At 60.4% G+C, this 83,612-nt stretch carries 83 protein-coding genes, 2 tRNA genes, 1 other RNA gene and 1 pseudogene; 39 read left to right on the top strand and 48 right to left on the bottom strand.

The annotated features are described in order from the left end of the window. Positions 1 to 67 precede the first annotated feature (67 nt). Both QD357_RS27245 and QD357_RS27240 read left to right on the top strand, forming a co-directional pair. Positions 68 to 144, top strand: a tRNA-Met gene (locus QD357_RS27245). A 366-nt stretch (positions 145 to 510) separates the two neighbouring features. Then, on the top strand, positions 511 to 1,044 hold the full coding sequence (locus QD357_RS27240; RefSeq protein WP_107106427.1) for a methylated-DNA--[protein]-cysteine S-methyltransferase: 534 nt from the start codon (positions 511 to 513) through the stop codon (positions 1,042 to 1,044). 144 nt (positions 1,045 to 1,188) lie between these two features. On the opposite strand, the gene QD357_RS27235 is transcribed toward QD357_RS27240, so the two are convergent. The 5 genes from QD357_RS27235 to QD357_RS27215 form a co-directional block, all read right to left on the bottom strand. Then, entirely contained in the window at positions 1,189 to 3,192 is a 2,004-nt protein-coding gene (locus tag QD357_RS27235) for an aldo/keto reductase (RefSeq protein WP_107106428.1), read from the bottom strand. Between the two features lie 86 nt (positions 3,193 to 3,278). Continuing rightward, a complete protein-coding gene (locus tag QD357_RS27230) occupies positions 3,279 to 4,367 on the bottom strand; it encodes an ABC transporter ATP-binding protein (protein ID WP_107106429.1) in 1,089 nt (362 codons plus the stop codon). Between the two features lie 15 nt (positions 4,368 to 4,382). Further along, on the bottom strand, positions 4,383 to 5,219 hold the full coding sequence (locus QD357_RS27225) for a carbohydrate ABC transporter permease (protein WP_107106430.1): 837 nt from the start codon (positions 5,217 to 5,219) through the stop codon (positions 4,383 to 4,385). Then, positions 5,216 to 6,076 (bottom strand): carbohydrate ABC transporter permease, encoded by an 861-nt coding sequence (locus QD357_RS27220; RefSeq protein WP_107106431.1) that lies wholly within the window; start codon positions 6,074 to 6,076, stop codon positions 5,216 to 5,218. The genes QD357_RS27225 and QD357_RS27220 overlap by 4 nt, the downstream gene beginning before the upstream one ends. 112 nt (positions 6,077 to 6,188) lie before the next feature. After that, on the bottom strand, positions 6,189 to 7,463 hold the full coding sequence (locus QD357_RS27215) for an ABC transporter substrate-binding protein (RefSeq protein WP_414125458.1): 1,275 nt from the start codon (positions 7,461 to 7,463) through the stop codon (positions 6,189 to 6,191). Positions 7,464 to 7,549: 86 nt separating this feature from the next. On the opposite strand from QD357_RS27215, the gene QD357_RS27210 reads away from it, so the two are divergent. Continuing rightward, positions 7,550 to 8,494 (top strand): helix-turn-helix domain-containing protein, encoded by a 945-nt coding sequence (locus tag QD357_RS27210; protein ID WP_107106433.1) that lies wholly within the window; start codon positions 7,550 to 7,552, stop codon positions 8,492 to 8,494. A 70-nt stretch (positions 8,495 to 8,564) separates the two neighbouring features. Beyond that, on the top strand, positions 8,565 to 9,335 hold the full coding sequence (locus tag QD357_RS27205) for a TIM barrel protein (RefSeq protein ID WP_107106434.1): 771 nt from the start codon (positions 8,565 to 8,567) through the stop codon (positions 9,333 to 9,335). A 3-nt stretch (positions 9,336 to 9,338) separates the two neighbouring features. Here QD357_RS27205 and copD read toward each other — a convergent pair whose 3' ends face one another. Together copD and copC are read right to left on the bottom strand one after the other, a co-directional pair. Then, entirely contained in the window at positions 9,339 to 10,226 is an 888-nt protein-coding gene (gene copD / locus QD357_RS27200; RefSeq protein WP_107106435.1) for a copper homeostasis membrane protein CopD, read from the bottom strand. Continuing rightward, complete coding sequence (gene copC / locus QD357_RS27195; protein ID WP_107106436.1) at positions 10,223 to 10,591, bottom strand: copper homeostasis periplasmic binding protein CopC; 369 nt, start codon at positions 10,589 to 10,591, stop codon at positions 10,223 to 10,225. Before copC ends, copD begins: the two co-directional genes overlap by 4 nt. Positions 10,592 to 10,943: 352 nt before the next feature. Here copC and QD357_RS27190 point away from each other — a divergent pair, with 352 nt between their 5' ends. The 3 genes from QD357_RS27190 to QD357_RS27180 all read left to right on the top strand — a co-directional run bounded on the left by QD357_RS27190 (position 10,944) and on the right by QD357_RS27180 (position 14,393). After that, positions 10,944 to 11,717 (top strand): metallophosphoesterase, encoded by a 774-nt coding sequence (locus QD357_RS27190; RefSeq protein ID WP_107106437.1) that lies wholly within the window; start codon positions 10,944 to 10,946, stop codon positions 11,715 to 11,717. A gap of 109 nt (positions 11,718 to 11,826) precedes the next feature. After that, the gene (locus QD357_RS27185) at positions 11,827 to 12,453 is read left to right on the top strand and encodes a ribonuclease D (protein ID WP_107106438.1); all 627 of its coding nucleotides are present in this window, start codon (positions 11,827 to 11,829) and stop codon (positions 12,451 to 12,453) included. 239 nt (positions 12,454 to 12,692) lie between these two features. Beyond that, the gene (locus QD357_RS27180) at positions 12,693 to 14,393 is read left to right on the top strand and encodes a hypothetical protein (protein ID WP_414125457.1); all 1,701 of its coding nucleotides are present in this window, start codon (positions 12,693 to 12,695) and stop codon (positions 14,391 to 14,393) included. Positions 14,394 to 14,529: 136 nt separating this feature from the next. Here QD357_RS27180 and rpsA read toward each other — a convergent pair whose 3' ends face one another. From rpsA to aroA, 4 genes are all read right to left on the bottom strand, one after another. After that, positions 14,530 to 16,233 carry a 30S ribosomal protein S1 gene (gene rpsA, locus QD357_RS27175; protein ID WP_028754676.1) on the bottom strand — a complete coding sequence of 568 codons (1,704 nt, stop codon included), beginning with the start codon at positions 16,231 to 16,233 and terminating at the stop codon, positions 14,530 to 14,532. A 176-nt stretch (positions 16,234 to 16,409) separates the two neighbouring features. Next, on the bottom strand, positions 16,410 to 17,042 hold the full coding sequence (cmk, locus tag QD357_RS27170; protein ID WP_107106440.1) for a (d)CMP kinase: 633 nt from the start codon (positions 17,040 to 17,042) through the stop codon (positions 16,410 to 16,412). 19 nt (positions 17,043 to 17,061) lie between these two features. Beyond that, entirely contained in the window at positions 17,062 to 17,709 is a 648-nt protein-coding gene (locus QD357_RS27165; protein WP_107106612.1) for an FMN-binding negative transcriptional regulator, read from the bottom strand. Between the two features lie 128 nt (positions 17,710 to 17,837). Beyond that, complete coding sequence (gene aroA / locus QD357_RS27160) at positions 17,838 to 19,193, bottom strand: 3-phosphoshikimate 1-carboxyvinyltransferase (protein WP_414125456.1); 1,356 nt, start codon at positions 19,191 to 19,193, stop codon at positions 17,838 to 17,840. 273 nt (positions 19,194 to 19,466) lie between these two features. Between aroA and QD357_RS27155 the strand changes: the two genes are divergently transcribed. The 4 genes from QD357_RS27155 (at position 19,467) to QD357_RS27140 (ending at position 22,434) form a co-directional block, all read left to right on the top strand. Then, positions 19,467 to 19,847, top strand: a complete 381-nt coding sequence (locus tag QD357_RS27155; protein ID WP_107106613.1) for a TIGR02300 family protein — start codon at positions 19,467 to 19,469, stop codon at positions 19,845 to 19,847. 151 nt (positions 19,848 to 19,998) lie between these two features. Then, positions 19,999 to 20,074 (top strand) — tRNA-Ala (locus QD357_RS27150). 185 nt (positions 20,075 to 20,259) lie between these two features. Further along, positions 20,260 to 20,502, top strand: a complete 243-nt coding sequence (locus QD357_RS27145) for a GIY-YIG nuclease family protein (RefSeq protein WP_107106442.1) — start codon at positions 20,260 to 20,262, stop codon at positions 20,500 to 20,502. Positions 20,503 to 21,642: 1,140 nt separating this feature from the next. After that, complete coding sequence (locus QD357_RS27140) at positions 21,643 to 22,434, top strand: YdcF family protein (RefSeq protein ID WP_107106443.1); 792 nt, start codon at positions 21,643 to 21,645, stop codon at positions 22,432 to 22,434. 50 nt (positions 22,435 to 22,484) lie between these two features. On the opposite strand, the gene QD357_RS27135 is transcribed toward QD357_RS27140, so the two are convergent. Further along, on the bottom strand, positions 22,485 to 22,961 hold the full coding sequence (locus tag QD357_RS27135; protein WP_107106444.1) for a hypothetical protein: 477 nt from the start codon (positions 22,959 to 22,961) through the stop codon (positions 22,485 to 22,487). 142 nt (positions 22,962 to 23,103) lie between these two features. Here QD357_RS27135 and QD357_RS27130 point away from each other — a divergent pair, with 142 nt between their 5' ends. Beyond that, positions 23,104 to 23,739, top strand: coding sequence for a trimeric intracellular cation channel family protein (locus QD357_RS27130; RefSeq protein WP_107106445.1), 636 nt, complete (start codon positions 23,104 to 23,106; stop codon positions 23,737 to 23,739). A 73-nt stretch (positions 23,740 to 23,812) separates the two neighbouring features. Here the strand turns inward: QD357_RS27130 and irrA are convergent, their stop codons facing one another. After that, entirely contained in the window at positions 23,813 to 24,229 is a 417-nt protein-coding gene (gene irrA, locus QD357_RS27125) for an iron response transcriptional regulator IrrA (protein WP_107106446.1), read from the bottom strand. 298 nt (positions 24,230 to 24,527) lie between these two features. Here irrA and fabA point away from each other — a divergent pair, with 298 nt between their 5' ends. The 6 genes and pseudogenes from fabA (at position 24,528) to QD357_RS27095 (ending at position 29,210) form a co-directional block, all read left to right on the top strand. Beyond that, the gene (gene fabA / locus QD357_RS27120) at positions 24,528 to 25,043 is read left to right on the top strand and encodes a 3-hydroxyacyl-[acyl-carrier-protein] dehydratase FabA (RefSeq protein ID WP_414125455.1); all 516 of its coding nucleotides are present in this window, start codon (positions 24,528 to 24,530) and stop codon (positions 25,041 to 25,043) included. A 52-nt stretch (positions 25,044 to 25,095) separates the two neighbouring features. After that, on the top strand, positions 25,096 to 26,319 hold the full coding sequence (gene fabB / locus QD357_RS27115) for a beta-ketoacyl-ACP synthase I (RefSeq protein WP_107106448.1): 1,224 nt from the start codon (positions 25,096 to 25,098) through the stop codon (positions 26,317 to 26,319). A 4-nt stretch (positions 26,320 to 26,323) separates the two neighbouring features. Further along, a complete protein-coding gene (fabI, locus tag QD357_RS27110) occupies positions 26,324 to 27,130 on the top strand; it encodes an enoyl-ACP reductase FabI (protein WP_107106449.1) in 807 nt (268 codons plus the stop codon). Between the two features lie 97 nt (positions 27,131 to 27,227). Beyond that, the gene (locus QD357_RS27105; protein ID WP_107106450.1) at positions 27,228 to 27,581 is read left to right on the top strand and encodes an HIT family protein; all 354 of its coding nucleotides are present in this window, start codon (positions 27,228 to 27,230) and stop codon (positions 27,579 to 27,581) included. A 53-nt stretch (positions 27,582 to 27,634) separates the two neighbouring features. Continuing rightward, positions 27,635 to 27,832 (top strand): annotated as a pseudogene (locus QD357_RS27100) (GNAT family N-acetyltransferase); the annotation flags it as partial. A gap of 157 nt (positions 27,833 to 27,989) precedes the next feature. Then, a complete protein-coding gene (locus tag QD357_RS27095) occupies positions 27,990 to 29,210 on the top strand; it encodes an acyltransferase family protein (RefSeq protein ID WP_107106451.1) in 1,221 nt (406 codons plus the stop codon). Between the two features lie 43 nt (positions 29,211 to 29,253). On the opposite strand, the gene QD357_RS27090 is transcribed toward QD357_RS27095, so the two are convergent. The 10 genes from QD357_RS27090 to rimP all read right to left on the bottom strand — a co-directional run bounded on the left by QD357_RS27090 (position 29,254) and on the right by rimP (position 41,560). Next, a complete protein-coding gene (locus QD357_RS27090) occupies positions 29,254 to 30,270 on the bottom strand; it encodes a class I SAM-dependent methyltransferase (RefSeq protein ID WP_414125454.1) in 1,017 nt (338 codons plus the stop codon). A gap of 219 nt (positions 30,271 to 30,489) precedes the next feature. Then, a complete protein-coding gene (gene pnp, locus QD357_RS27085; RefSeq protein WP_107106614.1) occupies positions 30,490 to 32,628 on the bottom strand; it encodes a polyribonucleotide nucleotidyltransferase in 2,139 nt (712 codons plus the stop codon). A gap of 322 nt (positions 32,629 to 32,950) precedes the next feature. After that, the gene (gene rpsO, locus QD357_RS27080; protein WP_028754662.1) at positions 32,951 to 33,220 is read right to left on the bottom strand and encodes a 30S ribosomal protein S15; all 270 of its coding nucleotides are present in this window, start codon (positions 33,218 to 33,220) and stop codon (positions 32,951 to 32,953) included. Between the two features lie 152 nt (positions 33,221 to 33,372). Next, complete coding sequence (locus QD357_RS27075; protein ID WP_107106453.1) at positions 33,373 to 34,224, bottom strand: alpha/beta fold hydrolase; 852 nt, start codon at positions 34,222 to 34,224, stop codon at positions 33,373 to 33,375. 89 nt (positions 34,225 to 34,313) lie between these two features. Beyond that, positions 34,314 to 35,246: a tRNA pseudouridine(55) synthase TruB gene (truB, locus tag QD357_RS27070; RefSeq protein ID WP_107106454.1), complete on the bottom strand. Its 933-nt coding sequence runs from the start codon at positions 35,244 to 35,246 to the stop codon at positions 34,314 to 34,316. Between the two features lie 12 nt (positions 35,247 to 35,258). After that, complete coding sequence (gene rbfA, locus QD357_RS27065) at positions 35,259 to 35,678, bottom strand: 30S ribosome-binding factor RbfA (protein WP_107106455.1); 420 nt, start codon at positions 35,676 to 35,678, stop codon at positions 35,259 to 35,261. A 76-nt stretch (positions 35,679 to 35,754) separates the two neighbouring features. Beyond that, positions 35,755 to 38,496: a translation initiation factor IF-2 gene (infB, locus tag QD357_RS27060; protein ID WP_107106456.1), complete on the bottom strand. Its 2,742-nt coding sequence runs from the start codon at positions 38,494 to 38,496 to the stop codon at positions 35,755 to 35,757. A gap of 101 nt (positions 38,497 to 38,597) precedes the next feature. Then, positions 38,598 to 39,290: an RNA-binding protein gene (locus QD357_RS27055; protein ID WP_107106457.1), complete on the bottom strand. Its 693-nt coding sequence runs from the start codon at positions 39,288 to 39,290 to the stop codon at positions 38,598 to 38,600. Next, positions 39,287 to 40,891, bottom strand: a complete 1,605-nt coding sequence (gene nusA, locus QD357_RS27050) for a transcription termination factor NusA (protein ID WP_107106458.1) — start codon at positions 40,889 to 40,891, stop codon at positions 39,287 to 39,289. The genes QD357_RS27055 and nusA overlap by 4 nt, the downstream gene beginning before the upstream one ends. Positions 40,892 to 40,954: 63 nt before the next feature. Continuing rightward, entirely contained in the window at positions 40,955 to 41,560 is a 606-nt protein-coding gene (gene rimP / locus QD357_RS27045; RefSeq protein ID WP_107106459.1) for a ribosome maturation factor RimP, read from the bottom strand. Positions 41,561 to 41,901: 341 nt separating this feature from the next. On the opposite strand from rimP, the gene QD357_RS27040 reads away from it, so the two are divergent. The 3 genes from QD357_RS27040 to QD357_RS27030 are packed head-to-tail and all read left to right on the top strand — an operon-like array spanning position 41,902 to position 43,561. Beyond that, positions 41,902 to 42,354, top strand: a complete 453-nt coding sequence (locus QD357_RS27040) for a MarR family winged helix-turn-helix transcriptional regulator (RefSeq protein ID WP_245407393.1) — start codon at positions 41,902 to 41,904, stop codon at positions 42,352 to 42,354. Further along, complete coding sequence (locus tag QD357_RS27035) at positions 42,351 to 43,118, top strand: class I SAM-dependent methyltransferase (protein WP_107106461.1); 768 nt, start codon at positions 42,351 to 42,353, stop codon at positions 43,116 to 43,118. Before QD357_RS27040 ends, QD357_RS27035 begins: the two co-directional genes overlap by 4 nt. Beyond that, a complete protein-coding gene (locus QD357_RS27030; protein ID WP_107106462.1) occupies positions 43,115 to 43,561 on the top strand; it encodes a thioesterase family protein in 447 nt (148 codons plus the stop codon). Before QD357_RS27035 ends, QD357_RS27030 begins: the two co-directional genes overlap by 4 nt. 55 nt (positions 43,562 to 43,616) lie before the next feature. Here the strand turns inward: QD357_RS27030 and QD357_RS27025 are convergent, their stop codons facing one another. Together QD357_RS27025 and recR are read right to left on the bottom strand one after the other, a co-directional pair. Beyond that, complete coding sequence (locus tag QD357_RS27025) at positions 43,617 to 44,888, bottom strand: lytic murein transglycosylase (protein ID WP_107106463.1); 1,272 nt, start codon at positions 44,886 to 44,888, stop codon at positions 43,617 to 43,619. A gap of 236 nt (positions 44,889 to 45,124) precedes the next feature. Next, entirely contained in the window at positions 45,125 to 45,730 is a 606-nt protein-coding gene (gene recR / locus QD357_RS27020) for a recombination mediator RecR (RefSeq protein ID WP_107106464.1), read from the bottom strand. 57 nt (positions 45,731 to 45,787) lie between these two features. On the opposite strand from recR, the gene QD357_RS27015 reads away from it, so the two are divergent. Continuing rightward, complete coding sequence (locus tag QD357_RS27015) at positions 45,788 to 46,405, top strand: MOSC domain-containing protein (RefSeq protein WP_245407394.1); 618 nt, start codon at positions 45,788 to 45,790, stop codon at positions 46,403 to 46,405. Here the strand turns inward: QD357_RS27015 and QD357_RS27010 are convergent. Further along, the gene (locus QD357_RS27010) at positions 46,402 to 46,938 is read right to left on the bottom strand and encodes an RBBP9/YdeN family alpha/beta hydrolase (protein ID WP_107106466.1); all 537 of its coding nucleotides are present in this window, start codon (positions 46,936 to 46,938) and stop codon (positions 46,402 to 46,404) included. The two genes, QD357_RS27015 and QD357_RS27010, sit on opposite strands and share 4 nt — an antisense overlap. 111 nt (positions 46,939 to 47,049) lie before the next feature. Here QD357_RS27010 and QD357_RS27005 point away from each other — a divergent pair, with 111 nt between their 5' ends. Next, the gene (locus tag QD357_RS27005; protein ID WP_107106467.1) at positions 47,050 to 47,526 is read left to right on the top strand and encodes an Lrp/AsnC family transcriptional regulator; all 477 of its coding nucleotides are present in this window, start codon (positions 47,050 to 47,052) and stop codon (positions 47,524 to 47,526) included. A 12-nt stretch (positions 47,527 to 47,538) separates the two neighbouring features. On the opposite strand, the gene QD357_RS27000 is transcribed toward QD357_RS27005, so the two are convergent. The 3 genes from QD357_RS27000 to ffs all read right to left on the bottom strand — a co-directional run bounded on the left by QD357_RS27000 (position 47,539) and on the right by ffs (position 50,001). Next, a complete protein-coding gene (locus QD357_RS27000; protein ID WP_028754649.1) occupies positions 47,539 to 47,862 on the bottom strand; it encodes a YbaB/EbfC family nucleoid-associated protein in 324 nt (107 codons plus the stop codon). Positions 47,863 to 47,970: 108 nt separating this feature from the next. Further along, the gene (locus tag QD357_RS26995) at positions 47,971 to 49,857 is read right to left on the bottom strand and encodes a DNA polymerase III subunit gamma/tau (RefSeq protein ID WP_107106468.1); all 1,887 of its coding nucleotides are present in this window, start codon (positions 49,855 to 49,857) and stop codon (positions 47,971 to 47,973) included. Positions 49,858 to 49,904: 47 nt separating this feature from the next. Further along, positions 49,905 to 50,001: signal recognition particle sRNA small type (gene ffs, locus QD357_RS26990), an RNA gene on the bottom strand. A 91-nt stretch (positions 50,002 to 50,092) separates the two neighbouring features. On the opposite strand from ffs, the gene QD357_RS26985 reads away from it, so the two are divergent. From QD357_RS26985 to QD357_RS26960, 6 genes are all read left to right on the top strand, one after another. Next, entirely contained in the window at positions 50,093 to 50,503 is a 411-nt protein-coding gene (locus QD357_RS26985; protein WP_107106469.1) for an HIT family protein, read from the top strand. After that, positions 50,500 to 51,459, top strand: coding sequence for an NAD(+) diphosphatase (gene nudC, locus QD357_RS26980; protein WP_107106470.1), 960 nt, complete (start codon positions 50,500 to 50,502; stop codon positions 51,457 to 51,459). Before QD357_RS26985 ends, nudC begins: the two co-directional genes overlap by 4 nt. A gap of 9 nt (positions 51,460 to 51,468) precedes the next feature. Further along, positions 51,469 to 52,155 carry a helix-turn-helix transcriptional regulator gene (locus QD357_RS26975; RefSeq protein WP_107106471.1) on the top strand — a complete coding sequence of 229 codons (687 nt, stop codon included), beginning with the start codon at positions 51,469 to 51,471 and terminating at the stop codon, positions 52,153 to 52,155. Between the two features lie 84 nt (positions 52,156 to 52,239). Continuing rightward, the gene (locus QD357_RS26970; RefSeq protein WP_107106472.1) at positions 52,240 to 52,476 is read left to right on the top strand and encodes a hypothetical protein; all 237 of its coding nucleotides are present in this window, start codon (positions 52,240 to 52,242) and stop codon (positions 52,474 to 52,476) included. Between the two features lie 115 nt (positions 52,477 to 52,591). Then, positions 52,592 to 52,960, top strand: coding sequence for a VOC family protein (locus tag QD357_RS26965; RefSeq protein ID WP_107106473.1), 369 nt, complete (start codon positions 52,592 to 52,594; stop codon positions 52,958 to 52,960). A gap of 329 nt (positions 52,961 to 53,289) precedes the next feature. Continuing rightward, on the top strand, positions 53,290 to 53,688 hold the full coding sequence (locus QD357_RS26960) for a VOC family protein (RefSeq protein ID WP_107106474.1): 399 nt from the start codon (positions 53,290 to 53,292) through the stop codon (positions 53,686 to 53,688). Positions 53,689 to 53,881: 193 nt separating this feature from the next. Here QD357_RS26960 and QD357_RS26955 read toward each other — a convergent pair whose 3' ends face one another. Next, positions 53,882 to 54,736, bottom strand: coding sequence for a prephenate dehydratase (locus tag QD357_RS26955; protein ID WP_107106475.1), 855 nt, complete (start codon positions 54,734 to 54,736; stop codon positions 53,882 to 53,884). A gap of 24 nt (positions 54,737 to 54,760) precedes the next feature. Continuing rightward, positions 54,761 to 55,516, bottom strand: coding sequence for a 3-deoxy-manno-octulosonate cytidylyltransferase (locus QD357_RS26950; protein ID WP_107106476.1), 756 nt, complete (start codon positions 55,514 to 55,516; stop codon positions 54,761 to 54,763). A 151-nt stretch (positions 55,517 to 55,667) separates the two neighbouring features. Between QD357_RS26950 and QD357_RS26945 the strand changes: the two genes are divergently transcribed. Continuing rightward, positions 55,668 to 56,249 carry a c-type cytochrome gene (locus QD357_RS26945; RefSeq protein ID WP_107106477.1) on the top strand — a complete coding sequence of 194 codons (582 nt, stop codon included), beginning with the start codon at positions 55,668 to 55,670 and terminating at the stop codon, positions 56,247 to 56,249. A gap of 136 nt (positions 56,250 to 56,385) precedes the next feature. Here the strand turns inward: QD357_RS26945 and QD357_RS26940 are convergent, their stop codons facing one another. Further along, positions 56,386 to 57,330: an AEC family transporter gene (locus QD357_RS26940; protein ID WP_107106478.1), complete on the bottom strand. Its 945-nt coding sequence runs from the start codon at positions 57,328 to 57,330 to the stop codon at positions 56,386 to 56,388. Between the two features lie 408 nt (positions 57,331 to 57,738). Between QD357_RS26940 and QD357_RS26935 the strand changes: the two genes are divergently transcribed. Further along, positions 57,739 to 58,731, top strand: coding sequence for an adenosine kinase (locus tag QD357_RS26935; RefSeq protein WP_107106479.1), 993 nt, complete (start codon positions 57,739 to 57,741; stop codon positions 58,729 to 58,731). A gap of 78 nt (positions 58,732 to 58,809) precedes the next feature. Here the strand turns inward: QD357_RS26935 and QD357_RS26930 are convergent, their stop codons facing one another. Then, complete coding sequence (locus QD357_RS26930; RefSeq protein ID WP_245407395.1) at positions 58,810 to 59,424, bottom strand: cadmium resistance transporter; 615 nt, start codon at positions 59,422 to 59,424, stop codon at positions 58,810 to 58,812. Positions 59,425 to 59,515: 91 nt separating this feature from the next. After that, complete coding sequence (locus QD357_RS26925; RefSeq protein WP_107106481.1) at positions 59,516 to 60,055, bottom strand: SH3 domain-containing protein; 540 nt, start codon at positions 60,053 to 60,055, stop codon at positions 59,516 to 59,518. Between QD357_RS26925 and QD357_RS26920 the strand changes: the two genes are divergently transcribed. Both QD357_RS26920 and QD357_RS26915 read left to right on the top strand, forming a co-directional pair. Next, positions 60,055 to 60,225, top strand: a complete 171-nt coding sequence (locus QD357_RS26920) for a hypothetical protein (protein WP_210203673.1) — start codon at positions 60,055 to 60,057, stop codon at positions 60,223 to 60,225. The two genes, QD357_RS26925 and QD357_RS26920, sit on opposite strands and share 1 nt — an antisense overlap. Positions 60,226 to 60,245: 20 nt before the next feature. Next, positions 60,246 to 61,247 carry a 2-hydroxyacid dehydrogenase gene (locus QD357_RS26915; RefSeq protein ID WP_107106482.1) on the top strand — a complete coding sequence of 334 codons (1,002 nt, stop codon included), beginning with the start codon at positions 60,246 to 60,248 and terminating at the stop codon, positions 61,245 to 61,247. 1 nt (position 61,248) lies between these two features. Here QD357_RS26915 and QD357_RS26910 read toward each other — a convergent pair whose 3' ends face one another. The 4 genes from QD357_RS26910 to QD357_RS26895 form a co-directional block, all read right to left on the bottom strand. Continuing rightward, the gene (locus tag QD357_RS26910) at positions 61,249 to 61,719 is read right to left on the bottom strand and encodes a GNAT family N-acetyltransferase (RefSeq protein ID WP_181315983.1); all 471 of its coding nucleotides are present in this window, start codon (positions 61,717 to 61,719) and stop codon (positions 61,249 to 61,251) included. A gap of 8 nt (positions 61,720 to 61,727) precedes the next feature. After that, on the bottom strand, positions 61,728 to 62,498 hold the full coding sequence (locus QD357_RS26905) for a molybdopterin-synthase adenylyltransferase MoeB (RefSeq protein WP_414125453.1): 771 nt from the start codon (positions 62,496 to 62,498) through the stop codon (positions 61,728 to 61,730). Positions 62,499 to 62,534: 36 nt separating this feature from the next. Further along, on the bottom strand, positions 62,535 to 63,662 hold the full coding sequence (gene recF / locus QD357_RS26900) for a DNA replication/repair protein RecF (protein WP_414125452.1): 1,128 nt from the start codon (positions 63,660 to 63,662) through the stop codon (positions 62,535 to 62,537). Positions 63,663 to 63,791: 129 nt separating this feature from the next. Then, entirely contained in the window at positions 63,792 to 64,268 is a 477-nt protein-coding gene (locus QD357_RS26895) for a MarR family winged helix-turn-helix transcriptional regulator (protein ID WP_107106486.1), read from the bottom strand. A gap of 210 nt (positions 64,269 to 64,478) precedes the next feature. Here QD357_RS26895 and QD357_RS26890 point away from each other — a divergent pair, with 210 nt between their 5' ends. Beyond that, complete coding sequence (locus QD357_RS26890) at positions 64,479 to 65,162, top strand: glutathione S-transferase family protein (RefSeq protein ID WP_107106487.1); 684 nt, start codon at positions 64,479 to 64,481, stop codon at positions 65,160 to 65,162. A gap of 112 nt (positions 65,163 to 65,274) precedes the next feature. On the opposite strand, the gene dnaJ is transcribed toward QD357_RS26890, so the two are convergent. The 3 genes from dnaJ to QD357_RS26875 form a co-directional block, all read right to left on the bottom strand. Further along, complete coding sequence (dnaJ, locus tag QD357_RS26885; protein ID WP_107106488.1) at positions 65,275 to 66,423, bottom strand: molecular chaperone DnaJ; 1,149 nt, start codon at positions 66,421 to 66,423, stop codon at positions 65,275 to 65,277. 84 nt (positions 66,424 to 66,507) lie between these two features. Continuing rightward, a complete protein-coding gene (dnaK, locus tag QD357_RS26880; RefSeq protein WP_107106489.1) occupies positions 66,508 to 68,424 on the bottom strand; it encodes a molecular chaperone DnaK in 1,917 nt (638 codons plus the stop codon). A 292-nt stretch (positions 68,425 to 68,716) separates the two neighbouring features. Next, a complete protein-coding gene (locus QD357_RS26875) occupies positions 68,717 to 71,068 on the bottom strand; it encodes a transglycosylase domain-containing protein (protein WP_414125451.1) in 2,352 nt (783 codons plus the stop codon). Positions 71,069 to 71,323: 255 nt separating this feature from the next. Here QD357_RS26875 and QD357_RS26870 point away from each other — a divergent pair, with 255 nt between their 5' ends. The 3 genes from QD357_RS26870 to QD357_RS26860 all read left to right on the top strand — a co-directional run bounded on the left by QD357_RS26870 (position 71,324) and on the right by QD357_RS26860 (position 72,334). After that, positions 71,324 to 71,512 (top strand): hypothetical protein, encoded by a 189-nt coding sequence (locus QD357_RS26870; protein WP_107106491.1) that lies wholly within the window; start codon positions 71,324 to 71,326, stop codon positions 71,510 to 71,512. 91 nt (positions 71,513 to 71,603) lie between these two features. Continuing rightward, on the top strand, positions 71,604 to 71,726 hold the full coding sequence (locus QD357_RS26865; protein WP_260303263.1) for a hypothetical protein: 123 nt from the start codon (positions 71,604 to 71,606) through the stop codon (positions 71,724 to 71,726). A 365-nt stretch (positions 71,727 to 72,091) separates the two neighbouring features. Then, positions 72,092 to 72,334: a DUF982 domain-containing protein gene (locus QD357_RS26860; protein ID WP_107106492.1), complete on the top strand. Its 243-nt coding sequence runs from the start codon at positions 72,092 to 72,094 to the stop codon at positions 72,332 to 72,334. Positions 72,335 to 72,552: 218 nt separating this feature from the next. Here the strand turns inward: QD357_RS26860 and QD357_RS26855 are convergent, their stop codons facing one another. From QD357_RS26855 to QD357_RS26830, 6 genes are all read right to left on the bottom strand, one after another. After that, on the bottom strand, positions 72,553 to 73,395 hold the full coding sequence (locus tag QD357_RS26855) for an SH3 domain-containing protein (protein WP_107106493.1): 843 nt from the start codon (positions 73,393 to 73,395) through the stop codon (positions 72,553 to 72,555). Positions 73,396 to 74,147: 752 nt separating this feature from the next. Next, on the bottom strand, positions 74,148 to 75,602 hold the full coding sequence (locus QD357_RS26850; protein ID WP_107106494.1) for an efflux transporter outer membrane subunit: 1,455 nt from the start codon (positions 75,600 to 75,602) through the stop codon (positions 74,148 to 74,150). Positions 75,603 to 75,955: 353 nt separating this feature from the next. After that, positions 75,956 to 76,900, bottom strand: coding sequence for a phosphoribosylaminoimidazolesuccinocarboxamide synthase (locus QD357_RS26845; RefSeq protein ID WP_414125459.1), 945 nt, complete (start codon positions 76,898 to 76,900; stop codon positions 75,956 to 75,958). Positions 76,901 to 77,027: 127 nt separating this feature from the next. Beyond that, the gene (locus tag QD357_RS26840) at positions 77,028 to 78,773 is read right to left on the bottom strand and encodes an SLC13 family permease (protein WP_414125450.1); all 1,746 of its coding nucleotides are present in this window, start codon (positions 78,771 to 78,773) and stop codon (positions 77,028 to 77,030) included. A 76-nt stretch (positions 78,774 to 78,849) separates the two neighbouring features. Next, on the bottom strand, positions 78,850 to 79,533 hold the full coding sequence (locus tag QD357_RS26835; RefSeq protein ID WP_107106496.1) for a phosphoribosyltransferase: 684 nt from the start codon (positions 79,531 to 79,533) through the stop codon (positions 78,850 to 78,852). Further along, positions 79,520 to 80,356, bottom strand: a complete 837-nt coding sequence (locus QD357_RS26830) for a pseudouridine synthase (RefSeq protein WP_107106497.1) — start codon at positions 80,354 to 80,356, stop codon at positions 79,520 to 79,522. Before QD357_RS26830 ends, QD357_RS26835 begins: the two co-directional genes overlap by 14 nt. A 354-nt stretch (positions 80,357 to 80,710) precedes the next feature. Between QD357_RS26830 and QD357_RS26825 the strand changes: the two genes are divergently transcribed. Continuing rightward, on the top strand, positions 80,711 to 81,430 hold the full coding sequence (locus tag QD357_RS26825; protein WP_107106498.1) for a response regulator: 720 nt from the start codon (positions 80,711 to 80,713) through the stop codon (positions 81,428 to 81,430). 3 nt (positions 81,431 to 81,433) lie between these two features. Next, complete coding sequence (locus QD357_RS26820; RefSeq protein ID WP_107106499.1) at positions 81,434 to 82,783, top strand: ATP-binding protein; 1,350 nt, start codon at positions 81,434 to 81,436, stop codon at positions 82,781 to 82,783. A gap of 63 nt (positions 82,784 to 82,846) precedes the next feature. Here the strand turns inward: QD357_RS26820 and QD357_RS26815 are convergent, their stop codons facing one another. Then, the gene (locus QD357_RS26815) at positions 82,847 to 83,053 is read right to left on the bottom strand and encodes a hypothetical protein (RefSeq protein WP_104821562.1); all 207 of its coding nucleotides are present in this window, start codon (positions 83,051 to 83,053) and stop codon (positions 82,847 to 82,849) included. Positions 83,054 to 83,612 lie beyond the last annotated feature (559 nt).

Here is an 83,612-nt window from a genome sequence, read left to right as displayed (position 1 = left end):
GCGTCGAGACGAACTGCAAAGCAGTTCGCTCGAGGGCGGACAAACCGCAAGCGGTTTGCTCGGATGGCGCGGGGTGGAGCAGCCCGGTAGCTCGTCAGGCTCATAACCTGAAGGCCGCAGGTTCAAATCCTGCCCCCGCAACCAATCCAGCTTCCTTCCACACAACAAAGCCGCCAAAGATCACACACAAAGCCCCACACGGGGCTTTCTGCGTTTTTAGGATGCCGTTACGCTAGCAATCGCAGTCTCATCAGATCTCCAACATTGGCCGGATGTCCAAGATGCTTGCGGTCAACCATGGGCCTGAGGTCGCACTGGCTCCTGTCCAAACCTCGTGCCGGCGTGAAAATATTGTGCCTTCTCTCAATCGAAATGCTTTTCGGGTGGGCTACGTCCGGTATTTCCGCTCATATGCATCATTGTCAGCGAAGCAGCGGATTCGCCGCGATCGGACGAACAGAGGCGGCTACGACAGTCTCGTCGGTTAGATCCCAATGAAAGGATATCGACATGGCCAGGACAGCGCGGGGTGCGCAGAAGGATTATGTCTACAAGATCGTGAACTCACCTGTCGGCGAGTTGAAACTCGTTGCCAGTCATGAGGGCTTGGCGGCAATTCTCTGGGACAATGACCGGCCAAATCGCGTTCGGCTGAATATCGTTGCGGAGGATGTCAATCATCCTGTTCTCATAGAAACGGAACGGCAGTTGCGGGAATATTTTGCCGGCGAACGACAGGTTTTTGAGCTGCCGCTCGACTTCTCCGGCACGGAATTTCAAAAGAAGGTGTGGCAGGCACTGCTCACCATTCCCTTCGGCGAGACACGCTCCTATGCCGAAATTGCCGTGCAGATCGGTGCTCCCAAGGCCATACGCGCGGTCGGCGCCGCCAATGGCCGGAATCCGGTCTCCATCGTTACGCCGTGCCATCGCGTCGTCGGATCGGCCGGTGACTTGAGAGGATTTGCCGGTGGCCTCGAGCGGAAGACCTATCTTCTGGAATTTGAGGGCTCCGAAACCAAAACCTTCAATTTCGCGGCGTAATGGTTGCCCGCATCCGCTGCGACAAAGATTCATCCGGTAGCAATAAAAACAGCCCGCTTGTCGAACCAAGCGGGCTGTTTCGTTTTCGGCCTCAGTCATGTGAGAGTGGCCGGCCCGTATTCCTGAGCCGGCCATCGGCGTGCATCAGCCTTCAAGCCACTTCACCTGTTCCGGCGTCAGCTTGATGTCGAGTGCCGAGAGGCTGTCTTCCAGCTCGGCGATCGTGCGCGGGCCGATCAGCGGAATGACCGGGAAAGGCTGGGCGACGACATAGGCGAGCGCGATGTGGATCGGGTTGCGGCCGAGCTTCTGCGCCAGTTCGATCGCCCGGTCGCGGCGGCCGAAGTTGCGCTCGGAATACCAGACGCGAACCAACTCCTCGTCGCTGCGCTTGTCGCGGCCGGCGCGGTCAGTAAAGAAGCCGCGGCCCTGGCTGGACCACGCAAAGTTCGGGATCTGCTTGGCATTCAGCCAAGCCTTCCATTCCTCGTCGGAGGCAGCAATGCAGCCGGCCCAGATCGGATCGAGCATCTCCGCCAGCGAGAAATTGTTGGAGAGAGCTGCTGGCGCCGCCTTGCCGTTCTTTTCGGCATAGGCGATCGCTTCGTCGAAACGGGCGCGGGTCCAGTTCGAGCCGCCGAAGATGCCGCGAATGCGGCCGGCTTTGACCTCGGCATCCATGGCATCGACGAATTCACCGACCGGAACGGCCGTGTTGTCGCGATGCATGAAATAGATATCGACATAATCGGTCTTCAGCCGGTTCAGCGATTGGTCGAGCTGCTTGGCGATCATGTCCGGATAGCAAAGCGGCGAATGCACGCCCTTGCCGATCAGCACGACCTCCTCGCGCGGAACCTTGCGGCTGGTGTGCCAGTCGCCGAATATGCTCTCCGTCTTGCCGGCGCCATAGACGTAAGCCGTGTCGAAGGCATTGCCGCCGGCTTCATAGAAGGCGTCGAGCGTCAGCGATGCTGCCGCGAAATTCGGGAAGAATTCGAAGCCGAGCGTGACAAGAGAGGCCGGCTTGGCAATGCCGGGAATGGTGCGCTTCGGAATGCTGTTGCCCATGGTGACGGGTGCTCCGACGATATTCGTCGTCCGCCGCGTCGCCTTCTCGACCTCATATTCGAGGCCGACAGTGGCGCGCCACTGATCGAGAGCGCGCAGGTTTCCGATCGAATCGGCCCAATTGATGCCCGGATAGGCGAATTCCGCCTGGCCGGCGCGAATGGCATCGCCCGCGGCGTCGACCTCGAAGGAGTAGAGCCAACGGTCTTCCTTGACCTCGATAACCTGCGTTTCCGCGCCCTTGATGAGCTCGATCTTGCCGACGCCGCCCTTGTGGCCGGAGGCGAACCAGAAATCCTTGACTTCCAGACGCCCGTCCGAGCCGATGATGCGCAGCGTATTGTCCTGATTTGCCATGATCGAGCAGGATACTTCGGCGATGATATTGTTCGGGAATTTCAGCACTGCTGAGGCCCATTCGTCGACGCCGGTCTGGCCGAGATGGGCGACACCGGAGACTTTTTCCGGGTCGAGGAACGGCTTGCCTTCAACGGCACCGGCAATCAGCCGCGCCATGGATACCGGATAGCCGCCGACATCCAGGATGCCGCCGCCAGCCGTGTCGTTGGCGAACAATCGGTGTTCCGGCTTGACCGTGCCCATGTTGAAGCCGAATGAGGAGCGGATGATGCGGATCTCGCCGATCACGCTGCTTTTCACCAGTTCGATCAGCTTCGCCGTCTGTGGATGCACGCGGTACATGAAGGCTTCACCGGCGAAGACGCCAGCCTTCTTGGCTTCGTAGTAGATCGCCTCGGCATCATAGGCGGACAGCGCGATCGGCTTTTCGACGAGGACATGCTTGCCGGCACGGATCGCCTTGATGGCCCATTCGGCATGGCCGGTATGGGGCGTGGCGATATAGATGGCGTCGATTTCCTTGTCGGCCAGCAGCGCCTCATAGCCGTTCACGATGCGCGCGCCGGGGAAGTTATCGCCAAGACCCGGCTTGTCGGGATTGCGGCTGGCGATGGCCACCAGCTTGCCGCTGCGGGAGTGAGCGACGCCTTCGGCAAAAGTCTGTGCGATCCTGCCGGGGCCGATGATGCCCCAGCGGATGGATGTCTCGGTAGTCATGAACTGGTCCTTTCCTAAATCTGCATGCTGTCTTGGGAGTGACGGGACTTGGGAGCGATGGAACGGGGAGCGGTGGAAAAGAGCGCCTATCGCAATCGGTTGCCGGCGCCGTCGAACAGGAATGTCTTGGCTGCGGAGAGTGCTACGTTCAGCGTGTCGCGATTGTTGGTGTTGCGGGATTCCTCCCGCTCGATGACGATCTGCTCTCCGCCGGCGATGTTGGCGTAGATGTAGCTGGTATTGCCGAGATGCTCGGCGACGTCGACATCGACGGTTACATCGATATCGCCACGACCAGCCTCGAGAAAATGTTCCGGCCGCACGCCGAGCGTCACCGCCTGGCCGGTTTCGACCTGAGCCGTAGCGATCGGCAATGACAGACGGACGTCGCGCTGATTCTTCAGGGCCACCGTCACGCCGCCGTCTTGCTTGGCAACGATCTCGGCCGGCAGGAAATTCATCTTTGGCGATCCKACAAAGCCGGCGACGAACTGGTTGGCGGGATCGTCGTAAAGGTCGAGCGGCGCGCCGATCTGCTCGATATTGCCGCTGCGCAGCACGACGATCTTGTCGGCCAGCGTCATCGCCTCGGTCTGATCGTGCGTCACATAGATCATCGTCGTGCCGAGCTTCTTGTGGAGGCGCGAGATTTCGACGCGCATCTGTACGCGCAGCTCGGCATCGAGGTTGGACAGCGGCTCGTCGAACAGGAAGATCTGCGGTTCGCGCACGATGGCGCGGCCGATAGCGACGCGCTGGCGCTGGCCGCCGGAAAGCTGCTTCGGCCGGCGCTGCATCAGTTCAGTGATCTGCAGGATCTCGGCCGCCTGCTTGACGCGGCGGTCGGTATCGGCCTTCGGGTTGCCGTTCATGCGCAGGCCGAAATTGAGGTTCTGCTCGACCGTCAGATGCGGATAGAGCGCGTAGGACTGGAAGACCATGGCAATGCCGCGATCAGCCGGCTCCATATCGTTGACGACGCGGCCGCCGATCTTGAGTTCGCCGCCGGTGATGTCTTCGAGACCGGCGATCATGCGCAGCAGCGTGGACTTGCCACATCCGGACGGCCCGACGAAGACGACGAACTCGCCGTCCTTCACGTCGAGATTGGCGCCGTGGATGATTTCAAGGGTACCGTAGCGTTTGACGACATTGGTAAGGGACAGTTCAGCCATACGGGTCTCCCGGAATTATTTGATTGCGCCGGCGGCGATGCCGGCGATGAAGTGGCGCTGCAGGAGAACGAAGACGATGAGAATCGGCGCCGTCAGCATGACGGCACCCGCCATGATGCCGCCCCAGGATACCCTGGTAAGGCCGATCAACGTTCCGAGCGCCACCGGCGCGGTCATCATCCCCGGTCGGGAATTGATGAGCAGCGGCCAGAGGTAGTTGTTCCAGGAGGCCAGGAACAGGATGATGGCGAGCGCCGCCATGGTCGGTCTTGCCAGCGGCAAAGCGATGCGGAGGAAGATCTGCCATTCCTTGACGCCCTCGACTCGTGCGGCGTCAAAGAGCTCGCCCGGCATCATCGAGAAGGCCTGGCGCATGAACAGCACACCGAGCGAATTGAAGAGCGGTGGCACGATCAATGCGACCCATGTGTTGCCCAACCCGAAATCGCGCGCCACCATGATGAATTGCGGAATGACGACGACGGAGTAGGGCAGCGTGATCGTGCCGAGGATGATGGCGATAACGCCCGAACGGCCGGCGAACTGGTAGCGCGCCAGAGCCCATCCGGCCATCGAGGTCAGGAGCACCGACAGGAAGGTATAAATGACTGCGACGCCGATGGAGATCGTCATTGCACCGAGGAAGTTAGTGTCGGCCTGCAGATTCCGGACATTGTCGAAAAAGCTCGTCGATGGGACCATGACGATATCGGGGCTGAAGATGCCGTAGTCGGGCATGGTCGAGAAGATGAACATCATCCAGAGCGGAAACAGCCAGATAAGGGCAAGCGGTGCGAGCAGGCCGTGCAGCGCGATCGAGCGGATCAGATTGGATTTGGACTTCGATTTCATTTCGGTTCGCGCCCCACCCAGAGATTGAGAAGAGAGATGACCACGGCGAGCGCCGCCATCGTGTAGGCGATTGCGGAGGCATAGCCGAAGTTGGTCGACTGGAAGGCCTGGCGATAGAGCAACAGGCCGAGCGTCTCCGTCCCGCCGCCGGGACCACCCCTGTTGGTGATCAGATATGGTTCGGTGAAAAGCTGCATGGTGCCGATGACGGACAGGACCACGCAGAACAGAATGATCGGCTTCAACAGCGGCAGGGTGATATGGATGAACTGCTGGAAGCGGTTGACGCGGTCAAGCGTCGCGGCCTCGTAAACATCCTCGGGGATCGATTGCAGCCCGGAAAGGATGATGATGGCGTTGTAGCCCGCCCAGCGCCAGGTGACGGCGATGATGATGAGCACCATTGCGGCATGCGATTCGGCGAACCACGACACCGGTGCGAGGCCGATCATGCCGATTAGCTTGTTGATGATGCCGAAATCGACGTTGAACATCAGGCGGAAGACAGCGGCATAGGCCACCTCTCCAACGACGACCGGTGCGAAGAAAGCAAAGCGAAAAATGCCGCGCGCTCTCAGCAGCGGTGAATTCAATAGTACCGCCATGACCGTGGCGAGCGTGATCATCACGGGTACCTGGACGATCAGGATGATCAGCGTGTTTTGAAGCGCGTTGTAGAAGGCCGGGTCGCCGAACAGGCGCCCCCAATTGAGCGACAGGTTAAAGACCCACGGATTAACCCGGGTGTTCTGGAACGAGATCAGGAACGAATAGATGATCGGCCAGACCCAGAAGGCGGCGAACACCAGAAGATAGGGTGCAAGGAACGCATAGGCGCTCCGGTTTCGCAACCGCATGAAAGCCTTCTCCTTTATGCGCAGTGAAATGACGCGTGACGTCGCATCCCCGCCGCCCTCAGGGCGGCGGGGATGCCGAGCGCGGCTTGGGATGCGCGCCCGGCAGTGTCACTCACTTCGCGAGCGGCAGACCTGTCGCCGAGGCGATCTGCTGTGCCGCATCGTCGAGCGCGGCCTTGCCGTTCGGGTAACCACCAGCGAGGTATTTCGTCTGCACGGCCTTTATGACCTCATCGGCGTCGCTGAAATACTGGGTGCCGGGGCTCGGGCGGATCTTCGGCAGGGTGGCGAGGATATCGGCCCATACCTTCTGACCGCCCCAATAAGGCTGCGGCTGGTTGACGAAGGGATCTTGAACCGCCGTCAGCAGCGACGGTACCAGCCCGAAGGACTTCAGCATGGTAACCTGGCCCTCATTGGTGCCAAGCGTATATTCAAGGTATTTCCAGGCTGCCTCCTTGTTCTTGGAGCCGCTGGCGATCGCGAGCGAAGAGCCGCCGAGATTGGCCGCATGCGGGCCATCGGCCGTCATGCTCGGCATCGGATAGACGCCCCATTTGCCGGCGAGATCCGGCGAGGTGGAGCGAATGGTGCCTTCATACCAGCCGCCATAGAGCTGCGATGCCACCTTGCTGGCGGTGTTCGACTGAATTTTCTCGTTCCAGTTCGCCGCGCTCAGCAGGCCCGCGTCCTTGAACTCCTTCACCTTGTCCAGGGCCTTCACGCAGGCTGGCTGGTTTACGGTGATGCTCTGGCTGTCATACGAGAAATAGCCGCAGCCCTGTTCGTTGGCGAGCATGCGGAACCATTCAGTGTCGCCGTTTAGATCGGCCTGCGCCATGATCACGCCCGGATTGGCGGCGGAGATCTTCTTGCCGGCGGCAATGAAATCGTCCCAGGTCTTGATCGTTGCCGGATCGACGCCCGCCTTTTCATAGAGATCGCGGCGGTAGAACATGGCGACCGGGCCGGAATCCCAGGGCATTGCATAGGCGGCATCGCCGACCTCAAGCTCGGCACGCTTGAAGTCCGGGAACTGCTTCTTGAGCGCATCCGTGTAGCCGAGCTTCGTCAGATCGGTCAGGCAGTCCGGAAAGCGGTTCCAGAAGATCGATGCCTTGTGATTTTCGATCGACATGATGTCGGGCAGACCGTCACCGCCGGCGGCGCAAGCGGCCAGCATCTTATCGAAGACCTGCGGGTTGCCGATGTCCTGAACCTMGACCTTGATGTCGGGATATTTTTTATTGAATCCTTCGACCGTGGATTTCAGCGCCGACGCGGCGATGTTCCAGCTCCAGACTGTGATGGTGGTTTGTTCCGCATAAGCAGAACCGGAAGCCAGCAAGGCAGCAAGTGCCGCCGCTCCCGCGAGTTTTAAACGCATTGAAAATCCTCCCTTTTCAATTGCCGTCCTCTAGCGAACACGCTTAAACTAGCTACCGGTGCGCTTCTGTCTCCTAAAAAAGGAACATCGACTTGGCGGAAAGTAAGGTGGGTCATCGAGCAGTTTATCAGCCGGGCGCGAGCAGCATCGAAGGGCTGCCGACGACCCTGCAGATGTTTCATACCCATCCGCCCCTGATGGTGATGCCGCATTGGCATGCGCAGGTCGAGGTGAACTACCTTATACGCGGCACGGTTCACTACCGTATGAACGACCATGAAATTCAGCTTCGTGCCGGCGATATCTGCGTGTTCTGGGGAGGGCAGCCGCATCAGATGGATGATTCGTCGGAAGATTCGATCTATGCCGGCGCGCATCTGCCGCTGGTGCATTTCTTCCGCATGCGCCTGCCGCTCGATATTTCCGGCCGTCTGATACGAGGCGAGACCCTGGTCACCTCCGCGACGGATGCCGCCGACAACGAGAATTTCGCCCGCTGGTATCGTTATGTCCGCTCCGGGGATCCGGCCAAGGCCGAACATGCGGTTGCCGAACTCCTGCTGCGCCTGGAGCGCATTGCTTTCGAGCCCTATCGCATGCTGCCGGAAAAGCGGGAGCATCAGTCGAGCGAACAGGTCCACCCGCAATCGTCGCGCAGCCTGGCGCGCATGTGCGATTTCATTGCCAGCAATTTCCTGCACGACATCGATACGGTTGATATCGCCAAGGCAGCGGATCTGCATCCGAAATATGCGATGAACCTCTTCAAGAAATGCACCGGCATGACGCTCAGCAAATATGTCAACCTGCTGCGCTTGTCGCGCGCCCAGGCCATGCTGATGCGCGACGGCGCCAACGTGCTGCAGGTGGCGATGGACAGCGGCTTCGGCTCGATCAGCGCCTTCAACAAATCCTTCCGCCATATTGCCGGCATGTCGCCTTCGGATTTCCGCCGGGATATGCGCATGGTGACGGCAATGAGCGTCGAGGGCGCCCAGCCCGCGCTGCGCCGGTCCGCCTCGCAATTCTAGCGGCCGGCCTCTTGCCGTCGCCGGCGATAGGGCCCACGTCACTGGGCATATTCTTTGGAGGACGATTTTCATGCGGCAATTTTCGGCATGCATCGAATGGCTGTTTGCCCGCGAAGGTGACAATTTTACCGACCGTATCCGGCTGGCGCATCAGGCCGGACTAAGCGCGGTCGAGTTCTGGCGCTGGACGAACAAGGACCTGGATGCAATCGCATCCGCGGTCGCCGAGACCGGGATCGCCGTTTCGGGCATCGTCGCCGAGCCGATGATCGCGCTGACAAATCCGGCGAACAAGGAGGCTTGGCTGGAGGGCTTGCAGGTGTCCGTCAATGTGGCGCAGCGCCTGGGCGCTTCGGTTTTGGTTGCGCAGGCGGGTGACGATTTGCCGGAGTTTTCACGCGCCGAACAGCGGGAAGTCATGATCTCCGCCTTGAGCGCCGGCGCCGATATCTTGAGCGGCTCAGGCGTTCGGCTCGGTCTGGAGCCTTTGAACACGAAGATCGACCATGTCGGCTACTATTTGTCCTCGACGGTGGAAGGCCTGGATATCGTCGTCGAGGTGGGCCGGCCGGAAATTGGTATCGTCTACGATATCTACCATTCGGCTGTCATGGGCGAGCGGACGGAAGATGTGGTCGGCAAACGCGCCGATCGCATCGTGCATGTCCACGTCGCGGATCACCCTGGCCGTAACGATCCCGGCACCGGCGAGATCGATTTGCTCGGCCGTCTGAATTGGCTGTTTGCCCATGGCTATAGCGGCAGGGTCGGTCTCGAATACCGGCCGAAAACGGAGGATGCCGAGGCCGTTCGTGCGGTTGTGAGGTCGCTGTCGGCCTGACGGTCAGACGGGTTCGAGCATGCCGAAAACGGCGACTAGCGCAATGACTGCGATACCGAGGACGATCTCGGCAATACTGCCGCGACGGATGGCGCTCAAAGCCCGGGCCCGATCGCGTTGCATCCGCGGCACGAGGATGTAGCGATTGACGATCGCCAACAGGCTCATGCCGGCGACCAGCACGATCTTTATGGCAAGCAGCGCTTGATACGGAGATGACCAGTTCGTCGGCAGGCGCTGAAGGACCAGCATCGTATTGACGAGGCCGGAGGCGATGACCAGCGCCACGGCGCCATGCCCGACGGTGGAGAAGCGCCGAAGCGCCAACAGTGCTTCCGCCCGGTCTTCGGGCGCGTTCAAAAGCCGGAGGATCGGGACCAGCGGCACCAGGGCGCCCAGCCAGCCGCCGCCGGCCAGGACGTGAAGAATGTCATTGGCGCGATGGGCGAGCTTGAGCCAGCCTTCATGCATCGAGGCGTGACCGGTGAGCATGAGGGCGGCAAGGCCGAGACCGGAGCCGAGCGCCACGCCCGGGCGACGCCAACGCTCCGGCGGCAGGAAAGCAAGAACGAGGATGAGGGCAGCGGCGGCTTGGGCGAGCCACGCCTGCCCGACCGTCGTTTCGAACAGCACGTCGCGGATCGTGCCGGCATTGAAGGCATCACTCCAGCCATTGCCGATGATGGCGCTTGCAAGCGGCAGCGAGGCAAGCGTCGTCAGCCCGGCAATCAGCGCCGCAAGGAAGGGGGCGGTGCCGAACATGCGCCATACCTTCTCCGCCAGCACTTTCGGCACCAGAAAGCAGAGAAAGGCCGAGGCGCCCCACAGAAGCATCAGGGATGCGCCGTGAAGGAACCGGCACGCCTCAAGCGCTATGTTGGGATCGATCAAGGTTTTACTGTGAAGGTGTAGCTGCCATTGGTCTTATGGCCGTCAGCGGAAAGAGCATGCCATTCGACGGTATAGGTGCCGGCGCCAAGCGTTCCGGAGACGGGAACCATCAGCACGGTGTCGTTCTGCATCAGCATGGGATCGCCGAGCTTGACGACTGCCTTGTCGGGGCCGGTTACCTTGATGCCGGAGAACTTCAGGTTCAAGCCTTCGCTGAAAGTGAGGTCCAGTTCGCTGGGCGAGGCCTTGATGGTACTCTTGTCGGCCGGGGTTGCCGAATTCAGATGTGCGTGCGCAAAAGCCTGACCGGAAAGGCCGAGTGCGAGAATGGCGGCGAGGCTGAACCTGGTAATGGTCTTGGTCATGAAAAGTCGTCCTCCTGGGTTACCGAGCGCGATAGAATTGTGGACATCCTATGTCAAATTTTACAATGCGAAATGGCTATGTTCGGGACGCTTTGCCGCAAGGTAATCCTTTGTTGATGACTTCCGCCGACATAGACACCTGGCAGACGCGTTTATCCCTGTATTCGGCAAAGAATTGTCGCTTTTCGGTTATTTTTGCTTAGAGCACTTCCAGGAAAAGTGCGCAGCGGTTTTCCGTCCGGAATGCGTCAAAACAAAGGGATAGAGCGGGAAAGCGATTCCGTGAAACGCTGAACCGCTCTACGAGGGGTTAGAGCGCTCGGGATGGTGACATTTCGATGAGGGAAGTTTCATGGCGGCAAATACCATACGCGAGAAAGTCACTCGCGGCTTCAGCCCGCGCCGGCGTCGTGAGCACCTCGATAGCTTGGACGTGCCGACCTATGTGATCGGCGACGTGCATGGCCGCTACGACCTCCTGAGCGTGCTMGAACGCAAGATTTTCGCCGATGCCGCCGCACTGCCCGGCCGCAAGCTGATCATCATGCTTGGCGATTTCATCGATCGTGGCCCGGCCTCGGCACAGGTCGTCAGCCGGCTGATGGCGCCGCTGCCGAATGGTTTCGACCGGATCTGCCTCACCGGCAATCATGAGCTCGCCATGCTCGCCTATGCCGATGGTGAAATATCCCTGGACGAGTGGGTCGCGCTCGGCGGTGAGGCGACGCTGAAATCCTATGGCGTGGATATCCAGGCTCTACGGCAGCAATATCCCCGGCAGAAAAAACTCGACACCTTCATCCGCACCTGGCTACCCGACGATCATCTCAACTTTCTCCGCCGGCTGCCGATTCTGCTGGATACGCCGCAGGTCCTGTTCGTCCATGCCGGTATCGATCCGGAACGACCGATCGAAGCGCAGGACGATGACGACCTTGTTTACATCCGCTCGCGCTTTTACGACAGCGCGCAACCGCTGCCGAAGCTGATCATTCATGGCCATACGCCGGTCAGACAAGCCGAAGCGCATGGGCTTCGGCTCAATATCGACACCGGCGCCTTCCGTTCCGGAAAGTTGACAGCGGCGCGTCTGTGGCAAGGCCATATCCACATCACCTCGACTTGAGGCCGGACGAGGCCTCGCATTTTAAGCCCCGCGCAGTATCGTTATCTCCTTGTCTGTTCTATAGAACAGGACGAAAAACGAATTCAGACGATAGAGCCGGGAGAGCTTCATGGCCGCGACCATCCGTTATCACGAAGGCGATATTTCTGCTGCCGATGCCGCCCGCTACACCGGCTCCATAGCGATCGATACCGAAACGCTCGGCCTCATTCCACGCCGCGACCGGCTCTGCGTCGTGCAGCTTTCGCCGGGTGACGGCACTGCCGATGTGATCCGCATCGCCGCCGGCCAGAAAGAGGCGCCGAACCTCGTCGCCATGCTGGCCGATCCCTCGCGCGAGAAGATTTTTCACTACGGCCGCTTCGATATCGCCGTGCTGTTCCACACGTTCGGTGTCACCACGACGCCGGTTTTCTGCACCAAGATCGCTTCGCGCCTCTGCCGCACCTATACGGACCGTCATGGCCTCAAGGACAATCTCAAGGAGATGCTCGAGGTCGACATTTCCAAGGCGCAGCAGTCTTCCGACTGGGCGGCCGAGACGCTCTCGCCGGCACAGCTCGAATATGCCGCCTCCGATGTGCTTTACCTGCACGCGCTGCGCGGCAAGCTGAGGGAGCGCCTTGTGCGCGATGGCCGCATCGAGCATGCCGATGCCTGCTTCACCTTCCTGCCGACCCGGGCAAAGCTGGACCTCCTCGGCTGGGAAGAGACCGATATTTTCGCGCATAGCTGATCGCCCGTGTCAAAAGCGAATTGAAAAGAAAAACCGGTGCCGCGGAGGTGGCATCGGCTCGGTAGTTAGTAATCTGTTAAGAGACGGCCTGCTATTCTACCCCTGATTTCATGCATTCGACCGACGTTTTTCTGCGTCGACCGGTCGGTCAACCGGCTTGCGAATTGCTGATGGCCGCATGAGCGGACTCCGACTGAACCTGCCTTCTGCTTCCGTCTTTTCAGACAAAGGAGCATCCCATGTTGTCTTCCGTGAGTGCCGTGTCTGCTTTGGGTATAACCCTTGAAAAGCCGGCGGTTGCCACCGCCGAAACGTCCGGTGCCCAGACGACCGCGACGCCGCTTGCCGTGCTGCCGAATACGGTGAACGCCAGTGTCGAAGGCAAGTTGAACATGCTGCTGGTGGCGGCGCGCGAACGGATGTTCGACAGTTTGCTCTCCGTCATCGATGACGCCAGCACGGCGTTGAACATTTCGCGCGAGCCAGATGAGAGCAACGCCGCTTTGGCACAGCGGCTGGCCGATACGATCCTCAGCCTGCCGCCGCAACAGCTTGCGGTCGCCCAGCAACTCTTGGACGCGCAGGCGGAAACGCCGATCCCGTTGCCTCTCATTGCCGAGGTGCTGACCAATCCGGATGGGCCGGAAGCCGTGCAAATCGCCATCAGCCTGGATGCGGCGCTGACACCGGAGCCCGACGCGGTCATCAAGGCCGTTGTCAATTCCTATGGCCAGAATGCCGGCGAAACGGAGACGATCGAGTCGCAGGCCCAAGTCCCGGCCCAAGTCCCGGCACAAGCGATCCTGAAGACTACAGACGTCGTTCCGGCGGCTACCCCGGCAGTCCTGCCGGCTTCGCCGGAGAGCGTTGCGGCGCCAGCACCCGCGGCCGCTGTCCTCGCTGCAATTGCCGCGCAGGTGGCCGAGGAAACGCCGGTGGCGATTGCACCGGCTCAGGCAGTTCTCGTTGCTGCGGCGATTTTGGAACCGGAGCTCTTGCCAAGCCTCGAAACCGCCTCGACCCCGCAAGCCATCCCAAATCAGCAATCCGCCCCGCTTCCGCTGGCTGCAAGTGCGCTTCTCATTGATGCCGGCAACGGCGAGACCGTCCATCCGCAAAACGTCATCCCCGTAGCGGGCAACATGTCGTCAGCGACATCGGCCGAGGAGAAGCTCCCCACGGAAATCGCTCTGATCAGATCGCCGATCACGCCACCGCCTGTGCCGCGGGACATCCAGCAGATCCGGGCCGATATCAAGGAAGGACTGCAGGTCGTCATCGGCCGTGCCTTGGAAGTCACCGGCCCCGAGCTTCTGCAGATTATCCACGACGATGAGTCCGCGGCAGAAAAGATTATCGCGCAGGCGCTTGCCGCCAATGCCGACGACCAAAAGGACGTGCCGCTGCCGCCGCAGACGACCGCCAATGAGGACACCCGGAATCTGGCCGCCACCATGGCAAGCCAGAACGCGACTTCTACGGATGAGGTACCGAGCGCGCCGGCTGCGCTTCAGAGCAAATCCCTGGGCGATGTGCCGGGTGCACCCGCTATGAATATGCCCGATGCTGCGTCGCAGATGGGAACGTCGGTCCCGCTGCCGCAAGGCATTCCGTTTGCCATCGCACAATATTTGCCAGTGGATGTCTCGATTGAAGAGAAGGAACTGGAAAGAGTCGATCGTGTCGACCCCGCCGATGACGAGGAGCACGAACAGGGGCAGGGCGGAGAAACGGCGCAGGACGAGAGTGAAGACGATTCTCAGCCTGAGGAAACGCATCAGCCGACGGCTTCAACATCCGAAGAGGCCGATGCAGAAGCCACTCTCTCGGAAACCAGCGTCATCGCGCCAGAACCGCTCGCACTGCCTGCACCCGCGCCGCAGGACTCCCTGCACGATCACGCCTTCGATTTCTATCAGCGCATGGTGGAATGGGAATAACCGGGCCGCGTCAGAGCGCCGTGTGTTCGTCTGAACGCACAAAGATAGTTCTAGTCTTTGAATCCTGTGCAGACTCAAACAAAAACCCGCCGGATCGCTCCGGCGGGTTTTTTATCTCTAAGGCTTCAGCCGAAGATTATTCGGCGTTGCGGTTCTTCAGAGCCGCACCCAGGATGTCGCCGAGCGAAGCACCCGAGTCGGACGAACCGAACTGAGCAACTGCTTCCTTCTCTTCTGCGATTTCCAGAGCCTTGATGGACAACATGATCTTGCGGTCCTTCTTGGAGAAGTTGGTGACGCGGGCGTCGACGGTCTGACCGACCGAGAAACGCTCCGGACGCTGCTCGTCGCGGTCACGCGACAGGTCGGCGCGGCGGATGAAGGAGGTGATGTCGTCGTGGTTGACGAGCTTCACTTCGATGCCGCCATCGTTGATGGCGATGACTTCAGCCGAAACGACGGCATTCTTGCGCAGTTCGCCGGAAGCAGCGGCTTCGCCGACTGCATCCTTGCCGAGCTGCTTGATGCCGAGCGAGATGCGTTCCTTGTCGACATCGACGTCGAGAACGACGGCCTTGACGACATCACCCTTGTTGTACTCTTCGATGACCTGCTCGCCCGGACGGTTCCAGTCGAGGTCGGAGAGGTGAACCATGCCGTCCACATCGCCGTCGAGGCCGATGAACAGGCCGAATTCGGTCTTGTTCTTGACTTCGCCTTCGACTTCAGTGCCAGCCGGATGGTTGCGGGCGAATGCTGCCCACGGATTTTCCAGCGTCTGCTTCAGGCCGAGAGAGATACGACGCTTGGTCGGATCGACTTCGAGAACGACGACTTCGACTTCCTGGCTCGTGGACAGGATCTTGCCGGGGTGAACGTTCTTCTTGGTCCAGGACATTTCCGAAATGTGGATGAGGCCTTCGATGCCCGGCTCCAGCTCGACGAACGCACCGTAGTCGGTGATGTTCGTAACGGTACCGGAGATCTTCTTGCCTTCCGGATACTTGGCCTGGATGCCATCCCACGGATCGCTCTCGAGCTGCTTCATGCCGAGCGAGATGCGGTGGGTTTCCTGGTTGATGCGGATGATCTGTACCTTGACCTGCTGGCCGATGGACAGGATTTCCGACGGATGGTTCACACGGCGCCATGCCATGTCGGTGACGTGCAGCAGGCCGTCGATGCCGCCGAGGTCAACGAACGCACCGTAATCGGTGATGTTCTTGACGACGCCGTCAACAACCTGGCCTTCTTCGAGGTTCTGAACGATTTCAGAACGCTGCTCGGCACGGGACTCTTCCAGAACCGTACGACGCGAAACGACGATGTTGCCGCGGCGCTTGTCCATCTTGAGGATTTCGAAGGGCTGCGGGTTGTGCATCAGCGGGGTAACGTCGCGGATCGGACGGATGTCGACCTGCGAACGCGGCAGGAAGGCGATAGCGCCATCCAGATCGACGGTGAAGCCACCCTTGACCTGATTGAAGATGACGCCTTCGACGCGCTCGCCAGCTTCGAACTTGGCTTCGAGCTTGATCCAGCTTTCTTCGCGGCGAGCCTTTTCGCGCGACAGAACAGCTTCGCCAAGCGCGTTTTCGATGCGCTCGACATAGACTTCGACTTCATCGCCAACCTTGAGCGTGCCGTCCTTGGCGCGTGCACCGAATTCCTTCAGCGCGATGCGGCCTTCGACCTTGAGGCCGACGTCCACAACGGCGACATCCTTTTCGATGCCGGTGATGATGCCCTTGGTGACATAGCCTTCAGCCAGATCGTTCTTGGCAAAGGATTCTTCGAGAAGGGCTGCGAAATCTTCGCGAGAGGGGGAAGTTACAGACATAAAATCTCCTGGCGTGTCTCAATCAGGATTGAGGACACTGATGCGCCGGTGGTTCGTGTTGAACAGGCCTGCATCCGTCCGCCTCCCCTTGGGGAAGGCTATCCGGCGCTTGGACGGAATGTCAGGCTTCTAAATCAGCGACTTCGTGCGCAAAGCACGCGAAGTCGCTCGCATTTTCAGGCATTTCGGCTCAGACCGGCATCGATAAACGATTTTGCCGTCTGAAACGCCGCTTCTATACTCATTTCTGAGGTATCAAGCAAGTACGCGTCTTCCGCTGGTCGCAAAGGGCTGTCGGAGCGGCCCATGTCCCGCTCGTCGCGCCGTTTCACGTCCTCGAAAATTGCTGCATAATCGGCGCTGCCGCCGGCATTGACGATTTCGTCGTAGCGTCGTTTCGCCCTGACTTCCGCCGATGCCGTGACATAGATTTTTACCGGAGCATCGGGGCAGACGACAGTGCCGATGTCGCGCCCATCCAGAACCGTGCCCGGCTCCCTCAGCGAAAAGGCCCGCTGCGCGTCGACCAGCGCCCGGCGTACCGCCGGCATGACGGCGATCTTCGATGCCGCCTCGCCGATCTCGTGCTTCGACAGGACCGCGCGGTCGAGCCCGGAAAGATCGACTTTTCGCGCTATCGTCTCGGCAACCGTTTCGTCGTCGAGCGGCAGGCCGGCGTCAAGGAGGGCTTTGGCGGTCGCCCGATAGGTCAGGCCGGTATCGAGATGGTGAAAACCATATTCCTCGGCGATCCGGCGCGACAAGGTTCCCTTGCCTGCCGCAGCGGGTCCGTCGATGGCGATGATCATTCTCTTTATATCCCTGCCTTCAGTCTTGCTTTTGTCTGTCGTATCGCCGCACCAGCTCGGCCATTTCGGCGGCTGAACCGCTGTCGATTCCGTCGAGGCCTTGGGCGACGCCCTGCCGATCGGCGGCGGGACGGTTCTGGCTGACCTTCCACTTGCCGTCAATCGTCTCGATGTCGATCTCGATGCCGATAATACCCTTCAACTGCGCAGCGATGAAATCCGGCGGCGCATCGTCGACCGTCCAGGGCTGCGGACGGCCGCTCTCGTTCTCGCCGGTCAGCATGCCAATCTGCGCCCGCAGCCAGGCGGGATCGTCGATGACGCGCGCATTGCCGCGAACCTGCACGACCGCATAGTTCCAGGTCGGCACGACCTTGCCGGTCTCCTGCTTGGTCGCATACCAAGATGGCGTGATGTAGCTTTCGGCGCCCTGAAAGACGACGAGGACCGGCGCTCCCGCCTGGATTTCCCGCCATTGGCCGTTCGCCCTGGCGATATGCGCCTGCAACGTGCCCTTGGGTGAAAGGCCGGTCTTGAGATGGAACGGCACAAGATTGGCGATCAGCCCGCCATTGCCGGCGGTGATCAGCAATCCCAGCGGATGCGCGCGGATCAGCGCGTGCTGCGTGCCGAGATCGTCTTCGCGATGATGAGGCGGCTGGTACATGGTCCGGAACCGTCTGTCGTTGTCGGGCGCGTCATAGGACCGGCGGCCCCGAATGGCCACCGACTGCTCCCGACTTGGGTTGCGTCACGCCTGCGGGCGCTTTCACCCGCAGGCCGGCCAAGATTTTATCAGCCCTCGACCTCGATCGTCGCACCCAATCTTGTCATGAGGTCAAAAAACTCCGGAAAGCTGGTGGCGATCATGGTGGAGTCGTCGATGCTGACCGGATGTTCCGAGGCAAGCCCCATCACCAGGAAGCTCATGGCAATGCGGTGGTCGAGATGGGTCTTGACCTGGCTGCCGCGAGCGTTGCCGAGACCTTTCCCGTTCGGCCGACCATGCACCGTCAGCGAATCCTTGCCTTCGGCGCAATCGACGCCGTTGAGCGTCAACCCTTCCGCAACCGCCGAAAGCCGGTCGGATTCCTTGACCTGCAGTTCCTCCAACCCAAGCATGACCGTCGCGCCCTCGGCGAAGGCGGCGGCGACGGCGAGGACCGGATATTCGTCGATCATCGACGGCGCCCGCTCGGCCGGCACTGTGACGCCTTTGAGCGCCGAGGAGCGGACGCGGAGATCAGCGACATCCTCGCCGCCGGCAAGACGCCTGTCGAGAACCTCAATATCGCCACCCATCTCCTGCAGCGTCAGGATCAGGCCGGTGCGGGTGGGGTTCATCAGCACGTTGCGGATGGTGATATCAGAGCCGGGAACGATCAGCGCCGCGACCAGCGGAAAGGCCGTCGAGGAGGGGTCGCCGGGAACGTCGATAATCTGGCCGGAAAGCCTGCCCTGGCCCTGAAGGCGGATGGTGCGCACGCCGTCCCGATCGATCTCKACCGAAAGATCGGCGCCAAAGCCGGCCAGCATCTTTTCGGTATGGTCGCGGGTCATGACCGGCTCGATGACGGTGGTGATTCCAGGCGCATTGAGGCCGGCGAGCAGCACGGCGGATTTGACCTGCGCCGAAGCCATCGGCACGCGATGGGTGATCGGACTGGCCGTCTCCGGCCCATGCAGCGTCACCGGTAGGCGGTCGCCTTCGCTGGATTTGACCTGCACGCCCATCTGCCGCAGCGGATCGAGGATGCGGCCCATCGGCCGCTTGGAAAGCGAGGCGTCGCCGATGAATGTGGATTCGAAATCATAGACGCCGACGAGGCCCATGGTCAGGCGGCTGCCGGTGCCGGCATTGCCGAAATCGAGCGGTGCTTCCGGGGCCAGCAGCGCGCCGTTGCCGACGCCCTTGATGATCCATTCGGCCCCGATCTTCTCGATCCTGGCGCCCATGGCCTGCATGGCCTTGCCGGTATTGAGCACATCCTCGCCTTCGAGCAGGCCGGTAATGTGGGTTTCGCCGGCAGCCAGGCCGCCGAACATGAGGGCGCGATGCGAAATGGATTTGTCGCCGGGAACGCGGATGGTGCCGGAAAGATTGGTCGAGTGGCGCGCCGTCGCGGGCCGCGGATGAATGTCGTGCGGCATGGGCAATTCCTTTGCGATGCCGTTATTTACGCCGCATTATCGCTGGCTTAGCTCCTGTTGCGCCAACTGACCTGCGGTTCACGCTGGCTCGTTACCATAGACCCGCTGCCCGGTCATCCTGGAATGCCGGGAAAACCAGTCCCGGCGTATATAAAGTTTGGCTTTGACAGAGAGAGCCGCAACGATTAAGGGGACCGGCTGATAATTTCCCTTAAAACGCCGGCTTCCCCGGCATTGCCGAATCTTTATTCGGCCATTCATGAGGCTTTGACAGTGGCGAAAGCGGAACTTGGAACAAAACGTACCGATCCAGATACCGGCAAGAAGTTCTATGACCTGAACCGGGACCCGATCGTCTCGCCCTACACCGGCAAGTCCTGGCCCTTGTCCTTCTTCGAGGAAACCTCCGCTTCCAAGGAAGTTCCGGAAGAAGACGAAGTGGCTGAAGTCGATACCGAAAACACGGAAGTCGAACTCGTATCGCTCGAAGATGCCGATGAGGCTGCTACCGGCGACGATATTCCGGACATGGGCGATGACGATGTCGAAATCGGCGACGATGACGACGACACCTTCCTCGAAGCCGACGAAGACGAAGATGACGACGACATGAGCGACATCATCGGCGTCACCGGCGACGACGACGACGTTTGATTTGCGAACAATCGGCCCGGTGAACAAGAAAAGTTTTCCGGGCCGAAAATTTCGGCTTGCTATCTGCAAAAACCAGAAGTAATAAGCCGCCACCCCGACGGGCGAAGCGCTCGGAAGGGACCCAGGGCCGGTCAAACGGCACCACCTTGATGGGGCTATAGCTCAGCTGGGAGAGCGCTTGCATGGCATGCAAGAGGTCAGCGGTTCGATCCCGCTTAGCTCCACCACGCTTCGCCCTTACGGGCTTCGCGTGGCGCAGCCGCAGGAAACCGTTAGGCCGAAGCAGTGCCCGGCAAAGCCCGCAGGGCGACGACGGGCTTAAATCTCAATTACAAGCTTTGCGTAAGACAGCCACGGGAAACCGTTAAGCCAGTATGCTCGACATGATTCGCGGAGCGTGACGGCAAGCCTGATGTGGTATGTTTACATTCTCCAGAGCGTCGATTTTCCCGAACAGCAATATACTGGATCTACGTCGGATCTTAAGCGGCGACTTGCGGATCACAATGCCGGCAAATCAAGTCATACAGCAAAATTCGCGCCCTGGATTTTGCTCTGGTATTCCGCTTTTCCAGACAAATACAGAGCACTGGAATTTGAAACATATTTGAAATCTCATTCTGGCAGGGCGTTTGCGAAGAAGAGACTTATTTGATCGGATTCGTTTGCCGATGAGGCGGAAGTCGGTCTCGCCTTTAACGAAACTACCCTTGCCAGTACCTGTATCGATTGGCGCTCAGATCGCTGCCAAAAACTAGGCGGATTCTGATGCGTCACGTCATCTCGATGTCTACTATCCGACGCCTCATATTCAAGTATCCTCATTATTCACAGGGGCGTGTTATTGACTGTCGAGGCATAATCGAGTAGGGGTGCGTGCCTTTTTTAAGGCATTGAAAATATACAATTTTTTGGAATCACATTGAATATTTTTCGAATTTGCGTCGCGAACGAAGGTGAGAAACACTTGTCAAGTGGCGTGATTCGACATACAAAATCAACATCCTGTTGATGACAGGAGCCTAAAAGGCCCCCACCGCAATGGGGGCCCCAATCCAGGCACAAGTCTAGGGGAAGTCTGGGTTAAACCGTAGTCGCGCGGCAACGCGGCCAGCGGCGGCAGTGCGAACAAACATGTTCCCACTGGCCCAGACGGAACCGCCAGTAGTCAGCAACTGACACTGGGCGGAATGCGGGACATGATATTCTCATATCCCTCTCCTTTCTCTTTAAGAGCAAGGAGGACCCGCTCTCACCAGTCCTTCGGCGCTTCATGCGACGAAGCTAAACCTCCCTGGTTGCTACCAAGAATGCCGCCTGAATGCTGCGGACAAGTGATGCCAATCTAATACTAGCATCGTGGCTTAGAGGCAAGGTGAGCCTGCGTGGGATGCCTCTAATTCCCCAGTAATTCCTCATAGAGGGGGATTTGACTATAGATTCACTATTTACCGAGTCTAGTAGAAAGGCTCTCAGCGGGGCTGTATGTCAATTTTATTGCCGTGCCGCACTTGTTCTGGCGGCGGCACTCAGCTAGCGATTCGACTTCTCGTGGCATCGAGGGAGCAATTTAACGGTTTCAACATAAGAACAGTTCTTCGTATCCCGATTAGACCCTAAGGCTGATTGATCCGCGGTTTCCCTGACAGCACTTACCCTGCATCCCGCACCCCTTCTCCCCGCMMACCCAACCAAAATCGCCACATTGCAGCGCACAAAAATCTGCTAGGAAAAAACGAATCGTTTTCTGCTGTTGCTCTTGAGAGCTCCAGCTCGACACGCCCGAKGATGCATCTTGTTCGTTTTTTCGAAACTGGTCTGGATTTTTGGTCAGCCGCTGTCGCTGGCTTTTTTCTTCGGTGTATTGGGCCTGATCGGCAGCCTTGTTCGCAGGCGCTTTCTTGCGATCGTCTCGTCGCTGCTGTCGGTCCTGATCCTGTTCGTCGCGCTTTATACGACCGCCGGCGCCTATATCGTGCAGGGGCTGGAGGAGCGGTTTCCGCATCCGGCGGCTGATCCTGCCGATCTCAAATGTATGATCGTTCTCGGCGGTGCCACGCAGAATGAGGTGACGACGGCGCGGGGTGGGTATGAGCTCGATTCGGCTGGCGATCGTCTCATCGAGACGTTGCGGCTGGCGCAGAAGTTTCCGCAGGCACGTATCGTCGTCTCCGGCGGCGATGGTTCGATCAGTGGCAATTACGAGGGGGATGCGGTCATTTCTGAGCGCTTCTTTGTTGCGCTCGGCCTCTCGAAGGATCGGCTTGTCGAGGACACGACCTCGCGCACCACCTTTGAGAATGCGGTCAACACCAAGCAGCTCCTGGCGCAGAACGGTCTTTCCGGTTGCCTGTTGATCACATCAGGCTTCCACATGCCGCGCTCCATGGGCATTTTCCGCAAGCAAGGCATCGATGTTGTCCCCTGGCCGGTCGATTACCGCAGCACGGGCAAGGAAACGCTGGGCTTCGATTTCACCCAGCCGTCGCTGAATGCGCAGTTGCTGGCGACGGGCGTCCGCGAATGGATCGGTCTCGTCGGCTATTACGCCGCCGGCCGTACCTCGGCGCTGTATCCCGGCCCCTAACTACGTGGCCCAGCCCGTAACTACATGGCTGGCCCTTTCGGCCATAACACCTATTTTTTCGCGACGGTGACGAATTTCACGCCGCGGACGCGGACGGTGATTTCACAAGGGTCACCCTCGGTGCGGTCGCAGAAGTGCGGGTGCATTTTCATGACCAGCACCATGTTGCCGAAGCGCTGGATGAAATCGTAGCCATAGATCCGTGCGGTGGCGACGAGAATATAGCCGCCCTCGGCGACATGGATGTAGAAGTTGTACGGGCAGCCCTCGTCGGTGCAGTCGGGGCCCTTTTCTCCCTTGCAGGTAAGCTCGCCCTCGTTGACGACGATGTCGGTCAGCGTGTCGTTGTTGATGTCCCGTTCGGTGGCGAAACCGTCGCCGAAGCTCGCCTGGCCCTCGCAACGCTTGGTGAAGTGTTCCTTCTCGAAGGCCACCGGATCTTGCACCAGCGATTGCTGCGCTTGCGCCACGACGGGCATGATCACGAGCGCGATGAGATTCAGGATCACGATCAGCAGGGATTTCACCGGCATTTCCTCTTGAAGGCGCAGGATCGGCCGCAGGGTTGTGGCGACCGCTGCGCCATCTTTGCACCTGCCTGCTTGCGCGGCCCTTGCCGCCGTGATTCACTTCGTCGAAAATCGCGCCGGCACTCTCCTGGAGCCTCGAATGTCGCTTCTTTCGTTTCTCGACTATGCCGGCGTCGCCCTCTTTGCCGCGACCGGCGCGCTGTCGGCCTCGCGCAAGCAGCTCGATCTGATTGGTTTCCTGTTTCTCGCGGCGGTCACCGGGATCGGCGGCGGTACGCTCAGGGATATCATCCTCGGCCGCGTGCCGGTCTTCTGGGTGCTGAACCCCACCTATATCATCATCTGCGCCATAGCCGGCGTGCTCGTCTTCTTCACCGCGCATCTGTTCGAATCGCGCTACCGGCTGCTGATCTGGCTGGATGCGATCGGTCTGTCGGCCTATTGCGTCATGGGCGCGGCCAAGGGCATGGCGGCGACGGGCTCTCCAACGGTTGCCATCGTCACCGGCGCGCTGACGGCAACCTTTGGCGGCATCCTGCGCGATCTCCTAGCAAACGAGCCCTCGGTGCTGCTGCGGCCGGAAATCTATGTGACCGCCGCGCTCGTCGGCGCTGGCGTCTTCACCGCTGCCAACGCCACCACCATGCCGCTCTATGCCTCAGCGGCACTTGGCGTCACCGCAGCCTTTATCGTACGCGGCGGCGCACTCTGGTTCGGCTGGACCTTCCCGACTTACCATCATAAGCCCGGCCGGCATCCCGACGATGTGATGTGAAATGGGAGGCAGTAGGAATTAGCCAGTAGGCAGTAGCAAACGGCTGGATGACAGCTCTACTGCCGACTGCCTATCACTGCTTGCGGCGCAGGCGAATGACCACGTCGACATGGGCGATTTCCATGCCCCTCGGCGGTTCCGGCAGATTGCCGATCGTCAGATTGCTGATCGGAATATCCAGCACTTCGTTCTGGCCTTCGATGAAGAAGTGGTGGTGGTCGGACACGTTGGTGTCGAAATAGGTCTTGGTGCTTTCGACGGCGAGCACGCGGATCAGGCCGGCCTCGGTGAACTGATGCAACGTGTTGTAGACGGTGGCGAGCGAAACCGGCACGCCGGCGGTGACCGCCTCTTCGTGCAGTTCCTCGACGGTTAAGTGGCGGTCGCCCTTGGCGAAGAGAAGGTCGCCTAGTGCGACACGTTGTCGGGTCGGTCTCAGGCCTGCGCTGCGCAGCCTGGTTTCGATCGCGATTTCGGCCTCTTCCGCCATTCAGGGAACTCCGGATTCCTGATCTCTATAAATCTTTACTAAGCCATATAACTTTTGCCTGGATTGCTTTCAATAGTTTCGATGGGGTGGGAAGGCGGCCAAAAGCCGTAAAAAGAAGGTTCTTGGCGCATTTGCCTCTGGTAGCAACCCTGGCCTTCCTGTATGCGACCACCACATAACAGTGAAGTGTGTCCGATAGGGCGATGGAATGCGAGCGTCATGCTTGCGCTTCATTTTCTGTCGATCTTACACTAAAGCTTCACATCAATCGGCATTTGCGCGGGGGAAACGGAACTTTATGACGACGAGACAATCCAGCTTCAACTATGAGGAAATCCTGTCCTGCGGCCGCGGCGAACTGTTCGGCCCGGGCAATGCGCAGCTTCCCTTGCCGCCGATGCTGATGGTCCATCGCATTACAGATATTTCCGAAACCGGTGGCGCCTTCGACAAGGGCTACATTCGCGCCGAATACGACGTGCGTCCCGACGACTGGTACTTCCCCTGCCATTTTGCCGGCAATCMGATCATGCMGGGCTGCCTCGGCCTTGATGGCATGTGGCAGTTGACCGGCTTCTTCCTCGGCTGGCTCGGCGAGCCCGGCCGTGGCATGGCGCTGTCCACGGGCGAAGTGAAGTTCAAGGGCATGGTTCGTCCGGATACCAAGCTTCTCGAATACGGCATCGACTTCAAGCGCGTCATGCGCGGCCGCCTCGTCCTCGGCACCGCCGACGGCTGGCTGAAGGCCGATGGCGAGGTCATCTATCAGGCGACAGACCTGCGCGTAGGCCTGTCCAAGGACAAGACTGCCTGAGCTGCGGCACCGCCGCCCCACAAAGACAGAGCTTTTAGAAAAGGTCATCGACATGAGACGGGTAGTAGTTACGGGTCTGGGTATTGTCTCTTCGATTGGAAACGATGCGCAGGAAGTCACCGCCTCGCTGCGCGAAGCCAAGTCGGGCATTTCTTTCTCCTCCGATTTCGCCGAACACGGTTTCAAGTGCCAGGTCTGGGGCTCGCCGAAGATCGACACGACGGATCTGGTCGACCGCCGCGCCATGCGCTTCCTGTCGCAGGGCGGCGCGTGGAACCACGTCGCCATGAAGCAGGCGATTGCCGATAGCGGCCTCGAAGAGAGCGACATCAGCAATGAGCGCACCGGCATCATCATGGGCTCGGGTGGTCCGTCGACCCGTACGCTGATCGAAGCCGCCGATATCACCCGCAAGAACAACAGCCCGAAGCGCATCGGCCCCTTCGCCGTGCCGAAGTCGATGTCGTCGACGGCATCGGCGACGCTTGCCACCTGGTTCAAGATTCACGGCGTCAACTATTCTATTTCCTCGGCCTGCTCGACCTCGGCGCACTGCATCGGCAATGCCGCCGAGATGATCCAGTGGGGCAAGCAGGACGTCATGTTCGCCGGCGGCCACGAAGATCTCGACTGGACGATGTCGAACCTCTTCGACGCCATGGGCGCCATGTCCTCCGACTTCAACGAAAATCACCCGGAAACCGCTTCGCGCGCCTATGACGCCAAGCGCGATGGCTTCGTCATCGCCGGCGGCGCCGGCGTGCTGGTGCTGGAAGAGCTGGAACATGCCAAGGCGCGCGGCGCCAAGATCTACGCCGAAATCGTCGGCTACGGCGCCACTTCGGACGGCTACGACATGGTCGCGCCGTCGGGCGAGGGCGCTATGCGCTGCATGCGTCAGGCACTCGCGACCGTGAAGGGCGATATCGACTACATCAACACCCACGGCACCTCGACGCCTGTCGGCGACAGCAAGGAAATCGGCGCCATTCGCGAGGTATTCGGAGCCAAGATCCCGCCGATCCAGTCGACCAAGTCGCTGACGGGCCATTCGCTCGGCGCAGCCGGCGTGCAGGAATCGATCTACTCGATCCTGATGATGCAGGAGCGCTTCATCGGCGAAAGCGCTCATATCACCGAACTCGACCCGGAATTCGAAGGTGTGCCGATCGTGCGCAAGCGCATCGACAATGCCAAGATCGACACGGCTCTTTCCAATTCCTTCGGCTTCGGCGGCACCAACGCKACGCTCGTATTCCAGCGCTATAACGGATAAGGCAATGACGGGAATCATGCAGGGTAAGCGCGGCCTCATCATGGGCGTCGCAAACAATCATTCGATTGCCTGGGGTATTTCAAAGGCGCTTGCTGCCGAAGGCGCGGAACTGGCTTTCACATTCCAGGGCGAGGCGCTCGGCAAGCGCGTCAAGCCGCTTGCTGCCGAAGTTGGCTCCGATTTCCTTCTGCCTTGCGATGTCGAAGATATCGCTTCAGTCGATTCCGTCTTCGACCAGATCAAGGAACGCTGGGGCAGGCTGGACTTCATCGTCCATGCCATCGGCTTTTCCGATAAGGCCGAGCTAAAGGGTCTCTACGCCAACACCACGCGCGATAATTTCACTCGCACCATGGTGATCTCCTGCTTCTCCTTCACCGAGATCGCCAAGCGCGCCGCCGAGCTGATGGTCGAAGGCGGCAGCATGCTGACGCTGACCTATAACGGCTCGACGCGCGTCATCCCGAACTACAACGTCATGGGCGTCGCCAAGGCGGCCCTGGAAGCCTCCGTGCGTTATCTCGCCGCCGATTACGGCCCGCGCGGCATCCGCGTCAACGCCATCTCCGCCGGCCCGATCCGAACGCTCGCCGGCGCCGGCATTTCCGACGCCCGCGCCATTCTCTCGTGGAACCAGCGCAACGCGCCGCTGCGCAAGTCGGTCACCATAGACAATGTCGGCTCGTCGTCGCTCTATCTCTTGTCCGATCTATCGGCTGGCGTCACCGGTGAAATTCATTTTGTCGATGCCGGCTACAACATCACCTCGATGCCGACGCTGGAAACGCTGTCGAGCGCGGACGCCGAGTAAATTTCCGACATCCGGATACCGAGGCCGTCGCCTCGACTGTGCAAATCTGCAATATATTGGGGCCGCTGCGAGCGGCCCTAGTTTTTTGGAGGCCCGCGTGTCGCATCAGATTTGTATCTTCTGCCGCACGTCGGAACTGACCATCCTCACCGAAAATTCGGCTAACTTCGCGATCAGAGACAAATTCCCGGTTAGGCCGCTGCACACACTGATCATTCCCAAGCGCCATGTGACCGATATTTTTGCGACCGATGCGCAAGAGCGTGAAGCCATCCACGAACTTGCCATGCAGTGCCGAGAGGCAATCGGCACAGAGGACGCATCCGTCAGCGGATTCAATTTCGGCTCGAATATTGGCCGTGCAGCCGGTCAGAAAATCTTTCACGCACATGTCCACCTGATCCCGCGCCGTCTGGGTGAGGTGGAGCTGCCGGCAGCGCGACTGGACTGAGCGGCTGTGCTGCCGCAAACATTGTGAATGCTGATGACACCMTCGGTTTCGACAGGTTCGCCTTTCACCGGATTTTCGCGCGGTTGGATGCGAAGAACATCGGATCCATCGGCGTCGTCGAACGGCTTGGTCTGCGGCGCGAGGCGCATCTGATCGAAAACGATCGCTTCAACGGCATCTGGGGCGACGAATATGTCTATGCCGTGCTGAGCCGCGAATGGGCCTCCAAGGCGCCGAATCGGGCGCGTTAATCTTCATTCGATAAGATTTTACGAAAATTTTAGGTTAATTCTATCTTGCCGGGGATGGCCCGTTACGACCGGCCGGAATTCCGATACAAGGCAGGCATTCAACAGTATTTCCTGCATGTCCATCGGCATTCATTGACCATTTACGGGAACCCCAGCCGTGAACACCATAACTGTTGCCAATCCCAAGCCGTTCGATCCATTGGATGAGACGGCGTCGCTCGACGCTGCTGCCACCACAAGGGCATTAGGCCCGGATGTATTGCGCGCGCTCGCCATCCTGCTCGTCATGCTCGTGCATCTTCCGGCGGAGGCGACTCCATTGCCGCTGGCCGGAATCAGGCCCTATGGCTGGATCGGTGTCGACATATTCTTTGTGCTGAGCGGCTATCTCATCGGAACCCAACTGATGGCGGAAGCCGCGCGCAGCAACGCCGTCGACTTCAAGGCCTTTTACCTGCGCCGGGCATTCCGCATATTGCCGGCCTTTCTGCTGGTGCTTGCCTTCTATACGTTCATTCCCTCCCTGCGTGACGCGCCGACGATGCAATCGGCCTGGCGGTTCCTGACCTTCACGGCCAATTTCGGGCTCGATCCGCGCTTCGGCGCCACATTCACCGAAGCTTGGTCGCTAAGCGTCGAGGAACATTTCTATCTCGTCCTGCCGGTTCTCGTCGTCTTGCTGAAGCGGCGCGCTACAGTGGTCTTCATCGCCTTTCTGGTTGCGACAATCGTCATGGCCGGCATGGGCCTGAGATTTGCCCTCTGGCAGAACCAAGTCAGCCCTGCTGCGGAAATGCACGCCTACAGGGCAGCGCTCGCAGTCTATCTGAGGGACGTTTATTATCCGACTTACAATCGACTGGACGGGTTGACCTTCGGCGTCGTTCTCGCCGCGATCCGGCTGTTCAAGCCATTGTTATGGGAAAGATACATGCCGCCATATCTCGCGCTCGGCATCGGCGGCATGTTCGTGACAGCGGCGCTCGTGGTCTTCTCGGTCCGCGGGCCTTTTGCGGAAACCAATTTGCCGCTTGTGTTTCAGCCTCTTCCAGGGGCGGTGGTCGGCTTTCCGCTTTTCTCGGCGGGCGTGGCGTTCATTCTCGGTGCGCTGCTGGACCTGCAGCCCAGGATCGGGCGCTGGCATCTTCCAGCGATATCAGGTATCGCGACGCTCTCCTACAGCCTCTATCTGACCCACAAGGGCGTCTACCATCTCGACCAGATGGTGTTCGGTAAGGACAATCTTCAGGGGCTTTCCGGCTTCGTCATCTATCTCGCCACCTGCTTCATCGTGGCGGCAACGCTGTGGTTTCTCGTCGAAAGAAACTTCCTGATCCTGCGGGATCACCTGATGCCTCGCTCGAACCGAACCAGCTAAATCCCACGCATTAAAAAGGCGGCCAATCGGCCGCCTTCAGCGCTTATTTCTTTGCCCACAGCGCCTTGAAGCGCGCGTTGCGGCAGGTCTCGCCATGCTCGCGGAAATTTTCCGCCAGCACCGGTTCATAGGGGAGGCCGCGATTGGCGACCAGCATCAGGCGGCCGCCGCCGCGCAGTGCCGAGGATGCCGCCTTGATCATTGCCTGGCCGAGCGAAGGCTCGGCGGCATGGCCCTCGTGAAATGGCGGGTTCATGATCACCAGATCGTATTTGTCCTTGACCGGCTCGCTTGCCAGATCGTGCCAGAAGAAGCGCTGGGCGACCTTCGGGCAATTTTCAAGGAGATTGGCGCGGGCGGCCTCCAATGCGTTGTAGTGGGCCTCGTAGAGGTCAAGGCGCGCGATCCGCGGCGATTTGGTCGCCAGTTCCACGGAAAGATAGCCCCAGCCGGCGCCGAAATCGGCGGCGTCGCCGGAAAAATCGGTCGGCAGGCGCGATGCCAGCAGTTCCGAGCCAGCGTCGATGCGATCATGCGAGAACATGCCGGCAGCAGTGGTGAACCGGCCGTCGATGCGCGTAGCAGGCTTCGCCAGTTGCGCTGCCGGAGCGCTTGTGTCGGCCGGACGCGTAAACCAGAAGGCCACGCCGTGGTATTTCGGCATGTGCTCGACATCCAGGCCAAAACCTTCGATGCGCTTGCGTAGCGGCTGAATGCCGTCTTCCTTGCCGCCGGCGACGACGATCAGCCCGCCCGCCTTCACGCGCTTCAGCGCCTCGGCAATATGGGCTTCGTTTTCGCCCTTGTGCTTGGTGCTGAGCACCAGCGCGCCGTCATAATCCCTATCTTCGATTTCCGGCGTCACATTGACACGCTGCGCCTGCAGTTGGCGATAGAAGGGACGGAAACCCTGGACGGCGGAAAGCTCGGCGGCAAAATCGCCTGGCAGCGCAAAGCCCGCCTCGGCGCCAAGAAACAGGATCTGCTTGCCCTCGCCAGGCGCGGCAACAGTGCCGGAAGCAAAAGGATGGAACAGGGTCTTCAGGGCATCGCGGCTCATGGGCGTGATCTCGTCATGGAAATGGGTTTCGTCTGTCGGATATGCGCGGCATTTTCTACTTCGCGCCTGCCTCTCACCCTAGCCCTTTCCCGGGTTGGAACGGGGAGAGGGTTAGGGTGAGGGGCCGGGCACTTAGTTTCTACAAAAATGGTCGGCACCGATAATATAAAAAGGGCGCGGAAAAGATCCCGCGCCCCGAAACGTGCGTGAAGGCGCAGCTTATTCGGCCGCGTCGTCCTTCTTCTTTTCGGCAGCGATTTCCTGGCCGGTTGCCTGATCGACAACCTTCATGGACAGGCGAACCTTGCCGCGCTCGTCGAAGCCGAGGAGCTTGACCCAGACCTTGTCGCCTTCCTTGACGACGTCGGTCGTCTTGGCAACGCGCTCGGAGGCGAGCTGCGAGATGTGGACGAGGCCGTCGCGGGCGCCGAAGAAGTTGACGAAAGCGCCGAAATCAGCGGTCTTAACGACCGTGCCTTCGTAGATCTGACCGACTTCCGGCTCGGCAACGATCGAGTGGATCCACTTGCGGGCCGCTTCGATTTCCTTGCCGGAGGACGAGGCGATCTTGACGGTGCCGTCGTCTTCGATGTTGATCTTGGCGCCGGTCTTTTCGACGATTTCGCGGATGACCTTGCCGCCGGAGCCGATGACTTCTCGGATCTTGTCGACCGGGATGTTCATGACTTCGATGCGCGGTGCGAATTCGCCGAGCTGGCCGCGGCTTTCGGTGATTGCCTTGGACATTTCGCCGAGGATGTGGGCACGACCGCCCTGTGCCTGGCCGAGCGCAACCTTCATGATCTCTTCGGTGATGCCGGCGATCTTGATGTCCATCTGCAGCGAGGTGATGCCGTCGGCGGTGCCGGCGACCTTGAAGTCCATGTCGCCGAGGTGGTCTTCGTCACCGAGAATGTCGGAGAGAACGGCGAAGCGATCGCCTTCCAGGATCAGACCCATGGCGATGCCGGCAACCGGCTTGGCCAGCGGAACGCCGGCGTCCATCAGAGCGAGCGAGGTGCCGCAAACCGTTGCCATTGAGGACGAGCCATTCGACTCGGTGATCTCGGAAACGACGCGCAGCGTGTAGGGGAACTGTTCCGCCGTCGGCAGCATCGGGCGGATAGCGCGCCATGCGAGCTTGCCGTGACCGATTTCGCGACGACCCGGGGAACCCATGCGGCCGGTTTCGCCAACGGAGTAGGGAGGGAAGTTGTAATGGAGCAGGAAGCGCTCCTTGTACATGCCCGTCAGGCTGTCGACATACTGTTCGTCTTCGCCGGTGCCGAGCGTGGCGACGACGATTGCCTGCGTTTCACCGCGGGTAAACAGCGCCGAACCATGCGTGCGCGGCAGAAGGCCGACTTCCGAAACGATCGGGCGAACGGTCGACAGGTCGCGGCCGTCGATGCGGCTCGAGGTGTCGAGGATGTTCCAGCGAACGATCTTCGCCTGCAGGTGCTTGAAGATGGCGCCGACTTCTTCGGCCGTGTACTTGGCTTCGCCTTCCTCGGGAAGGAAGTGGGCCTTGACCTTCGCCTTGACGGCGTCGACGGCAGCGTAGCGATCGGCCTTTTGGGTGATCTTGTACGCGGTACGCAGTTCGGCTTCAGCGAGGCCGAGCATCTCGGTTTCGAGTGCGGAATAATCTTCCGGCGAGAAATCGCGCGGTTCCTTGGCGGCAACTTCGGCGAGCTTGATGATCGCGTCGATTACCGGCTGGAAGCCGCGATGACCGAACATGACAGCGCCGAGCATGACGTCTTCCGGCAGTTCCTTGGCTTCGGACTCGACCATCAGAACGGCTTCTTGCGTGCCGGCGACGACGAGGTCGAGGCTCGATTCCTCCATCTCGTCGAGATGCGGGTTGAGCACGTATTCGCCGTTGATGTAGCCGACGCGGGCGCCACCGATCGGGCCCATGAACGGAACGCCGGAGAGCGTCAGCGCTGCCGAGGTGGCGACCATCGACAGGATATCCGGATTGTTTTCGAGGTCATGCTGGATGACGGTGACGACAACCTGCGTGTCGTTCTTGTAGCCTTCCGGGAAAAGCGGGCGGATCGGACGGTCGATCAGGCGGGAAACGAGGGTTTCGTTTTCGCTCGGGCGTCCTTCGCGCTTGAAATAGCCGCCGGGGATCTTGCCGGCTGCATAGGTCTTTTCCTGGTAGTTGACGGTGAGCGGGAAGAAATCCTGGCCCGGCTTCGGCGACTTGGCGGAAACGACGGTGGCGAGAACAACGGTTTCGCCGTAGGTCGCGATGACGGCGCCATCGGCCTGGCGGGCGATCTTGCCGGTCTCGAGCTTCAGCGGGCGGCCGGCCCACTCGATTTCGACGGTATGGATATCGAACATATCTTGTCCTTGCGTAGTGCGGGAAAAGGCGCCGTCGTCCGTATCGGCAAGGCGCATCTTCAACCGCACGAAATGTGACGCATCACGGGCAAGACAACGAGAGGCTTTCAAAGGTCGGCCGAAGCATGAAGCTTCGGCTGAAAGCATCCGGCAATCCTGCCCCATGACAGGTCAACGGTTGGTGTTGGCAGAACCGGCCCATCCGGCCTGCCGGCTGTCTCACATCGCGCAAACGGAAAACGCGACGGAAACAAGTCTGATGGGTTTCAAACCCTTCATAAGCATCCGGCGGACGTTCACGCGAACGCCCGCCGGAAAATTACTAGCGACGGATACCGAGGCTGGAGATCAGCTTGGTATAACGGCCTTCGTCCTTCTTCTTGAGGTAGTCAAGAAGCGAGCGCCGGCTGGAAACCATCGTCAGGAGGCCACGGCGGGAGTGATTGTCCTTCTTGTGGTCCTTGAAGTGGTCGGTGAGGTTGTTGATGCGCTCGGTCAGGATCGCAACCTGGACTTCCGGAGAACCGGTGTCGCCTTCGGCAGTAGCGTATTCCTTGATCAGCGCAGCCTTGCGCTCAGCAGTAATCGACATCGGATGGTCCTTTCTATGAGAGGAAATAATGTCGCCAAACGCCGGGATGTCGTCCAGCATTGGCCGCGAATGCAATCGGGCAGGCCCGATGCTGGCGCTGCCTATAAACCAAATGAGCGCCAATGGAAAGAGGGTTCTCCCCTGGGCGGTTTTCAGCGCCCCGCCATCGCATCGCGGATCATCGCATCGTAACCCTCGGGATCTTGCAGCATGGCGAAATGGCTAGCGTCCTTCAGGATAACGAGCTTTGCGCCGGGAATGTCCTTCGCCATCATCTGTGTGTGGTCGAGCTTGATCGCCTCGTCATGGTCGCCGATGGCAAGCGTGACAGGCACCGTTATCTTTCCAAGGTCGGCTGCCGTCCATGCCGGTTGCGTCTCCCACATCTGCGAGATCTGATCGACGAAAGCCTTGTATTCATTCGGTGTTGGCGACAGCTTCCTGTAATAGTCGCCGGCGACATTGATGTAGTCGTTGAAGGTTTTGTTGTTCAGGACGTCAGGTTTCAGGCCGTCGGTCGTCACATTTGCCGCCTGGGCGATCACACGCGTCAGTTTGTCGGGGTATTTCATCGCCATGTCGATGCCGATGATGCCGCCATCCGACCATCCGACCAGCGTCACCTTGCCAATCTTCAAATAGTCCAGCAGCGCGGCGTAGTCCGAGGTCATCAGATCGTAGCCGAAGGGCTGCTGGCTGCGCGTTGAGCGGCCATGCCCGCGGCTGTCGGCAACGACGACCAGATGATCTCTCGCGAAATCGGCAACCTGACGGCCCCAGACGTCGGCATTTCCGAGTCCGCCATGGATGAAGAGGATCGGGTCGCCTGCACCATATTCGGCATAATACATCTTGATGTCGTTGACATCGGCCATGCCGCTCGTCTTCGGCTGCGGCATCGGCGGAAAAGCCGGCAGCCCGGCCCAGCGCTCGCCGGAATGCGCGCTCACTACTGTGAGGAACAACGAAAGGACTGCCAGTATTCCGATGGTAATTCTGCGCATGTTCTCTCCCTTGAGGGCCGTCATGGCCCGTCGGGAGCATATCGCATCGCCATTACCCGCAATAGCTGTATTTTCCGGCTGGCCGAAACTCAGCCGAAGACGCGCTTCGGCCGAAATTCGCCCTGGCCGATTTCGCCGATGGCGATCAGCTTGCCGCGCGCCGTGGCATAGGCCTCGCTCTCGGCGACCGGCGCATCGCGCCCACGCACGAGAATGGGATTGCCCATCTTCAGGCGATGCGCCTGGTCGTCGTTGATGACGAGATGCGGCAGTGCTGACAGTGCTTCCGCCGTATCGATCAACAGAGCGTCGAGGGCGGCGAGCCGTTCGTCCGCATCCTCGATAGCCTCAAGTGCGACGAGATCGGCGAGCGGCACCATCGCCTCCTCGGCGAAGGGTGCCACGAAGCTGCGGCGCAGGCCGGAAATATGGCCGTAGCAACCGAGATCGCGGCCGAAATCGCGGGCAAGCGCCCGGACATAGGTGCCCTTGCCGCACTCCACTTCGAAATGCGCCGTATTGGCATCGGGGCAGGCGAGCAGCGTCAGGCGGAAAATTTCCACCTCGCGCGACGGAATTTCAACCGTTTCGCCATCGCGGGCCAGATCATAGGCGCGCTCGCCAGCGATCTTGATCGCGGAAAACTGCGGCGGGATCTGCTGGATGACGCCCGTATATTTCGGCAGCAGCGCGCGAATATCCTCTTCGCTCGGACGTTTGTCCGAAGTCTCGGTTGCTTCGCCTTCGAGGTCGTCCGTGGTGCGTTCTTCGCCCCAGGTGACGGTGAATTCATAGATCTTCCGGCCGTCCATGACATAGGGAACGGTCTTGGTGGCGTCGCCAAGGGCGATCGGCAGCATGCCGGAGGCAAGCGGATCGAGCGTGCCGGCATGGCCCGCCTTTTGCGCCTTGAACAGCCATTTGATCTTGGAAACGGCCTCTGTCGAGCCGAAGTCTACCGGCTTGTCGAGGATCAGCCAGCCCGAGATCGGACGGCCTTTGGGCTTGCGTGGTTTGGACATTCTCTGTCTCTGTTATCGATCTTCGTCGGTGTCGGTATTGCCGTCTTCGAGGTCGCGTTGGACCTCCGGCGAGCGCAGCAGCGCGTCGATCTTCTGGTAGTTGTCGAAGCTGGTATCGTCGCGGAAACGGACTTCAGGCATGTATTTCATCTGCCGAAGCTGCGGCCCGAGACGGCCACGGATGAATTTCGCATGGCGATTGAGCGTTTCGATGACGATCTGATGATCGGCGACGCCGAGCGGTGTCACATAGGCGGTGGCGATCTTCAGATCCGGCGACATGCGCACTTCGGAAATGGAGATCACGGTGCGCTCGATCAGGTCGTCGCGCACTTCGCCGCGCTGCAGAACCTGAGTGATCGCGGCGCGCACCTGCTCGCCGACGCGAAGCATGCGCTGCGAGGGCGCGGAAGAAGTTGGTCTTGTTGCCATTTGTCTTGGTCCCAAAAGGTTCGGGCGCCGGACTGGATGTTCCGGCGCCCGTCCCAATATTTCAATCTATCCTGCCTTACAGCGTACGGGTGATGTGCTCGACGCGGAAGCACTCGATCGTGTCGCCGGCGCGAATGTCTTCGTAGTTCTCGAAGGCCATACCGCATTCCTGGCCGACATTGACTTCGGAGACTTCGTCCTTGAAGCGCTTGAGCGTCTTGAGCTTGCCTTCGTGGATGACGACGTTGTCGCGTACCAGACGAACACCGACGCCGCGCTCGACCTTGCCTTCGGTGACGCGGCAACCCGCGACCTTGCCGACCTTCGTGATGTTGAACACCTCGAGGATTTCGGCGTTGCCGAGGAAGGTCTCGCGACGTTCCGGAGACAGCAGGCCCGACATCGCCGCCTTCACGTCATCGACGAGATCGTAGATGATGTTGTAGTAGCGGATTTCGATGCCTTCGCGCTCGGCGAACTGACGTGCCTGAGCGTTGGCGCGGACGTTGAAGCCGATGATGGCCGCATTGGAGGCTTCGGCCAGCGACACGTCGGACTCGGTGATGCCGCCTGCGCCCGAATGGACGATGCGGGCACGAACTTCGTCGGTGCCGAGCTTGTCGAGCGCGCCGGCAATGGCTTCGATCGAGCCCTGCACGTCGCCCTTGATCACCAGCGGGAATTCCTTCACGCCGACGCTCTGTAGCTGGGTCATCATCTGTTCAAGCGAACCGCGCTGGCCGGACTGACGGGCAGCGGCCTTGTCGCGGGCCAGACGCTGACGATATTCGGAAATCTCGCGAGCGCGGCTTTCGCTTTCGACGACAGCGAACTTGTCGCCCGCCGCCGGCGTGCCCGACAGACCGAGAACCTCGACCGGCGTCGCCGGCGTCGCTTCCTTCACATGCTCGCCCTTGTCGTTGATCAGTGCGCGCACACGGCCCCACTGGTCGCCGGCAACGACGATCTGACCCGGACGCAACGTGCCCTTCTGAACGAGGACGGTGGCAACGGAGCCACGGCCACGATCGAGCTGGGCTTCGATGACGGTGCCTTCTGCCGTGCGGTTCGGATTGGCCTTGAGATCAAGGATTTCCGACTGCAACAGGATGGCTTCGAGCAGCTTGTCGAGGTTGGTGCGGTTCTTCGCGGAAACTTCCACGTCGAGCACTTCACCGCCCATGGATTCGACGAAGACCTCGTACTGCAGCAGTTCCGTGCGGACCTTCTGCGGATTGGCTTCATGCTTGTCGATCTTGTTGATCGCAACGATGATCGGAACACCGGCCGCCTTGGCGTGGTTGATCGATTCGATCGTCTGCGGCATCACGCTGTCGTCAGCCGCAACCACCAGGATGGCGATGTCGGTCGCTTGAGCGCCGCGGGCACGCATTGCCGTGAAGGCGGCGTGACCGGGAGTGTCGATGAAGGTGATCTTCTGACCGTTCTGCTCGACCTGATAGGCGCCGATATGCTGGGTGATGCCACCGGCTTCGCCGGCCACCACGTTGGCGTGGCGGATGGCGTCGAGCAACGAGGTCTTGCCGTGGTCGACGTGACCCATGATGGTGACGACGGGCGGACGGGAAATCATTTCGCCGTCTTCGTCGACAACGTTGAAGATGCCTTGTTCGATATCCGATTCCGAAACGCGCTTGACGGTATGGCCGAATTCGCCGGCGATGAGCTCGGCCAGATCGGCGTCGATGACGTCGCCCGGCTTCATCATCTGGCCTTCCTTCATCAGGAACTTGATGACGTCGACGGCGCGTTCGGACATGCGCTGGGACAGTTCCTGAATGGTGATGGTTTCGGGCAGCACGACTTCGCGCGAAATCTTCTCGCGCGTTTCCTGCATCTGGCTGCGGCGGAACTTTTCCTGACGGCGGCGCATGGCCGAAAGCGAACGGCCGCGGGCGCTGCCGTCTTCGTCGACGTCGGCCGTCGTCACTGTCAGCTTGCCGCGGCGGCGTTCCTCGTCCGTCTTCGGACGCGTGGTGACCGGCTTTGCCGGTTCGGGGCGGACGACCTTGCCGCGAGCAGGGCCACCACGCGGCGGGCCGCGATCGTCGTCTTCTTGGTTGAGCCGGCGGCGGTTGGCGGGCGCTTCCGCGGCGGGAGCGCCGGGGCGTGCAGCCTGGGGAGCCGCATCCGGGCGACGGGCAACGACGGGCGCTGCGGCCGGCTGAACCGTGGGCTTCGGTGCTTCCACCTTGGCTTCGACCGGTGCGGGCGCCTCGACCTTGGCTTCTGCGGCGCGGGCAGCCTCTTCGGCGGCGCGGTGGGCAGCTTCGGCCTGTTCAGCGATGCGGCGTGCTTCTTCTTCCTGCTGGCGGCGAGCCTCTTCCTCGGCGCGGCGGACCGCATCGGCGGCATCGCGTGCCTGGGCTTCGGCAAGTGCGCGGCGTCGCGCATCCATTTCGCCGGCCGACAGATGGTTGAGAACCACCGGTCGCGACGAGCGGTCTTGCTGCAGACGCTGCTGGTTGTTCTGGTTGGATTGCTGCGGCCGCTGCTGCTGGCCACCCGGCTGATGAATGCGCGGAGCCGGCTGCGGCGGGCGCGGCGGCTGCGGTGTCGGTTCCGCGACGCGCGTTACGGATGCCGTCGCGGCAGCCGTCGTTGTCGTCGGGGTGATCATCGGCTTTTCGTCTTCGGGGCGTAGCGGGCGGCGCTTACGAGTTTCGACCACGACCGCCTTGGTGCGACCGCGGCCTATGTCCTGGCGCACAGTGCCCTGGTTCACGCCTGAGGGCTTCAGGGTGAGGGTCTTCTTACCCGAAACACTCAGCGTCTTGTCGTCTTTACTATCGGTCATTCCGTTCCCGTTCCTTCGGACAGGGTACGGAATCGTCCGTCAGACCCTGTCGTTCAATGCATGTACCTTAATGAGGCGTCCGGTATCGACCGGTGACCGCGTCATTGTTTTCGCCGGCCAGCGCCGCCCGTTGCCCGGGACTGACCGCCGTTGCGGTACCGTTCGAGCAGGTTTGCGCGCTTCACTACACCCTCTCCTGCCTGCCCTGCAAGCGCTGCGGCATGGATAAAAGCGTTCTGGCCCATCAGTTCTTCCATTTCCGCCTCCGTGAAGACACGGAATGACGGTATTTCCTTTTCAGTCTCCATACCAAGATGCCAGGCCTTGCGTGCCTGGTCGATCTTGCGAACGCCGTCGGCGGCAGCATCCATCGCATGGAACACGGCAAGTGCCGAGCCGTTGCGAACGGCGCCATCGACCTTCGACGAGCCGCTGACGAACTGGCCCGCCTTGCGCGCCATGTTCATCATCCCGGCGAGTTGCGCTGCAAGAAGGCGGTCGACGGTGGCGCCGAGATCGCTCGGTGCCGTCACCTCCGCCTTCAGGGCGCGAGAAAACAGTTTCTTCGCCACTGCCTTGTCCACCAGCGTCCGGTCGAGTTTGACCCAGCAGCCGCGTCCCGGCAGTTGCCGCTTCAGATCGGGAACCACGGTCCCGTCCGGAGCGGCTACGAAGCGGATCAGCTCATCCGGTGATCCGCTTTCGCGTGTTACGATGCACATACGGCCGTTCAGGTCGCCACCGCTGAGATCGTCGTCTTCAGGCGATGCGTCCGGTCCCCCGGTGCTCATCATGCTTCCTGCTCGGCCTCATCCTCCGTTGCCTCTTCCGCCTCGGAGGCGAGATCGGCTTCGGTGATCCAGCCGGCCAGCAGGCGGGCCTGCACGACCATCTGCTCGGCCTCGACGCGCGACACTTCGAGCTTCGAGAACAGGCCTTCGAACTTCTTCGTTTCGCCGTTCTTGCGTTCGGTCCAGCCGACGAGATCGTCGGCGGCGCAGCCCGCAAAGTCCTCGATCGTCTTGATGCCGTCCTCGCCGAGGGCGACCATCATCTGTGCGGTCATGCCGTTGATCTGGCGCAGCTCGTCGGAAACGCCGAGCGTCTTGCGCTTCTCGTCCATTTCGGCTTCCAGGCGCTCCAGATATTCGCGGGCGCGATCCTGGATTTCCTGGGCGGTCTCTTCGTCGAAACCGTCGATAGACGAAATTTCGTCAAGATCGACATAGGCCAGTTCTTCGACGGCGGCAAAGCCTTCGGAGGCCAGAACCTGGCCGACCATTTCGTCGACGTCGAGCGCATCCATGAACAGGTTGGTACGCTCGTTGAATTCCTTCTGACGGCGTTCCGATTCCTCGGCCTCCGTCATGATGTCGATGTCCCAGCCGGTCAACTGCGAGGCGAGACGGACGTTCTGGCCGCGGCGGCCGATGGCCAGCGAGAGCTGCTCGTCCGGAACCACGACTTCGATGCGCTCTGCATCCTCATCGAGAACGACCTTGGCGACTTCCGCCGGCTGCAGCGCGTTGACGACGAAGTTCGCCGGTTCGTTGGACCACGGAATGATGTCGATCTTTTCKCCCTGCAGCTCGCCGACGACGGCCTGAACGCGCGAACCGCGCATACCGACGCAGGCGCCGACCGGATCGATCGACGAGTCGTTCGAAATGACGGCGATCTTGGCGCGCGAGCCCGGATCGCGGGCAACCGACTTCACCTGGATGATGCCATCGTAGATTTCCGGCACTTCCATGGTGAAGAGCTTGACCATGAACTGCGGATGCGTGCGCGACAGGAAGATCTGCGGGCCGCGCTGTTCGCGGCGCACGTCGTAGACGTAAGCGCGAACGCGGTCGCCGTAGCGGAAGTTTTCACGCGGGATCATCTCGTCGCGGCGGATGATGCCTTCGCCGCGGCCGAGGTCGACGATGACATTGCCGTATTCGACGCGCTTKACCGTGCCGTTGACGATTTCGCCGACGCGATCCTTGAACTCGTCGAACTGGCGGTCACGCTCGGCTTCGCGCACCTTCTGCACGATGACCTGCTTGGCCGACTGGGCGGCAATACGGCCGAAATCCATCGGCGGCAGCGGATCGGCAATGAAATCGCCGAGGGCGGCGTCGGGGTTGCGGTCGCGAGCCAGTTCCAGCGGGATCTGCGTGGAATAGTCCTCGGCCTTTTCGACGACTTCGAGCAGGCGCTGCAGACGGATTTCGCCGGTCTTCGGATTGATGTCGGCGCGGATGTTCGACTCCGTGCCGTAACGCGAGCGCGCGGCCTTCTGGATCGCGTCCGCCATAGCGGCAAGCACGATCTCGCGGTCGATGACCTTTTCGCGCGCCACTGCATCTGCGATCTGCAGAAGTTCTAGCCGGTTCGCACTGACTGCCATTGTCTTTAGTCTCCGTCTTCCTGCCGTGGGGGTTCCCGTCCCGTACGGCGGTTCGTTGATCGGTTATTCTTCTTCGTCCGCTTCGTTCTGGTTCGCAGCCTCGGCTTTCGCCAGCTTGTCGGCGCGCAGTGCATCGCGGATGAGGTCGTCCGTCAGGATCAGCTTGGCATCGGCCAGCGTGCTGAACGGAATGGTCACCTTCGGCTCTTCGCCGTAGGCAACCTGGTCGCGCTCGATCGTAAAACCATCGGCGCTGACATCGGCGATCTTGCCACGGAACCGCTTGCGGTTATCCACCAGGATCGAGGTCTCGCACTTGATGAGATGACCGATCCAGCGGCTGAAATCCGACTTGCGCACCATCGGGCGATCAATGCCGGGCGAAGACACTTCCAGATGATACGCTTTATCGATCGGATCTTCCACATCCAGCACCGGCGAAATCGCCGTCGAGACCTCTTCGCAATCCTCGACGGTCATTGTGCCGTCGTTGCGCTCGGTCATGATCTGCAATGTCAGGCCGTTCTGATTGAGAAGGCGCGCGCGCACCAGACGGAAGCCCATGCCCACAAGCACAGGCTCGATGATGGCGGCAATCCGCTGGTCGAGGCCGGTTTCGACGATCAGCCGCGGTTCATTGGCATTGTCTGCGTTTGTCTCTTCCGACAAGCGTTCACTCCTGCATTGTGCATGCATTTGGAGATCGAGCTAATAAAAAAGAGCGGGTCCTTGCGGCCCACTCTTCATCACACGATCAAGAATTTGATGCCGATATAAGCCCGTTCCCGTCAAATTGCAAGGTCTTCGCACGCAAAGCCGGCTTTGCGGATTATTTCCGGAATTCTGTAGCAGGTGCCGTTAAGTTTTCCGGGCGTCATGGACGGCAACTTTGCGCCGATAGCGGTCATCGCTATTTTTTTGCCGACGACGGGCGCGAAGACGATGCTCACTTGAAATTACATTAGCGCTAATGTAATTTGCTTATCATGAATAACAAAGACAGGCCCGGTTTGGGCGAACTCCTCCGTTATGTCAGCGAACTTGTCGACCAAGGCGCGGCCGAGCGGTATCGGGCACTCGATATCGACTATCGCCCCCGCTACACACCCGTGTTGCGCGCCCTCAGCGCCGGAGCCGTTACCGTGACCGACATTACGAGCGCCAGCAGCCTCACCCAAGGGGCGATTAGCCAAACCGTTAGCCTGATGCTGAAGGACGGATTGGTCGTTCGGCATGCATTGGATGACGGGCGGAAGAGCGGCCTCAAGCTGACCAAGCGCGGCTCCGAACTTCTGAAGAGGCTGGAACCTCATTGGGAAACGACGTTCCGTGCCATCCGCGAGCTTGAGGCGGAGATCGGGTTTCCGGTCCTGAAAGTTCTGGGAAACCTCGCGACTGCCTTGGAAAGACAGGGCTTTGCGGATCGATTGGCGGACGCCGAAAAGTGCGGGAGAGATTCATGACTGGGAACGCCGAGATCACAACCGCCAAAAACTGGTTCGACAAGGGGGGCAGCGCCTACGCGTTGTTCAGACCCGAATATCCCGCGGGACTTTCGACGTTCCTGGCGCAGACCGTCGGCGGGCGGGGTTGCGCTGTCGATGTCGGATGCGGAAACGGGCAACTGACGCGACAGCTCGCGGACCAATTCAAGAGGGTGATCGGCATCGATCCCAGCGAAGACCAGATCGCCAACGCGCACCGGCACGCCAACGTGGCGTATCTCTGCGCACCTGCGGAACAACTTCCGCTGCCTAACGGAAGCGCGAGTTTGATAACCGCGGCACAGGCGGCCCATTGGTTCGACCGCCCGCGATTCTACGAGGAGGCACGGCGTGTAGCAGATGACGGCGCGGTMATCGCGTTGATCAGCTACGACGTCATGCGGCTCGCGCCTTCTGACCTTCAGGATCGGTTCAATAGCTTCTACCACGATGAAATCGGCCCCTACTGGCCGCCGGAGCGCAGGCTTGTGGACTCTGGATATTCCGACATCGAGTTTCCGTTCGAGGAGATATCGTATCCCGAAATGACCATAGATCGTGTCTGGGAACTCGGAGAATTGCTGGGTTATCTGTCGACTTGGTCCGCCGTCCGGCGCGTAAATGAGGCTGGGCGGGGCGACATCCTAGAAAACTTCTTCCGCGATATCTCGGCGATCTGGGGCAGCCCCACAAGCAAGCTGCCGATTTCCTGGCCGATCAACATGCGATTGGGGAAACTATGAGCCAGTCCAACACATTACCTCTGCTCTCTGTCGGACTGCGTCATACGGAACGCCTTTCCGTTGCTCCAATTCACACTGTGCCTGAGATCGACGAATCTTGGCCTGGCTTCCGTGACATGCCGCCAGTGCTGGCGACGGCAATGATGATCGCCTTCATCGAGCAAACATGCGTGCAGGCCCTGCGGCCTTTCCTCAGCTCGGGGCAACGCACAGTTGGCACTCATGTCGATGTCAGTCACGTCGCCGCAACACCTGTCGGGATGACCGTCACGGCCGAAATAGAGTTGATCGAGATCGAGGGAAGGTCGCTCCTGTTCAAGGTAACCTGCCGCGACGATGCCGGTGTCATCGGAGAGGGAACGCACCGACGCGCCATCATTGAGATGGATCGCTTCATGAAGAGACTTGGCGAGAAGTCTGCAGCGGCAACAACGCATCCTTGAAGGTGCTCACGCCAAGACGCTAGTCTGCTTCGGGCCGAAAGCCGCCAAATTCCGCTTATTTCAGCACGCCGAGCATCGAGCTGTCGGGATAGCAGGTGGGCTTGCGGCCGCTCTTTTCCTGCCATTGGCCGATCGATCGGCGGGTCTTGTAGCCCGGCAATCCGTCGGTGCCGCCGACATCGTATCCCTTGTGCTCCAAGGTCACCTGCATGCCGGCGACGTCGGAGCGCAGCATCTTGCCGACATCGCCCCATTGGCCCTGGAAGGCGCCGGAGCCATAGGCGATGCGGTCGGCGAGATTGCCGATGTAGAGGCCGTAGAGATCGGAATTATTGTATTCCTTGATGACGTAGAAATTCGGCGTGACGATGAATTCCGGCCCGTCGCGGCCGGCCGGCACGAGCATCATGCCATTCGCGCGTAGCTCATCGGACGGAAAAGTCTTGCCGGAAATCCTGGCGATACCGAGCGAGGTCCAATGCGAAATCGGCTTGGCGAGATCCGGCCCCTCCTGCGCGCAGGAAACATTTTCCGGGATCGTCACTTCGTAGCCCCAACCGCGGCCGCGCTGCCAGCCCTTCTGAACTAAATAGTTGGCTATGGAAGCGAGCGTATCCGGCACCGACGTCCAGATATTGCGATGGCCGTCGCCGTCGAAATCAACAGCATATTTCAGATAGCTGGTCGGCATGAACTGCGGCTGGCCGAGCGCGCCGGCCCAGGAGCCCATGAACTGATCGGGCGTGACGTCGCCATGCTCAAGAATGCTGAGCGCTGCGATGAGTTCGGTGCGGAACATCTCCTTGCGCGTCGACATGAAGGCCTTGGTCGCCAGCACCTGGATCGCCGAATTCGGCAGTTTCGCCGCTCCGAAGCCGGTCTCGCGACCCCAGATCGCCAGCACGATCGGCCCAGGCACGCCGTAGACCTTCTCGATCCTTTTCAGCGTCGGACCATATTGTGAAGCGAAGCTACGCCCGGTCGCCGCCAGCTTCTGCAGCCGCGCCTCGTTGAAATAGGGGGCGGGCGAGGAGAATTCCGCCTGCGTCTGCGGCTGTTCCTTCGGCTTTGGAAAACCCGGCGGCACGAGATCCGGCAGATCCCAATTCAGCGTTATGCCGGAAAAAGCGGCCTTGAAGGTCTTTTCAGAAATGCCGTCCTTCTGCGCTTCCGGCCAGAGGTTCTGTTGCACCCAGCTTTGGAACTGCGCTTCGACATCGGCTTTTGAGGCGGCGAGGGCGGGGAGAGGGAGGAGGATGCAAAGGAGCGAGAGGAAGCAAAGAATCTGCCGCACCACTGATACCCCCCTCTGTCCCTTTCGGGACATCTCCCCCACAAGGGGGGAGATCGTTGGGAGTTTGCCGCGCCTTTCGCGAACCCGATATGCTTTAGTCTCTTCGGAGACAATCGCGATTTGAGGTAGAGCGGTGCCACAGGCTATCGATCTCCCCCCTTGTGGGGGAGATGCCTGAAAGGGCAGAGGGGGGTTGCGAGGAGCACTGGCGACGAGCGCCTTGAGCGCGAGCGAAAGGCAATGTCCTTGCGCCAATCCGTTTTCCTCCTTCAAATCGCCGTTCGCGCCCGCAGCGCCGCCGTCAGGGTGCCTTCGTCGAGATAGTCGAGTTCGCCACCGACTGGTACGCCATGGGCGAGGCGAGTGATTTTTACCTCCAGGCCGGCGAGTTGGTCGGTTATATAGTGTGCTGTGGTTTGCCCTTCGACCGTCGCATTGACGGCGATGATGATCTCGCGGACACCGCCCTCGCCGACCCGTTCGATCAGGCCGCGGATGTTGAGATCATCAGGGCCGATGCCGTCGAGCGGCGACAGCACGCCGCCAAGTACGTGATAGGCGGCGTTCATCGCGCCGGCGCGTTCCAGCGCCCAGAGGTCGGCGACATCCTCGACAACGATGATGACGGACTGATCGCGCCGGTCGTCGGTGCAGACGGTGCAGGGATCGACGGTATCGACATTGCCGCAGTGCGAGCAGATCTTCACCTTGTCGTAGGCGTCGCCCATGGCATGGGAAAGAGGGCCAAGCAACTGATCCTTCTTCTTGATCAGGTGCAATGCCGCGCGTCGCGCCGAGCGTGGGCCGAGGCCCGGCACTTTTGCCAGGAGCTGGATGAGTTTTTCGATTTCGGGGCCGGTGACTCGCTTTGCCATGGGAGGCTTTTAGCTCATATGCTGACGGAACGGAATCGCGGAAGGGATGATCGCCCTATGAAAATTCTGGCCGTCTGCATCGGCGCCGCCGAAAAACTTCCCGGCAAGAGCTACAGGACCGGCATCTATAAGCATGCGGTCGGCGGTGCGGTCATGATCGACGCCGAGGGTATCATCGGCGACGCTATCTGCAATGGCGAACATCACGGCGGACCCGATCAGGCCGTCTATGTCGAGGGTTCGCTGACGCTGGATTGGTGGTCGAACGAATTGGGGCGCCGGCTGGAATACGGTACGTTCGGCGAAAATATCGTCATCGAGGGGCTCGATAACCGCGAGGTCGCGGTGGGTGACAGATTCATAGCAGACGATCTAGTTCTGGAGGTGACCTCCGCCCGCATCCCCTGTGCGACCTTCGCGGCGAAGATGGGCGATCCGAAATTCGCCAAGCGCTATATGCAAGCCGGCCGTCCCGGCATCTATTGCCGCGTCATCAAAAACGGCACGGCTGCCGCCGGAATGCCGGTGACCTATAGTCCCTATGCCGGCGCCAAGGTCACCATGCCGGAATTGATGGCGACCTTCGGCAGACGTTTGTCCCCGGAGGATCGGGTGCGTTATCTCTCCGCGCCTATTCATTACAAGCTCAGAGCGCTTCTCGATGACAATCCCTAAGCAAGCCCGGTGTAAAACCGTTCGAATAGCGCCTGCCCTTCCGGCCAATCGCCGATACCGGAATTCGCATTGATGTGGCCGAGCGCGCCGGCATCGATCAATTCGCTGCCCCAGACAGCAGCACTTTCCGTCGCATAGTCGAACGAGCCGAAGGGATCGTTGGTGCTTGCGATGAGAAGCGAGGGAAACGGCAATCGTTGGCGCGGCGGATTGGCGAAGCTCGGGGCCTCCGTCAGATAGACGTCGCCCGTGGGATCTGGCGCGGAGACGAGGAAAGCACCGAGGATTTTTGCCGATGCGGAGGCCGCCCAGTGCGCGACCAACTGGCAGGCGAGGCTGTGGACGACAAGGATAGGCAGCGTCCTGGAACGGCTGATCTCCCGGTCGAGCGCGGCGAGCCAATCCGTCAATTCCGGCCTGTCCCAACTCGCCGGCTGAAAGCGGCGCATCTCGGGATTCTGCCGCTCCCACAGGGTTTGCCAGTGACCTTCCCCCGAACCGCCAAGGCCGGGCAGGACGATGATATCCCTCATGTCTTTCCTCTCGCACTGTGTTGACGGAGGGAAATTGACACGCTGCATCGCCGGTTGACATCACAAACCATCGGATAAAACTTGCGCCAGCCGATGAATTCAAGGTGCGAGATGGAAAGCTTCGAGAAGGACCTGGACCCGACCGATCTGTCGATGATCGAGATTTTGCAAGGTGATGGGCGGATTTCCGTATCGGAACTCGGCCGCCGGGTCGGGCTTTCGCAGCCCGCCGCGTCCGAACGTCTCAAGCGCCTTGAGGAGCGCGGCATCATTGCCGGCTACCGCGCCGTCGTCGATCCCGCTGCCGTCGGCCTCGGCATGATGGCGATCGTCCGGCTGCGGACGACCCATGAGCATATACGCCCCTGCCTGAAACAATTTTCGGAGATGCCGCAGATTATCGAGGTCCTGCGGCTGACCGGCGAGGATTGTTTCCTACTCAAGGTGCTGGTGCCGACACCATCAGACCTTGAAACCATCGTCGATTCCATCGCTCGCTACGGCGCGGTGACCACGTCGCTGGTGCTGCGGAACGAGCCGGCGAAACCGATCGGCCGCGAGCTCATCCGCAAGACGATGGTGCGTTGAACGGAGCGCTTCTCAGAAAGGCAGCTTGAAACCGGGCGGGATCGGCAGGCCGGCGGTCAGTTCGCGGGTCTTTTCGGCGGCCAGTGCTTCGGCCTTTTCCTGGGCGTCCTTATTGGCAGCGACGATCAGGTCCTCGAGGATTTCGACATCGTCTTCCTTGAAGAGCGACGGATCGATCTTGAGGGACAGCATCTGGCTCTTGCCGTTCACAGTGACGGTAACGAGGCCGCCGCCGGCTTTGCCTTCGGCCCGGATGTCGGCGATTTCCGCCTGCATCTTTTCCATCTTGGCCTGCATTTCCTTCACTTTGCCCATCATGCCCATGATGTCGCGCATCGTTGCTGGTCCTTTTTTCTCGTCTTTGTCTTGTTATTTTGGGTTACAATCCAGGTCGAAAACCGCTTTCCGTTTTATAGTACGGCTCTTCGATTTGATATCATACCCTTAGAATTCGATATCATCGCCCGGCAGGATATCGCCGTCGACGGATTCGGCAGTCGCCGGAGCGGCCACTTGTTCCTCTTCTTCCGGATCGGGCGCCCGCACGCGAACGTCGATGATCTTTGCGCCCGGAAATTGCGATAGGATTGCGGCGACATCAGGGTCCTGGCGGGCATCGGCGACCCGCTGCTGCTGCGCGTTCGCCTCGGCCTCCACAAGCGTCGGCTCGCCTTCCTCGCGGCTGAGGCTGACGATCCAATGGATGCCGGTCCATTCCTTCAGCTTGACGGCAAGCTCGTTCAGCAGCGTTGTCGGCGCACCCGGCGCCAAGCTGACGTCGAGCCGGCCTGGCTCCAGCCGCACCGGGCGAACGAAGCTGCGCACCAGCGCCTTCACTTTCGGATCGCGCTTCTGGCCGGCAAGTTCCGCGATATCGGCCATCGAATTGACGGGGACGAGCGGCTTCGGCGCTTCGGCGGGTTTCGGCTCGATTCGGCCGATAACAGGGCTCGCTTGCGGCTGCGTATTCGGAACCGAGCGCAGCATGGCGACCGGTGCTGCCGGCGACGGGGCGGGCCGCGATGGTGCGGTTTCGACCGCACGCGCCATGACATTGCCCTGATAGGAGACCGGTGTTCCCATGCCGTTGCCAGCCGACGAAATGGGCGAAGGACGCGTTCCGCCGCTATTGCCATCCGAAAATTCGGCAAGTCGCCGCGCTGCGTCTTCCGGCGCCGGCAGATGGGCGGCATGGGCCAGGCGGATCAGCACCATTTCAGCGGCGCCGGCCGTGCGGGCAGCAGTTTCAGTCTCCGGAATGCCCTTCAGCAGCATCTGCCAGAAACGCGACAGCGTCGTAACCGCGACACCTTGCGCGAATTCGACTGCCTTCGTGCGCTCGACCTCGCTCAGCGACGGATCGTCGGCAGCATCGGGCACATATTTCAGGCGGGTGACGAGATGGGTGAAATCGGCAAGGTCGGTCAGCACGACGACAGGATTGGCGCCGGCTTCATACTGGCTGTTGAATTCCGCCAGTGCGGCGGCGACATCGCCCTTGATGATATGGTGGAAGAGATCGACGATGCGCGCACGATCGGCAAGCCCCAGCATCGAGCGGACGGCATCCGCCGCAACCACACCGCTGCCATGGGCGATGGCCTGATCGAGCAGTGACAACCCATCGCGGGCCGAGCCTTCGGCGGCCCGGGCGATCATGGCGAGCGCTTCCGGCTCAGCCTCGATGCCTTCCTTGGCGGCGATGGTGGTGAACAAGCCGACGAGATCGGAAGCGCTGATGCGGCGCAGGTCGAAGCGCTGGCAGCGCGAGAGCACCGTGATCGGCACCTTGCGGATTTCGGTGGTGGCGAAGATGAATTTCACATGCTCGGGCGGCTCTTCCAGCGTCTTCAGCAACCCGTTGAAGGCGGCCGTCGACAGCATGTGCACTTCGTCGATGATATAGACCTTGTAGCGCGCCGAAACCGGGCGATAGCGCACCTGCTCGATGATCTCTCTGATGTCGTCGATGCCGGTATGCGAGGCAGCGTCCATCTCGATGACATCGACATGCCGGCCTTCCATGATCGCCTGGCAATGCAGGCCGGGCTCACGCAGGTCGATGGTCGGACGGTCGATTTCGGCGGTCTTGTAGTTGAGGGCGCGCGCAAGGATGCGGGCCGTCGTTGTCTTGCCGACACCGCGCACGCCGGTCAGCATATAGGCCTGGGCAATACGGCCGGTCTCGAACGCATTGGTCAGCGTCCGAACCATCGGCTCTTGCCCGACCATCAGGTCGGTAAAATCCTTGGGCCGGTATTTGCGGGCCAACACCCGGTAACCGGTGCCGGTCGAAGCGGCATCTTTTGCTTGTCGCTCGGTGTCGCTCATTGCCCTGCTTATTGCCCGCTGAAAGCCGGGCCTTGCTTTCGGAAAGGGTGGGAGGCTGGCACGATGACCCGTGCCGGGCTCGTTAGGGCTGCTTCCTTCCGGACCTGACCCGGTTGGCGAGTGGCTCGTCCACCACCAACCTCCCGGATGCACATATCGGCAATATCGGCATCAAAAGCAAGCCAAGCTCAAAAAAAACTGCTAAACATTTGATAAAACATCGGAGGAAGACCCATTGCAGGATTTTGCGCTCGACGATCGTCTGGCGAATGACAGCGTTTCCGTCGCTGTTACCGGCCTTTGCGACGTGCGGCTGATGAAGGATCGCCGCTGGCCATGGCTTGTGTTAATCCCCCGGCGGCCCGGCATATCGGAAATATTCGAGCTGACGCCGCTCGATCAGGTTCTGCTAACCTTCGAGACCAACAAGGTCGGTGCTGCCTTGAAGACGGTAACGGGAGCGACAAAAATCAACATCGGGGCCCTTGGAAATATCGTCCGTCAGCTTCATGTTCATGTCATTGCGCGGTTCGAAGGGGATGCGAACTGGCCCGGCCCGATCTGGGGCTATGGCAAGGCGGAACCCTATGCGGACGCAGACATGAACAGCTTCATAGCCAAGTTGCGGGACACGCTTTCACAATGAACCATTCCATATTCTCTACGGATGCCCCCCACCCGGAAGCCAGCAGCCTTACCGCCTTTGCGGAAAATCAGCTTAATCGGGATGCCGAGCACCGCGACGAGGAATCGATCAAGCACGCGCTCGCCAAGGAAGGCACGCATATCCTGGCATTTGCCCAGGATCGGCTTGTTTTGAAGCATGATGGGCAGGTGCTCGATCCGCTGTTTGCCCGCTACGAGCTGCAGGAGCTTGATCCGGACTGGGAAGCGGCGGTGTTGCTTGGCTACCGCAGGACCGGCGAGCCGCGGCTGGCCGTTCCGGTGCGCATCAATGCCGACGAACTCGCCAGCCATTACAAGCCCGCCGACATGCGCGCGCTCTGGCGCGATCACCTGCTCGAAGGCGAAATCCTTGGCGAAGCGGCGCAAGGCATGAGCCTTATCCGCTGGAACGGCGACAACCGCTTCTGCGGCCGGTGCGGCTCGGTCATGGAGCTCCGCATCGGCGGCTATAAGCGCGTCTGCACGGCCTGCGAACACATGATCTTCCCGCGCACCGATCCGGTCGTCATCATGCTGACGATCGACGAGGAGAAAAATCTCTGCTTGCTCGGCCGCAGCCATCATTTCGCGCCCGGCATGTATTCCTGTCTGGCCGGTTTCGTCGAACCGGGCGAAACCATCGAAAATGCCGTGCGCCGCGAGACGCACGAGGAGTCCGGCATCCACATCGGCCGCGTTCGCTACCATGCCTCGCAGCCCTGGCCGATGCCACATTCCCTGATGATCGGCTGCTATGCCGAGGCAAAGTCGAGGGAGATCCATATCGATGCGAACGAGCTTGACGATTGCCGCTGGTTCACGCCGGAAGAGACGCTCGCCATGCTCGATCGTGTCTCGGCCTCCGGCAACACCTCTCCACCCAAGGGCGCCATCGCCCATCGCCTGATGCGCGACTGGGTGGAGTGGAAGCGATAGGCGCTTGTCATGGCGCGCTCGGAACGGCTGCTAACCCTGCTGCAGACGCTCAGGCGCTACCGACGGCCTGTCAGCGGCGCGACGCTTGCCGAGGAGACCGGCGTCAGCCTGCGCACGCTCTATCGTGATATCGCCAGCCTCCAGACGCAAGGCGCCATGATCGAAGGCGAACCGGGCATCGGCTATGTCCTGAAGCCAGGCTTCATGCTGCCGCCGATGATGTTTTCGCAGGATGAGATTGAAGCGCTGGTGCTGGGATCGAGATGGGTCGCCCGCGCAACCGATTCGCGATTGGCAGCAGCCGGAGCTGACGCTCTTGCCAAGATCGCCGCCGTGCTGCCGGCCGAAATGCGCGAGGCGGTCGACCAGGCGGCAGTGGTCGTGGCGACGCGGCGTATCACCGAGGACAAGGCCGATCTTTCCCTCATGCGCAAGGCGATCCGCACGGAGCGCATGGTGCAATTGACCTATGGCGACGTGAACGGCGCCATTTCGACCCGCCGTATCTGGCCCTTCGCGCTCGGTTATTTCGACAATGCGCGCATCATCATGGCCTGGTGCGAGCTGCGCCAGGATTTTCGCCATTTCCGCGCCGACCGCATCGTCGATTTCGCGGTGCTGGAAGCGCGCTATCCACGACGTCGTATTACCCTTGCCAGGGAATGGCATGCCCGGGAGGGCATGGTTCACGATTGATTTTCACCGATAACACTACTGCCAGAAACTGTCAGTAGGCAGGACTATGATGGGCACCATCCCAAGCAGGAAGGAGGACCGATCATGGCAAGCAACGCTTTCATCGTCACGAAACAAACGCATCGCGGCATCATCGAGGCGCGCAAAGGCAAAGATCTTTCTATGCCGGCATGGCCGGTCCGCCTTCTGCGGGTTGCGCTTGGCTATTTCGCCCATGGCCGAGATCGACTCGATATCGAGGGCGTGCCGGATTCAATGAAGCGCGATCTGGGCTTTCTGGACGGTCATGCCCCGTACCGTGAGGAAAACCGGATGCGTTAAAGACGCATCTTCATCCGACCATCCGCTGACAAAGCCATCCCCGGCAGGCTCTGCCCTGTCTGCCGGACCGCATCCTTCATGCCCTTATATCCCCTAAACCAAGAGGAATATCCAAATGACCAGCCCGAATCTCATCATTTTCTACGTCAAGGATCCGGCCGAAAGCGTGCCTTTCTATCGCGACCTGCTCGGCCGCGAGCCGGCCGTTGCCGCGCCGAATTTCGCTGCCTTCCCGCTCGACAATGGCTTCACCCTCGGCCTCTGGCGCCGCAGCAATGTCGAACCGCAACCGTCAGCTATCGGCAACCGCGGCGAACTCGCCTTCATGGTCGAGGGCGATGGTGCGGTCGCGGAGCATTATAAGGACTGGAAATCCCGTGGCCTGCCAATCGCGCAGGAATTGACGACAATGGATTTCGGCCCAACCTTCGTCGTGCTCGATCCGGATGGCCATCGTCTCAGGGTTTGTGAGCCGGATAAGTAAGGCCCCAATTGCGGCTCTGCCCCTCACCCTCACCCTCTCCCCGCAAGCGGGGCGAGGGGACGACCTCGGGCTGTCGCTGAGCTCGATGATGGAAGGGAGGCTGCAGGTGTCTCTATCCCCTTCTCCCCGCAAGCGGGGAGAAGGTGGCCGCCCTTCGACAAGCTCAGGAGGCCGGATGAGGGGCTAATACGGCGACTAGGATCGTTCCAACTGAAGCAGCGGTTGTTGCCTAGTGTATCCCTGTAAAACGCCTAAGCATGCAGCTCGAGTTGACTTGCGGCATTTGGAGAAGAGACTGATCGATAAATTCAGAGTCATGCGAGGAACAATTGCTGCATCATATTTCATTCGGCGTCTCGGATATCGAGAAGGCCGCCGCGTTCTACGACGCCGCCTTCGCGCCGCTCGGCTATGTCAGGGTTTGGGAAGACTTGAACCCCGGCGATCCCGACCAGGCGATCGGATATGGGCCGCCCGGCGATGGCGATAAGTTCGCCATCAAATTGCGGGGCAAGGAGGCTTGCGCTCCTGGCTCGGGCTTTCACCTCGCCTTTGGCGCGCCAAGCCGTGATGCCGTCGTCTCATTTCACAAAGCGGCGCTCGCTCATGGCGGCAAGGACAACGGGCCGCCTGGTCTTCGGCTTCATTACGGGCCKAACTATTTCGCAGCCTTTGTTATCGATCCGGATGGACACCGTATCGAGGTCGTCACCAAGGCTGCGGATTAGCTAACGATGGAAATGTAGCGATCCAGCCACCCGCCCTAGTGGTTCGAGGCTCCAGCCCTTATGGGCTTCCGCACCTCACCATGAGGGCTAACCCTTTGCGCCAACAACGATACTTGCTCCACCTCATCCTGAGGAGCGTAGCCCGTCGGGCGGAGCCTCGAAGGATCGAGGTGGCCTCCGAAACGATCCGGGCTTACAGATCACCCCGCATCGGATGGCCCTTGTAGACGCCGAGGATGCGGACCTTTTCGGAGAAGAACCGCAATTCCTCCAGCGCGCGGCGCACATGCGCGTCGGAGGGATGGCCCTCGATGTCGGCGTAGAACTGCGTCGCTACAAAACGGCCGCCGAGCTGATAGCTTTCGAGCTTGGTCATATTGATGCCGTTGGTCGCAAAGCCACCCAGGGCCTTGTAGAGCGCAGCCGGAATGTTGCGGACGTTGAAGACAAACGTAGTGACGATCTTTTCCTCGGCCGAGCTGCGCTGAGCCCAATTCTCGTCTCGCGACAGGATGACGAAGCGCGTGACGTTGCTTTCGGTGTCCTCGACATTTTCCGCAACGATTTCCAGCCCATAGAGATCGGCCGCCAATCGCGGCGCCAGCGCCGCCATGGTGCGGTCGCCGGTTTCCTGCACGAGCTTGGCAGCACCCGCCGTGTCGCCGGCGATGATTGGTTTCCAGCCGTTGGCGCGCACCACCTTGCGGCATTGGCCAAGCGCATGGATGTGGCTGTGCACCGTGCGGATCTCTTCCTTCTTCACACCCGGCAGAACCATGAGCTGGAAGTGGATCGGCATGAAATATTCGCCGACGATATGCAGCCGCGATTCCGGCAGCAGATGATGGATATCGGCAACGCGGCCGGCGATCGTGTTCTCGATCGGGATCATGCCGAGATCGGCATCGCCATTATCGACGGCGGTGAAGGCGTCCTCGAAGGTCTGGCAAGGCAGCGGTTCCATCGTCGGGAACATGTCACGGCAGGCCATGTCGGAATTGGCGCCGTAGTCGCCCTGGAAAGAGATCTTGTTGGTCTTGCTGATCATTGGACTGCCTTTAGGGAAATTCCGTCAGAGAGAGGCGCCGGAAAGGATGCGGCGGGCCTTTTCGAGGTCGGCGGGAGTATCGACACCGAGCGGTATCGTGTCAACGATCTCGACATCGATGCGCATGCCGGCCTCCAGCGCCCGCAATTGCTCCAGTGATTCGCGCTTTTCCAGCGTCGAAGGGCCGAGGCTGACGAATTTCTCCAGCGCGGCGCGGCGATAGGTGTAGAGGCCGATGTGATGATAAAGCGGCCCGTTGCCATAAGGGGCCGTGGCGCGGGTGAAATAGAGCGCGCGCAGGCGGCTGTCCGAAATGGGCGAGCCGACAACCTTGACGACGCTCGGCAGCGTCTTTTCTTCTTCGTCCTTGATCTCGACGGTCAGTGTGGCGATATCGACGGCCGGATCTTCCAGCGGGCGCAGCGAAGCGCGGATGGTCTCGGGATCGATGGTCGGCAGATCGCCCTGAACGTTGACGACGATCTCCGCGCGGCCCTCGGGATCCACGGCCTGCAGGGCTTCATAGATTCGGTCCGAGCCGGATTGATGATCCGTGCGCGTCATGACGACTTCGAAACCCGCATTCGCAACGGCGGCAAAGGTGTCCTCATGGTCAACAGCGACGACGATGCGACCGATCGCCGCCTCGCGTGCGCGTTTGGCAACCTGTACGATCATGGGCAGGCCGCAAATATCGGCGAGCGGTTTACCGGGCAGGCGTGTGGAGGCCATCCGGGCCGGAATGAGTACCAGCGTCTTGTCCAAGTTGGGATCTGTCATTGTTGGGCCTTCTATTCCCGCCGGAAAAGTGTCAAAAAGTCTCACGGTGGAGACCGTTTACAGAGTTGCAAGAAACAGTCAAAAGACATAGGTTTCGCGCGAATTCAAGATGGGCCGGCAGCCGCTGCCGGAGGCGAGGGGAGCATAGCAGATGAATTCATCCTACGTGAACATGGGTGTCGGGGCACTTCTGGCCACACTTTTTGTGCTGAAGTCCGTGTCGCTCGCGTCGGGATTTATTTTCCATTCAGAGACACCGGAAAAGCCGGGCTTCGCAATTATCGCCGCTGAAGAATCGTCTGCAGGAGCAGGCGGCAAGGCAGCCGCCGCAAAGCAGGAAACGCCGATCGCGCAATTGCTGCAAAAGGCCGACGCCAAGGCTGGCGAATCGATCTTCAAGAAGTGTCAGGCCTGTCATGACGGCACCAAGGGCGGGCCGAACAAGGTCGGTCCTGACCTCTGGGGCGTCGTCGATCGTCCGATCGCCTCGCATGAAGGTTTCGCATATTCTGCCGGCATGAAGGATTTTTCTAAGGGCAGCAGCGAAAAGTGGACCTATGATCATCTCTACCACTTCCTCGAAGCGCCGAAGAAATTCGTCTCCGGAACGGCGATGGGCTTTGCCGGCCTGCCGAAGGAAGAAGATCGTGCCAATGTCATCGCCTATCTGCGCACGCTGGCCGACACGCCCGAGCCGCTGCCCGATGCGAACGCGCCGGCAGCGACGAACTAAGTTGCTTCAAGCGAATCTATGCAAAAGCCCGGTCGTCTCGGCCGGGCTTTTGCATGTCGGTCTGCCGTTCAAACGGCGGCGGGCTTACGCAAAGCAGCCAAGCACCTTTTGAGATCGCGCGCAGCCGGCCTTGTCACTAGCCGAGCATATAGGCCCAAAGCGACACCGAAACTACGCCGAGGGCCGTTGTCAGCGTGATTGTCGAAGCAGCAAGGCTGTGGCCGACGCCGAAGCGATTGGCAATGAGCCAGGCGTTCACACCTGTTGGAACCGAAGACGTGAGCACCAGCGCCTTTCGCCATTCCGGGCTCAGGCCGAGAAGGTAGCCGGCCGCAAGCACGCAGGCTGGCAACAACAAAAGCTTGAAGGCCGAAGTGACGCTGGCAACGCCGAGATTACCGGAAAGCCCGTAGTGCCGCAGGGCCATGCCGAGTGAAATCAACGCGGCCGGGCCTGCTGTATTGGCGATGCTGTCGACGACGGTGCCGAGCGTTGCCGGCAAGGGAATGCCGATAAGGTGCACGACGAGCCCGGCGACAAGTCCGATGACCAGCGGATTGCGGGCGAGATTTCTGCCGACCTGATTCAGGAGTTCGCCCGTGCTTCGCCCCGTGCCGCCACTCGCCTTGCGCTCCGCCTGTTCCATCAGCATCGTGCCGGCGATCATCATGACCGGGAGATGCACGGCAATCAGGATCGACAGCGCCACGATGCCGTCGGGACCGACCACGCGGCTCACCAGCGGCAGGCCGATGAAAACATTGTTGGCGAAAGCGGACGACACTCCGGCGAGCACCCCGATCCGCGCATCCCGCCCGAACAGCCGCGTCGCCGCCAGATGACCGGCCGTCCAGGCGACCGCGACTCCGGCGAAATAGGCGATCCACAATCGAAACGGCGAAGCTCCATGAAACTGCGCGCCTGCAATGGTCTGGAAAAGCAGCAGCGGCACGGCAATCTTGAAGACGAATTCGCTCATCGCCTCGCCGACGCTGGCCGTCAATATTCCGGCACGCACGATCAGCCAGCCGACGAGGATCAGCAGGAAAATCGGCAGGACATCGGAGAAGATTTCGGACATGCCGGGCGAGGAAGCTGTGACGGGATCTTGCGGATTGATCCCAAAGTTGTAGCAGCTTGCCGCATCGTGAGAAGCCGAAAAGCGGTCGGAAACAAAAAAAGCGGGTTGCGCCCGCTTTTCCGCATCTGGTCCCGCCGGAGTCCTCCCGGTGCACAAGCCGCCAGTTCATCCGTGGTCGGCACGCGTACCGGTGAGGCGGAAGGTATCATACCTTCCAAGAGCTGGCCGCGAATGCCTTGTCCGCATCCCATGCCAGTTCACTTGATAAGCGTTTACAGATGGAAAGTGACAAGCAAATGACTGGTTGAGATTTAGTTACCGCGCGAGCAACCGATTTTCCTTCCAAACTTCGGAAAAACCGCTAATACCGGATACCGGCTATCACCAATACCGGGGACCCCCTTTTTGATGACTCGTTTCGATGTACTGACCGTTGGCAACGCTATCGTCGACATTATCTCCCGCTGCAACGATCAATTCCTGATCGACAACAAGATCACCAAGGCCGCGATGAATCTCATCGATGCCGATCGTGCCGAACTGCTCTATTCGCGCATGGGTCCGGCGCTMGAAGCCTCCGGCGGCAGTGCCGGCAATACGGCGGCAGGTGTTGCGAATTTTGGCGGCAGGGCAGCCTATTTCGGCAAGGTTGCGGAAGATCAGTTGGGCGAAATCTTCGCCCACGACATCCGCGCCCAGGGCGTGCACTACGAAACCAAGCCGAAGGGCACGTTCCCGCCGACCGCCCGTTCCATGATCTTCGTCACCGAGGATGGCGAGCGTTCGATGAACACCTATCTCGGCGCCTGTGTCGAGCTTGGCCCGGAAGATGTCGAGGAAGATGTCGTCGCCGCCGCCAAAGTCACCTATTTCGAAGGCTATCTCTGGGATCCGCCGCGCGCAAAGGAAGCGATTCGCGAGTGCGCCCGCATCGCCCATGCCAATGGCCGCGAAATGTCGATGACCCTGTCCGACAGCTTCTGCGTCGGCCGTTATCGCGAGGAATTCCTCGATCTCATGCGCTCGGGCACCGTCGATATCGTTTTCGCCAATCGCGATGAAGCCCTTTCGCTGTACGAGACGGACGATTTCGAGAAAGCGTTGAAGCTGATTGCGGGCGATTGCAAGATCGCAGCCGTCACCATAGGCAAGGATGGCGCCGTGATCGTACGCGGCGACGAACGCTATGTCGTCGATGCCCATCCGATCGAAGAGCGCGTCGATACGACCGGCGCCGGCGATCTTTTCGCCGCTGGCTTCCTCTTCGGCTATACGCAGAATCGCAGCCTCGAAGATTGCGGCAAGCTCGGCAACCTCGCGGCAGCCATCGTCATCGAGCAGATCGGCCCACGGCCGATGCGGTCGCTGTCGGAAGCGGCCAAGGAGACGGGGCTTCTCTAAATAGCCGCACTCATTGCTGGTGCTGACTTCGAAAGCCGCTTGCAGCAGATCATTGCGGGCGGCTTTTTTGGTTTGGCATTAAAGGCGGCCAAGGAACTCTATGGTTCCGGCCTCATGGAGAATGAGTATTCCAAGGCCCATGAGGACGAACGGCACTATCAGATGTCCATAACGTCTGATCGGGGCGCCGATCGTCGGGTGATTGACGAGGAAGTGCGCGGCGGCCAGCCACAAGGCCGTCATCAGCGCAAAAACAATGGCGATGATGGCGATCTCATCGATCGTGCGCGTGGCGAAGAGCGGAGTGTAGATGCTGATATTATCGCCGCCATTCGCAATCGTCACCGCCGCGACGGCAATGATATTGCCATGCCCGATTGACGCCTTCTCATGGTCTTCCGGATCATCCTCTTCTTCACGGCCTTGCCGCAACGCCCATAGCTTCTTCAAACCGAGGAAGATCGGCACCAAGCCGAGAAGGCCGATATAGGCGGCGGGAACAACGAGAGAGATCAGGGAGGCAACGGCGCTTACGCCACAAAGAGTGGCAATGCCCAGATATTGGCCGAGGACAATTTGCCGGGCGCGGAATTTACGGTCGGCAAAAAATCCGAGCAGGATAAAAATATCGTCCACATTCGTCGATGCAAACAGGACGATGGCAATGCCGAGATTCCCGAACAAATAGTCCACGAGCACCGTTCCCTGCCCTGGATACCGATGCATCACCGCATCGAAAAAATCACGCGGTCGCGGCTGCCATGGAGCCTTGCGGGGCTTTCTTTTACTTGAAGGCTTCACCGGGGTAGGCGCCCCAGATTTCGGATTGCGCCACCCAGCCTTCGGTGCCGTCGGCGGTCGCCAGGCACCAGTCGCCAGTGCATTCGCGGATATTCATCATCACGCCCGGCTGGAGCTTGGCAATGACGGTGCTCGACGGCTGCGCGTCGCGGCGCATGTTGACGAAGACCGCCTTGCCCTTGCCCTTCATCCACGGCGCGGCGATGGCCGAGCGCTGGCCGGAGAGCAAGGACTGGTTGACCCAGCCTTCGGTGCCGTCGGCGTCACGCACGCGGCGCCAATTGTCATATTCCTGAATGATCTCGACCGGCAATCCCTGCTTGAGATAGAGCCACGACACGGCGTAGTCCCCGCTGGGGCCGACGCGCAGGTTGACGCGCTTCGACTTCAAGGTGACGAACCTCGGCAGCGGTAATCCGCTCGGTCCCTTGGCGGCCTGGGCCGCGGCAAGATCGGCGGTGGCGCCGGCCATCATCAGGCCGATCGCAAAAGCAGCGCAGGACTTCAGGATTTTGCCACGCATTGGATTTCCGTTCGCTCATCATGACCAAGACGCCGTCAGGCGACTTTTTTGTTCCGGTCATCGGCAAATCCCTGCGCCTCGCGCGCGAGTTTTGTTTGTCTTCGCCTGCGGGTCTGGTAGAAATGCCCGGAACGGGAAAATTATCCTGCTTCTTGGTTAAGAACATCTGAACAAGGCATCGCCGGTCGCCATGACGACGAAGAAAAAACCGAAGGTCTATATCACGCGCAAACTGCCGGATGCGGTGGAGACGCGGATGCGCGAACTCTTCGATGCCGAGCTCAACATTGACGATACGCCGCGTACCCAGGCTGAGCTTGTCGAGGCCGTCCGGTCCGCCGATGTGCTGGTGCCGACCGTCACCGACCGCATCGATGCTGCGCTGATCGAGGAAGCCGGGCCACAGATGAAGCTGATCGCCAGCTTTTCCAATGGTACCGACCATATCGACATCGAAGCCGCCGCTCGTCGGGGCATCACGGTCACCAACACGCCGAACGTTCTGACCGAAGACACGGCCGACATGACCATGGCATTGATCCTCGCCGTGCCGCGACGTCTCGCCGAAGGTGCGCGCGTGCTGACGGACAAGCCCGGCGAATGGGCCGGCTGGTCGCCCACCTGGATGCTCGGCCGCCGGATTCACGGCAAGCGTATCGGCATCGTCGGCATGGGCCGTATCGGCACCGCCGTCGCCCGCCGTGCCAAGGCTTTCGGCCTGTCGATCCACTATCACAACCGCAAGCGTGTCAGCATAACGACCGAAGACGAGCTGGAGGCGACCTATTGGGACAGCCTCGATCAGATGCTTGCCCGCGTCGATATCGTTTCCGTCAACTGCCCATCTACGCCCGCGACCTTCCATCTGATTTCGGCGCGCCGGCTCGCGCTGCTGCAGCCGACCAGCTATATCGTCAACACGGCGCGCGGCGATGTCATCGACGAAACGGCGCTGATCAAGATCCTGCGCGAAGGCAAGATCGCCGGCGCCGGTCTCGACGTCTTCGAGAACGAACCGGCCGTCAATCCGAAGCTGGTAAAGCTCGCCAACGAGGGCAAGGTGGTGCTGCTGCCGCATATGAGTTCGGCCACGCTCGAAAGCCGCATCGACATGGGCGACAAGGTCATCATCAACATCCGCGCCTTCATCGACGGCCATCGCCCACCGAACCGCGTTTTGCCATTTCGCTGAGCTAAATCAGGATCTTCCGCATCTCGATCGACGTGGTGCGATCGAAGCCGGCATGGCGGGCCTCGGCGGTTTTCTGGAATCCCCAGTTGGCAAAGGTAGTGTGATTGCCGGTCAGTTCGACTCGCGTTTCCAGCCGCAGCGCACCGAGTCCACGCTCCCGCGCAGTCCTCTCCGCGAGCCTCAGCAAGCGCCTGCCGATCCCCTTGCCCTGCGCGGCCGGTAGGACCGCGAGCTTGCCGATATAGAGGCTATCCGGTTCCGGACGGCAGAATGTGCAGCCGGCTAATCGATTGTCTTCGAAGGCCACATAGGCGATTTCGTTCTTTGCCTTTTCCCTGAGCGATTGCGAGGTCAGCGACAGCGCTGACGAGGGCGGATCGATCCGCCCGTTCATATAGGCGAAGGAGGCGAGAATGAGCGCAAGCAACTCGTCCCAGCGGTCGAAGCTGTCGTCGAGACGCTGAAGAATGATATCGGTCATTATTCCGCCGCGGCCCTGGAGCGCTTGCGGCGATAACGGACAGTCTCGAAGCGGGCGGCAAGCCCGTCATAGAGCAGCAGCCGGCCGATGAGCGGTTCGCCGATGCCGGTGATGAGCTTGATCGCCTCCATTGCCATCAGCGTGCCGATGACGCCGGTCAAGGCGCCGATGACGCCAGCCTCGGCGCAGGCGGGGATAAGGCCCTCCGGCGGCGGTGCCGGGAAGAGATCGCGATAGCGCGGATTGGGCAGGCCGTCGGCGTCATTCTCATAGGGTTTCAGCGTCGTCACGGACCCGTCGAAGCGTCCGACTGCGCCGGTCACGAGCGGCAGGCGCGCCGCCTCGGTCGCATCGGCAGCGGCATAGCGCGTGTCGAAATTGTCGGAGCCATCGATGACAAGGTCGAAACCGGCAAGATGTCGCGTCGCGGTATCGGGGCTGAACCGTTCCTCGAAACGGATAGTATGCACATGCGGATTGAGGCGGGCGATCGCATCCGCCGCGCTCTGCGTCTTCAACTCGCCGATCGTCCCCGTATCGTGAATCACCTGCCGCTGCAGGTTGGAAAGCGAAACACGATCGTCATCGGCAATACCGAGCGTGCCGACACCGGCGGCGGCGAGATATTGCAGCACCGGCGTACCAAGGCCGCCGGCGCCGATGACCAGCACGCGTGCCTCCTTCAATCTTTGCTGACCGGCGCCGCCGACCTCGGGCAAGAGGATATGGCGGTGATAGCGGGCGATTTCGTCTGAGCTCAAAGGATCCATGCGAGCGAGCCTATCACAATTGCGGCGGAGGAGGCGCTAGGATTTCGTAATGCCGCCATGCGCGACGGTAAAGAATTGCGCGCGCTCGCCAAGCGCGGAAAACATCGCCTTGTCGGTGCCAGTCATGAAGGCCTGGCCGCCGAGCCCGTCGATCAGGTCGAAGAGGGCGGCGCGCCGGCCTTCGTCCAGATGCGCAGCGATTTCATCGAGCAGCAGGATCGGTGCATGGCCAGTCAGGTTGCCGACGAGGCGGGCATGGGCGAGGACAAGGCCGACGAGTAGCGCTTTCTGTTCGCCCGTCGAGCAACGCTCCGCCTCCATACCTTTCTCACGATGACGTACCAGAAGATCGGCGCGGTGCGGGCCGTCAAGCGTGCGCCCGGCGGCCGCGTCGCGATAACGTCCCTCGCGCAGCATTTCGGCATAACTGTCCTCGAGATCGACGGCGGGGCGATCGAATTGCCCATCAAGAAAGCCGGAGAGTTCAAGCGCGGCTGATGGAAAGGGCGTTGCTTCACGCGATTCGGCGATCAGCCGCGAGAGAAGGCCGAGCATTTCCTGCCGGGCAAGCGCCATGGCGATGCCGAGGCTCGCCATTTGCTCCTCGATGCCGGCAAGCCAGGACGGATCGAATCKGCCTTCGCCAAGCAGTTTGTTGCGGCTGCGCATGGCGCGCTCGAAATCGCTGGCGCGGCGGCCATGTGCCGGATCGAGCGACAGCACCAGCCGGTCGAGGAAACGGCGCCGTTCGGAGGAGCCGCCAGTGAACAGCCCGTCCATGGACGGCGTCAGCCAGAGCACGCGCAAATGGTCGGTCAACTCATCCGCGGTCTTGGCCGGTGTGCCGTTGATCCGGAGCTTGCGTGCCGTCGTCTCGTCGGTCGCGTCGACACCGGTGCCGATCTCGACTTCGCCGTCCATGCCATCAAGCTCGGCGAAGATCGAAAAGCCGCCCGATGCGTCGACGCGGGTGACATCCGCATAAGCCGCGCGCCGCAGCCCGCGCCCGGGTGAAAGGAAGGAGATTGCCTCCATCAGATTGGTCTTGCCGGCGCCGTTATCGCCGGTCAGCACCACATGCCGCTMGTCAAGCGCAAGCGACGCCGCCGCATAATTGCGGAAGTCGGTCAGCTTCAGGCGCGAGATGAAAACCTTGTGCGGCATCGGGCATCCGGATTCGTTCTGGCCAGAGAGCTATGCCGAACGATGCATAAGCGCAAGAGCCGCCCGCCATCGCCATTCCCGCCCTCCGAAAGAGCGCGCCTATCGATCGCACGCATAGGTCGGCCGATTTTATCGCGGCGCATCGGGATTTCGCGACAACGCGGCCAGCAAATCGGCCAATTGGTCGGCTCGGGCATCATCCAGCTTGTCACCCACATGGCGTTGGAGCGCCGAGGCATAGACGGTCCACATGCGGGCCTGTATGGCACGACCGGCATCTGTAACAATGACCCAGCGGCCCCGACCATCGTCAATAAATACTTCGCGCTGAACAAGGTTGGCCCTCTCCATTCTGTCGAGAAGGCGGGAAAGGTTGTGTTGCGCCAGGAGTGTACGCTGCTCGATCTCATAAGGGCGCAACTTGCCATCTTCGGCTCGCGACAGCTCGAGCAGAACGTCATACCAGCCGAGCGGCGGCAAGTCGGCTGTCTTCAAGTCCCGTTCGATTGCTGCAAAAACAAGTTGTTGCGCACGCATGAGGCGTACCCATGCCCGCGTGATCGCGGTTGATGGCCGTGGGGCTGTGGTATCTGAACAATCGGACATAGATGCAATTACATCTACATTGACCGATAAGGCAAGCTCTTATATAGATGCAATTACATCTATCTCGAGCGGAGACCTTTTCATGACCCAGCATCGCCTGACAGACCCCGGCGTCGTGCTGCTGTCCATTGCGCAATTCCTGTTCGGCGACGGGCCTTGCGCGCTCCGATCCTCACTTCCAATTCGCTGATTCACAGAAGGAGCTATACGATGTCCGACGCCAAGCTGACCCTCATCAGCCATCACCTTTGCCCCTACGTCCAACGCGCCGCCATCGCGCTTGCCGAAAAAGGCGTGCCGTTCGAGCGTCGCTATGTCGATCTGGCGGCAAAACCCGACTGGTTTCTTGCAATTTCCCCTCTTGGCAAGGTGCCCCTGCTGATCATACGTCAGGATGATGGTACTGACGCGGTCCTCTTCGAGAGTGCCGTCATCTGCGAATACCTGGAGGAGACCCAACCTGGCGGTCCGCTACATCCCGCCGATCCGCTCACGCGTGCCCGGCATCGCGGGTGGATCGAATTTGGTTCCTCCATCCTCTCGGACCTATGGGGATTCGAGACTGCCAAGGATGCCCAAACCTATGAGGTCAAGCGTACGGCGCTGGTCGACAAATTCGCGCGTGTGGAAGCACAATTGGGTGAGGGGCCGTTCTTCGCCGGCACTGCATTCAGCCTCGTCGATGCTGTGTTTGCGCCGATTTTCCGCTATTTCGATGTGTTCGATATCATCGCTGCGACTGGCATATTCGCTGAGCTGCCGCGCGTCAGGTTCTGGCGTGCGTCTCTTGCTGCCCGGCAAAGCGTCAAGGACGCCGTAATGGACAACTACGGAGATCGCCTCAAGATGTTCCTTCAGAACCACGATGCGTGGCTGCTGAAACTCGCAAACTGAAAGATCGAGCGCGTCATCATCTGACGCGCAGCCCGCCTGGATTCCACAATATGTGAGTTAGTGGCCGGCCGAATCATCGGCCGGTTTCACGTGAAGCAATGTGATTCGCCGCTTAGTCGCTGAACGTGTCGAAGAAATCCTTCATGCGGGCAAAAAAGCCCGTTGATTCGGGATTGTTGTCCTTCGAGGAGATCTGCTCGAATTCCTGCAGCAGCTCGCGCTGGCGCTTGGTGAGCTTTTGCGGCGTTTCGATCTGGATCTGAATGTAGAGATCGCCGACCTGGCTGGAGCGCAGCACCGGCATGCCCTTGGCCTTCAGGCGGAATTGCTTGCCGACCTGCGTGCCTTCGGGAACGGTGACGCGCGATTTCGTGCCGTCGAGTGTTGCGACGTCGAAAGTGCCCCCAAGGGCAGCCGTCGTCATCGAGATCGGCACAGCACAATAGAGATCGGCCCCATCGCGCTGGAAGAATTCATGCGGCTTGACGGAGAGGAAGATATAGAGATCGCCCGAAGGCCCGCCACGCAGGCCGGCTTCGCCTTCGCCCTGCAGGCGGATGCGCGTGCCATCCTCGATGCCGGCCGGGATGTTGACCGAAAGCGAACGCTCTTCGGTCACGCGGCCCTGACCGTGGCATTTGGTGCAGGGATCGGGAATGATCTGGCCGCGGCCATGGCAGGTCGGACAGGTGCGCTCGACCGAGAAGAAACCCTGTGCGGCCCGTACGCGGCCGGCACCCTGGCAAGTACCGCAGGTCTTCGGCTGCGTGCCCGGCTTGGCGCCGGAACCGGAGCAGACGTCGCATGTGATGGAGGTCGGCACGCGAATCTGCGCCGTCTTGCCGGTGAAGGCCTCTTCGAGCGAGATTTCCATGTTGTAGCGAAGATCGGCGCCGCGTTCGCGACCGCCGGAAGAACGCCCGCGCGAGCGTCCGCCACCCATCATCTCGCCGAAAATATCTTCGAAAATATCGGAGAAGCCACCGCCGCCGAAGCCGCCGCCACCAAAACCGCCGCCGCCGCCCATGCCGCCATGTTCGAAGGCAGCATGGCCATAGCGATCATAGGCCGCGCGCTTCTGCGGATCCTTGAGCGTCTCGTAGGCTTCGTTGATTTCCTTGAACTTTCGCTCGGCGTCCTTATCCTCCGGGTTCTTGTCCGGATGAAATTTCATCGCCAGCTTGCGAAAAGCGCTTTTCAGCTCTTTCTCGTCTGCCGTTCTGGCGACACCCAACGTGTCGTAAAAGTCCGCTTTTGCCATTAAGGAATAGACCCCGGAAATGGATTTCCGGCTGCCCTAAGGCAGCCGGATCTGAGTTTCCGCAAAACCAGTTAAGGTTTGCGATTATGCCGACCGCTTGCGGTCGTCCTCGTCCTTGATTTCCTCGTAGTCGGCGTCGACGACATCGTCCTTGCCACCTGCCGAGGCATCAGCGGTAGAGCCTTCCGCCTGCTGGGACTCATAGATCGCTTGGCCGAGTTTCATGGAAACTTCCATGAGGGTCTGGGTCTTGGCCTTGATGTCTTCGGCATCGGGCTCGGAAGCTTCGGTTGCCGCCTTCAGTGCTGCAATCGCATCGGAGATCGCGTTGCGGTCCGCTTCGGTTACCTTGTCGCCATAATCCTTCAGCGACTTCTCGCTGGAGTGGATCAGGCTTTCGGCCTGGTTCTTGGCTTCCACGCCTTCGCGGCGCTTCTTGTCTTCGGCAGCGTGCGCTTCGGCATCCTTGACCATCTTTTCGATGTCGGCGTCAGAGAGGCCGCCCGAAGCCTGGATGCGGATCTGCTGTTCCTTGCCCGTGCCCTTGTCCTTGGCCGAAACCTGGACGATGCCGTTGGCGTCGATATCGAAGGTGACTTCGATCTGCGGAACACCACGCGGAGCCGGCGGCAGGCCAACGAGGTCGAATTGGCCGAGCAACTTGTTGTCGGCAGCCATTTCGCGCTCGCCCTGCGAAACGCGGATGGTCACGGCCGACTGGTTGTCGTCGGCGGTCGAGAAGGTCTGCGACTTCTTCGTCGGGATCGTCGTGTTACGCTCGATCAGACGGGTGAAGACGCCGCCCAGCGTTTCGATGCCGAGAGACAGCGGGGTCACGTCGAGCAGCAGAACGTCCTTGACGTCGCCCTGCAGAACGCCGGCCTGGATGGCGGCGCCGAGTGCGACGACTTCATCCGGGTTGACGCCCTTGTGCGGCTCCTTGCCGAACAGTTGCTTGACGATTTCCTGCACCTTCGGCATGCGGCTCATGCCGCCGACGAGAACGACTTCGTCGATTTCAGCGGCGGTAACGCCGGCATCCTTGAGCGCTGCCTTGCAGGGAGCGATCGTGCGCTGCACGAGATCGTCGACCAGGCTTTCCAGCTTGGCGCGGGTCAGCTTCAGCGTCAGGTGCTTCGGACCGGTGGCGTCTGCCGTGATGAAGGGCAGGTTKATTTCGGTCTGCTGCGAAGAGGATAGTTCGATCTTGGCCTTTTCAGCAGCTTCCTTCAGGCGCTGCAGAGCGAGCTTGTCGCCCTTGAGGTCGATGCCGTTGTCCTTCTTGAATTCGGCAACGAGATATTCGACGAGACGCATGTCGAAGTCTTCACCGCCGAGGAAGGTATCGCCGTTGGTCGACTTCACTTCGAAGACGCCGTCGCCGATTTCCAGGATCGAGATATCGAAGGTGCCGCCGCCAAGGTCGTAGACAGCGATCGTCTTGCCGTCCTTCTTGTCGAGGCCGTAAGCGAGTGCAGCAGCCGTCGGCTCGTTGATGATGCGCAGAACTTCAAGACCGGCGATCCTGCCGGCATCCTTGGTTGCCTGGCGCTGCGCGTCGTTGAAGTAAGCGGGAACGGTGATGACGGCCTTTTCGACCTTTTCGCCGAGATAGGATTCGGCGGTTTCCTTCATCTTCTGAAGGATCATTGCGGAAACTTGTGCGGGCGAATAGCCCTTACCCTGCGCTTCGACCCAGGCATCGCCATTGTCGCCGCGAACGATGTTGAAAGGAACGAGATGCTTGTCCTTCTCGACGGTCGGATCTTCGTAGCGGCGGCCGATCAGGCGCTTGACAGCGAAGAGGGTATTGGTGGGGTTGGTGACCGCCTGGCGCTTCGCCGGCTGGCCGACGAGGCGTTCACTGTCGTCCGTGAAGGCTACCATTGAGGGGGTGGTGCGGGCGCCTTCGGCATTCTCGATCACTTTCGCGTCCTTACCGTCCATGACGGCGACGCAGGAATTCGTGGTTCCAAGGTCGATACCAATTACTTTTGCCATGTCATTCTCTCCTTGAAGCAAGCTATCGGAACCCCTGTCAGGCATTCCATTGACAGCCCCTTACGGGATGGTCTTGAGGATTGCGCAGCCATGACTGCGGTGATGCCGCGTATATAAGTAGCGGTTTTACTGACTGCAAGGCAGGAAATCACCCGGAATCCAGCAAAACGAATGGTTTGTCGTCCAAATTCCACAGTGTCCCATCGAGGCGGGGAGCCTGCGGAATTTGCGCGACCATCTATCAGATCAGCCTTGACCCGGCCATGCAAGCGGCAATGCTGAGAATCGCTTCTTATTGCCCCAGGATGATGTCGAGAAGCGAGGAGCGGTGCCGCCGGACCGTCGCCGTCGTCGGGCCGGGATCGCCGATATCGGCAGGCGGGATATCGTCGTCGTACCGGTCCGAGCTGTAAGGATTGTTGTCGGCAAGGCCCACGGGCGGCAGATCCTCGGGATCGTCGTTCATCGCGGCCTGGTTGACGGGTTGCTGCTGCTGGATCGGTTGCTGCGCCGGGCGCTGCCGGATCATGGGCTGGCTCTGCTGCTGCGCGCCCTGGCCGTCATCGCTGCCGGAGATGATGGCGCCGATCGTCGTCTGCTGGTCGGTGTTCGGCTGGGCTTCCGCCACCGGCAGGCCGTTGTCGATGATCTGGCCGCCGCCGAAGATCGGGGTCGGCGTCAGGCCCTTATGGGCGGCGACCATGAATTCTTTCCAGGCCTTGGCCGGCAGTCCGCCGCCCGTTACCTTCTTCATCKATTTGCCGTCGTCATTGCCGAACCAGACGCCTGTCGTCAGATGGCTGGTGAAGCCGACGAACAGCGCATCGCGGAAGGATTGCGTCGTGCCGCTCTTGCCCGCCGCCTGCCAGCCGGGAATGCGGGCGGCCTTGCCGGTTCCGAAGTTGATGACGCCGGCCATCATCGCATTCATGTTGGTGACGACATCAGGATTCAGGACCTGCGGTGGATTGTCGAAATTTGCCTGATAGAGCACCTTGCCGGAGGCGGTCGTCACCTTGGCGATAACGTGTGGTGTCGCCTTGTAGCCGCCGTTCATGAAGGAGGCATAGGCCGAGGTCAGCTCCAGCAGCGAGACTTCCGACGTGCCGAGTGCGATCGAGGCATTGGCCTGCAGGTCGGATTCGATGCCCAGCCGATGCGCGACCTTGACCACCTGCTCCGGTCCTACTTCGGTCGCAAGCTGGGCGGCCACCGTGTTCAGCGAATGGGCTACGGCCGTGGCGAGCGTTACCGGCCCGCTATATTTCTGCTCGTAATTCTCCGGCGCCCAATTGCCGATTTTCACCGGCACGTCGTTGCGGATGGAGTTCGGCGTCAGGCCCATCTCCAGTGCCGCGGTATAGACGAAAGGCTTGAAGGCTGAGCCCGGCTGGCGCTTGGCGGTGACGGCGCGGTTGAACTGGCTCTGCGCATAGTCCCGGCCACCCACCAATGCGCGGATCGCGCCCGTTGCGTCGACGGAGACGAGGGAGGCTTGCGAAGCGTTGAGTTTCTTACCGTCCTTGGCAAGCACATCGTTGAGCGCCTGTTCGGCCTTCTGCTCCAGCGACATGTCGATCGTGGTGTCGACGGTCAGATCCTCTTTGACGGCGCCGCCGATCAGGCCGGGAAGCTGGTCCATGACCATATCAGCGACATAGTTCTGCGCGCCGCTCCAATAGCTCGTCGCGTGCGTCGGCGGCTGCGACATCGCCGTCTTGATATCGGCTTCGCTGATGAAGCCCTGATCGCGCATCGCCTGCAGCACGAGCTGGGCGCGAGCCTCGGCTGCGGCGGGATCGCGGGCGGGCGACAGCTTCGACGGCGCCTTGACGAGGCCGGCGAGCATGGCTGCTTCGCCGAGATTKACGTCGCGGGCCGACTTGTTGAAGTAACGTTGTGCCGCCGCCTCAACGCCATAGGCATTCGCGCCGAAGTAGACGCGGTTCAGGTACATCGTAAGGATCTGGTCCTTGGTGTACTTGTGCTCCAGCCAGATGGCGAGCAGCACTTCCTGCACCTTGCGCTCCAGCGTGCGCTCCGGCGACAGGAAGAGGTTCTTGGCGAGCTGCTGTGTCAGCGTCGAGCCGCCCTGCACGGCATGGCCGGTCAGCACGTTCGTCACCACTGCACGGCCAAGGCCGATCGGATCGAAGCCGAAATGCGAATAGAAGCGGCGATCCTCGATGGCGACGATCGCCTTGGGAATATAGGGCGACATATCGCTCAGCGTCAGAGCTTCGCCGCCGGTCGCGCCGCGATTGGCGATGATGCTGCCGCCGAGATCGGCGATCTTGACGTTCGGCGGCCGGTCGGGAATGGCCCAGGTGCTGGCGTTCGGCATGCGCGATCCGTAATAGACCACGAGACCCGCGGCGCCGATGCCGGCCCAGATGCAGAGTACGATACCCCAATAGATCACCGAGCGGACGAAGCCGAAAAAGCCACCGCCACGCTCGCGACGCGGCTGCTTACGCCGTTTTTTGGAGCGGCGCGGTCTGTCCGGCAGAGGGTCCTCGCCGCGACCGGAAGAACGCCCGCCGCCGGCAATCCGCTCGCCCGCGCTGAAACCATCATCGCTGCGTTCGTTGCCGCTTGAAAACGAGGGTTCTATCCTCTGGCCTGATCTGCTTTTGCCTGCCATTGCGGACCGGTCGTACCCCCGATGGTTCCATATGCCGATGTCTGATGTTGGGCTGTCACGCGCCCGCTCGTCCCCCGCGCTCGCATCGCCTGGGCATTAAAGCCCGGGTGAACTGTAAATGCGGCGATTTAAGGAGGGATTAAAAACATCTTTAACCGATCGCAGCGGCAGCATTCGTCCATCCACAACGGGTTTGTTCAAGGAACTTTTGTTTTTCTCGTGCATTCTCTCTTCATAAAATAAGAGGGCGAGCAAATGAGTTCACATATCAACTTCGAGAAAGTCGGCGAAAATAAGCTGCGGGAAGTCTGGAGTGTCGAGGATTTCGTGCGGCGCCATCGGATTTGCAAGGAAGAGGAACTGCGGCTGAAGAAGCTGTTCGGCGACTTCGCCACCAAGCAGGAGCTGCTGTCGAACGCGCAGAGGCCCCCACTGTTTCGCTAGAGGCTGTTTCGTTAGAGCGGGTGGACAGGCCGAACCGACGTTCATCGTGGACCGCTGCGACCGGTTGGTCCATTGCGGGGGAGGCCTTATCGTGTGGAAACGCTTTGAATTATGGCTGATCGATCAGCTTGACCGGATTTTTGGATTGGAGCGGCTCGCTCGCCGGGCCGGCTTCTCGGCCGATGATGCGAAGCGGATTGCACGCGAGAAGTGAAAGCATCTGACAGGCAGCATGAAGAAATCATCAAACGGCTCACCCGATCTATGGTGCTACCGGCCGAGGCTCATCCCTTAATTCCAGATTGTAGAAATACGCATATCGCCCCGTTTGCGAGAAAACGACCTTTGGTCTCGCTGGAACTTTATGCCTATTAAAAACTTTATCCTTACGTGAAACTCCCTGAGTCGCCGGCTACTCCATGTGGCCGGCGAATTTACCTCTTTTGAATCGTTTTGATTCTATGAAATGTGCTTGAATGTTCCATATTTTCGAATGCTCTGATTGAGGTTATAGTGGAGTTATGTGACCGTCTTGGAGGGCGGTCCCAGGCACTTGGTAGCGCGTGAGGAGGAGTATTCATGCGACACATCAAATGGAGCAACCCGATCGAGATCGGTTTCGCCCATGGCAGCTTCCAGATAGTGACCGGCCCTTCCGAGGCCCTGAATTGCATGGCCAACCTCTGGCCAGATCGGCGTGGTCCGCTTTATGTGGCTGCGAGAAGCGTCTGCCGAGCTGCGATCGACGGACGGAAATCCGCCGAAGAGGCGCGTGAAATGTTCATTTCCGCGACGCGCGAGGCGCATTTGAAAACCCATTGAGGCAGCGCGGCGCATCGACGCCGCCTGATTACTCAATCTTCCGAGCCGGCGAAGGCCGGCCGCTGTCGCGCAACTCCGAATGCGCGTTCTTCCTGACATCATTGATCCCGGTTTCGCCGCCATACCGATGGTTCGGCGATTTCCAGGCATAAGTGCGCAACGCGAAAGGCCAGCGACGCGGGGTCGCTGGCCTAATCATATTGCTGTCACGTCAGCGATTACCGGTTGGAGCCTCTTGGCGTCATGCGGCAATCAGGTTGCGTAACCGGGCAGGGGTCGACATGGTCGGGGCTGTATGGCCCTGGCGAACCGGCATTCGGCCGTGGATTGTTCTGCCCCTGTTGTGGTTGTGGCTGCGGTCGCGGCTGTTGCTGCTGCGGTTGTTGCTGCGGTGGCGGCCGGCGTTGCTGATCGCCCTGGCGGTTGTCGTCGCGCCGACGGTCCTGACCGCCGCCCCAGTCCTGGTTATTGTCCTGTTGTCCGCCCCAGTCGCGATTGCGGTCTCGCTGGCGGCGCCAGTCCTCATTATCCTGCTGGTCGCCCCAATCGCGGTTTCGGTACGGACGGCGATCCCAGTTGCTGTCTGAGCCGTCATCCCAACCGGGGTTACGATAAGGACGCTGGTCCCAATTCGCATCCGGACGGCGGTAGCCCCAGCCCGGCCCGCGCCGCCAGCGATCGCGGTCGCGGTAAAAGTCGCGGCCACGGTAATAGCGATCCCAATAGTCGTCGAAGTTGAAGGTGATGGTCGGAATGCCGAGCGGCCGGTAATATTGCGGTCCGACATAGATCCGGCGCGATTGATAGGTTGCCTGAATGTACTGACCGGCGACCCAGCCACGGCCGCCGAAGAAGGAGACGTCGCACCACGGTGTTTCGTTGAGGCAGCCGTTGATCTCCAGCGGTGTGCCGACGGGGATTCTGGTCACTGCCGGATACTGCGTGCTCGGGCCGGACCGCATATTGACGTTGGCGGTGGCAAAACCCTCTGCGGCTTCCGCGATCGCCGGTGTCGCAACGAATGCGGTCAGCGCAATTGCGGCAAGAAGCTTATGTCTCATCAATGCTCTCCTTCGCGCGTCGCCGGCAGGATGGGATCGGGCGGCGACTGCGCTGATTGCTGTTGTCCGCTTGCCCGACATCTCCGGCAAGGGACATGTGGTGCGGTTACAGGACCCGGCATGCCGTTTCCAGTTTCGATAAGATGAAAGTTAGCGCAATCACGGGATTTGGTTAGGTCCGGCGCTATTCTTCCAATCTTTTCAGCAGTTTTAGGAGAGTTTGCATGAATGCAGGTTGAACGAATACGGGTAAAACTCTCAAAATTTGTATTAATTTTTATAAAGGCCTACTTATTATCTTGAGGGTTACCATGGCTTTAGTGAGCGAATTGCCGCGTTCTCCAGTAATATGGCGAAGAGAATAATTTTCACCGGCCTTGAAATCGCCACCTTGTCACCCGATATGGTGTGCAGTCAGGCAGCCGGAGAATGGCGGGCGCGCTTCAAAGCGAGCCGTTTTCATTCCATGGAGATTGCGGAAGTGACGTTGACCTTGTGTTAACCTTTCGCGATCAATCTGGCTGCAGTTCCACCTTCCCTTTGACCACGGATGTACTGGCACTGATGTGAGGGTGGATGACGAAAGGCCGGTTCGCTCCGGCCTTTTTGTTTATTGGCTGTCTGGTGGCGTGCTTTGCGGAAGCGGAGCGCGCCATTTTTAATTTGATCCCATTTTTCCGACCAAAGAAAAACCGCCGCGGTTGCCCGCGGCGGTTCTTATGAAAAGCGCCCGACGAAGCCGGGCGGTCTGTTTAGTTGACGGTCTTCTTGGCAGCGACCTTGACGACCTTGGCAGGTGCTGCGGCAACGATTGCCTTTTTGGCCGGAACATAACCGGCGCCGATATTGACGTTCAGAGAGATGTAATCGATGGCACTCTGTGAGACAGCCTGGGCAAGGCTGTTCTGCGCATCCGAAACGTTGCGCTGTGCGTCGAGAACGTCGAGCAGCGAAGAGGCGCCGTCCTTATAGCTTGCCGTCGAGAGTTCGAGGGCTTCCTGATAGGACTTCACCTGCGCCCGCAGTGCGGAAACCGTCTGCGCATCGCGGCTAACGGCCGACAGGGCGTTTTCGACCTGTTCGACACCAGACAGCACCGTTTGCTTCCAGACGATATACTGTTCGCGGCTGCTAGATTCGGCGCTCTTGACGTTGGCGCGCAAGGTGCCGCCATCGAAGATCGGCAGCGACAGGCTTGGGCCGAACGACCAGGTCGTCAGGCTGCCGCTGATGGACTTCGTGTGAATGTAGGACGGCGAAATCGAACCACCGAGCGTGATCGTCGGGAAGAGCTGGGCTTCCGCTACGCCGATCTGTGCGGTTGCAGCAGCAAGGTTACGCTCGGCGACACGGATGTCGGGCCGGTTGCGGATGAGATCCGCCGGGACACCCGAATCGACACGGCCGCGGAATACCGGCTGGTTACCGCCGCTCTGCAACTGGGCGATAATGGTCTGCGACGGTACGTTGAGCAGCGTTGCGATATGATGCACCGCCTGCCGGTAGCTAATTTCGAGGCTCGGAATTGTCGAAAGCGTCTGGTTGACGAGACCTTCAGCCTGGACGACGTCGAGGCGGGAAGCAGCACCGGCATCAAGCTGGAACTTGGTCAATGCGAGCGTCTCGCGGCGAGACCTCAGGTTATCCTGCGCGATAGAAATGCGGGCCTGATAGAGGCGGACATTGACGTAGCTGTTTGCCAGATCCTGCAGATAGGTCAGGCGAGCGACGTCGACGTTGGAATAGGCCGCATCCAGCGATGCATTGGCGCTTTCCTTGGCGCGGCGGTATTGGCCCCAGAGGTCGAGCAGCCACGAAGCCGTGAGATCGCCGCTGGTGGTGTTTCGCGTTTCGGTTTGCGTGCGCAATCCGCCCTTCTCGCCGCTGGTCGTATTACCGCCTTGCACGAGGAGGCTCGGCAGCCCGCCGGCGGCGGCGGAAACAACATTGGCCTGGGCCTGATTGATGCGTTCCAGCGACTGCTGGATGTTGAGGTTTTCTGCAAGTCCCTGCTCAACCAAGGTGTTCAGCTTCCTATCGCCGAAGGCTGTCCACCATTGCGAACTCGAGACGTCGCTATTGATCTTCGTACCGCCCTCCGAGAACTTGCCCGCGAGGGGCATTTCCGGTGGCTTATGATCGGGGCCGCTGACGCAACCTGCCAGAAGAAGCAGCAGGGCGGGGGCGGCAGTACGAATGGATACCATCACATTATCCCACAATTCATTTTACATGGTCACTATCTTACGGAGTCAACGTGACCCCATGTGTGTCGGCGCTTCTGTCTACGCAATACCAATCAAACGAGCCGAAGCATTCGGCGTCAATCTATCAACAAGTTTGCAATAGCACAGTGCCTTTTGCGATTTTTCGCGGCGGAACACGTGTGGGAACATGACAAATAGGGGGGTTCCGGTAAAAAAATTATGAAGTGTTGCAAAAAACATACCCTACCCATTGCTACTTAAAGCAGTGAATGGTTAAGGATTCGAGATCCGACGCAACTCTGGGGCGGTCATTCCGTGCAGGTGCACGGCTAAATGACCATTCGGACGGTTCGTTATGGGAAGTAATGGGAGAGGCTTGCGCGAACCCGGTCGCGCGGTGTTGCACCGCGGTCGTCGGGAACGAAGGGCGTAGCCGTAATCGCTTCGTAAGCGCGGATGTACACCTTCGAGGTCTGTTCGATCAGATCGAGCGGAATTTCGGGTATCTCGTCCTTATAAGGATCGCACCGCTCGCTCACCCAGGCGCGGACGAAATCCTTGTCGAAACTTGCAGGGCGCGCGCCCTTTTCGAAGCTCTCTTGGTAACTGTCGGCCAACCAGTAGCGGCTGCTGTCCGGCGTATGGATTTCGTCGGCGAGAAGGATGTTGCCGTTTTCGTCGGTGCCGAACTCATATTTGGTGTCGACGAGGATCAGCCCCCGCTTGAGGGCAAGCTCCTGGCCGCGGGCGAACAAGGCCAGCGCGTAATCAGACAATGTCTGCCATTGCTCCCTCGTCAAAAACCCTCGCTCGACGATCTGCGCCGGCGTCAGCGGTTCGTCATGGCCGCCGTCGAATTCCTTGCTGGTCGGCGTGATGATCGGCTCCGGCAGGATCTGATTGTCGCGCATGCCGTCCGGCAGGGTGATGCCGTACATCTCGCGCTGACCCTTCTTATAGAGCGTCAGGATAGAGGTGCCGGTGGTGCCGGCGAGATAGCCGCGCACGACAACCTCCACCGGCAGGATGTTTAGCCGCTTGCCGACGACCACATTGGGATCGGGATAGGCGATGACGTGGTTCGGGCAGATGTCCTTCGTCGCCTCGAACCAGTAGCGCGCCGTCTGCGTCAGTACCTGTCCTTTATATGGGATGCAGGTGAGGATGCGGTCGAAGGCGCTCAGCCGATCGGTGCTGATGATGATGCGGCTCCCGTCCGGCAGGTCATAATTCTCGCGCACCTTGCCGCGGTAATAATTGGGCAGTTCCGGAAAATGGGCTTCGGAGAGAATTCGCAACTTGGTCACCAGCAGGCTCGTGCATCCGCCCTGCGGATGCTTCATGGTTGGACCCTTAACGCATAATACCAGAAATCGGAATCGATTTTCGGACGGGATTATCGTCATCGGTTAAGCGCGGCTGCGCTCAAATCCAGAACCAACCGATCAAGGCCAGTGCCAGGCCATAGCTGACAATGGTCAACAGCCAGCCGGCGCGCAGGAAGTCGGTGAAACGATAGCTGCCGATGTTCATGGTCAGCGTATTGTTATGATGACCGAACGGCGTGATGAAATCGAGCGAGGCACCGGCCGCAACCGCAATTAGATAGGCATTGGCGGAATGCCCCGCCTTGGCCGCCAGTTCGAAGGCGATCGGCGTCAGCACGATGGCGACGGTGGCGTTGTTGACGAAAGGCGTGATCACCATCGCCAGAAACAGGATGAGCGCGACGCCGAAACCCGGCCGTTCGATCGGCACGATGGCGCCGAGCCCGCCCGCCAGCATCTCCGCCGTCCCCGATGTCGCCACTGCCGTACCGAGCGGGATCATCGCCGCCAGCATAATGATGATCGGCCAGTTGAAATCGGCGATCGCAGCGCGCAGATTGATGAAGTTCAACAGGGCCATCGCCAGGATGACGCCTGCAAAGGCGATCTCCGGGCGAAGCAGGCCGGTAGCAGCGGCAAGCACGCCGCAGGCAAAAAGCAGAAGCGGCCAGAAGGAGCGCAACGGCGGCGTGTGGTCGTAGCTTGCGGCCAGCGGCAGGCATTCGCATTCTTCCAGCGCCTCGGCGATAGCATGCTTCGGCCCTTCCAGCTTGAGGATATCGCCGATCGAAAGCGTAAGATCGTCGAAACGGCCTTCGATGCGCGGCGAGCGCATGGAAAGCCCGGTGATCGCGACCCCCCGCGAGCGGAAAACGTCCAGCGATTGGACGCGCGAGCCGATCAAAGTGCTTTGCGGCATGACCACCGCTTCGCTGCGAATGAAATCGGACCCGTAGGGATCGGGATGGGATTCGAGCATCAGTACGCCCTTGGCCGAAAGCCTGTCGAACAGCACGTCCGGCCCTTCGGCAAGCAGAATGTCGCCGGCCTCGATCACGGTGCTTTCGGCAGGAGAGGCAAAGCGGCTGCCGCGGATCAGCGCATACGGCTGGATACCGAAAGCCCGACGGCAGTCCACCAGGCGCTGCCCGACCAAGGGGGAGCCATGCGGTATCCGGCGTTCCGCGATCATCTGCCGGTCCACGGTCCGGCCGGGGACTGCATCTTCCTCACTCGATCTGGGAAACAACCGCGGAACGGTCGCGGCAATCACAATCACGCCGACCACGGCAACCGGCAGGCCGACATAGGCGAAGTCGAAAAAATGGAAGCCGCGTCCCGTCGCCCTGAGCAGCGCGTCGCTGACCAGAAGGTTAGCCGGCGTGCCGATCAGCGACACCAATCCGCCGAGTAGTGCTGAAAACGAAATGGGGATCAGCAATTGTCGCCGTGGAATGGCGGTGACGTCGGCGATGCGCAGCGCCACCGGCAGCGCGATGGCATAGGCGCCGATATTGTTCATGAAGATCGAGATGAAAGCCGTCAGTCCGGAGAGAGCTCCGATGATCACAAAGGACGGCGGATCTGCGGCAAGCAAGCGGTCCGCCAGCGCGCCGAAAAGCTGCGCCCGTGCCAGCACCTGCACGATCAGCAGGATTTCGATCACGGTGATCACGACCGGGCTCGCGAGGCCGGAAAACACCCCCTCTGACGAATAGAGGCCCAGCGCGTATCCCGCAAGCAGCCCGGCGATCGAGATGACCTCGATCCGGAAACGGTCAAGACAAAACAGCGCCAGCATCAGGCCCAGAAGGATCAGCAGGGATGCTTGTTCGAACGTCATGGGCGGGCCCCGGAGATTCGCTAAGACCCAGAATGAACCAGCCGGCCGGTTCTGTACAGCCCCGGCGAGACCGCCGTCAGGCAGGCCTGCGCCAACCGCCGTTTCCGCTCCTTTCGAGGATCGGCGTCGAAAAAACGCCGACGATCCGCCCGTTCCACGGCATGCCGGTGGCATCGACCCGCTCCCGCCAGCGCTCGGATTGCAGCATGGCCACCCCGATCACGACAGGCTCGATGCCGCATGCCGCCAAAAGCTCCAGGCCGGAGACGATGGAGGCGCCGCTCGAGATCACGTCGTCGATCAGCCCAACCCGCTTTCCTTGCAGAAGCGGCAGCATGCGCGGATCGATATAAAGCCGCTTCTCCTGGTTCGGCGTGGTGATGGAGGACAGCGAAACCGACAGATCCTCGCGATACCAGAATTTGCGCGAGGTGCCGAGCGGAACATAACGCTGATGGCCGAGAGCACGGGCAACCGCGCTTGCTAGCGTCAGCCCGAGCGTTGGCAGCCCGGCGACAACATCGACATCATGTATCGCGATGCGTGCGGCTAGCGCTTCGGCCAGCGCCTCCTGCACGGAAAAACTGGCCTGATTGATGATCAGCGAGGCCAGCGCGTGGTCGCCATCGGCCAGCACACGGATCGGCAGACGCATTTGCCGCCTGTCGGGCAGCTCCGCCACATAGAAATCGCGGAACTCGCCGCTTGCATCAAAGCTTTGCGGCGGATGGATTTCCTGCCAGAAATCATGAGGCTGCATTGCGTCCCGCCTTCAGCCCATTTCGCCCCTTCTTTTCCAAGCCCGCACGGCGGCGAAGCCCGAGAATTTCCGCCTCCGTCAGCGCCCGGACCGCGCCTTTCGGAAGATCGCCGAGCGCGATATCGCCAAAAGCGACGCGCACCAGTCGCAGGCATTCGATGTCGAGCACCTCCAGCATCCGCCGGATCTGCCGGTTGCGCCCCTCCTTGAGCTCGACCTCGATCCAGGCATTGCGGTCACCGCTGCGCAGCAGGCGGGCGGAGATGGCGGTCAGAAGCTCCCCATCGTCAATGATTCCACGTTCCATGCGGCTCAGGAGTTCTTGGTCCATGATGCGGTTGACCTGGACATGATAGATCTTGCTCACATGGGTGACGGGATCGAGCAACACCTGCGCCAACACGGTGTCATTGGTGAAGAGAAGCAGCCCTTCGCTTGCCTTGTCCAGCCGTCCGACCGGTGCCAAATGTCGGGCGTCGATATCCTTCAGACAGTCATAGACCGTCGGCCGGCCCTCGGGATCGTCGCGTGTCGTCACCAGCCCGCGCGGCTTGTTCAGCATGAAATAAAGCTGCTTTTCTGCTGCGATCTCGACGCCGCCGACGGCAATCCGCGCCCGGTCGAGATCGATCCAGGCGGCCGGATCGGTGATCTTGCGGCCGTCGACTGTAACGCGGCCGGCAGCGATCAATGCTTCGGCCTGGGTGCGCGAGCAATAGCCGAGCTTCGACAGCGCCCGCGGCAGCGTTACGCGCTTGCCTTCAGCCTCCGGCCGGCCTTTCGCCCCCTTGCCTGATCTCTGCGGTGCATGCCTTTGGCTCACCCCGTTGCCTCGTCCTTGTTGTGTCGATGGTTAGGCGTATCGGCCCGATAAAGCACGAGGCCAATCCTTCGCACGGGGAACGTCGCGACGCAAATCGCAGCAAAGGGAAACACACAGGAGAGACAGGGCTCGCGCCTTGTCAACGCGAGCCCTGCCGGCGGGCCGGAGCGGCGATGGGTCGGGTGCGGCGGCGCCGGGGTAGCTGTCGCCGCCCGCTCCGGAGGGGGCCGTCGCGGCGAAACCTGCATGGCCTCTGTTGCCGGAATTTTTCAGAACGGCGGAAATTTGTTACAGTTTGTATCACCGGCCGTTTCCTTGTTGTCAAAACCGCCCTTCGCCTCGCATGGATGCGTCATGGTTTGTGCATCGCTTCTTCTGGTCGAGGACGACCGCGAAATTCGGGCGCTTCTGGAGGAGTTCCTGAGCCGCGAAGGGTTTGCTGTCGAGGCGGTCGAAAGCGCCGCCGCCATGGATCGCGCACTCGCGAGAGGTTTTCCCGATCTCATCATTCTCGACCTGATGCTGCCGGGCGAAGATGGGTTGTCGGCCTGCCGCCGCATACGGGCGCGCAGCCAGGTGCCGATCCTGATGCTGACTGCGAAGTCCGATGATATCGACCGCATTCTCGGCCTTGAAATGGGCGCCGACGATTATCTCGGCAAACCCTTCAATCCGCGCGAGCTCTTGGCGCGCATCCGCGCCATCCTGCGCCGCTCCGGTCCCGAACGACCCGAGGAGGGCAGCGGCCCGCGCCGGCGCAAGAGTTTTGCGGGCCTCATCGTCGATCTCGACGGCAGGGCGATCGAGATCGAAGGCGAGGGTCCGGTGCGCCTGACGACCGCGGAGTTCGATCTGCTCGTCTGCTTCCTGGAACGGCCGCGCCGGGTGCTGTCGCGCGACCAACTGCTCGACTGGACGCGCGGCCGTGGCGCCGATCCCTTCGATCGCACCATCGACGTGACTGTCTCGCGCCTGCGCACCAAGCTTGCGCATTATTTGCCCGATGGCGCGCAGGTCATCACCACTGTCCGCAATGCCGGCTACCTGCTGACCGTCGATGTGAGGGATGTCTGAACCATGCTGAAACTCGGCCTCGTTTCCCGCATCATCATGATCGTTGCCGTGGCGCTGTTCATCATCCAGCTCGCCGCCTTCGTCGCCGCCAGTTTGAAACCGGACTTGCCGCTCAACCACCAGCTATCGCCGGCGATGCAGGTCAAGTCGGCGATGCGCCTCCTCGATGCCATTCAGCCCGAGGCGCAGGAGCAGGCCGCGCGGGCGCTGAACGCCACTGGTCTCGATCTGCGCCTGGTCGATGCCGCAGCGCCCGCGCAAAATGATGCAGCCGATCTCACTCTCGGCCGCACACTGGCCCGTGAGTTTGCCAACATGGCGTTTGGCGATCGTTATTTCAGCTTACGCTCTCTCCCGGAACGACCGCAGGGTTGGTTTTCAGTCGGTGCTCCCGACCGAACGATAGAAGTGTCGATCGGCGTTGCCGGCGGCAAGGTTGCCGTCTTCAGCCTGGCCGATACGCCGACGGTGCGGCTGCGCGGCGTGCCGGTGGGCTTCATGGCCGGACTTCTCGGCGTGCTGGTGGCGGTGATCGCCGTCTGCGCCGTGGCGCGCGAGACGCGGCCGCTGACCAGGCTGTCACGCACCGTCAATTCCATCGGAAAGGGCCTGCAGCCGATCGATATTCCGGAGCGGGGCGCCTGCGAGCTGCGCATGCTGATCCGCGCCATCAACGGCATGCAATTGCGCATCGCTGCCTTGATCAACAACCGCACCCTGATCCTCGGGGCGATCTCTCATGATCTCAGAACCTATCTCACCCGCTTTCGTCTGCGTATGGAGATGATGCCGGACACGCCGCATCGCGAGCGGGCGATCGCCGATATCGAGGCCATGCAGCGCCTTGTGGAAGAGGCGCTGGGCCTTGCCCGTAGCACCGTCGTTTCCGGAGGAAGGGATATCGCCGATCTTAATGTGGCCGTTTGCGCGCTTGTCGCCGAGCGCCAGGATGGACCGGACCTCGTCTCGTTTTCGCCGCTGGGGAGAGAATTGGCGGTGACGGTGCCGCAGACCGCGCTGGCCCGGGTGCTGGACAATCTGATTGACAATGCGCTGCGCTATGGCGGCAGGGCCGATATTTGCATCGAGCGCCGCGACGATCACGCTGCCATCATTATCGGCGACCGCGGCCCAGGCATTCCGATGGAGCGGCGCAAGGATGTGCTCGAACCCTTCGTTCGTCTGGAGGAATCGCGCAATCGCGATCTCGGCGGGAGTGGTTTGGGGCTGACGATCGTCCGACAGATCCTGGATGCGCACAATGGCGGGCTTTGCCTGGAGGATCGTGATGGCGGCGGGCTCAATGCCATCGTGCTTTTGCCGCTTGCAACAAGCGGTCGGGTGGCTGCCTGAATTAAGGTACAGCAAAGAGTTCGCGCGTGAGTGCGCGATCCGTGCCATCTGTCGCGTTACCGCTCAATGACGGGTGAGGAAGCGCTTCAGTTCCTCCCGGCTAACGACGATGCCTGCGGCGGCCTTTTTCGGGTCCGGATGGGTATAGGTGAAGCTCGGCAGGTCAGGCAGATCCAGTGCCTGGCGCATATTCATGATGCCGAGCGCCCTCCGTCCGGTGGCGCTGTCGACGCTGACTTCGACGATGCTCTCTGGTCTTGTTGTTTCCATGGTGTCCTCCCACCTTCTTATATAGCAGAAATCTCATGTAAAATATTGGTTTTTATGAGACCTGGCCTAGATAATAAGGCTTAAGCCCCGTCCCAGGCCGCAAGGATTGATTAACCATGAATTGGCTTCCGGACGGCGAAATGCGATTATCTATGCCGGGTCCGAACGGCAGATCTCTGCCAAAAACCGAAAATTTTGACCGGTTGGACAATATTTTTCGCCGGTTTCACCGGTGATCGAAGCCTTCCTCTCCATCTCCCTACAAATCCCCCAACAAAATCAGTCACTTACAAAAATGTCAGAATTTTTACAGAGAGGGTGTTGACTATGTTCGGGTGGGGGGTCTATAAGCCCGATCACTGACGAGGGCGGCGGCGCTGCTGGCGACGAAGTCTCTCGCTCTAGAGTTTCCTGGATTGGCTGCGATGCTGATTGGTGGTTCTGAGCTTAGGTGCTTGGGCTTGCGGGAAGGATATTCGACCGGGGTTTCTGGTCTGTTATTTGACAATTGAAGATTGGAAGAAAGAGAAACGTGGGCGGCGGAGCTTGCGGGTGCGGG

The sequence above is a fragment of the Rhizobium sp. BR 317 genome (genome assembly GCF_047445835.1).
Taxonomy (GTDB): domain Bacteria; phylum Pseudomonadota; class Alphaproteobacteria; order Rhizobiales; family Rhizobiaceae; genus Rhizobium; species Rhizobium paranaense.
The sequence above is the reverse complement of the archived record's forward strand: the minus strand, read 5'-3'. Positions and strand labels throughout refer to the sequence as shown.

Bases quoted from the DNA above. Each gene is read 5' to 3' on its own strand.
- QD357_RS27225 (WP_107106430.1), bottom strand. From the start codon at position 5,219: ATGAAATCGAAGTCCAAATCCAATCTGATCCGCTCGATCGCGCTGCAC.
- QD357_RS27005 (WP_107106467.1), top strand. From the start codon at position 47,050: ATGGAAAGCTTCGAGAAGGACCTGGACCCGACCGATCTGTCGATGATC.
- QD357_RS27205 (WP_107106434.1), top strand. From the start codon at position 8,565: ATGCGGCAATTTTCGGCATGCATCGAATGGCTGTTTGCCCGCGAAGGT.
- fabI (WP_107106449.1), top strand. From the start codon at position 26,324: ATGACGGGAATCATGCAGGGTAAGCGCGGCCTCATCATGGGCGTCGCA.
- copC (WP_107106436.1), bottom strand. From the start codon at position 10,591: ATGACCAAGACCATTACCAGGTTCAGCCTCGCCGCCATTCTCGCACTC.
- QD357_RS26975 (WP_107106471.1), top strand. From the start codon at position 51,469: ATGGCGCGCTCGGAACGGCTGCTAACCCTGCTGCAGACGCTCAGGCGC.
- cmk (WP_107106440.1), bottom strand. From the start codon at position 17,042: ATGATCATCGCCATCGACGGACCCGCTGCGGCAGGCAAGGGAACCTTG.
- QD357_RS27055 (WP_107106457.1), bottom strand. From the start codon at position 39,290: ATGATGAGCACCGGGGGACCGGACGCATCGCCTGAAGACGACGATCTC.
- QD357_RS26995 (WP_107106468.1), bottom strand. From the start codon at position 49,857: ATGAGCGACACCGAGCGACAAGCAAAAGATGCCGCTTCGACCGGCACC.
- QD357_RS27220 (WP_107106431.1), bottom strand. From the start codon at position 6,076: ATGCGGTTGCGAAACCGGAGCGCCTATGCGTTCCTTGCACCCTATCTT.
- QD357_RS26850 (WP_107106494.1), bottom strand. From the start codon at position 75,602: ATGGTATCCATTCGTACTGCCGCCCCCGCCCTGCTGCTTCTTCTGGCA.
- QD357_RS27030 (WP_107106462.1), top strand. From the start codon at position 43,115: ATGAGCCAGTCCAACACATTACCTCTGCTCTCTGTCGGACTGCGTCAT.
- QD357_RS27165 (WP_107106612.1), bottom strand. From the start codon at position 17,709: ATGTACCAGCCGCCTCATCATCGCGAAGACGATCTCGGCACGCAGCAC.
- rpsO (WP_028754662.1), bottom strand. From the start codon at position 33,220: ATGTCGATTACTGCTGAGCGCAAGGCTGCGCTGATCAAGGAATACGCT.
- QD357_RS26825 (WP_107106498.1), top strand. From the start codon at position 80,711: ATGGTTTGTGCATCGCTTCTTCTGGTCGAGGACGACCGCGAAATTCGG.
- pnp (WP_107106614.1), bottom strand. From the start codon at position 32,628: ATGTTCGATATCCATACCGTCGAAATCGAGTGGGCCGGCCGCCCGCTG.
- QD357_RS26940 (WP_107106478.1), bottom strand. From the start codon at position 57,330: ATGTCCGAAATCTTCTCCGATGTCCTGCCGATTTTCCTGCTGATCCTC.
- QD357_RS26965 (WP_107106473.1), top strand. From the start codon at position 52,592: ATGACCAGCCCGAATCTCATCATTTTCTACGTCAAGGATCCGGCCGAA.
- QD357_RS27145 (WP_107106442.1), top strand. From the start codon at position 20,260: ATGTGGTATGTTTACATTCTCCAGAGCGTCGATTTTCCCGAACAGCAA.
- irrA (WP_107106446.1), bottom strand. From the start codon at position 24,229: ATGGCGGAAGAGGCCGAAATCGCGATCGAAACCAGGCTGCGCAGCGCA.
- QD357_RS26950 (WP_107106476.1), bottom strand. From the start codon at position 55,516: ATGACAGATCCCAACTTGGACAAGACGCTGGTACTCATTCCGGCCCGG.
- QD357_RS27235 (WP_107106428.1), bottom strand. From the start codon at position 3,192: ATGACTACCGAGACATCCATCCGCTGGGGCATCATCGGCCCCGGCAGG.
- QD357_RS27180 (WP_414125457.1), top strand. From the start codon at position 12,693: ATGTTGTCTTCCGTGAGTGCCGTGTCTGCTTTGGGTATAACCCTTGAA.
- QD357_RS26870 (WP_107106491.1), top strand. From the start codon at position 71,324: ATGAGTTCACATATCAACTTCGAGAAAGTCGGCGAAAATAAGCTGCGG.
- QD357_RS26835 (WP_107106496.1), bottom strand. From the start codon at position 79,533: ATGCAGCCTCATGATTTCTGGCAGGAAATCCATCCGCCGCAAAGCTTT.
- recR (WP_107106464.1), bottom strand. From the start codon at position 45,730: ATGGCAAAGCGAGTCACCGGCCCCGAAATCGAAAAACTCATCCAGCTC.
- QD357_RS27075 (WP_107106453.1), bottom strand. From the start codon at position 34,224: ATGCGCAGAATTACCATCGGAATACTGGCAGTCCTTTCGTTGTTCCTC.
- rpsA (WP_028754676.1), bottom strand. From the start codon at position 16,233: ATGTCTGTAACTTCCCCCTCTCGCGAAGATTTCGCAGCCCTTCTCGAA.
- rbfA (WP_107106455.1), bottom strand. From the start codon at position 35,678: ATGGCAACAAGACCAACTTCTTCCGCGCCCTCGCAGCGCATGCTTCGC.
- QD357_RS27090 (WP_414125454.1), bottom strand. From the start codon at position 30,270: ATGAGCCGCGATGCCCTGAAGACCCTGTTCCATCCTTTTGCTTCCGGC.
- QD357_RS26895 (WP_107106486.1), bottom strand. From the start codon at position 64,268: ATGTCCGATTGTTCAGATACCACAGCCCCACGGCCATCAACCGCGATC.
- QD357_RS27015 (WP_245407394.1), top strand. From the start codon at position 45,788: ATGAAAATTCTGGCCGTCTGCATCGGCGCCGCCGAAAAACTTCCCGGC.
- truB (WP_107106454.1), bottom strand. From the start codon at position 35,246: ATGTCCAAACCACGCAAGCCCAAAGGCCGTCCGATCTCGGGCTGGCTG.
- QD357_RS27240 (WP_107106427.1), top strand. From the start codon at position 511: ATGGCCAGGACAGCGCGGGGTGCGCAGAAGGATTATGTCTACAAGATC.
- nudC (WP_107106470.1), top strand. From the start codon at position 50,500: ATGAACCATTCCATATTCTCTACGGATGCCCCCCACCCGGAAGCCAGC.
- QD357_RS27010 (WP_107106466.1), bottom strand. From the start codon at position 46,938: ATGAGGGATATCATCGTCCTGCCCGGCCTTGGCGGTTCGGGGGAAGGT.
- QD357_RS26890 (WP_107106487.1), top strand. From the start codon at position 64,479: ATGTCCGACGCCAAGCTGACCCTCATCAGCCATCACCTTTGCCCCTAC.
- QD357_RS27130 (WP_107106445.1), top strand. From the start codon at position 23,104: ATGTCGCTTCTTTCGTTTCTCGACTATGCCGGCGTCGCCCTCTTTGCC.
- QD357_RS26955 (WP_107106475.1), bottom strand. From the start codon at position 54,736: ATGATCAGCAAGACCAACAAGATCTCTTTCCAGGGCGACTACGGCGCC.
- QD357_RS27000 (WP_028754649.1), bottom strand. From the start codon at position 47,862: ATGCGCGACATCATGGGCATGATGGGCAAAGTGAAGGAAATGCAGGCC.
- QD357_RS26925 (WP_107106481.1), bottom strand. From the start codon at position 60,055: ATGCGTGGCAAAATCCTGAAGTCCTGCGCTGCTTTTGCGATCGGCCTG.
- dnaJ (WP_107106488.1), bottom strand. From the start codon at position 66,423: ATGGCAAAAGCGGACTTTTACGACACGTTGGGTGTCGCCAGAACGGCA.
- QD357_RS26840 (WP_414125450.1), bottom strand. From the start codon at position 78,773: ATGACGTTCGAACAAGCATCCCTGCTGATCCTTCTGGGCCTGATGCTG.
- QD357_RS27185 (WP_107106438.1), top strand. From the start codon at position 11,827: ATGGCCGCGACCATCCGTTATCACGAAGGCGATATTTCTGCTGCCGAT.
- QD357_RS27025 (WP_107106463.1), bottom strand. From the start codon at position 44,888: ATGTCCCGAAAGGGACAGAGGGGGGTATCAGTGGTGCGGCAGATTCTT.
- QD357_RS26855 (WP_107106493.1), bottom strand. From the start codon at position 73,395: ATGAGACATAAGCTTCTTGCCGCAATTGCGCTGACCGCATTCGTTGCG.
- QD357_RS26905 (WP_414125453.1), bottom strand. From the start codon at position 62,498: ATGGATCCTTTGAGCTCAGACGAAATCGCCCGCTATCACCGCCATATC.
- QD357_RS26815 (WP_104821562.1), bottom strand. From the start codon at position 83,053: ATGGAAACAACAAGACCAGAGAGCATCGTCGAAGTCAGCGTCGACAGC.
- QD357_RS26860 (WP_107106492.1), top strand. From the start codon at position 72,092: ATGCGACACATCAAATGGAGCAACCCGATCGAGATCGGTTTCGCCCAT.
- QD357_RS26915 (WP_107106482.1), top strand. From the start codon at position 60,246: ATGACGACGAAGAAAAAACCGAAGGTCTATATCACGCGCAAACTGCCG.
- QD357_RS26820 (WP_107106499.1), top strand. From the start codon at position 81,434: ATGCTGAAACTCGGCCTCGTTTCCCGCATCATCATGATCGTTGCCGTG.
- QD357_RS26945 (WP_107106477.1), top strand. From the start codon at position 55,668: ATGAATTCATCCTACGTGAACATGGGTGTCGGGGCACTTCTGGCCACA.
- QD357_RS26970 (WP_107106472.1), top strand. From the start codon at position 52,240: ATGGCAAGCAACGCTTTCATCGTCACGAAACAAACGCATCGCGGCATC.
- infB (WP_107106456.1), bottom strand. From the start codon at position 38,496: ATGACCGATAGTAAAGACGACAAGACGCTGAGTGTTTCGGGTAAGAAG.